The sequence below is a fragment of the Lachnospiraceae bacterium JLR.KK008 genome (assembly GCA_037015955.1).
Classification (GTDB): Bacteria; Bacillota; Clostridia; order Lachnospirales; family Lachnospiraceae; genus VSOB01.
In genome coordinates, this window is record CP143548.1 from 634,478 (window position 1) to 749,820 (window position 115,343).

A 115,343-nucleotide genomic window follows, 5' to 3' on the forward strand; every position below is an offset into this window, starting at 1 on the left:
AATTACTCTTTTCGTTTCGTGGAGGCAAGGCCGCGACTTCTGTCACGGTAATCGGCGGGGCGGACGGCCCCACATCGATCTTTCTGGCCGGAAAGGTGCCGGACAGATCGCTGATCGTGACTGTTGCAGCCGTGACAGTCATCGTTGTCCTTTTGCTCGTATTATTTCTGATCCGACGCAGGAGACACAGAAAGTAGAGTCGTGTCAGACAGAAAGTTACTGTCTCTGAGCTCTGATCAGGCATGGGAATCATCATACAGTGCGGGCAGCACTGAGGGGAGGAAAAAATGGCACTGATACAAGTGAATTTTCAGTCAAATGTTTTGAAACGTACGGTACCGGTTCAGGTAATTCTGCCGGCCGATAAAAATGATCACATTCATTATCTCCATGACCGTGACAAAAAGTACAGAACCCTGTATCTTTTGCATGGTCTTTACGGAAATTACATGGACTGGGTCAGCAACAGCAGTATTCAGCTCTATGCGGAGGAGCATGATCTGGCCGTAGTGATGCCAAATGGCGATAACAGTTTTTATGTGGATCAGCCTGTGCGCAATAACGACTATGGCAGCTTTATCGGGGAAGAGCTGGTAGAGGTGATGCGCAGGATGTTTCCGCTTTCCCGTAAGAGAGAGGACACATTTATCGCCGGATTGTCGATGGGCGGTTATGGCGCGCTGCGAAACGGTCTGAAGTATGCGGATACATTCAGTTATGTGGCGGGGTTTTCGAGCGCGCTGCATATTTTCGAGGCTTCGCCACGGGACCCGCGTCGCCGGACACTGTGCGGTGAGGACGCCTGTATGGGTGACTGGGATGAGGCGGTCCGCACGGATAAGAATCCGGAAGTAGCTCTGAGCCAGTTAAAAGAAAAGGTGGATGCCGGCAAAGCTGTCTACCCACAGGTATTTATGTCATGTGGTACGGAGGACGATTTGCTGCCTGTCAACCGGACATTTCGTGACAAGCTGACTGCGGCAGGAGTTCCGCTCACATATGAAGAGGCGCCCGGCGCCCATGAGTGGAGCTTTTGGGACAAATATGTCTGCCGGATTATTGAAGACTGGCTTCCCAAAGATTGAGCTGGATGGTAAAAAGAACATGGCTTTTCACACCGGACTTTCATAAAATAAAAAGATACTACCCAAAATACTACCGGGGAAGTATGGCGGTTTTGCCGCAGGACTGATAAACTGTCGTTGTCGATAAAGAAGTCGGTGAGACAGTGGAGTGTAGAGAAAGGGGTATGTGTATGTATTTTATTTCGGTATTGGCGGTAGTTCTCGTGAGTTGGTTCATGCTTGGCTTTGGCCTTGGCGGCAATGTGACATGGTTTATTGATGCGCCCAGTCTGTTGATTCTGTTAGTCTTTGCGGCGACAATGCTGCTCAGCACGGGGCTGCTGAAGGACTTTAACAATGCGTTTCGTCTGATCGCCAAAAAGGGAGCGGAGGCGTCTGTGCGGGAAGTAAAACGGGCGATTGAGGCGGTCGCGCTGGCGAGAAAGGTCATGCTGGCAGCAGGTGGCTTTACCGTCTGCTTTTCGTTTGTCCTGATTCTTGGAGGACTCAATGACCCGGCGAGCCTGGGGCCTGCAATGGCAGTGTGTGTGCTGACGATGCTCTATGCGCTTGCTTTCGTATTGATCCTGCTGCCGCTGGAATCCGGGCTGCGTCTGAAGCTCTATGATTTGCCGCAGAGTTAGGGAGAGCCGTAATATGAAGAGACGGTGGCAGGTATTTTTGTATTTGCTTCTGTATCTGTTGCTGCTTGCCTTTGTGATGGAGTTTGATGTGAAAAAGCTGGTTGACGGGAAAGAGATCTTTATGCTTTTGACCGGCGCGATTTTACTGACACTTCCGTTTTGCCACAGAGGCATAAAAAAGGGAGAGCTGGCAGATATATTTGGTAAAAAAGCGGTGGAAGCCGGACTGATTCAGACATTTCTGCTGCTGTTTGTCAGATTATCGGACGAAAAGGGCAGTGCGGAGCTGCTCTCCGACGCGGCGCTTTGTTTCCGGCCGATGTTGTATGCATTCTGCGCAAAGTTTACTCTGGAACAGGAGGAAGCGGGAAAAGAGAAAGAAGCGCCGCCTGCCACAGAGCAGGAAGACGTGGCAGGGAAGCGATCGAAACAGGAGACCATCGCATTTGAGGATTGCATGGCAGGCGGATTGACGAAACGGGAGGCCGAGATTGCACTGCTGATCTGCGAAGGAGATTCGAACGGAGAGATCGCGGAAAAACTGGTGATCTCGGAGACGACGGTCAAGAAGCATGTCTCAAATATCTTCGAGAAGACAGGCATCAGAAAGCGGGAGGAACTGCGACAGTGGATTGTGGAAAACAGGAACGCAGAAATGGGATGATCGGAGCCGGAGGGAAAAGGATATAAAATGAAAAAATCAGCGATTGTGTTGGGAGTCATGGCGCTCGTGCTGTTTTTGTTTCTGTTGTCTGTTCCTGTTGTCAATGACCGGGTTGCCGATCAGACAGCCGAACGCGTAAAAAAGATAACGCTGCCGACTGATACACAATATGTGGAGTCGTTTGCAAGAGCCGGAAAACTGGTGGGAAATGGAAACGGGATGCAGTATCTTGGGGGAATCCTGATTAGAAGCGATTTATCACTGGAAGAGTTGCAGGCATACTATGCGCAGTACGCACAAAATGAAGAGGAATGTGTCGTCGAAAGACAGACAGATAACGATATTGGGTTTGTGGAACATGGAACAGTATCACTCAATACCGGGATTGAAGGAGACCACTATTTTATCGTGTATACATGGGGAAGCAATGATACCATTTTGGGTGCGTTTGATTTGTTTGATCTGAGAGGGCATTGAAACTTTATACGGGCCAGAGCATTACATTTATTTTACATAGGCGCCCTTGTCCACTGAGGGTAATATGAAACAGTACAAAACAAAAGACATATCGCATGATGCGTGCGATATGTCTTTTATTATGAGCAATCGTCAAATCCTGCGGATCATAGATCACAGGAATGATTTCCGGTCAACCGTCCGCCGTCTAGTAATTCATCGCTTCTTCTTCACCGTTTAACACGCGAAGACCGCCCTGTGCGAGAGCGAGCAATTCATCTTCGCCGGGATATACGGTCACAGGTGCGATCCAGCCGGCCTTTGCTTTCAGCGCGTCTACTACGTATTTGTCATAAGCGATACCGCCGGTGATGATGATCTGGTCGATCTTTCCTTCGAGAACACAGGCCATGGAGCCCATATCCTTTGCAACCTGAAGCACGAACGCGTCGCGGATCATTTTAGCATCGGCATTGCCTTCTTCGTCAGCCATCTTGTCGACATCGCGCATATCATTGGTGCCGAGATATGCGTTGAAACCGCCGTTGCCAACTACCATCTTGTATGCCTGTGCTTCCGTGTATTTGCCGGAATAGCACATTTTGATCAGTGCGCCGGATGGTACACCGCCTGCTCTTTCCGGGGAGAATGCGCCGTCACCGTCGAGAGCGTTAAAGACGTCGATCACTTTGCCGGCTTTGTGAGCGCCAACGGAAACGCCGCCGCCCATATGGACAACGATCAGATTCAGGGAGTCGTAAGCCTTTCCGGTCTCCTTTGCGTAGCGTTTCGCCACTGCCTTCTGATTGAGGGCATGGAAAATGCTGACTCTCGGAAGCTCCGGCACACCGGAATATCTCGCTTCCGGCATCAATTCATCGACAACAACCGGATCAACGATATAGGAAGGAACACCGATCGAATCTGCGATCTCACGCGCAAGGATGCCGCCCAGATTGGAAGCGTGCTGTCCCTGTACGCCGACCTTCAGATCGGCCAACAGTCCATCGGTAACGGGGTAGGTACCGCCGGAGATCGGTTTTAACATACCGCCTCTGCCGACAACGACATTTAAAGACTGGATGTCAAAATTTTTCTCTTTCAGAAGATTGACGATAATCTCCTTGCGGAAATCTTTCTGGTCTACGATAGAAGCATATTTGGAGATCTCCTCCGTAGAGTGGCGCAGTGTCTCTTCAAACAACAGAGTTTCGTCTTCGAACACGCCGATTTTAGTGGAAGTGGAACCTGGATTGATGATCAAACTCTTAACAGACATAATTTTACCTCGTTTCTGCGCGACTGCGCGTATATGGGTGATAGTAACTACTTACCGGTTATTTTTCATATATTCTGCGACAACGGCGCCCAGAGCCAGAGAATTCACTTTGACTTCAAACGTATCAGAACGGGAAGTGAGGATGACAGGCGCTTTTGTACCTGTGAGCATATTACCGTTGATCACGTCTGCCGTATGTACCATTGCTTTGTATACAAGATTGCCTGCATGAATATCGGGGAATAAGAGAATGTCGGCGTCTCCCTGGATTGCACGGCCTGTTGCGCCCTTGTGCTTTGCAGCTTCCGCATCGATTGCAAGATCGAAGGAAAGGGGCCCGTCCACGATACAGCCGGTGATCTTGCCCTCCTGGCACATCTTTGTCAGCTCATCAGCCTCAACGGTAGCCGGCATTTTCGGATTTACGACTTCCACAGCGGCAAGCGGAGCCACTTTGGGATTTTCGATTCCGCAGGCTTTTGTAATTTCCAGGGTATTGTTAATGATGCTCACCTTGTCTTCCAGAGTCGGATAGGGAATGAAGGCAACGTCTGTCAGGAATAACAGATGATCAATGCCTTTTACGTCGAATACGCATACGTGAGAGAGCGGACTGCCTGTACGCAGGCCGACTTCTTTGTTCAGCACGCTCTTTAAGAAATCTTTTGTGTTGAGCAGACCTTTCATATACATGTCCGCTGTGCCGTCGTGTACAAGTTTGACAGCAGCCAGAGATGCCTCAATATCATCTTTTACGTCAATGATCTCAAAATCGGAGATATTGATGTCGATCTCTTTGGCAACGGCTTCAATCTTGTCTTTGTCGCCCACCAGTATTGCGTCAGCGATCTTGCGGTCTTTTGCGGCTCTGACTGCCTCCAGAACGGCAGAATCCTGAGCAACGGCAACGGACACTTTTTTCATTTCAAATTTCGATACTTTGGATACCAATTCCTCAAACGTTTTGCTCATTTGTCACACCTCTTATAAATTATAGTTTTTTGTTCCCCCAACAGATCTGAAAATCAGGAAGAAATGTCCGTTAAAATGATAACACTTATAATAGGAAAGGTCAAGACGCGACGGGCAGGATACATGACAAACGAACGGGAGGGCAGCTGTGTTTTTTCTGGGATTGTGTTAAAATGGTTGTCAGGATAAAAGACTGAGAAGACAGAAAAGAAGGAGTATGATGGAGAACAGGAAAAAGAGGTTATCGGTTTCTATGATGATAGCGGCGTCTGGAGCCGGGCTGGCTCTGATGGTGGTGGAAGGCTGCGCCCGGATAGCCGGACTGGAGCTGCGCACATTTGCACAGATGGGGAAAGGATTGTATTTGTGGCTGGCGATGCCTTATATTATTTTATTTGCCGGGAATTCTCTGCTTATGAATGGGATCCGGGACCGGGCAAAAGCAGATGAAAACAAGAGGATTCTCTCAGGGATTGCAGTCTGGTCTGACCGGATCATTGTAGGAATATTTTGTCTGGTCATTTTGGGGGCCGCCTTGTTTCGGGGGATGTTTTATGTCTTTTCGAGAGAGATGGTTATGGAAAAGACATTGCCGGACGGCTACATTGAGGGAACATGGTCTGACTTTTTGTCGGAGAGTCATAAGGAGTATTATTTGCCGGTAGCGGGGATTTTCCGCAGACCATTTCCGGGATGGAATGAGATGCAGATGACAGAGAAAGTACAGGAGCGCTATCATAGAGAGGCTGAGCTTGTAAAGAGACAGGAAAATGGCCTGTACCTGTTCCGGGCGCCGGATGTGCTGGAGCCGGGAGCATTTATTTCATTCCGTGTGTCGAATTCCTATCATGTGGAAAGCGATTATTTCTTTCAGGTACTGTGCGCTGAGGCGGCGCATTTCTGGGACAACCGGGACCGCAGCGCCATGATATGCGGAAACGGAAAGGAACGAATGACGTTTGCTGAGGCGGCGGAAAGAAGCAGGTCGGGCGATGACATTGCAGTGTCCGGCCGGCTTTGTATCGCCTGCGACGGTTCGCAGGAGGATATTGCAGCCTGCGCCGCCGATCTGACGGACTGGCTGCAGTATGTAAAAGAGGCGGGGCAGTTTCCCTGGGATTCTCAGCCGGTCTCATCTTATCTGGTCTCAAAGATGGGCATGGAAAAGGACGGTGATGTCTTTTATTTACAACTGTTTCCTCTGGAGGACTATATTGGCGGTGATCCGTGGGAAACCCGGTGCGGGCGGATGAGGGAAAAGTTAGAGGATGTCTTTTCCGGCCATCTTATGCAGGTTGAGGGGCTGCGGGAACTGACGGAAGAAGGGGCGGGCAGTTCCGATGTATGGGATGGGACGGATAATGCCGGTGAAGACGCCTCATATGATTTCATGGACTTTTATGATGGCAGTTACGAGAAAGAATGTCTCGTGGGCGACGGCATGATCCGTTACCGGATGGTCGTGGAAGACGCAGCTCTGGGAAGCCGTTTTTATGGTCTTTTAAAAAGTACGGACGGTGGGAAAACATGGAAGATGTCCAATCCGGATCCGTTTGATCAGCAGATGGGAATGGGCATTGACTTCATATTTCTGGACGAGGAGTTCGGCTTTGCCACACTGATGCACAACGGCGGAGACGAAGCGGACCTGTATGTGACGGAAGACGGCGGCGGCAGCTATCAGGCTGTGGAAGTGGAAGCATATATGGTTACATTGGAAAGCGGTGATGTGTATGCGCCCTATGACTATCCACAGATGCCTTATGAGGAAGATGGTGTGCTTTGTCTGTTATGCGGACAGGGAGCGGACGGTGATTATGCGGGCGGAGATGCCGCCGGACTTGCCTTTTATCAGTCCGCGGACGGCGGGCACAGCTTTCAGTTCGTGGAGATTCGAAAGCCGTGAGAGTGGGAAACCTTCCCTGGCTTTCCGCTCTCATGGCTGCCTGTCAGTGACCGGATCCGCATTTCAGCAATTTTTCGTAGATCTTCCGATCGTCGTCTTTCCAGACATTAAAAATGATCCGTTCCATACAACCGCCATGCTTATCCAGGAAAGCGGTTACCGTCTTCCATGCAATTTCTGCCGCTTTCCTGTTTGGGAAATGAAATTCCCCGGTAGAAATACAGCAGAAAGCGACGGACCTGATCTGATGTTCCAGACAGCAGTTCAGGACGTTTTCATAACAGTTTTGCAAATCCTGACAAAGTGCGCTGCGTAATGGTCCGGATACAATCGGCCCCACCGTATGGATTACATGGCTGCAGGGGAGATTGTAACCGGCGGTCAGAGTAGCCGTACCTGTGGGTTCTTCATAGTCTCTGCCATATTTCAGCCGTCTGTGTTTCATGATGCGGTTACATTCTTCGCGAAGCAGCATTCCGGCCGCGCTGTGGATGGCATTGTCAATACAACCGTGACAGGGTACAAAGCAGCCCAATAACTGTGAATTGGCGGCATTCACAATCGCGCCGACGTTCAGTCTTGTTATATCACCCTGCCATAGCGATATTTTTTCCGCATAAGGAGATCTGCTGTCAAACTGTTCTTTTATGGTTGGAATTTCCGACAGAGTTACGACTCCTTTTTTCTTTCGCTCTTCTTGCAGATATTCATCCTGCAGATTCTTTATCTCATCGGACAGTTCTCCCGGCATACGGAGGTTCATCAGGGAACGAATTATATTTTTCTTTTCTTCGATGCTGTATCCTCCGGTTTCAAGATTTGCGTATTCCGCCGAATCCGCCTTTAATTTCTCCAGAAAAAGCTCTGTTGTCTCTGCTGCGTTCATTTTGGATACCTGCCTTTCCTCAAATACGATTTTGGTTGTTCAGATCAAAGATCGCCTGTGCCATATCACCGCCGATACCGATCGCTCTGTGCTCTATGTCTTCGGGAATGGCAGCTTCATGCAGATTCAGCCGTATTAAGAACAGATTTTTATTTTCCCGAACCATGTTTTCAAACGGGAAACGGATGATTGACGGAGTATTGAATCCGACGCCAAGCTCCAGTAACACTCCTTTTTCTCTCTCTGTTATTTTCAGAAAATCGTAATAACGTCCGGCTGCTTTCCGCCAGTTTTCGTCTTCCACAAAATATTGGTCACAGCGCAGGTGCATCGTCATATTGCCGCCACAGACAGGGCATTTTGGTACCATTGCGGAAGGGATCAGACAGTCGTGTCTTGCCTGATCCATCCGGCGAAACAAATCCTCTGCGTCGTAGACCCTTGGATGACATCCCTTTTCACACTGGATGTTTCCATAATCTCCCTGAGTGGCAAAGATACGGTTTGCCTGAAATCCTGCTTTTTCAAACTGATGGTCGACATTTGTGGTCAGAACAAAATAATCTTTTTCCTTTACAAGTTGATAAAGCTGCCTGTATAAAGGCATGGCAGGCGGAAGAAAGCGGTTTACCATACTGTGCTTCGACCAATATCCCCATTTTGCCTCCTGTGTGGAAAACGGATAAAAACCTGCCGTATACATATCCGGCATATGTGAAGAACCGTATATTCTTATGAATTCACCGAAATGATCGGTAAACCGTTTCCCACTGTAAGTGAGGCCGGCGGCGGAGGAAATGCCTGCCCCCGCGCCGATCAGTACGATTTCCGCTTCTTTCAGCAATATGGCGGCCCGTGTCAGCTGTTTCTCACAGGGAACATTTTGAAAAATATAATGTTTCATAATCTGTCGCCTCTTTTCGAATAAAGCTCTGTGTAGATCTAAAACTTTCCGTTTGTATTCTGCCGGCTGTTCTTGTCTGCAATCGTCTCTATCACAACCCAGTGTTCGGCAATTTTACCGTTTTCCACCCTCCATAAGACGATGTAATGATTACTATTACAACTCATAGACAAAGAATAGCACGCGTATGATGTAATGTCAATAGTTACAACTGATTTTCTAAAAAATCAGGGAATTATGATTCCGTTGTATCATTCCCCGGTATTTGTCGCTGCCTGATTATTTTTCTGTCTCAGATATTTTTCGGTATCCCGTTTGACATCTTCCAGAGTGATCGATGCAAGCTCCTTTTCCAGAGCGTTCTGAACCCGGAGGAGCTTATCGTCTAAAATGTGGTGGATATTTTTTCCAACAGGGCAATTTACGCTCGGGTTTTCATGAAAATGAAACAGTTCACCGTTTTCAACGCATTCCACTGCGTGGTAGATGTCAAGAAAAGTAATTTTGTCAAGCGGCTTTGTAACGACAGCGCCTCCGGTTCCCCTTGCCACGGCGATCAATCCCGCGCCTTTTAGCTGTCCGAGAATTTTCCGGATAATAACCGGATTCACGTTGGTACTTCCGGCAAGGAAATCACTGGTTACCTTATATTCGCTTCCGAAAGTGTCCATACAGGCAAAAATATGAATCGCCAGTGTAAAACGACTTGAAATCTGCATGTTCCGATCCCACCTTTTTTATTTATTTCACCTTTTATATCGTAATCCCTGTCTGATGTAATGTCAATTATTACAATCGATACATTGAAAACTTTTCCGCGAAAGTACCTATAAAGGATAGAATTATGGAAAAGTACATATCATTTTCCTGTATACGGCATGGAGCGTGCCGTGAAACAATGCGAACAGCTTCTCAACAGATTGGTATGAAAACAACGAAAGGTTGAATTATACCGACGAATCTGTTAAAATATAGCACGTCAGAAGAAAACCAAGCGACACCGGAGGCGGCATTTGGTTTTCGTGACGTGCTGGCGACAAAATCAGAGAGCGACGAAGGAGCGACAGATGCGCGCCGCGCAGCTGGGATTTTGGAGCGAAAAAGGAAAGGTCAGAGGAAAACAGGAGCCAGACCAATATGAATGTAGTTCAGAAAATATTTGGAACCCACAGTGAGCGCGAACTGAAACGAATCATGCCGCTGGTGGATAAGATTGAAGCGCTTCGCCCGGGGATGCAGGCACTTTCGGACGAGGAATTGCGGGAGAAGACGCAGGAGTTTAAGAAGCGGCTTGCCGAGGGCGCGTCTTTGGACGATCTGCTTCCGGAAGCCTATGCGACAGTGCGTGAGGCGGCGCGGCGTGTCCTTAATATGGAACATTTCCGTGTGCAGCTGATCGGAGGCATCATTTTGCATCAGGGACGTATTGCGGAGATGAAGACCGGTGAAGGAAAGACACTTGTGTCTACGCTCCCCGCATACTTGAATGCTCTGCTTGGAAGGGGTGTTCATGTCGTCACAGTCAATGACTATCTGGCAAAGCGTGACGCGGAGTGGATGGGGCAGGTGCATGAGTTTTTAGGCCTGAAAGTGGGCGTCGTGCTCAATGCCATGAAACCGGATGAGCGGAGAGAAGCCTATGCCTGTGACATCACCTATGTGACGAACAATGAGCTTGGATTTGATTATCTGCGGGATAATATGGTGATCTACAAAGAACAGCTTGTTCTGCGTGATCTGCATTATGCGATTATCGACGAAGTAGACTCTGTCCTGATTGACGAGGCCCGTACGCCGCTGATTATTTCCGGACAGAGTGGGAAGTCAACGAAATTATATGAAGCCTGTGACATTCTGGCAAGGCAGATGACCCGGGGCGCGGATATGGAAGATCTCTCCAAGATCGATGCCATCATGGGAGTCGAACAGGAGGAGAGCGGCGATTTTATTGTCAATGAGAAAGACAAAGTTGTCAACCTGACTGCGGAAGGGGTATCAAAAGTCGAAAAGTTCTTCCAGATCGAAAACCTGGCGGATCCGGACAACCTGGAAATCCAGCATAATATCATTCTGGCGCTGCGCGCCCATAATCTGATGTTCCGCGATCAGGATTATGTGGTGAAGGACGATCAGGTAGTGATCGTTGACGAGTTTACAGGACGTATCATGCCGGGACGGCGCTATTCCGACGGTCTGCATCAGGCCATCGAAGCCAAAGAGCATGTGAAAGTAAAGAGAGAGAGTAAGACGCTGGCGACGATTACGTTCCAGAACTTCTTTAATAAATTTGAGAAGAAATCGGGTATGACCGGTACGGCTCTCACAGAAGAGAAAGAGTTCCGTGACATATACGGCATGGACGTAATTGAAATTCCGACGAACATGCCGATACAGAGAATGGATCGCCAGGATGCGGTCTACAAAACCAAAAAGGAAAAGCTGCACGCGGTTGTGGAAGCCGTAAGGGAGGCGCATGAGAAAGGGCAGCCGGTACTTGTGGGTACGATCACGATCGAGATGTCTGAGACGCTCAGCCGTATGTTGCAAAAAGAAGGGATTCCGCATAAAGTACTCAACGCCAAGTTTCATGAGCAGGAGGCGGAGATCGTAGCCGATGCAGGGATTCACGGCTCCGTGACAATCGCCACCAATATGGCGGGCCGTGGTACGGATATTAAACTTGATGAAGAGGCAAAGGCGCTGGGCGGGCTGAAGATCATCGGTACGGAGCGTCATGAGTCGAGGCGGATTGACAATCAGCTGCGTGGACGGTCCGGTCGTCAGGGCGATCCGGGAGAGTCAAAGTTTTATATTTCGCTGGAAGATGATCTGATGAGACTGTTCGGCTCCGAACGCCTGATCAATATGTTCAATGCGCTGGGCATTCCGGAAAATCAGGAGATCGAGCATAAGATGCTGACAAACGCGATCGAGACAGCGCAGAAGAAGATCGAGAGCAATAACTTCGGGATTCGTAAGAATCTGCTTGAGTACGATCAGGTCAACAACGAGCAGCGCGAAATTATCTATGCGGAGCGCCGCCGGGTACTGGACGGTGAGAGTATGCGCGATGTGATCTACAAGATGATCACAGACATTGTGGAGAATACGGTAGATACGTGCATCGGGGACGACGCCGATTCCGATGACTGGGATTTGACGGAGTTAAACACGCTGCTGCTGCCAACGATCCCCCTGCAGGTGATCAACAGAGGACGTATTGAGAAGCTGCAGAAAAACAGCCTGAAGCATCAGTTGAAAGAGGAAGCGGTCAAGCTGTATGAGAGCAAGGAAGCAGAGTTTCCGGAGACAGAGGCGATCCGCGAGTTGGAGCGGGTTGTGCTGCTAAAAGTGATCGACAGAAAATGGATGGACCATATCGACGATATGGATCAGCTTCGTCAGGGAATCGGCCTGCAGGCTTACGGGCAGAGAGATCCGCTTGTGGAATATAAGATGAACGGCTACGAAATGTTTGACAGTATGACGGACAGTATTCGGGAAGATACGGTCAAACTGTTGTTCCATGTGCGTGTGGAACAGAAAGTAGAGAGAGAACAGGTCGCAAAAGTGACCGGCACGAACAAGGATGATTCCGCACAGAAAGGACCGGTAAAACGGGAGAAGGCAAAAGTCTACCCGAACGACCCATGTCCGTGTGGGAGTGGTAAAAAATATAAAAATTGCTGTGGCAGAAGGTAGGTGACGTTAAGTGGTAGAACTGGACCAGATGAAAACAGAATTACAGGCATATGAGACACCATTAGCGGAAGTGAGGGATTCACTTTAACCTTGCAGATAAGGGAAAGCGGATCGAAGAGCTGGAAATGGAGATGGAATCGCCGGGCTTCTGGGATGACCCGGACTACTCCAACCAGAAAATGAGAGAACTGAAAAAATTAAAAGATCTGGTGGAAACATGCGACAGCCTGTCTTCCCAATATGAGGACATCGAGACATTGATCGAGATGGGCTATGAGATGGAAGACGAGGACATTGTGTCGGAGACGCGGCAGGAGCTTGATATTTTTATTGCCAGATTTGAGGAGATCAGGATCGGCACGCTGCTCTCCGGCGAGTACGATAAAAACAATGCGATCCTCAAGCTGAATGCGGGAGCAGGCGGCACGGAAAGCTGTGACTGGGCAGGGATGCTCTATCGTATGTACACAAGATGGGCGGAGAAGAAAGGCTTTGACGTCCAGGTATTGGACTATCTTGACGGGGACGAAGCCGGGATCAAGTCTGTGACGTTTCAGGTGAACGGCGACAATGCGTACGGCTATCTGAAATCCGAAAAGGGGGTACATCGCCTTGTGCGTATTTCTCCGTTTAATGCGCAGGGAAAGCGTCAGACTTCCTTTGTGTCACTCGATGTAATGCCGGATATTGAGGAAAATCTCGATATTGAGATCAATGATGACGAACTGCGGATTGATACGTATCGAAGCAGTGGTGCGGGCGGACAGCATATCAATAAGACGTCCTCGGCAATTCGTATCACGCATTTGCCGACAGGCATTGTTGTGCAGTGTCAGAATGAACGAAGCCAGCACATGAACAAAGACAAGGCCATGCAGATGTTGAAGGCAAAGCTGTATCTGCTGAAACAGGAAGAGAATGCGCAGAAGCTCTCCGGTATCCGGGGGGAAGTCAAGGAGATCGGCTGGGGCAATCAAATCCGCTCTTATGTCATGCAGCCCTACACGATGGTCAAAGACCACCGTACCAGTGTAGAAAGCTCCAACGTGGACGCGGTTATGGACGGTGCGATTGATCTCTTTATCAACGCATATCTGAAGTGGATCAACAATGGCAGCAAAGAATGATCTGTTATCAGGAAGAACACGTCTGCTTCTGAAAATTACAGTTCTTATTTACAAATACATTTCTTTATAGTATAATCAGGGCACTGAACGGTATCTCGTTCAGTGTCTTTTATCTATTTATTTCTATTATTCTATTTTTCTAATGTTATTGTTTCTCACAATCATTCCCGGGAAAAGGAAAACAAGGCGTCAGACTCAGACAGGAGGATTTTATGCGATCAAAAAACAAAATAGCAGCCATTTTGTGTACAGCCGTCACGGCCGTTTCTTTTCTGTACCCTTTTTCTGATTCAGCGGTATATGCACGGCAGCAGACAGCGCAGATACGGGAAGCGGAAGAAACAAAGGAACAGGAGACCCAGACAGCTCCGGGGACTGAAAAGACAGAAAGAGCGGAAGGCCCAAGGACAGAAAAAGTATCAGAGATAAAAGCGGAACAGAGCACGGAAAAAGCGGAGACAGCAGAGGAACAGGAAGAGCAGGAACCGGAAGAGACACAGGAAACAGCAGAAGAACCGGAGGCAAAAGCGGAACAGAGCACGGAAAAACCGGAGACAGCAGAGGAACAGGAAGAGCAAGAACCGGAAGAGACACAGGAAACAGCAGAAGAACCGGAGGCAAAAGCGGAGCAGGACACGGAAAAACCGGAGACAGCAGAGGAACAGGAAGAGCAAGAACCGGAAGAGACACAGGAAACAGAAGAAGAGCCGGAGACAAAAGCGGGACAGGACACGGAAGAGCCGGAGCAGGGAGCAGAAGCGACAAAATGTACATGGACAATGCCGGAGTTTGGGGAGATCCGCAATACTGGTATTATGGCAAGGACGGCAGCCAGAAGCAGTATTGGAATCGTCGCTTCTGCGCCAGGAGCCGGACAGCAGAACCGGTATGAATACAGCGGAGGGATACAGACGTTTGTCGTGCCACAGGACGGTTATTATGATATTTGCTGTTATGGCAGTGAGGGTGGGGACACTTACGAATCCTATAATAAAGGCAAAGACAAGGTCGGGAGCGTTGACTGCATCGGCGGTGGAAAGGGTAATCTGCGCAGCGGCAGGGCGCTGCTAAGAAAAGGCACTGTCCTGACAATTATGACAGCGCCCAGAGGAAGCAGTAAAACATTCGTGGAAACGGAAGATTTCTGCAAAAATCATGACGTCAACTGGAGCGTCGCCATCGGCAATTCCGGGGAACCGTCCTATATCACCTGTGATGGGACGACCGTTATATCCGCGAGCGGAGGAACTGCCGGCTATATGAATGTATATGCGCATCCGTGCAACGGTGATTTTAAGATGGATGGCAATGACAGGGCAGGCAAAATGGCGCTGGCTGACCGGAGAGATAAGGTGATGTGGCAGCAGGGACAGACAGAAGCATCACGCTATGGGATACAGGGAGGCAATGGTCTGGTTACGATTACGGTCGTCCGCCTGCTGCCGTCTCTCAATATAAAAGCATCGACAAACGAATGGACGAACAGAAGTATCTTACTTTCTGCAGAGATGACGGACGGCGGAGCGGTACTGCCGGGCGATTATCTGTCATGGGAGACGGATGAGAGCGGGGATGATATTTGGACCGAAGCGACATCTTATCCGGCAGCAGAAAACGGGACTTATACGTGCAAGGTCCGTAATACGGACGGCGACATTGTTCGGGCATCCTGTGAAATTACCAATATAGACAGACTGGTCCCCGATATATGGCTGAGAGCGTCAGAACGCGGCTGGACAAATAAAGATGTCGTGCTGGAAGTGGTCGGGGAGGATCAGGAGGGTACGGAGACGGACGGAAGATCGGGTCTGCCGGATAAGGCTTTTTGGTGGGGACTTACAGATCAGACCGGACAGACAACATGGAAGGAGACAACGATGACGACTGACGGCGCAGAGAAGACGGAGCAGACAGAGGGTGAAACTACGGAAAAAGAGAACTGGACGCAGGAGCGTACTGTCACTGCATCCCAAAACGGAACATATCGGTGCCGGGCCAGAGACAGAGCGGGAAATGTCAGAGAAGTCAGCTGTCGGATCGGCAATATCGACCGCACGCCACCGGAGGTGACTTACCATAAGAAGCAGGATAAGTGGTATGATGGCAGACTGCAGATCGTATTGGAGGCAAAGGATCTGCAGCCGGACGGAACGGAGGGGTGCGGCCTTGACGAAGCAGCTTATTCCACGGATGGAATCCATTTTCAAAGCCGGCCGGAATTGTGGATTGACAGGGAAGGAGCCTGTACGGTGTGGGTCAGGGACAGACTGGGCAATGTCAGCAGGACAGTCTTTGAGTTTTACCATGATGCCCGTGATTCGGGGGAGGAGAAACAGCCGCAGGACAATGAGACCGGCGACAACAGCGGCAGTCACGGAGGGAAGACGGAAGCCTTGCAGCCGGTTATTTTGCAGCCAGTGCCGATCGTGACGGAGATACTGCCGCAGGAGTATACGGCAGGCACAGATCGAAGTGATTACAATGTATTTGAGCCCTTGACGGATGGTGTGGAAAAAAGAGAGATAGCCATGGAGCGGGAAGCGGAGCCTTTAGAACCGGAAACAGAGGCAGAAGAGGAAACGGAGTCCGGAGAGAAGCCGGTACGAAAGAAAGGAAAACTTCCTGTCACGCAGGAGAGAGGTCCCGGGGAGCCGCTTCCGGAAGCGCTCACAGACAAGGCGCCTGAGAGAAAAGAATTTAACTGGAGAAGGACGGTACTGTATTCTGTCTGGATGGTTGCTGCTTTGTGCGGCCTTGTATGGCTGTTATTTTATCTGCTCTTTGAGCATGTGACTGTCTACCGCAGAGACGACAGCGGAAAATATTGCAGGATCGGCAGATGTGCCATTATCCGGAAGAAAGATTACAAGCAGATCCACCTGAACCGTCTGATGAAAAAAGAAGAAAGGCGGGACTACAAAATACGGTTTACAGGCGCTTTTGCCTTTTGGTACAGGAAAGAGAAAGTGTTAATCCGCACGTATCATGGCGTGGAGCTTCGGAATGTGGAAAAAGAAATTGAAATATTGGCTTGCAATTAGCAGATTCTTGTGCTAATATATCAAACAAAAGTAAATGCGATGAAGGAGACTCTTGTTATGAAAAGCGACAGGAATGCGGCGTCACCGACTGAGAGCGCTGCTTGTGGGAAGTAACGAAGGGAACACTCCGGAGCAGATGTCCTGAAAGCAAGGCTGTGAATAGGGGCATACGTTGCACGCGTTAAGTGTCAGAGAGGATAAGGCGGTCAAACATTTTGCTGGAAATGTCGGCTTATCAATGCGGGTGGTACCGCGGGTCATAGTATGATTTCCGTCCCGGAATACAGAGATGTATTCCGGGATTTTTTGTCGTATAGGAAATAACTACACGATAAAAAATTTTCTATTCATTAATACAGGAAATCTGACTCGTCCCGGCAATTCAAGTCAGGAAGAGAGGAGTCATTATGAAGACAGAAAACAGTTACAGAACCGTTGTTATACGGGACATTCACGAAAGCGACATCGGAAAGACGGTCAAGGCGGCAGGTTGGGTGGAGAACATCAGAGATCACGGCGGCGTATCCTTTCTCGATCTGAGAGATATGTACGGAGTGCTGCAGATTGTGCTCAGAGATACGACACTGCTTGCGGGGATTACGAAGGAGAGTTGTATCTCAGTGGAAGGAGTCATTGAGAAGCGGGACGTGGAGACATACAATCCGAAGATACCCACAGGCACGATTGAACTGGAGGCAAAGGAGATTACCATTCTGGGAAAGGTATACAGACAGCTTCCCTTTGAGGTGATGACTTCGAGAGAGACAAGGGAAGAGGTGCGTCTGAAATACCGGTATCTTGATCTCAGAAATGCAAAGGTGAGGGACAACATCATATTCCGCTCGCAGGTCATTCAATTTCTGCGGGAAAAGATGACACAGATGGGATTTCTGGAGATTCAGACGCCGATTCTGTGCGCCTCCTCTCCGGAGGGTGCACGGGATTACATCGTGCCGTCGAGAAAATATAAGGGCCGGTTCTATGCTCTTCCGCAGGCGCCTCAGCAGTATAAACAGCTTTTGATGGTATCGGGATTTGACAGATATTTTCAGATTGCCCCATGCTTTCGCGATGAGGATGCACGAGCGGATCGTTCGCCGGGGGAATTTTACCAGCTTGATTTTGAGATGAGCTTTGCCACGCAGGAGGATGTGTTCCGGGTAGGAGAGGAGGTACTTTCGGCCGTATTTAGCAAGTTCGCACCCACAGGAGCGGCAGTGACACAGGCGCCTTATCCGGTCATCAGTTATCGGCAGGCAATGTTGGAGTTTGGCACGGATAAACCGGATCTGCGCAATCCGCTGCGAATTATCGATGTGACTGATTTTTTCCAGAAATGTACTTTCAAACCGTTTCTCAGGAAAACGGTGCGGGCTGTCAAAGTGCATGAGGATATGTCGAAAGGATTCCATGAAAAGCTGCTTGACTTCGCCGTCTCTCTCGGTATGGGCGGACTTGGTTATCTGGAAGTGGGAGAAGATCTGTCTTACAAGGGGCCGATCGATAAATTCATTCCCCGGGAACTGAAGACAGAGCTGGCAGAGCTGGCGGGACTTTTGCCGGGAGATACGCTTTTCCTGATCGCGGACAAAGAGGAGAGAGCCAGTTATTATGCGGGACAGATCCGGAATGAACTGGGGCGGAGGCTTGATCTGTACGAGAAAAATGCGTACCGTTTCTGTTATGTCAATGATTTTCCCATGTATGAGCAGGACCCGGAAACAAAGAAGCTGGTGTTTACGCATAATCCGTTCAGTATGCCGCAGGGCGGTCTGAAAGCGCTGCAGGAGCAAGATCCGCTGACAATACTGGCGTATCAGTATGACATCGTATGTAATGGCGTGGAGCTCTCTTCCGGCGCCGTGAGAAATCATGACATTGATGTCATGATCAGGGCATTCGAACTGGCAGGATATGAGGAAGAGACTTTGAAAAACAAGTTTGGAGCGCTGTATCAGGCGTTTCAGTTCGGCGCCCCTCCACATGCAGGTATGGCGCCGGGGGTGGACCGGATGCTCATGCTTTTGCGTGGAGAAGAGAATATTCGGGAAGTGATCGCTTTTCCGATGAACGGCAATGCACAGGATCTGATGTGTGGGGCGCCCGGAGAGGTGACACAGCAGCAGCTTCGGGAAGTCCATATCAAAGTGAGAGACTGACAGGAGATAGTATGGCGCATGGACTGGATGCCATGTGCTGAATGGTAAAGGTGACAGAGAAACCGGCAGGAGGCGGACAGATGGGTAACAAAATATCGGATGAAACGATCGAATATGTGTCAATCTTGGCAAAGCTGGAACTTTCCGTGGAGGAAAAGGAGCAGGCAAAAAAAGATATGGGCAGGATGCTGGACTATATCGATCAGCTCAATGAGCTGGATACGGACGGCGTAGAGCCGATGTCTCATGTATTCTCCGCGGAAAATGTATTTCGTGAAGATGTGGTGACAAACGGGGACATGAGGGAGGAATTGATCGGCGGGGCGCCCGAGGAGAGAAAGGGCATGTTTGCGGTGCCGCGCACGTTTGACTAGGAGGAATGGATATGAGACTGACGGATATGACAGCGGCGCAGCTTGGGGTGGCGATCAGAGAGGGAACCGTGACGGCCGTGGAGGCCGTGGAGGCCGTGATGGCAGTAATCAGAGAGCGGGAAGAAACACTGCACTGCTTTGTGACGCTTGATGAGGAGGGCGCGCTGCGCAGAGCGCAGGAAATACAGAAAAAAATAGAATCCGGAGCGCTTACCGGTCCGCTGGCCGGTGTGCCGATAGCTGTGAAAGACAATCTGTGTATGCAGGGAATGCCGACAACCTGTGCTTCCAAAATCCTGGAACATTTTATTTCCCCCTATTCTTCGGAGGCCGTACTCAGACTGCAGGAAGCAGGGGCAGTGATTTTGGGAAAGACTAATATGGATGAATTTGCCATGGGGTCTACGACGGAGACATCAGCGTTCGGGCCGACGGCCAACCCGTGGAAGGAAGCGCATGTGCCGGGTGGTTCTTCCGGCGGCAGCGCGGCGGCAGTGGCGTCCGGGGAATGTTTTATGGCCCTCGGTTCTGATACGGGCGGCTCTGTCAGACAGCCGGCCTCTTATTGCGGCGTGGTAGGGATGAAGCCCACATACGGTACGGTGTCCCGCTATGGGCTGATTGCTTACGGGTCATCCCTTGATCAGATCGGGCCTTTGTGTAAAGATGTGACAGACTGTGCGATGTTACTGGAGTGTATCGCTTCCTATGATGAAAAAGATTCCACGTCCATGGAGCGGAAGGACACAGACTTTACGAGTGCGCTTGTGGATGATGTGAAAGGGCTGCGGATTGGCGTTCCGAGAGATTATTTTACGGAAGGACTTTCCGGTGAGGTGAAGGAAAGCGTGTTGCGGGCGGCAGAGGTATTGCGGCAAAAAGGAGCGATTGTCGAAGAGTTTGACCTCAGTCTTGTGGAATACGCGATTCCTGCCTATTATACGATCGCGTCGGCGGAGGCGAGCTCAAATCTGGAGCGGTTCGACGGCATCAAATACGGATACCGCGCGCAGGATTGCCAGGGCTTGCACGACATGTACAAAAAGACCCGTTCCCAGGGGTTTGGCGCGGAAGTAAAGAGAAGAATTATGCTCGGCTCCTTTGTCCTCAGTTCCGGCTATTATGACGCTTATTATCTGAAGGCGCTGCGTGTGAAAGCGATGATCCGCAAGGCCTTTGACGATGCGTTTGCCAGATATGATGTCATACTGGGCCCGACAGCGCCGGATACGGCGCCGCTGCTTGGAGAAAGTCTACAGGATCCGCTCCGTATGTATCTCGGTGACATTTATACGATCGCGGTCAATCTGGCGGGGCTGCCGGCTGTCAGCGTGCCCTGCGGGTTTGACGGGAAGGGATTACCGATCGGGGTGCAGCTGATCGGCGACTGTTTTGAAGAAAAGAAGCTCATTCGTGCGGCCTTTGCCTACGAGAAGGCGAGAGGGCCGTTTGCCAGATGTGGGGAGGTGGACTAGATGGGAAGACAATATGAGACAGTAATCGGGCTGGAAGTGCATGTGGAACTTGCCACAAAGACAAAGCTGTTTTGCGGCTGCTCCACGGCATTTGGCGGAGCGCCGAACACACATATCTGTCCGGTCTGTACCGGTATGCCCGGTTCGCTTCCGGTGCTGAACAGGCAGGTGCTGGAATATGCGGTGTCCGTGGGACTGGCTGCGAACTGTGAAATTACGAGATATTGCAAGTTTGACCGGAAAAATTATTTTTATCCTGATAATCCGCAGAACTATCAGATTTCTCAGCTCTATCTGCCGATCTGCCGGGACGGCTATGTGGAGATTGGGGATGAAGACAATCGGAAAAGGATCGGTATTCACGAGATCCATATGGAGGAAGACGCGGGCAAGCTGATACATGATGAGTGGGACGACTGTACACTTGTGGATTATAACCGCAGCGGCGTGCCGCTGATCGAGATTGTCTCCGAGCCGGATATGAGAAGTGCGCAGGAAGTGATCGCCTACCTGGAAAAGCTGCGTCTGATGATCCGGTATGTGGGAGCGTCAGACTGTAAACTTCAGGAAGGGTCCATGCGCGCCGATGTCAATCTGTCTGTCCGGGAGGCAGGATCAGAGACATTCGGCACGAGGACAGAAATGAAAAATTTAAACTCTTTCAGAGCGATCACAAGGGCCATCGAAGGAGAGCGGGAGAGACAGATCGCCCTGCTGGAATCGGGAGAGGCAGTCATCCAGGAGACGAGGAGGTGGGATGACACCAAAGGCTGTTCCTATGCGATGCGCTCCAAAGAAGACGCTCAGGATTACCGATACTTCCCGGACCCTGATCTTGTTCCGGTGCGCATCAGTGAGGCATGGCTGGCGGAGAAAAAGGCGGCTCTGCCGGAATTTCGGGAAGAAAAGATCGCCCGTTACCGGGAAGAATATGACATTCCTGTGTATGACATCGAGATGATCACGGAGTCTCGTCATCTGGCGGACCTTTTCGAACAGACGACGGCAATCTGCGGACAACCGAAAAAAGTGTCTAACTGGCTGATGGGGGAGACGATGCGTCTGCTGAAAGAGCAGGGAAAGGAACCGGAGGAGATTATTATTACGCCGGAGCATCTCGCAGAACTGATCGCCATGACGGACGCCAGGGAAATCAATGGTACGGTGGCGAAGGAAGTCTTTGCAGTTATGTTTGACACCGATGCGGCTCCCCGGCGTTATGTGGAAGAACGGGGACTGAAGTCCGTGAGCGATACCGGTGCGCTGCAGGCGATACTTGAAACGGTGATTGCAGACAATCCCAAATCTGTGGAAGATTACCGCGGCGGGAAAGAGAAAGCGCTTGGTTTTCTCGTAGGACAGACGATGAAAGCGATGAAAGGCAAAGCAGATCCCGGAGTCGTGAATCAGATGCTGCGGGAATTGATCGGCTGACCGGACGGACAGACAGCACAGTGGGATTTTGAATGGGGATGGCGGGATACCGCCAAAAAGAAAGATTCCCGAGTTGAATCTCCGCCGCTTTTGTACTATGATAATTGTAGGATCACCCTGAGATCGTAAGATTTTTGACACGGGATTTTAGCATGACGGGGAAGGAGACAGGCAATGGATCAGACATTTTTGGAAATACTGATAACAAGAAAGAGGAACGCACTCGCAGGCATATTAAAAATAGGAAGTGGGATCGCTTCGGGGCTTCTGATCATCATGACCCCTTATTCTATTGCCTGCCTGTTTCTGGCGGCAGCGTCTGCGGCACTGGCCTATTACAGTTATCTGCAGGAATGGGTGGAATATGAGTACAGCTATGTGTGCAGGGAACTGACCGTCGATAAGATCATGGCGCGCAGCAGGAGAAAGACGGAGGCCGACTATGCGCTGGAGAAGATTGAGGCCGGCGCCCCGGAAGGCTCTTATCATCTGGATGCTTACCGCGGCCGCAGTTGTGAGGTGAGAGACTACAGCAGTAAAAACGGCGGCGAGACTTTTGTATTCTATTATGAGGGCAGTGTGAAAGTCATATTGGAGAAGAATGAAGGGCTGATCCAGGCACTGCACGGCGATGCGCCGGGGAAGATATTCTTAGACTGACTTTTGCATTGACAAAGAGAATGCAGTTTGATAAACTTGTCAAAATATCATAAAACATACAGGAGGATGAAAGAATATGGGTCAGATAATTGGCGAAGGTATTACGTTTGATGATGTATTGCTTGTTCCCGGATATTCACAGGTCATTCCGAATCAGATCGATCTGTCTACCTGGCTGACAAAAAAGATTCGTCTGCACATACCAATGATGAGCGCCGGGATGGATACGGTGACGGAACACCGCATGGCCATTGCCATGGCAAGGCAGGGCGGCATCGGGATCATCCACAAGAACATGTCGATCGAGGCGCAGGCGGAAGAAGTCGATAAAGTAAAACGCTCTGAAAACGGTGTGATCACTGATCCATTTTCACTGACTCCTGAACATACACTGGCGGATGCGGACGAGCTTATGGGCAAGTTCCGGATATCCGGCGTGCCGATCACAGAGGGAAGAAAGCTGGTCGGTATTATCACCAACCGGGACCTGAAATTTGAGACAGACTATTCCCGCAAGATCAAGGAATGTATGACATCGGAAGGGCTGATCACGGCCAGAGAAGGCATTACACTTGAAGAGGCGAAAAAGGTTCTGGGAAAGGCCAGAAAAGAAAAACTGCCGATCGTGGACGATGAATTTAATCTCAAAGGACTGATCACGATCAAGGATATTGAAAAGACGATCAAATATCCGCTCGCAGCCAAAGACGAACAGGGAAGACTGCTCTGCGGCGCGGGGGTAGGCATCACCGCCAATGTGCTGGAGCGTGTGAAAGCGCTTGTCGATGCCAAGGTGGATGTGATCGTTCTGGACAGCGCGCATGGACATTCGGAAAATGTACTGCACTGTCTGCGCATGATCAAGGATGCGTATCCGGAGCTTCCGGTCATAGCCGGAAATGTGGCGACGGCAGAGGGAACGAGAGCGCTGATTGAGGCCGGTGCGGATGCTGTCAAAGTGGGGATCGGCCCCGGTTCTATCTGCACGACCCGTGTCGTGGCGGGAATCGGTGTCCCGCAGATTACGGCCATTATGGACTCCTATGCGGCAGCCAGGGAATATGGCGTTCCGATCATTGCGGACGGCGGTATCAAGTATTCCGGCGATATGACGAAAGCGATTGCCGCAGGCGCCAATGTATGTATGATGGGCAGCATCTTTGCCGGATGCGATGAAAGTCCGGGAACGTTCGAATTGTTTCAGGGAAGAAAGTATAAAGTCTATCGCGGCATGGGGTCTATCGCGGCGATGGAGAACGGAAGCAAAGATCGTTATTTCCAGTCCGATGCGAAAAAACTGGTTCCGGAAGGTGTGGAAGGACGTGTTGCCTATAAGGGCACGGTGGAAGATACGGTGTTCCAGCTGATGGGAGGCCTGCGCTCCGGCATGGGCTATTGTGGCACACCTACCGTGGAAGAACTGAAAGAGAGAGGAAAGTTTGTGAAGATTTCCGCGGCGTCTTTGAAAGAGAGCCATCCGCACGATATTCATATTACAAAAGAAGCGCCAAATTACAGCGTAAACGAATAATGCGAAGATATAATCAGTAAAAAAATACCGCTGCCGGTCGGAATGCTTTCTGACCGCGGCGGTTTTAGCTTTATCATAATTGATAGCAGGATCATCTGTTAAGAGGTATTTTATTGTCGGTCATGCCCACAATATATTCCATGCTGACGTTATAGTATTCCGCCAGTCGAATGAGGTGACGGATTGGAAGCTCACTGGCGCCGCGTTCATAGCGCGCGTACATGGTTTGCGAAGTTCCCAGGATGTCTGCAATATTTTGCTGTGTTTTGTCATGATCTTCACGTAAGTCGCGTATTCTGAGCCTATAATCCATTTCCATCACCCATCAGTTCTAAACATAGCATAGAAATATTGACAAGCAATGATATAGTAAACATGTTTACTATTAATTTTGTATGATCTGAAGTTCCAGAGAATTGTCTCCTTTCCTGATTTTATCGTCGATGAGATCACTTTCTACAACAAGATAAGGTTTTCCCGTAAGTTGGAAAATCTCTCTCAAATGATCACTGTCCGTAATACGGTGGCGGGTTCCCTGGCTGCATGAGTAAGTTCCGGCAGGCAGGATATGCAGCCTTTTGTCAGCGCAGTCCTCATGATTTTCCACATGCACAAAGATAAACTTCTCGGCCTCCCCATTTTCGTTATAGTCATAGAGAATACCCGAAGGATAATTTGCAGTCATGCCAAGAAGCTGGGCGAGCATGAAAAGACGGAGAATCTTCTGGCTGTAATTTTCGGTATCTTCCTCTGTGAAAGGTGTTGTCAGCACCGCCCGGGCAGGTATGTAACGTTCATAAAATCCGGCTTTTTCGTCGAGGATTTCCGTGTGTGCAGGGGCAGGCGATTCGGCGGCGTCCGTGGACATGGTAACGGCCTGTGACACGGGCGTGTCGACGGCTGCAGGAGCAGAAGGGACAGCGTCCGGAAGCGGCGAAACGTCACTGGCAGCGGGTACAGGAGCATCGCCGCGCTGCCTGGCAGTGCGTAGTGGTTCGTCCTGCCCGGAAGCCTGTAAAGAGTCGCTGTGAAGCGGCACCGGTTTATAATTCAGTGCCTGCAGAGCAGCCTGTACTGTTCCCAGTCGCTTGCGTATATCCATGATCTTTTGTTCGGCAAGGAGTTTGCCATCGTAAAGAAGATTTTGCAGATTAAAGTTTCCCTGACCATCCGTATATTTTTCAAAATCCCGCAGGGGAATCCCCAGCTCGATACAGAGGCTGATTGCGTCCAGAATATAGAGCTGTTCCTCCGTATAATAGCGATAATTAGTCATTTCATTGATATAAGCGGGGCGAAGTACCCCGATCCGGTCATAATAGCGAAGCGATTTGATGCTGACTCCCTTTTTCTTGGAGACAGCACCGATCGTCAGATAGCCTTTCATTCCATACCTCCTGAAAAAACGTATTCCTGTTCCGGTGATATAGTTTGAGTATAGCATGTCTCGACAGGATGTGCTATACTTTTTGCATGGTGTGTCGAATCCTGTCGTGTGTCAGCGTGCATGACAGATTCAGTCTGTGGTATGATATTGTTTATGGAGCTGATTTAGTATGTCGGGAATTTTTTATGATGCAAGAAAAATCAAAATATACGAAGCGGTGAAGGAACTGTGCGGAATCGCAGGTGAGAGCGAAGCGTGGACAAATGGTCTGTGGGGTGAACTTCTGACGGACCGGGAACTGATGGAGGAGATGGTCTATTATCTGGAGCATCACTGCTTTCAGGGGAAGATGGCCTGCGAGGGGTATACGCTGATTGATCTGTTTGTATGGCAGATGGATATTTATAACCTGATTGCGGACTGCGGAAAAAATACGGAGAGCTGTAATAAAGAGACGATGGCTGTGCGGGCATTTCAGGCAATGGCAGAGATGAAAAGAAATCCGGAACACTATAAAAAACGTCTTTCAGACGGATTTGGAATGGATAAATATTTATAAGGAGTCTTACAATGACCAGGTTGAAATTTACGGAAGAATTAAGAAAGGCCCTTTCCGGCCGGGTAAGTCATACGACAGTGAATGAAAATGTATCTTATTATGAAAATTATATTGATTCGGAAATCAAAAAGGGACGAAGAGAAAAAGAAGTGTTGGAAGAGCTGGGCGATCCCAGGCTGATTGCGAAGACGATCATAGATACGGCTCAGGGAGAAGAGGCGGAGGCAGTGGAGCGGGAAGCGAAAGCCTCTTCCGGGAAAACTTTTTCCGGACGGATGATCCGGCTGCCATTATGGCTCTTGGGGATACTTGCGGTTCTGCTGCTGATTCTTATTTTTAAAGTGGTAGGTCTGGTACTTGGCCTGCTGATGCCGATTATCATTCCTGTTGCAGTCGTCTATTACCTGATCCGCTATTTCCGGCGGCGGTGAGTGGGAAACCAACAGTATGGACGTGTGGTTATGGGATTCGGTCTGTTGATACCGATATTTGTGAGAATAAAATGATAAAATGGAAAACGACCTATCAGGGGAACCGATAGGCCGTTTTGAGGGGAGTATAAATAATTAATATATAAGGGTTGCAAATAAAGAAATTGGAGTGTTTCTTTATCTGTTGAGGTTATTATATATGATGGACCGAAAAAATGCAAGAGAAAAATAGTACTTTTTTCCTGTTTTTTTGAAAAACTTTCCTGAATGGTTGTGCATATAATTCCGGGAATCTGACATACTAACTCCGTAACCAAAATTATCAGGAGGAATGCAATATGTCTAAAAACGATTACAACCAGAACAACAACCAGAAGCAGAATTTCCAGAATGGCACAAATCAGTCTCAGGACAAAACAAGCAACTATTCTAACAGCACAAACAGCACAAAGAACAACAGCCAGAACAATAATCAGAAAAACAACTACTAAAAAAGACCCGGCAGGCTGCCGGGATACATATTGTAGATGATATTGTCTGGCTTTCTTTTATAGATTCAATATACCCTAAGTGGACAAGGGGACATGTCAAAGATTAAACTTCTGTTTTTGCAAAAACTATTTGACACTCCCCTGTATGGACTTTAATATAAACATATGAGAAAATTTGAATTGATCGCGCCCTGCCATTTTGGACTGGAGGCGCTCTTAAAGAGGGAAATTACAGACCTGGGTTATGATATAACGTCGGTGGAGGATGGACGGGTCACTTTTTATGGAGATGAGGAGGCATGTGCGCGTGCCAATATTTTTCTCCGTACGGCCGAACGCGTGTTGATCAAGATTGGCAGCTTTCACGCGGAAACGTTTGAACAGTTGTTCCAGGGGACGAAAGCGTTACCCTGGGAGGAATTTATTCCGGCAGACGGAAAGTTCTGGGTAGCGAAAGCCGCCAGCGTGAAGAGCGCTCTGTTCAGTCCGTCGGACATTCAGTCAATAATGAAAAAGGCAATGGTCGATCGGCTGCGGGAAACCTATCATGTGAACTGGTTTGCGGAAAGCGGTGAGAGCTTTCCGGTGCGGGTGTTTCTGCTGAAAGACGAAGTGACGGTGGGACTTGACACGACGGGAGAGTCATTACATAAAAGAGGATACAGGAAACTGACGGCGAAAGCTCCGATCGCAGAAAACCTGGCGGCGGCGCTCATCATGCTCACCCCATGGAGAGGGGATAGGATATTGGTGGACCCTTTCTGTGGCAGCGGTACGATACCGATTGAGGCGGCAATGATGGCGGCTAATATTGCTCCGGGGATGAACCGCAGTTTTACTGCGGAGAGATGGCCACATATCATTGGGAAAAAGAACTGGTACGATACGGTGGATGAGGCCAGGGAGCAGACGGATCTGTCGGTACAGACGGATATTCAGGGATATGACATCGACGATGAGATGGTAGCCATCGCCAGAGCCAATGCAAAGCTGGCAGGAGTGGAAGGGCTGATTCATTTCCAGAAGCGGGATGTCGCCGGTCTGAGCCATCCGAAAAAGTATGGTTTTATCATCACCAATCCGCCTTATGGCGAACGGCTGGAGGATAAGGAGGCGCTGCCCGGTCTGTACCGGATGATCGGAGAACGGTATCGGGCACTGGATGCATGGTCTTTGTATCTGATTACTTCTTATGAAAAAGCGGAAGAGGATATTGGCAGAAAGGCAGATAAAAACCGTAAGATTTATAACGGAATGATGAAGACATATTATTATCAGTTTCAGGGACCAAAGCCGGGGAAAAGAAAGAGGCCGCAGTCATGATACAGAGAAAATTATCGAAGGTCATGCTTGTATGCAGCATTTTGTTTTCTCTTGTCTCCATGTCGGTGATGCTTTACTTCTCTGCGACAAAGACGATTGTCATCGCGGAGGAAGTGTCAGACCGGACCGAGAGCGAGCGGCTGTCAGGGAGAGCACGGGAAGATGTCCTTCAATTTGAGGCAGGCAGCGGTGGGAAAGGACTGCGGATTCCGCTTCCTCCGGAACTGCGTGCGGATGACATTGTTATAGAAAACCGTTATATCGAGCATTGTATTTATATCATTCTGAAAGGGAAATACAGGGAATTTTACCGCAGCAATGTGCTGACAGGAGAAGATCCGCGAATAGAAGGGGGCTATCTTTCTCAGGAGGACGGGATGACCAGACTGCAGCTGATGCTGGGCGGCCCATACGAACACCAGTATATGTTTGAGAACGGTGTCCTGCAGTTATCGTTTCATGAGCCGTGGCAGCTATATGATAAGATCGTTGTCATAGATGCGGCACATGGAGGCAGCGACGAAGGAGCGACGGGGAACGGGATTCTGGAGAAAGAGATTGTGCTGGCGATTGCGGAGAAAGTGAGAGAGAAGCTGGAAGATTCGGAGATCCGTGTCTACTGTACGAGGACGGATGATACGGCGCTGACAGAAGAAGAGCGGGCGGAGTTTGTCCATGAGCTTCGTGCAGATATGCTCATCAGTATCCGGGCTGCAGCCGATGAGAGCAGTGACGGCGTGTATGGAATCCGCACCGTATATAACGGTACCTATTTCATTCCGTACTTTGGAAATGTGGAACTGGCCGATCTGTTGGAACGACATGTCGTAAGCATCGCTGGCAGCAGGGCAAACGGGTTGATGGAGACGAATCCGGAAGACCGTTTGCTTTGGAATGTACAAGTGCCTGCCGCTGCAATCGAGGTGGGCTATGTGACAAATAAGGAAGAGGCTTCTTTTCTTTCCGCAGAAGAATATCAGGAAAAACTGGCAGATGGAATCATCAATGCGTTAGTGGAAGCATATGAGAGAAAAGAACAAAATTAGTGGGAGACAGCACAATGAGTGACAGAGTGATCTTTGCGACGGGAAATGAACATAAATTAAAGGAGATCCGGATGATCCTTGCCGATGTGGATGTGGAAATCCTCTCTCTGAAGGAAGCGGGGATCATCCTTGACGTAGAGGAGGACGGCAGTACTTTTGCGGAAAATGCAATGATCAAGGCGAAGGCCTGCGCGGCGCAGAGCGACTGCCTTGTGCTCGCCGATGATTCAGGGCTGGAAATTGATTATCTCAACGGGGAGCCGGGAATCTATTCTGCCAGATATATGGGAGAACAGACTTCTTATCATACGAAAAATGAGAGACTGATCCAAAGACTGGAAGGGGTGCCGGACGAAATGCGGACAGCGCGCTTTGTCTGTGCGGTGGCTGCAGCGATGCCGGATGGGAGCGAGAAGACCACGGAGGGATATGTCGAAGGCCGGATTGGTTATGAGGAGAAGGGGTGTAATGGGTTCGGATATGATCCGATCTTTTATCTGCCGCAATATGGCTGCACTTCGGCGGAGCTGGATGCGAAGCAGAAAAATGCCATCAGTCACAGAGGAAAAGCGCTGGAAAAGATGAAGGATATGCTGCTGTCATCAGGTGTCTGGAAAAAGAAAGAGAAGGAAAGTCAGGCGGCGGGGGATCTATGAGAATACTCATTATAAGCGATACACACAGAAGAAATGATAATCTGATCAAAGCGTTGAGAAAAACAGGGCAGCCGGATCTGCTGATTCATTGCGGGGATGTGGAGGGGGATGAATATACCCTGAGCGGTTATGTGGACTGCCCGACGGAGATCGTCGCGGGAAATAACGATTTTTTCTGCGATCTGCCCCGTGAACGGGAGTTTACGATCGGCCGCTATAAGATCTGGCTCACACACGGTCATTCTTATTACGTGTCGATGGGAAATGAGACGATCAAACGTGAGGCGGTTGCCAAAGGTGTGGATATTGTCATGTACGGTCACACGCATAAACCTGTGGTGGAGATAGAAAGGGACATTATCGCCATCAATCCGGGAAGTCTGTCCTATCCGAGACAGAGTGGCCGCCGTCCCTCCTGCGCCGTTATGGAATTGGACCAGGCGGGAGAGGCACAGTTCAAGATTTATTATTTATAAGATCCGGACGTCAAAATTTTTGGCGGTTACTGTTAGAAAATTACCAGAAAAAACCTTGACAAAGAAAAAGTCTTATTATATAATATGACATGCGTCACGAAAAGAGACGTATTTTGCGCGAAACGGGGTGTGGCTCAGCTTGGCTAGAGCGCCTGGTTTGGGACCAGGAGGCCGCAGGTTCGAATCCTGTCACCCCGATACTAGATGCGCGGGTGTAGTTCAATGGTAGAACACCAGCCTTCCAAGCTGGATACGTGGGTTCGATTCCCATCACCCGCTGGCGCTTTGTACAAGACTATATGGTTTTGTAGGAAAGTGATACGTGTTCGTAGCTCAGCTGGATAGAGCAACGGCCTTCTAAGCCGTGGGTCGGGGGTTCGAATCCCTTCGAGCACGTTTGATAAGGAATCGGGATATAGTATACCGATACTTATGGTGGGTATAGCGCAGTTGGTTAGCGCGCCAGATTGTGGCTCTGGAGGCCAAGGGTTCGAATCCCTTTATCCACCTTTAGACAGGAGTGTATCGTCATAATGGGCTATCGCCAAGCGGTAAGGCACAGGACTTTGACTCCTGCATTCGCTGGTTCGAATCCAGTTAGCCCAGTTATATGGATAAGGGACACTAGCTCAGGTGGTAGAGCACTTGACTTTTAATCAAGTTGTCGGGAGTTCGAGCCTCCCGTGTCTCAGGATTAACAGGTTTCTTGGTCGTGTTACTAAGAAACCTGTTTTTTTAGTTATACGAGTTCAAACACTCCGAGGGATGGCTCAAAATAGATTACATAATTGTCGATCGTCGTATAGATGCCGTACTTGCTCTTGTAGTATTGTAATGCCTCCAGCAGGAACTCTTCGGTGACATCGAGAAAGTCGGCGGTGTCATGCAGGGAACAGCAGCCTTGCTGATAGGAATTTACGATGCCTGTCAGACCGATCAGTTTATTGTATGCCCAGACACGTGCCTTGAGCTCCTGCTTGCGGTCGGATATGGTAGACTGGCAGACAATGTCGCCGACCGTGGTGTGATAATGTCCCAGTTCTTCCGCCAGTATGCAGGTGCGCTTGCGGGCTGTCCGTACTTTTTTGTTGATTCCGATCACATTTCCATTGATAAGTCCGTCGGCCTTTGATTTAAAATCAGCATTTTCTATAATGTAAACGTCCTCTGCGGCGCTTTCTTCCAATAACTCTTCATATTTCAATTCAATCACTCCGTTCCTGTCATAAATTCAAATATGTTTTACTCCGGTTTTTTAAGATTGGCAAGATCTTCACGCATCTTCTTCTGCTCATCCGGATCTGCCGCATAATCGTTGTGGGCGGCTTTTATGTTGAGAGAGTAGAGGGGAATATGGGTCAGTTCTTCCACCCGTTTTTGGGCTTCCCGTTTGCCGGTATCATTGAGCATTTCATAGCAGTTTAGCAGAAATGAGGGGTTGTCAGAGACAATGGTGTCTGGCTCATTCGTTGTTCCCATCAAAAACCGCTCCGATGTCTGCAATAATTCTGCGATGTTAGCGAGATGGCTGACCGGTATCTTGGCGATTTCGCCGTTTTCATATCTGAATATGGTAGATCTGGATACGCCGATATGTTTCGCCAGTGTATCCGCACTGATTCCCAGTTGTGTGCGTCGTTCCTTCATTCTTTTTCCCGTAACAGACATATGACTCCCTCCTTGTAGGTAAACTATAACATAAATAGTGCAAAAATGCAACTAAAAATGCAAAAATGCGATTCTGTATTGACATGAGAACGAATGTACGATAAAATACATCCAACAAGTCGCATTTATGCGACTATTGACTGCAAAATAAAAAGAAGGGAGGTTTTCAGGTATAAAAAATGGAAGCAATGGGGCTCGAACCCATGACCTCTCGCGTGTGAGGCGAACGCTCATCCCGGCTGAGCTATGCTTCCATATGTATTATTATAAGCATTTGCGAACAGAAATGCAATAAGAATTCTCAACGAAAGAGAGTATTTTGTGAATGACGATCTGACAGGGGAAAGGAAGGGTGTTATTTATGACGGCAAAAGAATATTTACAGCAGCTACATAAGGCAGAGGTGATCATCAGACAGAGAAGACAGGAAAATGCTGATCTACGGTCAAAACTGACAAGCATAAACAGCCTGGACTATACAAGGGATAGGGTGCAGACAAGCCGCCTGGCCGGGGCAGGGTATGAAAAAAGTGTCGCGAAAATCATCGATCTTGAGACAGAGATCGAGAAGCGGATTGACGATTATGTGGCGCTCAAGGACAGGATCATCGGGCAGATTCATAATCTGTATGACGTCGATCAGATCAAGGTATTATATAAACGGTATGTGTTATATGAGAAATTTGAGGACATTGCCGCTGATCTTGATTTCTCCGTGAGGAACGTGTACAAGATCCACGGCCACGGTTTGGAAGAGTTTCAGAAATGTATTTAAAAGGACAAGTGTTCATTTTAATGCAGTATAATCTGTGTTATTATGGCATTGTGAAAGATCAGCCACAGGGATTTCGAGTCCGGTGGCTGATTTGCTTTCATACAGGATCGGGATGCCGGAAGGCACAGTTAGATTACGAAAGAAAGGAGGCGACCGGAACGATAAATTCGATCATGGAGGCGATCGGCAGTTCTTTGAACGGGGAATTTGGGGACGGATATAACATCTGTAAAGAAGAGAGAGAGCAGGGCCTGGAAAGACCTTGCTTTTTTATATCCGCTACAGGTTCTGCGGGCAGACTGTTTCCGGGGAACCGGTATCTGCGGGAAAACCAGTTTTGCATCCAGTACTTTCCACAGGAGGAAGGGAAGAAAAGGGAAGAATGTTATGCGGTGGCAGAGCAGCTTTTTTCCTGTCTCACATGGCTGCGCGTAAGCGGAGAACCTGTGAGAGGTACGAAGATGAGATGTGAAGTAGTTGACGGTATTCTGCATTTTTATGTGAACTATGATATGGTTGTCCGCAAAGTACCGGAACCGGTTCCGATTATGGAGGAAGTCTCTTCCGAAACAATGGCGAAAGGACAGGTGAGAACATGACAGGCAAGACTGCGGAAGAAAGAAAGTGTCCGCAAAAGGCTGCAAAAGGCAGTGCAAAGAGTGACGGGCAGAAAGGGGCCGGGAAAACAGAACACAGATTTTCCAAAGAACAGCTCCTTTCTTCCGGACGTTTTCGGGACAGAAGGGATATTGCAGAGGCCCTTCTCGACGAGAGAGAAACTTATACGGTAAAAACCGTGGAAGAAAAAATCGAGGATTACAGGAAAGGAAAGGTGAAATAAGAATGGCTTTAGGTGGAGGTACGTTTATCGCACAGAATAAGGAACTGCCGGGTACTTATATGAATTTTGTTTCAAAGGCGGCGGCAAACGCGGCGCTCTCCGAGAGGGGAATCGCGACAATGCCGCTGGAGCTTGACTGGGGCGTTTGTGGAGAAGTGTTTACCGTGACCAATGCGGATTTCCAGAAAAACAGCATGGAACTGTTTGGCTATGAGTATACGGACGATAAGCTGAAAGGACTGCGGGATCTGTTTTTGAACGTGCAGACGCTCTACGGTTACCGTCTGAACGGTGAGGGCAAGAAGGCAGGGAATGATCTGGCGGAAGCGCTGCACAGCGGTGTACGCGGCAATGATCTGAAGATTACAGTGCAGGTGAATGCAGATGATGAAAGTATGTTTGACGTGAAGACCCTGCTGGATGCGGTTGTCGTCGATGTACAGACAGTTTCCGATGCGGCCGGGCTGACGGCAAACAAATATGTGAGCTGGAAATCAGGCGCCGTTTTGACAGCGGCAGCAGCCATTCCGCTGACCGGCGGGACAAACGGGGAAGTGAACGGAGCGGCATATCAGGCATATCTGGATCGGATTGAGGCGTATACGTTCCATACGATGGGCGTGGCAGTGACAGATGAAATTACGAAGGCGCTGTTTGCTTCCTTTGTGAAGCGGATGCGCGATGAGATGGGTGTGAAGTTCCAGCTTGTACTTTATGATTATGCAAAGGCCGATCATATGGGTGTGATCAGTATCGGCAATCAAGTACTGGATGAAGGGTGGAGCGAAGCCAGTCTTGTGTATTGGGTGACAGGCGCCAGCGCCGGCTGCGCAGTCAACAAGAGTAATCAGAACAGGAAGTATGACGGTAACTTTACGGTAGATACTCCCTATACACAGAGTCAGTTAAAGGCGGCGGCCGGTGCCGGTAAATTCATGTTCCATCTTGTTGGAAGCGATGTCCGTGTGCTGGAAGATATTAATACGATGGTTACGACTTCCGATACACAGGGCGACATTTTTCAGGAGAACCAGACGATCCGCGTGATCGATCAGATCGGCAATGACATTGCCGTACTGTTTAACACGAAGTATCTTGGCGTTGTTCCGAATGATGCGGCTGGCCGCGTTTCATTGTGGGCAGATATAGTCTCTCACCACCGTCAGCTCGAGCAGATCCGGGCGATCGAAAACTTTTCGGACGCTGATGTCATTGTGGAAGAGGGAAGTACGAAGAAGGCAGTTCAGGTTACCGATCTGGTCACGGTCGTCAATGCGATGAGCAAATTATATATGACAGTGACAGTTGGATAGAGGGGAGGAAAAAGAAACAATGGGAAACAATGCGATTATGAATGCCAGGGACGCCGTATATGGCGGACTTGCGGAATGCTATATGACGATAAATGGGCGGCGCTATAATTTTATGAGTATGACCGACTTTGAGAGCAAATGGGAGGTCAATGTTATTGATGTGCCGATTCTTGGCAAAGTGGGCATGGGACATAAGGCAGCCGGCGGTAAGGGCAGCTGGAGCGGTACGGCGCATTACAACCAGTCCTGCCTGCGGGAAATGGCGGATATATATCAGAAGACGGGCGTGATGCCGTATTTTGAGATCCAGGTGAGCAATGAGGACCCGACAAGTGCGGCGGGCAGACAGACGATCATTCACAGAAACTGCCTGTGCGACAGCTTTATCCTGTCAAAATTCCAGGCAGGAGAGGAGATCATGGACGAGGAACTTTCCGGGACATTCGAAAGCTGGGATATGCCGGAGAAATTTAAGGAACTGGAAGGGTTCTGACAGGAAGAATGCGCGCTTGCAGATGAACGGTCCCGCTTACATGATTTGTAAGCGGGATCTTATTTTACCCTCTGCGATCACGGAACAGGCGCAGAGGTATGAACTGGAACAGGAAGAGTGTAACAGGTAGCCACTGCCATACGGTGGCAGAGAGAGGAGAAGAAGATGTCAAAATTCAGCAGGTTTATGAAAGCCAATAAAGCGGAGAAACAAAATGAAAGGTATGCGCCGACAAGGTCCTTATGTGACGAAAATGGAAAGCCTCTGGAATGGGAATTCCGGCATATCACGTCCAAAGATAATGAAGAACTTCGGGATGCCTGTACGGTCGAAGTACCGGTTACAGGGAAACCGAATATGTATCGGCCGCGGGTGCAGACAGGCAAATATATTCAGAAGATGATCGTGGCGTCCGTTGTATATCCGGATCTCTATGACGCGGATCTGCAGGACTCCTACGATGTGAAGACACCGGAGGACTTATTGCTCGCCATGGTCGATGATCCGGGTGAATACAATGAATTGGCCGCTTTTATGCAGAGTTTTCAGGGATTTAATGTTTCCTTCAACGATAAGGTGGAAGAGGCAAAAAACTGATCGAGGAAGGGGATTGGGAGGCGAATCTTGCCTACTATGCCCTTCTGAAATTACACATCCTGCCGTCGGTCATTCTCGGACTGGAGGAACAGGAAAAAGCCTTTGTGGCGGCTTCAATTAAAGTAAAGATTAACAGCGATAGAGAGAGGGAGAGAGAAATGAAGCGAAAAGCAGATAAGGGAAGGAAAAGAAGGTGATGAAATGTCAGAAAACAGCAGTGCGGCCGTATGGGCGGACAATTTTGCGGACGCACTGATCCGAGCGGTCAGTGCGGTGGATCTGTTTGCTTCCGCCATAGAACAGATACCGTCTGCCGCTGGCAGTATGGCCAATGCGGTATCAAACCAGATTCTTTCTGTGCAACAGACAAGCATGAATGTCGCTGTCACAAACATAAATGTGCTCAACCAGTCGTGGCAGCAGTTGTCCCGGACGATAGAAAGTACGGAACAAAACATTGATGCAAATGTGAAAGTGCAGGAGGAGCTCAACCAAAAAGTGGAAGAAGGAATGAGCAAAGCGGAAAAGTTGAAGCAGGCGTTTATGGGGTTTATTAAGAAGTATGCGACGATGGATCATCTGGAAATGGCTTTCAAACTTTCAGATGATCTGACGGCGGCGACTGCCCGGCTGGATATGGTAAACGATGGTATGCAGACAACGCAGGAATTACAGAATATGGTCTACCAGTCCGCGCAGCGGTCAAGGAATGCCTATCAGGAGACCGCAGATACCGTGACGCAGATGGGAACGATGGCAGGGGGCGCCTTTTCCGGCAACAGAGAGATGATAGGTTTTGTGGAACAGATCAATAAGCAATTTGCACTTGCCAATCTGGGAGCTACGGACACAGGGGAAGCCATGCAGCAGATCACGCAGGCGATGAGTGACGGCGTCCTCAGCGGCGAGCAGTATAACAGCATTTTAGCTAAGGCACCGAACATCCTCCAGTCGATCGCCGACTATATGGGCGTCCCCGAAGAAGAACTGAAAAGTATGGCGGCGGAGGGTGTCATAACGGCTGAGATTATGAAGGCGGCCATGTTTGCGTCAGCGGACGAGACGAACGCCCGGTTTGCCAATATGCCGATGACATTCAGTCAGATCGGGACTTCCATCCGTAATACCGCTTCGCAGGCATTTCAGCCGATCCTGCAGCGGCTCAGTGAGATCGCAAACAGCGAAGGCTTTCAGACGCTTGTGAACGGTATCGTGCAGGGGATGGTGATACTCATTGGCATCATGGTCAGGGGGTTCGAATTCATAGCTGGAATTGCAGAACTTGTGATCGAACACTGGGATCAGATTGTACCGGTCATTGCCGGAGTTGCAGCGGCTATTCTGGCTTATCATGCGGCTGTGCTGATTGCAAGTATCGCGCAGGCAGCTTTCAATTTTGTTCTTTTGTCGTGTCCGCTGATACAGATTGTATTACTCATCGGAGCTTTGATTGCAGGGATCATTGCTTTGGCACAAAATTTTTCCGGAGTGGGTCACATTGCACAGAGTGTGTTCGGGGTGCTCTGCGGCTGGGTGAACGTGGCAATTCAGGCTGTTATAAACTTCGGACTTATGGTCGCCAACATTGCTCTTGGCATTGGAAGTGCAATAGGTGCACTTGCGTTCAATATCATGGCGGCCTTCCATAATGCGATCTGTTCCGTGAAGGCATGGTGGTATGATCTGCTGGCAACGGCGCTGAAAGTGATCGAAAGGATATGCATCGGATTAAATAAACTGCCATTTGTGGAATTTGATTTTTCCATGATCAGCAATGCGGCGGACGAGTATGAGGAAAAGGCGAGAACGGCAGAGAGCGACAAATGGGAATATAAAGACATTTCGGAGGCCTTTGATGCAGGGATGTCGACTTTTGATGCCTTTGAGCATGGATGGGCAGAGGAGGCATACAGAGATGGGAGCGCGGTTGGAGACGGCTTTGCAGAAAGGATCGATAACATCTTGCCTGACATGTCTGATCCGACTTCTTTTTTCACGGCAGACGGGGGAAACGGATATGGCGGATATGGAAACGAAGGATTCGACGGATACGGAGAGGATTGGCCTGGCGGCTTTGGAGGAGAAACGGGGAATATCGCAGGCGGTGTCGATGAGATTGCCGGCAATACCGGAGCGATGGCCGACTCTGTGGAGATGAGCAAGGAAGACCTGGGGTATCTGCGGGACATTGCGGAGCAGGAAGCGATCAATCAATTTACAACCGCGGAGATTACCATTCAGCAGACGAATAACAATACGATCAAAAGAGGCATGGACCTGGATGGGGTTGTCTCCCGTCTGGACGCTGCTCTTGGTGAAGCGATCGACATGATGGCGGAAGGGGTGTATGTATGATGAAAAGCGGCTATGATTTTTATCTGGGGCGGTGTCTGTTACCGGTCACTCCCTCCAAACTGACAGTACAGATCAACAATGCCAATGAGACGGTTACTTTGATTGATGAAGGAGAGATCAACATACTCAGGCAGGCAGGGCTGACGGAGATTGAATTTGAATGTGCGATTCCGCAGGTGCAGTATCCATTTGCCGTCTATCCGGCCGGCTTTCAGGATGCGAATTATTTTCTCGATTATTTTGAGGCGCTGAAAACAAGCTGCAAACCGTTTCAGTTCATCGTCTGCCGGAGGATGCCGCAGGGCAGTACACTGTTTGACACCAATATCAGGGTATCGCTGGAAGACTATAGAATCAGTGAAGACGCAAAAGACGGCTTTGATCTGAATGTAAAGATCAGCCTGAAGCAGTGGAAGGATTATGGGGCGAAAACAGTGTATGTCAGCGAAGACGGGACGCAGGGGTCTGTCGAGGAACAGAGGGAGACAGACAACGCGCCGACAGCGCAGTCGTATGAAGTCAGAAAAGGAGACTGTCTCTGGAACATTGCCAGAAAATTTTATGGAAACGGCGCTAAATATACGGTCATTTATGATGCAAACAGAGAAGTGGTCGGCGGTAATCCGAATCGGATCTATCCGGGTCAGGTGCTGTCGATCCCGGCGCTTTAAGAAAGGCAGGTGATTGAATGAATCTCGAACTTCTCATAAGAAACCAATCAGGGACGAAGGCATATCTTCCGGCAGTGGAAGAAGGGATCGAATGGACGACGGAGCGGCAGGGCTCACCGGGGAAACTGACGTTTCAAGTCTTGCCGGACGATGTACTTGACTTTTCGGAAGGGAGTCTGGTGACGCTCAGAGAAGGTGATTATAATATTTTTTACGGTTATGTTTTCAAACAGCAGAGAGACAAGTCGCGGATCATCACGGTCACTGCCTACGATCAGTTACGGTATCTGAAAAACAAGGATATTATCGTCTATGAGGAACAGACGGCGGACCAGCTTGTACGACAGATCGCGGCAGACTATTCCCTGCAGGTCGGGGATTTGGAACCGACGGGCTATGTCATCGAATCGGGAGTCGAAGATAACATTCCCCTTTTTGATATGATTCAAAAGGCGCTTGACATCACGATGAAGAATACGGGTGAACTGTTTGTCCTGTATGATGATTTCGGAAAGCTGACCCTGAAACGGTTATCTTCAATGACGGTAGGAGACGGCATGGGGAACTGCCTGCTGCTGAATGCGGAAACAGGTGAGAATTTTGAATACACTTCATCGATCGATGACAACACCTATAACAAGATCAAGCTGTCCTGTGAAGATGAAAATACAGGTAAGCGGGAAATATGTACGGAACATGATCCGGAAACGATGAGACAGTGGGGCATTCTGCAATATTTCGACACATTTAAAAAAGGAGAGAATGGTCAGGAGAAGGCGGCGGCTCTTCTGAAATTATATAATAAAAAGACACGGAACCTGAAGCTGTCGAAGGTACTTGGCGATAATCGTGTGAGGGCAGGCAGCCTGATTGCCGTCAACCTGGATCTGGGTGATGTTGAGGTGAGAAATTTTATGTTGGTGGAAAGCTGTAAACATACATATAAAGAAGGTGAGCATTGGATGGATCTGACACTTAGAGGAGGTGGATTTGTTGTCTGATGCAAATGGAATTATAGAAAAGATCAAAAGGGCGGCTCTGGAAGCGCAGGACGCCGCCAAACCGGTCAATATCTGTTATGGAGAGGTGATTTCAAGGATTCCTTTGAAGATCCGGGTGGAACAGAAACTGCTGCTTGGGGAGAAGCAGCTTATCCTGACGAGGAATGTGACCGATTTTACGACGACGATCAGCGTGGATCAGGAGACGGAAAAAGAAGCAATGGCGGAGGAAGGCGGCGAGTCTGTGCCGCCTCACAGCCACCGAATCACGGGGGTGAAACAGATCACGGTCCATAACGGACTCAAGGCAGGTGATAAAGTCGTTATGCTCAGACAGCAGGAAGGTCAGAAATTTATTGTAGCCGACCGGATAGGAGGCAGCCTATGATTCCGGCAGTAGTTGGGAATCCGGATCAGGATTTTAAGATCATCAGACAGCCGGACATGACTTACAGGATGCAGATGGAAGCCGGAGATGTGCTTGGCCGCGCCGATGGGCTGGAAGCGGTGAAACAGGCGGTTTATAAGATTATCATGACAGAGCGCTATCAGTATCTTATGTACTCGTGGAATTATGGGATTGAGCTTTTGGATCTGATCGGGGAACCGGTGACCTATGTATGTCCGGAATTGAAACGCCGGATCACGGAGGCGCTGCTCTGTGATGACAGGATTGAGAGTGTCGATCACTTTACGTTCGATCTGCCGCGCAAAGGCGTTGTTCATGTGGCATTTACGGTACATTCTGTCTTTGGAGATGTAATGGCGGAAAGAGAGGTGAATTTTTGATGTATGAATCGGTCACGTATGAAACGATTCTCAAACGTATGCTGAGTCGTGTGTCTGATAAACTTGACAAGCGGGAAGGATCTGTCATCTGGGACACCCATTCCCCGACAGCGATCGAGCTGCAAATTCTGTATCTGGAACTCGATTCGATCCTGCGGGAAGCATATGGAGATACCGCTTCCAGAGAATTTTTGATTTTACGTTGTAAGGAGAGAGGACTGTTTCCCTATCCGGCGACCCGGGCAGTGCTGCAAGGTGAGTTTACACCGGCAGAAGCAGATGTGACAGGGAAGCGGTTTAACATTGGCCGCATTAATTATACGGTCACGGAAAGGATCGGAGAGGGAACGTATCAGGTACAATGCGAAACGGCAGGGGAGATCGGCAATCAGTATCTGGGAATGATGACGCCGATCGACTATATCACAGGGCTGGAGACGGCGGAGCTGACACAGGTCCTGATCCCCGGCGAGGAAGAAGAAGATACGGAAGATCTGCGGCAGAGATACTTTGCATCGTTTGAGGAAAAGGCGTTTGGTGGAAACGTTGCAGACTACATGGAAAAGACGAATGCGGTCCCCGGAGTTGGCAGGACGAAAGTTACACGAGTCTGGAATGGGGACGTCTCTCCCTCCGATATGATTCCGTCCGGGAACGTAACGGCCTGGTATGAGAGCGTCATCGACACGATGGAAGAAGAGAGTGCGGCATGGCTCTCTGCGGTCTATACAGCGGCGGCAGAAAAGAAACTGACGACAGGTGGTACGGTCCTTCTGACGATCACGGACTCGGAATATGGGCCGGCATCAGATACGCTGATCAGGACCGTGCAGGCTGCGATCGATCCGGAGGAACATGCCGGAGATGGCTATGGCCTCGCCCCGATTGGTCATATGGTGACAGTAAAAAGCGCAGAGCCGGTCACAGTCAATGTGAATACGGAAATTACGCTTGAGGTCGGATACGAATGGGACCATTTGCAGGCTGCGATTGACGCGGCCATCTCCGGCTATCTGCTTGATTTGCGAAAGGAATGGTCTGAACGGCCATATCTGGTCGTGAGGATCAGTCAGATTGAATCGCGGATTCTGAATATTTCCGGAATCGTGGATATTAAAAATACATCGATCAATGGAGCAGAAGATAATCTGACGTTAGCGGCAAATGAAATTCCTGTTTACGGAGGTGTCACGGATGATAAGAGAAGTTGATCTTGTATCCTATCTGCCTCCCTTTATGAAGGAATATAAGCAGATTCACGCGGCGCTGGAAGCGGAAAATCCGGAGTTTTCCATGATCTGGAATGCCGCGGATCAGACCTTACGCAATGCCTTTATTGAGACGGCGGATGAATATGGGATCTGGCGTTTTGAAAAAATGCTGCACATTTATCCGTCTGCAAAGGATACGCTTGCGTCACGAAGGGCGAGAGTACAGGCACGCTGGTTCAGGACTTTGCCATATACCGAGAGGATGTTTATTGAGAAGCTGGTAACGATATGCGGTACGCACAATTTTGCTTTGCTCAAAAAGTATTTGCAGTACCGGCTGGAGCTGGAAGTGAGCCTGGAACTGTATGGACAGGTCGAAGAGCTGGAACGGATGCTCAGAGAGATGATCCCCTGTAACCTGACTGTGGTTATTCGCAATACGATTGCCGCACAGGTGGAAGGCTGTGTCTCGTTTGCAGGAGGACTTGAATTTGCGGAATGCTATCTGATCACAAACGATAGCCAGGAAACGGTTACGGTAGAGGGCAGGGCTTTGTATGGAGGGAGCTTCATTAATACGGTAGATATGATCGTTATCGATCACTGACAGAGAGCGGTTGCGGAGCAGGGGAATCTGGTCTGCAGCCGTTTATTATAAGAATAAAACTGAGGTGTCAAAAGGTATTGTTCCTGGCTCCTTTTTGACACTTTAATCAGGATAAGGAGGAAAAGTATGGCAGAATTTTCAAAACTGATGATGACCGGAAAAGGGCAGGCATTGATCGCAAAAGTGATTGCCGGAACCGGCAATGTTGAGTTTACTAAAATAGTAACATCAAGTACAGCATATGAACCGGAACAGACAGAGGGTCTGACAGAACTTGCCAATGTAGAGCAGACAAGTCTGATCTCAAGTATTATGAGAACAAACGAGGTAGCTGTAAAAATAGAGACTTCTTTCAACAATCTGGAACTGACAGCAGGATATTACATGCGGTCTCTGGGACTGTATGCGATTGACCCGGACGAAGGAGAAATCCTCTATGCTGTGACAACGGAGGTATCGGGGAACTGTTACATGCCTGCTTATAATGGGGTCACGGTATCCGGCGCCTATGTCAAACTGATTGCGACCGTGGGAAATGCGGAGCATATTTCTCTGGAAGTGAATGCGGCAGCGACAGCGACCATCGGGAACATCCGGGAGCTGCGGGAGAATCTGGGCAGTGTCGAGATACGCTTTGATGATGTAGAGGACGCAGAGCGGGAGAATATACAGTCCCGGGAGACACTGGGGACGATGCTGGGGAAGATCAGGAAATGGTTCTCGGATCTGAAATCAGGTGCTTTTGCCAGCGTGGTAAACGACTGTGTGACGACAGAGGAAGGGACAGTCCTGGACGGTCGGCAGGGGAAAGTGTTGAAGGATGAGATTGACGGATTGAAAGCGGCAGATAGTGAGATAAATAGCAAGATAGATGCGTTAAAAAAATCTGTAGCTGATGGCAAAACAGCCGTTGCCGCTGCCATCAGCGCTAAAGGTGTCAGTACGGCAGCGGACACATCGTTTGCCACGATGGCAAATAATATTCGAAATATTGTTACAATAAGACAACCCAATACAATAAGATTCTCTAAACATGGACGTCAATGTTCCTTCAGTCAGGGTGTTACCACCGGAAAACATTACTTGATAACATATGCAGCAGTAAATAAATATGAAATGTCAGGCTGGGCTAACGGAAACTGGTCCGGAAATGGAGGAAATTTTGTAGAAATATACAGAAATCAACAACCGCCGACATCAATGCTTGCAGTCTATGTAACTGCTACTTCCGGTTCCATTAGTTTTAGTAAAGACTATGGTAATGATAATTTAACAGGGGCGGGCTGCCTTATGCTACAATTAGATTGATATGCTCAATAAACCTCTGTGAGTGCTTCTCAAAATGAGAATCTGTGTTCATGAGCAAATAATTGTTAATGGAAACATAGCAGCTTTCTCGGATTATTTCGATGTAAAACCTTACATTGTGATGCAAGGATAACCCATTAGGTATAGTGTGATGGGCAGTTAGCAGACTGTGGTCATCATGGATTACCATAACCCGTATGGAAATACGTGATAACAATATACAGTTATCCATGCACAATACTGCTGATTCTATAGTTGATGTTAATGTGACTGTGTTAATACTATATCAAAAACCATCATAATGCTACATGACATATGGTTGGATTGTTAGGCTTGATTAAACTAATCCATATGCTTTTACTAGATATTCGTGCGGTTCTTCAATAACCCCGTTTCGTTCACATCTTATAATTATAGACTGGCCTTTTTTCAAAGGGTAGAAGACGGATACATATATATATTGGAATTAGGTGCAGAATGTCTCCCAACAATGGTTCCATCAATTAACTCAGTCGTATATGTATCTGTTTTTAAATTCAACAAGCCAACGATACAGCAATTCCATTCAGCTATATATACTTGTCCATTTCTAAGAGCAGCAAGCTCTATATTTGTATTTATGTACGGTAACTTGCTATTTATCTAATGGTGGGCAGAAAAAGTGTTTCTTTTGTTATAATAGATTGAAAAAAGGAGGAACACAGAGTTGGTGGAGAAGATCATTGCAAAGGTACTCGTATGGATGGAAGGGAAAGGGATGGAGGAACTGAAAAATGCTCTGTATTTTGTGCTTTCCGATTACGAGATCAGCAAAAAGAGTACGGAGGTGCAGCCTATAGACAAGAGCTGGGAGGAAGAACTTGGCGCGTTCCTGATCAGGAAACGTGTAGAGGGACGGTCGGAAAAGACAATCCGGCAGTACAGTCTGCACCTGCGGCGGTTGTTACGGTGCTTGAATAAGCCGGTACAGGAGATCACGGAAGCGAACTTGTTTTTGTATATTGAGATGTACAAGAGGCAGAGAAACGTTTCCGGGGCTTATCTGGATAATATCAGGCTTGTCTTCAGCTCATTCTTCGGTTGGTTGAACAACAAAGGGTACATAAGCAGGAATCCGGCGGCGGGACTTGATCCGATCAAGACTGAAAAGCGAATCAAAAAGCCGCTGTCGGACATAGAATTGGAAAAGCTTCGCAGGAAGTGCAGGCTTGAGAGAGACCTGGCCCTGATTGAGTTCTTATACAGTACCGGGGTGAGGGTGTCAGAGCTGACAGCCCTGAACAGACAGGACATCAATTTTGACAGTATGGATGTAGTCGTCTATGGAAAAGGGGCAAAGGAGAGGGAAACCTATCTGACAGCAGCGTCCTGTATGCACTTAAAAGAATATCTGGATTCCCGCACCGATGATAACGAAGCGTTATTTGTGGGATTAAAGAGTCCACACAGAAGACTGACGGTAGCAGGCGTGGAAGAGATACTGCGCAGGCTGGGGAGACAGACAGGGATCGAAAAGGTGCATCCGCACCGGTTCCGTAGGACAATGGCAACGAATATATTGAACAAGGGGATGCCAGTGGAAGAGGTGCGGGACGTTTTAGGACATGTAAAGCTGGACACGACGATGATCTACTGTCAAATAAATAAAGAGAACGTACGGCATTCCCACAGGAAATTTATGTCAGCGTAAATATGTAGAGAAAATGGAAAGCAATCAAGCAGGCCTGCCGGGTGACAGGTCTTTTTGTCGTTAAAAAGAAGGAGGAAGAGGGAAAATATGGGATTGAAAAACGATAAAGCATTGCTGGGAGACTGCGAAAAAGAAAAACTGCAATGGGAACAAAGACAGAACGGAGCATGAACAACAGGACTGGTGGATAAATATGCTTCGGTACTTGATGGAAGGAAACGTGTATTTGGAATAGCCGTAGAAAGTTGTTATAAATGAAAATCGCTGTCATACAGTTGTACTCATAAATGCAGGTGAGGGATAAAAGAATTGCTACTGCATATACTTGATTTAGCCGTGCATACGTGATATGGTATGTATAGGCAAAAAGAAGCGAGTAGTCCATGCAGGACGGAAAAACGAAAAACCCCGGTGTTGCAGCATCGGGGTTTTTCTATTCCCTGTTTTGGGGTGGAAGGGCTTAGCTCCACAGGTTAGTTACCGGTCATTTTCCGCTGTCTAACCATTTGATGATGTAGTGGCAAACCACACCAGCCGTGACAGCGACTAAAAAAGAAGCGAGTACTTCCATACAGACACCCCCTTCCCGTACCAGTTTAGGGAGCGGTAACACAAAAATCTTATCATATCCTGTCAGAAGAAACAACAATATGGCAGGTAATGAGATAAATAGCAATTTATCTTACGATCCACAAGATGGGTTTCCAAACAAACATTGGGGACCGATCTTATGCGCTGTAAAATAAGACCTTCTCGGGTCTTTTTTTAATACAGAGATTTATGAAAGGGGGGCGGTATGTAACTTGTATGCGTTCACGCCAGGAAAACAGCAGATGAATTATGTGGGTAGCCTGCATAAGAAAATCTTGCAAAAACAGAGATTGTCTCTTCAGGTGAAGCAGTAAACGAATCATATTAGGAACTGTTACCGAATCATGTCGCTGATACAGTGACCGGGGAGAGGTGCCGGTTTACTGGCGGACAGTGAGGGAAAAGTAATTATAACAGAAATGGAGGCAGAAGGATATTATGAAAAGAATTGATTGGAAACGGAAGTTGACGAGCAGGAAGTTCTGGGCGGCCATTGTGGGCTTTGCAACTCCGCTCATGGCTATGCTCAATGTATCAGATGATACGGCTGTTCAGGTGACAGCGCTTATTATGTCAGGCGGCACTCTGATTGCATATATTATCGGAGAAGGAATGACAGATTTAGCCAATATTGAAACACAGGAAGGAGCAAAATATTATGGTGATTAATGTACATGCCGGTCATAATCCGGACGGAAAAACAGCTTGTGGGGCAGTGGGCTTCATTCGGGAGTCCACGGAAGCAAGAAGGGTGAAGGACGAGACGGTCTATCAGTTGCGGCGGTTAGGGCATACGGTGTATGACTGTACCTGTGAAAATGGGAGAAGTCAGGCAAATGTGCTGACCAAAATTGTAAACGCGTGCAATGCACATACGGTCGACTTGGACGTATCCATTCATTTTAACTCGGGTGCAAAGGATTCCGAGGGGAATGGAACAACGTCAGGGACTGAAGTTCTCATTTATAAAAAGGGAAATGCCGCACAAAAATATGCAAAATCGGTGGCTGATGCAATTTCTGCACTTGGCTACAGGCGGCGTTCTGACACGACATCTCCGGAAGCTGGAGTGAAATTGAGGAAGGAACTCTATTTTTTGAACAAGACGAAGGCACCGGCGATGCTGGTCGAATGTTGTTTTGTGGATGACCGGGATGATGTACAGTTATATGACTGTCAGAAGATGGCGTCTGCGATCGTTTACGGTATTACCGGAAAGAGAGTGGCAGATCAGGAAGAGGTAACAGAAGATAAAGAGGCGTCTGCGACGGATGCGGAAACGGCAGTTGGGGATGGGAGTAAACTCTATCGTGTGCAGATCGTGGAGCAGAAAGGCGCATTTTTTGTAAAGGAAAACGCAGAGAGGTATTGCAATGAATTAAAAGCTGCCGGGTTTCATGCCATGATCGTAAATGCGTGAGCAGGTTCCGGAACGTTGGTATGTTTTACAGAGGAATGTCAGCTATACTGCTTGTGTACATATATGACTGATTCCAATGGCACAGAAAGTAAGGCTTTGAAAAAGTGATTGACATTTTCTGCGAATTATAGCACTATATAGTGTATGATCTAAGGACATGCAGAAACAAGCGATGCCATTCTGGGATACGACGTATACGGAAATGGTATTTTTATTTATGTAAAGAGATAAGAGAGATACGATAAGAAGAGAGAAATGCCAGGAGGGATATATGAACGGGCGTCATTCTTATTTTGAGGAGGCATTGTCAGATTTTATGTATGATGCGGCCAGTGGCGGCGCCATCAGACATCTGACAGATCTGGGATATTCCGTGGACCAGATGATGGAAGCACTCTCTTATCCTACACCGCGGGAACGGGTGCGAAAGACTGTCTATCGGTATATGCTGGAGACAGGATTGCTTTTGCGTGAACTGCCACAGGGAGCGGATCTGCGGAATGTTACACTGCGGATTTCGGATACTGTGAAGGCAGACAACGATCTGTATCAGAAAATCAAAGCAAACGGAGCGGATTACTGTTATGTTTCCTGTCCTTTTGGTATGTGGAGGCGAAATGAAGGGACGGCATCAGAGCAGAACATGTTTTCGGACAGGCTGTCATGTCTGAATAAAAGAGAGCGGGAATACATTGCAGGGATTCCGTGGGAGGACAGGCTGATGTATCACAGGCTGAACAGCCGTATGAGAGAGATTGGCAGAAAACTATTGCTGAATGGAATACCGGGATGTGGCTATTACTTTCTAAAGACAGGGGAAACCGTCGGGGCTATATTGCCGGAAAGATCATCAGAAAACGAGGAGAACTTCGGTGACAGAAGCGTCTGAGAGAAAAGGAAAAAGATCGCAATACCGCTGGGTGTGGCTGTCTTTGATCAATCTGTGCATTCATCTGACAGATGGGCTTGTGACATATATCAATACGCCGGATCTTGGGCTGGAGGCCAATATACTGGTTTCACGGTTTGGTTTGGGCTGGGGCGCATTGTTTACGGCAAACCTGATCGGCTTTTTATGTATCGCATGGATGGCATGGGATTTCTGCCGCTATGAACATGTGAAGATTCCGGCCAGGAGCTGGTTCGACTATTATATGCGTCTGTTTTATGGGGATGATTATAAACCATACTGGTGTCTGTATCGGTTTTCCGGCAACTGGAAAAGTAAACTGGCAATGATCAGCTACAGTGTTTACTGGGGACTGACGGTGGGAGCTGTCGTTCCTGTTCTGGGCTGGATTCTCTATATGGCGGATGCTGAGCCGTCATGGTGGCACTCCATGCGTTTCAGTTTTATCACAGCGCTTATTGTCGCCTATACTGCTCTGGCAAAATGGATTCGAGATGGATACCGGTCAGGCAGTCAGCTGCAAGAAGGAGAATGAGAACCGATGAGAAAAGCGAAAACACAGAGCAGCTGTGAGAGCTGTCTGCATTATGAATATGACGAAGAATATGAGTGCTGTCTCTGTCAGATTGATCTGGATGAGGACGAGATGGCACACTTCCTGACAGAGAGACATTTTTCCTGTCCGTATTATCGCTTTGGAGACGAATATGCGATTGTGAGAAAACAGATGTAGGAGGAAGATACAATGGAGCAGACGAAGCCTGTGGAGAATAAGATGGGCGTGATGCCTGTCAATAAATTGCTTTTGAATATGTCACTGCCGATGATGGTATCGATGCTGGTGCAGGCGCTTTACAATGTGGTGGACAGTATCTTTGTGTCCCGGATCAACGAGAATGCACTGACGGCGGTATCACTTGCATTTCCGATTCAAAATCTGATGATTGCCGTGGCGGTGGGTACCGGTGTGGGTATTAATGCGCTGCTTTCGAAATCGCTGGGAGAGAAGAACTTCGACAAAGTCAATAAAGTAGCGGCAAACGCAGTTTTCCTGGCATTTGTCAGCTACTTTGTGACATTGATGATCGGTATCTTTGGCGTTGGCATTTTTTATCGCAGTCAAACTTCCAATATGCAGATCGTGGAATATGGAATTCAGTATGGCAGGCTGTGCTGCTGCCTTTCGTTCGGTGTGTTTTTACAGGTGACGATGGAGCGGCTGCTCCAGTCTACCGGGAAGACATTTTATACGATGATCATTCAGGGGACCGGGGCGGTGATTAATATTATTTTAGATCCGATCCTGATCTTTGGGCGTTATGGGTTTCCGCGTATGGGAGTGGCAGGTGCTGCGGCCGCAACTGTGGCCGGTCAGATCATTGCCGCAATATTGGCAGTTATGATCAATCAGAAAGTGAACCATGAAGTAGAGATCAAATGGAAAGGCTTCCGGCCAAGCAGGAAAACGATAGGACAGATTTATAAAGTTGGCATTCCCTCTATTATCATGCAGTCGATTGCTTCGGTCATGATCTATGGCATGAATCAGATCCTGATGGCGTTTACTTCGACGGCTACGGCAGTGCTGGGCGTATACTTTAAACTGCAGAGCTTTATCTTCATGCCTGTGTTCGGACTGAACAATGGGATGATCCCCATCATCGCCTATAATTACGGGGCCGACAACAAAAAGCGTGTCGTACAGACGATATGGTACAGTACTGTCTATGCAGTCGTGATCATGGCGGTGGGAACTGTAGTTTTCCATGTGTTTCCTGCGGGTCTTTTACAGATGTTTGAGGCTTCGGAGACGATGCTTCACCTTGGGGTCCCGGCACTGCGGATTATCAGCGTCAGTTTCGTTGTCGCCGGTTATTGTATCGTGTGCGGCAGTGTATTTCAGGCGCTGGGCAATGGCATGTACAGCCTGATTGTCTCTGTAGCGAGGCAGCTTGTCGTACTGCTGCCGGCAGCTTTTCTGTTGTCCAAGCTGGGAAATGTAAACTATGTATGGTGGGCGTTTCCGATCGCAGAGCTGGCTTCGCTGGTCATGTCGACCGTATTCCTGATCCGTATCTACCGGCAGATCATCAGTAAGCTGAATTAGAAGAAACAGGGAGGCCGGTCGGGAGAGAAAGCAGGGGTGAAAAAACTCCGGTTTATCTTGACAGGCGGGAGGCAGTTTATATATAATCTTAAGAGCATACCGTGTGATGCGGAATACTTTGTATCATGGCGGTATGCGTTTTGCGGATATGGCGGAATTGGCAGACGCGCCAGATTTAGGTTCTGGTGGGAGACCGTGCAGGTTCAAGTCCTGTTATCCGCATCAGGTTTATCATGTAAGCGCAAAAGCGACGGCATCTGTTTATGATCCCGTCGCTTTGTATACACTGGCAGGAACAGATGAGAAAAATCAGAGAGGTGATGGGATGAAATCAATTTGTGGAGCCGACTGTGAGCAATGTGCTTTCAGCGGGAAGTGCAGTGGATGCCTGGCAACGGGCGGGCAGCCCTTTGGGGAAAAGTGTATAGTTGCAGTCTGCTGTCAAAAAGGAGAAGATGCGTTAAACGAATTTAAAGAAAAACTGATCGCGGCATTTAACGGTCTGAATATCCGGGATATGGAAGAAGTGACGGATCTCCATGCGCTCAATGGCGCTTTTATCAACATCACCTGCCGTTTGCCTGGCGGACAGACGGCAAAGTTTTGGAATGATAACAAAATTTATCTGGGAAATCAGTTACATAAAAAAGGCAGCGACAGGTGTTATGGGATTGCTGCTGATGAGAATTATCTCATGGTCTCGGAATATGGGGAGGCCGGCGCGGATGCAGAGCTTGTAGCGTTTCAGCGCTGGAATTGAACGATCTTGTGAAGAGGGAATGATATGGCTGAGGTATCTATTCGGAAAGCAACACGTGCAGATGTTGATGGGGTGGCGGCAATCTATGAGAAGATTATTGCCGAAGAGGAAAATGGCCGGGCGAGTGTAGGATGGAAACGGGGAATCTATCCACAAAGAGCCACAGCGCAAGCCGCCATAGAAAGAGGCGATCTGTTTGTCGAGGAAAGCAATGGCAGTATAGTCGGAACGGCGGTCTTAAACAAGACGCAGGTCGATATATATGAAAAGGCGCGCTGGCAATACAATGTACCGGCGGAACAGGTTATGGTTATGCACACGCTTGCCATAGACCCGGATGTGAAAGGCTGCGGGCTTGGCAGGGCGTTTGCAGAATTTTATGAAACATATGCCCTGCAAAATGGCTGCCATTATCTGCGGATTGATACCAATGAGCGAAATGGCAGCGCACGCAGATTTTACAAAAAATCAGGGTATCAGGAAATTGATATTCTGCCCTGCACGTTTAACGGCATGGAAAAGGTCCGCCTCGTACTGCTGGAAAAGCGGGTGTGAGATCCCGGCAAATGGCCGCTTCTTGTCCGTGGCCTCCTCTCTATCGTTTGTAAATTCTGATTAGTCTGTGATGATACCAGATCATGGCGATGATTCCGCCGAGTGGCGGGATGACAAGCCATGCGAAGTCCGACCCGGTCCCGGCTCCCGCGGCATAGGAGATCATAACCATGGCGCCATATGCGATCCACATCATACCATGCCGTTTATTCCATGCAGGGACGTCAGATAATTCTTTTTCATCAAAGGGTTTTTCACCCGAGTAGAAAGTGACAGGCGTCTTACTCCTGTATTGTGAGATGCCAATCCCGATCAGTAACAATGCTACAATAAAATAAATGACAAAACAAATCATGCTGGCAGTATTCATTGCTGGTTTTTCCTTTCAATATAAAATTGCGGGCGGCTGTTGCTTAGCGCTGATTAAAAAATATCATAAAAGTTTTCATAAATCAACTGACTCCAGGACTTGACGCAGGTATTTGGGTTATACTAAAGACAGGTAACTACGGGTATGTCTGTTTACAGAAGGAGGAAAGTATCGTATGGCAAAAAGGTTATTGGACTGTTATGCCTCGGACCTTGTCAGGTTCACGAGGGAAGATTTGCTGGAGTCTGTCGTCAAAAGTGAAGGGCGTGTGCTTGCCTGTGAAACGATCGGCACCATCCGGCCAATGCTTGGCGATGTGACGAACGCGGAGTTTGTCTCGGCGATGGGGGCGGATATTGTGCTGCTGAATATGTTTGATGTGAAAAATCCTGAGATCCAGGGTATGCCGAAAACGCTGCCGAACGACACGGTGAAAATGTTGAAGCGGCTGACGGGGCGTCCGATCGGTATCAATCTGGAACCGGTGGATCCAGGAGAAGAGGGGGAGACCGACCCACTCTGGCAAATGTCGGAAGGCAGGCGCGCGACTCTGGAAAATGCAGAACTCGCTTGCAGGATGGGAGTGGATATGATATTGCTGACCGGCAATCCGGGTATGGGCGTGAGCAATGAAGCGATTGAGAAGACGCTGCGGCTGTATAAAAAGAATCTGGGTGACAAAGTCGTATTGGCAGCAGGAAAGATGCATGCTGCCGGAATTCTGGAAGAAGCTGCGGAAAACATTATGACGAAAGACGACGTTAAGCGGTTTCGCAGCGCCGGTGCGGACATTTTGTTATTCCCTGCTCCGGGGACAGTGCCCGGGATTACGGTGGAGTATGTGAGGGAGCTTGTATCGTGTGCCCATAAGCTGGGAGCGCTGACGATCACAGCGATCGGCACTTCCCAGGAGGGAGCGGATACGGCCACGATCAGAGAGCTCGCGCTGATGTGCAAGATGACAGGGACAGATATTCACCATCTGGGCGATGCAGGGTATGCCGGTATGTCTCTGCCGGAAAATATTCAGACTTATGGAGTCGCCATTCGCGGTGTCCGCCACACATATCACCGTATGGCAGCATCGATCGGGCGATAAACGGAAGCGGCTTCGGGTATCGGGACTCGTGAAAAATAATGATACAGGATGGGGAAACGATGGAACTGTTCCTACAGATCTGCCAGCTTGTGCTGGGTTTTGCACTTCTTGTGAAAGGTGCGGACTTTTTTGTAGACGGAGCGGCGGGGGCCGCGTCAAAATTTGGGATTCCACAGCTCGTGATCGGTCTGACGGTCGTGGCGATGGGGACAAGTGCGCCGGAAACGGCGGTCAGTCTGACGGCAGCCTTTCAGGGAAATGCGGGGATCACGATTGGCAACGTACTCGGCAGTAATATTTTAAATATTCTGGTTATCCTCGGTCTGACAACGGTAATCGTTCCCCTGCATGTGAAAGAGTCTACGGCTCATTTTGAAATGCCTTATGCCATTATCGTCTCGGCTCTTCTGGCTGTACTCGGACTCTGGGACGGCGTCGTCGGGTTTGTGGACGGGGTGATTCTCTGGATGGGCCTGCTGCTGTTTCTTGGGTACCTTTTCAGACTGGCCAGAAGCGGAGATGCGGAAACCGAAGAGACAGGCAGGAGCAGTAAAAACCTGGGCCTGCTGCTGGCGATGACAGCAGGCGGGCTGGCTGTCATCATCTGGGGCAGTGATCTGACGGTAGACAGCGCCACGGCGATCGCGCAGGCGCTCGGTGTGGATGAGAGAGTGATCGGTCTGACGATTGTGGCGCTTGGGACTTCTCTGCCGGAACTGGTCACAAGTGTGACCGCAGGACTGAAAGGAAATGCAGATATTGCCTTTGGCAATATCATAGGCAGTAATATTCTGAATGTCCTGTTCGTGGCGGGCACGACGGCTCTGATCACACCGGTAGCCTACGCGGACGGCTTTCTGCCGGACAGCCTTGTGCTGGTGGGCGCTTCTCTTCTCTTATGGCTTCTGGCCGTGAAGCGCAGAACACTGAGCCGGGCCGGAGGTATTGTTATGCTGCTGTGCTATGGCGGCTACCTGTGGTATTTATTATAAAAAGGCGCCGGTAATTTTGGAGACATGCCCTTGTATTGCCATTTTTTTTCTGTTATAATCGACTTGCGAATGGTGTGGCGGCAGGTTTTCGCAGGCAGAAGGCGTGCATCCTCACGAGATGATAAACATAGTAATAGTATAAGAAGGAGAATGAGTCATGAAAGGAAATATTGTTGTTGGACAGTCCGGCGGACCTACCGCAGTTATCAACTCTTCGGTTGCAGGTGTATATGCGGCTGCCAAGAAGATCGGCGTGAAAAAAGTGTATGGTATGGTTCACGGGATTCAGGGATTTTTGGCAGACAATCTGTGTGACCTGGATGAGTATCTGAGCGATGAGTCAGGCATCGAGCTGTTAAAGAGAACACCGTCGGCGTTTCTCGGGTCCTGCAGATTTAAAATGCCCAAGATCGAGGGTCATGAGGATGTTTATGAGAAAGTATTCGAGATCATGGAGAAGCATGACATTGAGTGCCTGTTCTATGCAGGCGGAAATGATTCCATGGATACGGTAAAGATGCTGTCTGATTATGCGGCTGCTCACAACAAACCGCAGCGCTTCATGGGCGTTCCCAAGACAATCGACAATGATCTGCCGATCACGGATCACTGCCCCGGCTATGGCTCGGCAGCGAAATATATTGCGACATCGATCAAGGAGATCATTCGTGACAATGCTTCCTTCGGTGTTGAGAAACCTACCGTATGTATCGTGGAGATCATGGGCCGCAATGCAGGCTGGCTTACCGCAGCCGCAGCTCTGGCAAAGGGTGCCGACTGTGAAGGGGTTGACGCGATTTATCTGCCGGAGAAGACATTTGACATGGACGCTTTCATGGCAAAGGTGAAAGACCTGGCAGCCAGCAAATCTTCCGTTGTGATCGCGGTATCCGAGGGTGTAAAGATTGCTGACGGACGTTATGTCTGCGAGCTTGCAAATGCGAATGTGGCAGTGGATGCGTTCGGACATAAGCAGATGTCCGGTACAGCCGCATATCTGGCACAGGCGATTGCAGCAGAGACAGGACTGAAGACAAGAGCGATCGAGTTCTCAACACTGCAGCGTGCAGCTACCCATCTGGCATCTCTGACAGACATCAATGAGGCATTCCAGGTTGGTCATGATGCAGTGCTCGCAGCCGAGGAAGGCAAGACCGGCATGATGATCACGCTCGACAGAAACGGTGATGATCCTTATCAGTGCGGTACAAGCGCATATGATATTCATGCGATCGCCAATGTTGAGAGAGCCGTTCCGGATGAATGGATCACAGAAGACGGATGCGGGTTGAATGAAAATTATGTAAAATATGCTAGACCTTTAATTATGGGAGAATTACAGCCGTTGTTTGTAAACGGAACTCCGAGACATCTGGTACGCAAATAATAATAAACTGTACAGGAGAGGGTGATTCTTTGAGTCATCCTCTTTTTATACGAACAGGCAGCAAGAAGGAGGAAATCACTATGCCGATGGAACGGGTAATGCAGCAGGAAGTCATTCAGATGAATTTGGAAGAGACACTTTCCGGAATCGTTCGGGAGATGTATGGAAAGTCCATAAGCGAAGTCAGTGACAGTGAATTATACTATGCGATACAAAAGCTCTGTAAAGGGATTTTAAGGGCCAGACCGGAAATATCGGGTGACAAGAAGATCTATTATATCTCTGCGGAATTTCTGATCGGCAGACTGTTGTCCAACAACCTGATCAACCTGGGGATTTACGGCAAGCTGGAAGAGATCTTAAAAGCCAACGGAAAGGAATTATCCGCAATCGAAGAAATGGAGCCGGAACCTTCTCTCGGCAACGGTGGTCTGGGCCGTCTTGCCGCCTGCTTTCTGGATTCAATCGCGTCGATGGGGCTGCCAGGGGAAGGCATTGGTCTCAACTATCACTTCGGCCTGTTCAAACAGGTGTTTCGGGATAACCTTCAGACGGCGGAAAAGAATGACTGGATTGAGAAAAATTCCTGGCTGACAAAGACAGACGTCACGTTTGACGTTTATTTTGGAGAACGGAAAGTGACGTCACGGTTGTATGACATCGACGTTGTCGGCTATGAAAACGGCGTGAATAAGCTGCGCCTGTTCGACATAGAATCGGTAGATGAAAGTCTTGTCAAAAAGGGGATTGATTTTGACAAGGAAGAGATCGAGAAAAACCTCACGCTGTTCTTATATCCCGATGATTCCGATGAGGCGGGCAATCTGCTGCGTATCTATCAGCAATATTTTATGGTCAGCAATGCGGCGCAGCTTATCTTGCGTGAGCTGAAGATCAACAAATATGATCTGCGCCAGATGGATGAACATGCGGTGATTCAGATCAATGACACCCATCCGACGATGGTCATACCGGAACTGATCCGTATTCTTGTGGATGACAAAGCCTTTACGATGGATGAGGCGATTGAGGTTGTGACCAAGACGTGCGCGTATACGAATCACACGATCCTCGCGGAGGCGCTGGAGAAATGGCCGCTTGAGTATCTGGAAAAAGTCGTGCCTCAGCTTGTGCCGATCATCAAGGAGCTGGATAAACGGGTGGCGGCGAAATATAAAGACGAGAAAGTACAGATCATCGATGAGGATGAGAAGGTGCATATGGCGCATATCGACATTCATTATGGATTCAGCGTCAACGGTGTGGCTGCCATCCACACGGATATTTTAAAGAACACGGAACTGAAGCCGTTTTATGATATTTATCCCGAGAAGTTCAACAATAAGACAAATGGTATCACCTTCCGCAGATGGCTGCTCTCCTGTAATCGGGAACTGACTGCTTTTATCGACGGGCTGATCGGAGAGTGCTATAAAAAAGATGCCTCCAGGCTGGAAAAACTGCTCGCTTATCTGGAAAACGATGAGGTGCTCGATGGTCTGGAAGCAGTGAAAAAGCAGAAAAAACAGGAGCTGGCTGCTTATGTAAAGGAAAAGGAAGGGGTAGAGCTGAACGCGGATTCTATCTTTGATATTCAGATCAAACGTCTTCATGAATATAAACGCCAGCAGATGAATGCGCTGTATATCATTCATAAATATCTGGAGATTAAAAAAGGTAAAAAGCCAGCGACACCTGTCACCTTCCTATTTGGCGCCAAGGCGGCTCCGGCCTATGTGATTGCGCAGGACATCATTCACCTGTTGCTCGTCTTGCAGCATATTGTCAACAATGACCCGCAGGTCAGCCCTTATATGAAAGTGCTGATGGTGGAGAACTATAATGTCAGCTATGCGGAGAAACTGATTCCGGCCTGTGACATTTCGGAGCAGATTTCTCTGGCTTCCAAGGAAGCGTCGGGTACGGGAAATATGAAATTCATGTTAAACGGCGCGGTGACGCTGGGAACCGACGACGGAGCCAATGTGGAGATTCATGAACTGGTGGGAGACGACAATATTTATATTTTCGGAGAAAAGTCCGATACTGTCATTTCCCATTATGAGAATAAAGATTATGTGTCAAAAGACTACTACAAGAAGAGTCCGGTGATCCGGGAAGCTGTGGACTTTATCACAGGGAAGCAGGCGCTTGCAGTGGGACATAAAGAGAATCTCACGCGGCTTTCGAAAGAGCTGCTCGGCAAGGACTGGTTTATGACACTTCTCGATCTGGAGGACTATATCAAAGTCAAAGATCAGGCGCTGAAAGACTATGAGAACCGCCGGAAATGGAAACAGATGATGCTGGTCAATATTGCCAAAGCCGGATTCTTCTCTTCCGACAGGACAATCGCACAGTATAACCGCGACATCTGGAAGCTGACAAAAGTGTGAGCCGCTGTCTGCATGAAAAATAATATGCGATACAGGTAATGGCGGGGTGCGGATATTTCGCATCAAAAATCAGGAAAGGAACAAAACGATGAGAAAGAGTGGTATATTAATGGCGGTATCCAGCATTCCGTCGCGGTATGGAATCGGTGCTTTTTCCAAAGAGGCTTATGAATTTGTAGACTTTCTGGAACAGGCAGGACAAAAGATATGGCAGATCCTTCCCCTGGGACCGACCGGCTATGGGGATTCCCCGTACCAGTCTTTCTCTACCTTTGCGGGCAATCCGTATTTTATCGATCTGGAGTCGCTCATTCGGGATGGGTACCTAACGGAAGAGGACTGTGCGGCCTGTGATTTTGGCAGCAGCGAGGTGGACATTGACTATGAAAAGATCTATCATGCCCGCTTCCGGGTACTACATATAGCATATAAAAACAGTAATATCGCGAATGATTCAGAATTTTGTGCATTTTGCGAAGAGAATGCACATTGGCTGCCTGATTATGCGCTTTATATGGCTGTGAAAGATTCTTTTGGCGGGATAAGCTGGCTTAGCTGGGACGAGGAGATCAAACTGCGCAGGCCTGAGGCGATGGCACGGTACCGGGAGCGATATGCGGATGAGATTCGCTTTTATGAGTTTCAGCAATTTATGTTTGCCAGACAGTGGCAGGCATTGAAAGCATATGCCAACCGGAAGAAGATCGAGATCGTTGGCGACATTCCGATCTATGTGGCTCTTGACAGTGCGGATACCTGGGCGAATCCGGAATTGTTTCAGCTCGATGAGACATGCACGCCGATCGCTGTGGCCGGCTGCCCGCCGGATGCCTTTTCCGAGACCGGACAGCTCTGGGGCAATCCTCTGTACCGCTGGGACTGTCACAGACAGACAGGATACCGGTGGTGGGTCCGCCGGATTGCCCACTGTTACCGGCTGTATGATGTCGTACGCATTGATCATTTCCGGGGCTTTGACGAATACTATGCGATTCCCTATGGGGATGAGACGGCGGAGAACGGACACTGGGAACCGGGGCCGGGATATGATATTTTCAAGGCGCTGAAAGCGGAACTTGGCCGGATCGCGGTCATTGCCGAAGATCTGGGCTATCTGACGCCGTCCGTGCTCCGGCTCGTAAAGAAGACCGGATATCCGGGCATGAAGGTGCTGCAGTTTGCCTTTGACTGCAGAGAAGACAATGAGTATCTGCCCCATAATCACAGGCAGAACTGCGTCGTCTACACAGGCACGCACGACAATGATACGACGGCCGGCTGGTTTGATTCGCTGCGGCGGCGGGAGAGAATGTTTACAAAACGTTATCTGCATATCCGGGAACGAAAAGATGTGCAGTGGGCGCTGATCCGTGCTGCCCTTGCCAGTGTAGCTGATATGGCGGTCGTTCCCATACAGGATTATCTGGGGCTTGACAGTCAGGCGCGCATGAATCTGCCGTCCACGCTGGGGATTAACTGGAGATGGCGGATGACAGCAGGCGCCTGTACCCCGGAACTGGCGGAGCAGATCCGGGCGATGGTGAAACTATACGGCCGGCTTTAGGACAGAGAACGGAGAGACATGTACATGCGGCACAATAAATGGGTTCGAACTTTTCAGAAAGCGCATGAGGAGCTGCGAAGAAAGCCGGTCGTGTCGGTGATCTATCTGTTGCTCCGGCTGCTGGTCATTCTGGTTATGGTCGCGCAGTTTTTAAATAATAATTATGAAAACGTCTTTTTATGTCTGTTGACGCTGCTGCTATTTCTGCTGCCCACGGTTCTGGAACGTGAGCTGAAGATCGATTTTCCGGATACACTGGAAGTGATTATTATGTTCTTTATCTTTGCGGCGGAGATACTGGGAGAGATTCGGTCTTATTATACGTTGTTTCCCTACTGGGACACGATGTTGCACACACTGAACGGTTTTCTCTGTGCGGCCATCGGGTTTTGCCTGGTCGATATGTTTAACCGGAACGAGCGGTTTTCCCTGTCCCTGTCGCCGGTGTTTATGGCGATCGTGGCATTCTGCTTTTCGATGACGATCGGAGTCCTGTGGGAGTTTTTCGAGTGCGCGATGGATCAGTTTTTCCTGATGGATATGCAGAAGGACGCGGTCGTGCATACGATCTCTTCGGTTATGCTCGACCCGGAAAGCAGAAACAGGACACAGGTCATCAGAAATATCACAGACGTGATCGTGATCGCTGATGGGCAGGAGATTTCTCTCGGATTGGGCGGTTATCTGGACATTGGGATTCTGGACACGATGAAAGATCTGTTTGTCAACTTTATTGGGGCGGTCGTATTTTCTGTGATCGGCTATTTCTATGTGAAGAGACGGGGGAAGGGCTGGTTCGCCCGCCGGTTTATCCCGCAGGTGATCGCGGAGGAAGACGCTTCGCAGCAGTCCTGCGGCGGGGAGGCTGCGAAGGGCGAGGGCAATCCGCAAGAACAGTCGGTGTAAAATGGCGGTTTGTGGTGACGGTTATAGTTCCAGATGTTTCTTTGAGAGATTGGAATTATGGTATTCCATGTGATAGGTTACATCTTCCGCAAACCATGACGGAGGAAGAAACTTTTCCGACTCTTCTTTTGTCGGAAACTCCACTTCCGCAATGATCAGCGGGGCAAAGGGAGCGTCAAAGAGATCGAGTTCGATCGTATAGGCTCCATAGGGGATCAGATAGCGTTTTTTAGAAATGACATTTCCGTCACATTTGGGCAGCAGATGACGGTAACTTTCTGCGTTCAGTGGCAGATTGTATTCTTCTCTGGCGAGCATACCGCTTCCTTTGTAGGTCAGATAATAGTTGTCGTCTTCCCGGCGGATGCGGATGACGGGATCTGTGTTCAGATATGCCTGCTCCAGCCGTTTGACCGGATACTGTTCCAGATGTTCAGGAAGCTGCGTGACGGTAAATTTACGTTCGATTTCCATGGCGGATCGTTCTCCTTTTTATTGATTGACTGCCTGACAGCGGTCATGGTCAGTGTAACACGGAGTGTCCGGAAGGACAATTATTTCTTTGCAAACATTATAATATATGATAAATTATTACTGTTGGCCGTCTCCGAAGAGAGACATGAAAGTACTGTGGTTTGAGAGGGTGTTAATATGAGTAAGGTATGTGTTTTTTTTGCAGAAGGCTATGAAGAAATCGAGGCGCTGACCGTTGTCGATCTGCTGCGCCGTGCAGGTATTGACACGGAGACCGTGTCCGTGACCGGAGAAAAGACAGTCACAGGTTCTCACGGGATTCCTGTGGTCATGGACAGACTGTTTGCGGAAGTGGATTTTTCGCAGGTGGATATGATTGTGCTGCCGGGCGGTATGCCGGGTACGAAGAATCTGGAAGAATTTGAACCGCTTATGAAGCAGGTCGAAGAGTTCTATGCCAATGAGAAATATCTGGCAGCCATCTGTGCGGCTCCAAGCATTCTGGGACACAAGGGTATGCTCAATGGCAGAAAAGCCTGCTCGTTCCCGGACTTTGAGAGTCATCTGGAAGGGGCGCAGGTAACACGTTGCAGCGTGGAGATCTCAGGGAATATCATTACGGCCCGGGGGATGGGCTGCGCGGTGGACTTTGGACTGATCCTCGTTGCAGTCTTCAGAGGAAGGGAAGCCTCCGAGGCACTGGCGAAGAAAATCGTCTATAGCAGATAGAGTCGGTGACGGCCACAAAAGCGGATAAGGAGATAAATACGATGAAAAGAGAGAGCTTTGGCTCCCGTCTGGGATTTATACTGGTGAGCGCAGGCTGCGCCGTAGGCATTGGCAATGTGTGGCGTTTCCCTTTTGTGACAGGTCAAAACGGCGGCGCTGTTTTTGTGCTGTTTTACCTGTTGTTTTTGCTGTGTATGGGGGTACCCGTACTGACAATGGAGCTGGCAGTCGGACGTGCGAGCAGAAAGAGCGCCATGCTTGGATACCGGACCCTGGAGAAGAAAGGGCATAAGTGGCATATCCACGGATGGTTCTGCATGATTGGCTGTTATCTGCTGATGATGTATTATACGACGGTTTCCGGCTGGATGGTCAGCTATTGCTATAAGTTTGTGACGGGAACCTTCAAAGCCGGCATGGACCCGGAAACGGTGGGGAATATATTTGGCGGACTGCTTGCCAATCCTCTGGAGATGGGCGGCTGGATGGCGCTTACGGTTGCCGCCGGTTTTTTTATCTGCAGTTTTGGGTTACAGAAAGGTCTGGAGCGTATTACGAAAGTGATGATGGTCGCATTGCTCGTGCTGATCGTGGTTCTGGCAGTGCACAGCGTTATGCTGCCGGGTGCGGGAGAGGGCATTGGCTTCTATCTCATACCAAGTCTTGAGCGTGCGAGAGAGGCAGGATTTGGCAATGTGATTACGGCGGCCATGAATCAGGCTTTTTTCACGCTCAGCCTTGGTATCGGCGCTATGGAGATATTCGGAAGCTATATGTCAAAAGACCATACGCTGGCAGGGGAGGCGCTGCGGATCTGTGGTCTGGATACATTTGTGGCGCTGATGGCCGGTCTGATCATTTTTCCCGCCTGCTTTTCCTTTGGGGTACAGCCCGACCAGGGACCGTCGCTGATCTTCATCACATTGCCTAATGTATTTGTAAATATGGCGGGCGGCAGGATCTGGGGCGCGTTGTTCTTCTTGTTTATGACGTTCGCCAGCTTTTCCACGGTGATTGCCGTCTTTGAAAATCTGATCGCCAGTTGCACCGATAATTTTGGATGGAGCCGGAAGAAAGCGGCGATCATCAACTGTGTGTTCGTATTTGTTGCCAGCCTTCCGTGTGTGCTTGGGTATAATATCTGGAGCGACCTGCATCTGATCGGAGGAAGAGACGTGCTGGACAGCGAAGACTTCCTTGTGAGCAATCTGCTGTTACCAGCGGGCTCGCTGATCTATCTTCTGTTCTGCGTGACCAGATGGGGCTGGGGCTTCGACAAATATCTGGAACAGGCCAATACCGGCTTCGGGATGCGCCTGCCAAAGAGCTGGAAATACTATTTTCAATTTGTGCTGCCGGTGCTTATTCTCATTATTCTGATTCAGGGACTATGACATCCCTGAATCAGCCGGCGGCATCTGTCAGGTGAAAATGGAGGAGACGAGCGATTGGAGACGATTGAAAAATGGCTTGCCTGGGCGCAGGAGCTGCAGAGCATTGCGCAGAGCGCCCTGTTTTACTGCAAAGATCCGTTTGACAGAGAACGATTTGCACGCATACGTGAAATATCTGCGGAGATGGTCAGTGAGCGGACGGAGATTCCCGTGGAAAAAGTAAAGGGACTGTTCTGTGATGAGATCGGGTATCAGACGCCAAAGCTGGACAGCCGGGCGGCCATCTTCCGGGACGGGAAAATTCTTCTTGTCAGAGAGAAAAACAATACGTGGTCTCTGCCGGGCGGCTGGGTCGATGTCGGCCTGTCGGTGAAAGAGAATACGGTCAAGGAAGTGAAAGAAGAGGCCGGGTTGGACATTACGGTGGAAAAGGTGATCGCGGTCCAGGACCGGGAAAAACATAATCTGCCGGTCTATGCCTATCGTGTGTGTAAAATATTTCTTATGTGCAGCGTAACCGGCGGTGCTTTCCGGGAGAATACGGAGACTGTGGAAAGCCGGTATTTCGGCCGGGATGAGCTCCCCGTTCTGGCGGAGGAGAAAAACAATGAGGAACAGATCCGCATGTGTTTTGCGGCTTTTGAGGCGGACAACTGGGAGACCTTGTTTGACTGACGCAATAGCCGTCAGAGAGAGGATTTTCGGACATAGATTGCAGTTGATTTTTTATTTAGAGTCCATTATAGTATAATAAAAGCAATTCTTTTTTCATAAAAATTCAGATTGGGAGAGTACATATGAAGACATTCATCGGAAATGGAAAAGGGAGTGTAAAAGCAGCGGTAGACGAAGCAACGGGGAGCCTGACGGGCCCCAGTGCGATCGTATTTATCACATCTTATGATGCTCTGGCAGAGACGGCAGCCACGCTTGCAGCCAAATATCCCGGTGCGGTATCGGTGGGCACGAGTGGTTATGGGCTAGCCAACGGCACGGTAGGGGAAAGTATGCTGGTGGTGCTTGGTCTGTTTGACGATGTCAGAGTGAGCTGTGGAGTAATTAAGGGGATCAGTCAGTGCCCGGTAACATTTGCCGGGGAAGTGGAGAAACAATTAGCAGCAGTCGCACCGGGGAATAGCGATACGGCCTGTCTGGAATTTTGTACAGGCAGCGAGGAAAAGCTCATCACGACATTTCATGCCTGCCTGGAAAAGAACAAGATCCAGTTGGCGGGTGCGACAGCTCTGGGGGCACCGGAAGGACAGCCGCCGCTTGTGGCATATAACGGTAATGTATACGCGGATGCCTGTGTCTATGCTTTTATTCGCAATATGACAGGCAAAGTAAAGGTGTATAAAGAAAATATCTGGCAGAAAGGAAGCACGGCTTCTCATTTCGTGACGAAAGTCAATACGGAGAAAAAATCGATCGTGGAACTCGACGGAAAACCGGCAGCATCCGTATATGGACAGGAACTGGGTATTCCGAGAGATAAGATCGTTGAAAATGTCTTCCAGAATCCGATCGGCAGAGTCGTGGGGAATGAAGTCTATATTTCTTCCATGAAAGAGCTGGGTGATAACGGAGAGATCGTGAACTACAAGCGCTTTAATAAAAATGACTGTGTTTATTTTCTGGAACTGGGCGATTACAGAGAGATCGAGGAATCCACGAGAGATCAGATCCGCAGTGAGATGAAAGGGATCTCTCTTGTATTTTCGATCGACTGTCTGCACCGGTATCTGTTATACCAGAAACATAATTATTTTTCTACCTATGCAAAAGGCATGGCATCTCTCGGGCAAAGCTGCGGTCTTGTCTGCGGCGGCGAACAGTTTAACAATCAGCATGTAAACCAGACAATGGTATGTGCGGTATTTGAGTAGGAGGGGCGGAATGTTTTTCAGGAAGAAAAATCAAAATACTGCGGCAGCGGCGAATAATATTGGAGCAAACGGCAATGCAGGAAACAATCTGCATGACTATCTGTATTCCATCTCTTTTCTCAGCAAATTTGTGATCGGCAAAAAGAATGAACTGATGGAAGAGGAAGTAAAATCAATCCGTGAACTTGATAAAATCAAAGACAGCTATAACCGGGTTATGGACAGCAATGCAAAAGTCTATCATTCGATTGTCTCCATCGGAGATGAGTTTGTAAAAGTAGGCAAGGAGTCAGAGGAGCTGAACGGCGTCATCCAGAAGGTCAATCAGGTATCTGATCAGGCCAGAGAAGATGTGAAGCTGATGCGTGAGAGCTCTGAAAAGATCGGCAGTCAGTTTGTCGAGATCTCGCAGATCTATGAAGAATTCCAGAAGGGGTTTGAAGTGATCCAGGGGGCGATGAAAAACATTATCAAGATCGCCAATCAGACAAACATGCTGGCGCTGAACGCTTCGATAGAAGCGGCGAGAGCCGGGGAACACGGCAAGGGGTTTGCCGTAGTGGCAGATGAAGTTACGGAACTTTCTATCGGGATTAAGACTCTCGTTGGCAGTGTAAACAAAAGTATGGAAGAGCTGCTGGGAAGTTCGAGCAGACTGACAAAGTCTCTGTCGAATGCGGGAGACACGCTGAAGGAAGCGAGACAGCAGATCGTCAGTGTGGAATCGGTATTCGGGGAGATCACATCCTCCATCAACGGAGTGAAAGACGTTCAGGGCGAGATCCAGCAGGTAGTGCAGGACTGTGGGCAGCTTGCGCAGTCAGTCCAGAATGATATGTCCGCGTGTGAAGGACAGTTCAGTGAAGTGTTGGATGACATTGAGGAAATGAAAAGTCTGATGACGGAGAAGGGTTTTCTTTATGAAGACATTTCCAATATGATGGAACAGGCGGAGCCGCTGATCGAAAAAATACGCGCCGTGCGGTAATATTGTGAAAGATATAGACAACTTTTAGAAATAATAAGTAATAAAGGGGGCTGCATCCTCGGGGAGATGCGGTCCTTTTCAGATAGCGGGAGTCATGGCCGCGATGAGAAGATGGAGGCGGTAAATCATGCTGGAACTGAAGAATATTTCTTTTCAGGTCTCTGAGGAATCAGGAGACAAGGAGATTTTAAAAGATGTGAGTTTTACGCTGAAGGACGATACGTTCGTGGCGGTCACAGGACCAAACGGAGGCGGCAAGTCTACCCTGGCGAAGATCATTGCGGGGATTGAGAAGCCGGTGTCCGGGCAGCTTTTGCTGGATGGAGAGGACATCACGCACCTTGGCGTTACGGAGAGAGCGGGGCGGGGAATCAGTTATGCCTTTCAGCAGCCAGTGCGTTTCAAGGGAGTGACAGTCCTGGATCTGCTGCGGCTGGCGGTAGGGAAAAAGATTTCCGTGTCCGATGCCTGTGAGTATCTGTCGGAAGTGGGGCTCTGTGCCAGAGATTATATCAACCGGGAAGTCAACGCCAGTCTGTCAGGGGGAGAGATGAAGAGGATCGAGATCGCCACTGTGATTGCGAGAGGGAGTAAGATTTCCGTGTTTGACGAGCCGGAGGCCGGGATTGATCTCTGGAGCTTTCAAAATCTGATCCGTGTATTTGAAAAAATGCACGATAAAATGCACGGTTCGATTCTGATTATCTCTCACCAGGAGCGTATCCTGAAAACTGCCGATGAGATTCTGGTTATCGCGGGCGGAGAGGTGCTTGGATATGGGGCGAGAGATGAGATATTGCCTCCACTGCTGTATGAAGAAGGCGGCAGAGGCGGCTGCAAATACTGGCAGAGGGAGGAATTCGGAGTATGAAAAAATTTGATGCGGTGCAGACAAAGCTGCTGGAAGCAGTCGCCGGTTTTCATGAGATACCGGCGGGAGCTTTTCATATCCGTGCCAATGGGTCAACCGCGGCCAGCAATTCCACGGAGCATATCGAGATCTCGCCCAAAGAGAACGGAACAGGCATCGATATCCGGATCTGTCCGGGAACGAAAGGAGAAAGTCTCCATATGCCGGTCATTCTCAGCCAGACCGGTTGGAAAGAGACTGTGTATAATGATTTCCATATCGGGGAGGACGCCGATGTGACGATCATTGCCGGCTGCGGCATTCATAACGGGGGAGAGGCATCAAGTGAGCACGACGGAGTGCACAGATTTTTTGTCGGGAAGAACGCGAAGATCCGATATGTGGAAAAACATTACGGAAGCGGAACAGGAACGGGAGAACGGGTCATGAATCCCCACACGGTCATAGAGATCGACGAGAATGGCTGTATGGAGATGGATACCGTGCAGATCGGCGGGGTGGATCATTCGGTCAGAAAGACAGAGGCGAAACTGGCGGCCGGAGCCAGGCTGACGGTGATGGAGCGGCTGATGACGGATGGAAATCAGCACGCGGAGAGTTATTTCAAAGTCAGTATGGACGGAGAGGGAGCGGGGACTAATATCGTGTCCCGTTCGGTAGCTAGGGATACTTCATATCAAATGTTTGTCTCCAATATAGAAGGAAATGCCAAATGCAGTGGACATACGGAGTGTGACGCCATCATCATCGGCAATGCCAGGATCAGTGCGGTGCCGGAGATCACGGCCAATGATCCGGATGCAGCATTGATCCATGAGGCGGCAATCGGTAAAATTGCCGGAGAACAGATCGTCAAACTGATGACGCTGGGATTGACGGAGGCAGAAGCGGAAGAGCAGATCATCAGCGGGTTTTTGAAGTAGATACACAAAGCTGCACAGTTTTTTTGCTGCGCAGCTTTCCCGTTTCGTATCCGGAAGATCCGCTTCCTTTGCGGATTTTCCGTTCACTGTTTTTTGACCTCCATTAATTCAAACATCAGTTTTATCCCGTCGTGCAATCCCAATTTATAAGCGGCGGCCCCATACATCGCTCCGCAATAGGTAGTCGCTGAGATCGCCCTGTCAATGATCAGATTTTGCTGTTTATCCAAATTTAACTTTTTCATTGTCTGAAACGCCAGATCCTGTTTTTTTAATGCGTCCTGGTAATTTTTGTCGTTCCGCAGGACAATGTCCAATTTCTTTCTTGTCCTCAGTGCTACGAGCTTATCCAATAAATTTTTTCGTTTCATGTGTATTCTCCTTATCGTGAGATTATCAGGTCGAGAATTCTTTTTGCTCTATCGTGTCGGCAATGATCTGCCGCATCTCATTTTTCTCTTTACCGAGAGCAAAAGCCAGTTCCGCATAGAGATTATCCTCTGCCAGCTTAAAATACCTGTCGTCGGTGGCAGTGCTTTTCTTTCCCTGTTCGGAGCGCTGCTTTTTCCGGATATACAGATTCTTAATAATGCTGATCAGAGCGTTAGGGTCGCAACTGTGAATGGCTTCTTTATAAGCCTGTTCCCGCAGCTTATCGTTGGTGATCCATGCGGCTTCCACCTGAGGAATGTTACGGATGACATCCCATGCCTGGTCTTCGGTCAACGCTTTTCTGAGACCGTCAGGAGAAGCGTCTGTCGGAACATACAATTTGGAACTTTTGTTGTCCAATGGGATCAGCAGATAATAGAGCCTGTTTTGATTTGCGTTCGGAAGATCGAGATGCGTGATATTTTCTATCCGACAAACGCCATTATTTGCTTTTATTACATAGTCGCCGATTTCATACACGTAAATCCCTCCTTTTTTGTGTGGTGTGTTTATGGTTGCCTGTTTCTGTATCTATCTTACCATAAAAAATATACAAATACCAAAGAGATTTTTCGATAAAATGCACAAATAGATAGAATGTAACAACAAACGCCCGCTTTTGAACGGTCGTTCCCGGTCCGCAGTCACCGGACAGGAAACGACAGTCATAAACGGACGTCTGTCTTTTACTTATTTTTCTGTGTTACATCTGTCAGCTTTTGTTATTTCATCTGCTCTTCCTGACGCTTGATCATTCTACGAACCATTTCGCCACCGATGCTTCCGGCTTCTTTGGAAGTAAGGTCACCGTTGTAACCTTCTTTTAAGTTGATTCCCAGTTCGGATGCAACCTCTGTTTTAAAACGATCCATAGCAGCCTTTGCTTCAGGCACTTCTGTTCTGTTACTTCTGTTTGAACTTGCCATGTTACTTTCACCTCCGTAAATTTCTTCTTTTTCTGTCTTTTCTATCTTCAAGATAAGTGGACCGCACTTACCTTGAAGAAGAGATTTCTTCGCCGCAAGTACTTTGTCTCGCTTATCTTGATGTTAGTATTAGCGAAACGGAATGAATTATAATGGTAAGTTTTTCAAGAATTCTTGCGCTTTTAAAAGCCGTATGCTATAATTCTTAGATAACTGTGAGTATGGGAAAATGTCTCATTTTAAATGCAATTTATCATATAAAAAGAATCACAGACGACAGTAAAGAACGGTAAAATGAAGGAGGAAACCCAAAATGAGTTTGCAGGTTGAAAAATTGGAAAAGAATATGGCGAAGCTGACGATCGAAGTATCGGCGGATGAATTGGAAAAGGCCATTCAGAGAGCTTATCAGAAGAGCAAGAATAAAATCAGTGTACCCGGCTTCCGTAAAGGCAAGGTTCCCCGTCAGATTATCGAGAAAATGTATGGCAGAGAGATTTTTTATGAAGATGCGGCAAACGATCTGATTCCCGGCGCGTATGAGACGGCTCTGGAAGAGTGTAAAGAGTCGATCGTATCTTCTCCGAAGATTGATGTCGTTCAGATCGAGGCAGGCAAGCCATTTATCTTTACCGCTGAGGTTGCACTCAAACCGGAGGTAAAACTTGGCAAATATAAAGGAGTCAAAGTCACAAAGCAGACGATTGATGTGACAGAGGCTGAGGTCAGTGCAGAGATTGAGAAAGAGCGGGAAAATAATGGACGTACCGTGGAGGTGGAAGGCAGAGCGATTGAAAACGGCGATATTGCCACGATCGACTTCGAGGGTTTTGTGGACGGTGTCGCTTTCGAGGGCGGCAAGGGAGAGAACTATCCGCTGACGATTGGTTCGGGTTCTTTTATTCCCGGGTTTGAAGAGCAGTTAGTTGGCAAGAATAAAGAGGAAGAAGTAGAAGTGAAAGTTACTTTCCCCGAGGACTATCATGCGGAAGAGTTAAAGGGGAAAGAGGCGTTGTTTAAGGTTGCCATTAAGGAAGTGAAGACAAAAGAGCTGCCGGAGCTGGACGATGAGTTTGCGAGTGAGGTGTCTGAATTTGAGACACTTGCGGAATACAAGGAAGATATTAAGAAGAAACTGACAGAGAAGAAGGAAAAAGATGCCAAGGCGGCCAAAGAAGAAGCGGTCATCGATGCGATCATTGCGGATTCCGCAATGGAGATTCCGGAGGCTATGCTGGAGACACAGCAGAGACAGATCGTGGATGAGTTTGCGCAGAGACTGCAGATGCAGGGACTTTCTCTGGAACAGTATTTCCAGTTTACGGGTTTTGACGCACAGAAGATGCTGGAGCAGACAAAACCGCAGGCAGAAAAACGGATTAAGTCCAGACTGGTGCTGGAAGCAGTGGTAGCGGCAGAAGGCATTGCGGCGTCTGATGAAGATTATGAGAATGAGATCGCAAGAATGGCAGAAGTCTATAATATGGAAGCAGACAAGGTGAAAGAGACGCTTGGCGATAACGAAACTGCGAGAAAGCAGTTGATGGACGATCTTGCAATCACGAAAGCGGTAGAATTTGTAGTCAGCCAGGCGAAGGAGACGAAGCCGAGAACCAGGAAGGCAGCCAAGACGGAAGAGGCATAGTTTCTGCCGGTCAGGAATAAACTGAAAACATCGAGGAGGCATAATTATGAGTTTAATACCATATGTCGTTGAACAGACAAGCAGGGGCGAGCGTTCCTACGATATTTTTTCGAGACTTTTAAAAGACAGGATCATATTTTTGGGAGAAGATGTCAATGAGACGACTGCCAGTCTCGTCGTGGCGCAGATGCTTTTTCTGGAGGCGGAAGACCCTGAGAAGGATATTCAGCTCTATATCAACAGTCCGGGCGGCAGCGTGACGGCAGGTCTGGCGATCTATGATACGATGCACTATATCAAATGTGATGTGGCGACGATCTGCATTGGTATGGCAGCCAGCATGGGAGCATTTCTCCTGGCAGGCGGCGCGAAGGGCAAGAGAAGTGCACTGCCCAATGCGGAAGTGATGATCCATCAGCCCCTCGGCGGCACACAGGGACAGGCAACAGAGATCGAGATCGCAGCCAAACATATCCTGAGAACAAAAGAGAAGCTGAACAGAATGCTTGCAGAAAATACGGGGCAGCCATATGAAGTCATCTGTGCGGATACGGAGCGGGACAACTGGAAGAGTGCGCAGGAGGCATTGGAGTATGGACTGATCGATAAGGTGCTCACGTTCAGACCGACAGTATAGTTGAAGGAGATAGTAAGGTAAGATGACAAAAAATTCTGACGATAAAGTAAGATGCTCTTTCTGTAATAAGACGCAGGAACAGGTCAGAAAGCTGATAGCCGGGCCGGCAGGTGTCTACATCTGTGATGAATGTATCGACATCTGTACGGAAATTATGGAGGAAGAGTACGACGATGAGCCCATGCAGGAAGGCATGGAGATCAATCTTTTAAAACCGGTGGAAATCAAGGAGTTTCTTGATGATTATGTCATCGGTCAGGAAGCTGCCAAAAAGGTGTTATCGGTGGCGGTATATAATCACTACAAACGGGTTCTGGCGCCAAGGGATCTGAACGAGGTCGAGCTGCAGAAGAGTAATATTCTGATGGTAGGTCCCACCGGGTCCGGGAAAACTTATCTGGCGCAGACATTGGCAAAGATCATCAATGTGCCTTTTGCCATCGCTGATGCGACGACATTGACAGAGGCGGGCTATGTGGGCGAAGATGTGGAAAATATTTTACTGAAGCTGATTCAGGCCGCGGAATACGACGTGGAGCGGGCTCAGTATGGTATTATTTATATCGATGAGATTGACAAGATCACTAAAAAGGGAGAGAATGTATCGATCACCCGGGATGTCTCCGGTGAAGGAGTACAGCAGGCGCTTTTAAAGATCATAGAGGGCACTGTGGCGAGCGTACCGCCGCAGGGCGGCAGAAAGCATCCGCACCAGGAACTGATCCAGATCGACACTTCCAACATTCTGTTTATCTGCGGCGGTGCGTTTGACGGACTGGATAAGATTGTGGAAGAGCGGTTGAATCGTAAGATCATCGGTTTTAATGCCAAAATGGGAACAAAGACAACGAAGGAGATCGGGGAGATACTCGGTGAGGTCACGCCGCAGGATCTTGTGAAATTCGGCCTGATTCCTGAATTTGTAGGCAGAGTGCCGATCAATGTATCTCTGGAAGGGCTGGACGAGGAAGCGCTTGTGCGTATTTTGAAGGAACCGAAAAATGCGCTCATCAAGCAGTATCAGAGATTGTTTGAATTTGATGAAGTAGATTTACGCTTTGAAGACGACGCGATCGTAGAGGTTGCGAAGAAAGCATTGGAAAGGAAGACGGGAGCGAGAGGGCTTCGTTCCATCATGGAGAGTGTGTTGATGGATGTGATGTATCAGATTCCTTCCGATGATACGATCGTACAGTGCATGATCACGAAACAAGTGATAGACGGTACCAGTGAGCCGCTGGTCGTGCACCGTGAGGCGATAAGAAAAGCAAGATAATACGCGAGAGATAAGCGCCGCTAGTCAGTTAGTGGCGCTTTACGCATAATGAGGAGTACGGATGGAACGAGAAGAGAACAGGTATCATATTCCGGCAGTAGCGCTGCGAGGCATGACGATTCTGCCGGATATGATTATTCATTTTGATTTAAGCAGAAAGAAATCGATTCTGGCGGTGGAGCAGTCGATGGCCGCAGATCAGATGCTGCTCGTTGTCACACAAAAAGATCCCGATACGGAAGAGCCGCAGTGCAGCGATCTGTATGAAGTGGGTACGGTCGTATCGATCAGACAGCTGACAAAGCTGCCGGGAGATGTCGTACGGGTGCTGGCTGAAGGAAAGAGAAGGGTCCTTCTGCGATCCTTTGTATCGGAGGAGACCGCTTATCTGCTGGCCGAGATTGAGGAGACGCCGGCGGTAGAACAGCTCGGAGACAGTGAGACAGAGGCGGCGCTGCGCGAAATACGCGCCATTTTTGACCGATACAGTCAGTGCTATCCAAAGGTAGGAAAAAATCTTGCTCCAAGAGTGCAGGAGATCAATGATCTGGAAGTGTTGATTGATGAGATTGCCAGCAGCATTCCCCTGCAATATACGAACAAGCAGAAAATACTGGAAGAGCTTGATTTGCGTGAGCGGTTTTCTCTGCTGTGCCAGATTCTGTTAAATGAGGTGGAAGTAGCCAGAGTGCGGTCAGAACTGACCGAGAAAATCCGTTCGCGGGTGGAAAAGAATCAGAAAGAGTATCTGCTGCGCGAACAGCTTCATTTTATCCGGGAAGAACTGGGCGAGGAAAATACGATGTCTGACGCGGATCAGTTTGCAGAAGACCTGAACAAATGCAAGGCTTCCAAGGAAGTGAAGGAAAAGATCAAAAAAGAAATCGCCCGCTTTCGTAATATTGCCGCCAGCAGTTCGGAGAGCGCGGTCGAGAGAGGTTATATTGAGACATTGCTCAGTCTCCCCTGGGATAATATGTCAGAAGACAATACAGACATCACGCGGGCGGAGACGATTCTCGAAGAAGAACACTATGGTCTTGAGAAGGTGAAAGAACGCATTTTGGAATTTCTGGCGGTCAGAAGCCTCACACATCGGGGAGACAGTCCCATTCTCTGCCTCGTGGGACCGCCCGGAACAGGAAAGACCTCCATCGCCAGGAGCGTGGCCAGGGCGCTGGATAAACGATATATCCGTATCTGCCTGGGAGGCGTGCGGGACGAAGCGGAGATCAGGGGACACAGACGGACCTATGTGGGAGCTATGCCCGGCCGCATTGCCGCAGGACTGCGTCAGGCAGGAGTCCGCAATCCGCTGATGCTTTTGGATGAGATCGACAAAGTGGGAAGCGATCAGCGGGGCGATACGGCTTCGGCGCTGCTTGAGGTACTGGACGGGGAGCAGAACAACAAGTTCCGTGATCACTATGTGGAGATTCCGATTGATTTGTCGGAGGTGCTCTTTCTGGCAACGGCGAACTCGGTGTCCACGATTCCCAGACCGCTGCTTGACCGTATGGAGATCATTGAAGTGACGAGTTATACGGCGAATGAGAAGTTTCATATCGCCAAAGAACATCTGCTTGGAAAACAGCTGGAGAAAAACGGGCTGACAGACAGACAGCTCACCATTACGGATCATGCGCTGCAGTTGATGATTGAGAGATATACGAGAGAGGCCGGTGTACGGGAGCTCGAGCGTAAGATCGGACAGATCTGCAGAAAAGTGGCACGGGAAATCCTGCAGACAGATAAAGATATGGTGATCCGGGTAACGAAACAGAATCTTGAAAAATATCTCGGGAAAGAAAAATATGCGCAGGACCGGGTCAATGAAAAGGATGAAGTGGGCATTGTCAGAGGACTGGCATGGACGAGTGTGGGCGGTGACACACTGGAGATCGAGGTCAATATTATGCCGGGGAAGGGTGAGATCGATCTCACCGGACAGATGGGAGAGGTGATGAAAGAGTCTGCGATCGCAGGGATCAGCTTTATCCGCTCGGTTGCCAGGGAGCATAAAATAGCGGCCGATGTTTTCAGGAAAAATGATTTTCATATTCATATACCGGAAGGAGCGGTGCCAAAGGATGGGCCGAGCGCGGGTATCACGATGGCGACGGCAGTATTCTCTGCATTGACGAAAAGGCCGGTCTATGCTTCGGTCGCCATGACGGGAGAGATCACACTGCGGGGAAGGGTGCTGCCGATTGGCGGACTGAAAGAGAAGATCCTTGCGGCTAAGACGGCAGGTATCAAGAAGGTGCTCGTCCCGCGGGAGAATAAAAAGGACGTGGAGGAAATCTCGCAGGAAATCAAATCCGGCGTGGAGATCGTCTATGTAGCGCATATGGAAGAGGTGCTGAAACATGCGCTTGGAAAAAAACGCAGTCAGGCATCTTTTGAGTGAGAAAGCGGCGGTGAGGGAGACAGGATGAAGATCAAAAGCGCGGAGCTGGAGACAGTATGCGGCATTACAAGTACTGTGCCGGAACATACGAATATAGAAGTGGCGTTTGCGGGGAAGAGCAATGTAGGGAAATCTTCTCTGATCAATGCCCTGATGAATCGAAAATCCCTGGCGCGGACGAGCGGACAGCCCGGAAAGACACAGACGATCAATTTTTATCATATCAATGGCGAACTCTATTTTGTCGATCTGCCCGGTTACGGCTATGCCAGAGTGAGCGAGGAGACGAAGAAGAAATGGGGAGCGATGATCGAGCGGTATCTGCAAAGATCACAGATGCTGCGTGCGGTCTTTTTGCTGGTAGACATCCGGCATACACCTTCTGAGAACGACAGGGCGATGTACGAATGGATCAAATATCAGAATTATGAGCCGATAGTCATTGCCACAAAGCTGGATAAAATAAAGAGAAGTCAGGTATCAAAGCAGGTGAAGGCGGTCAGGGATGGCCTGGCTGCCTCACCGAATACGCGGATCATTCCCTTTTCCGCACAGACAAAGCAGGGGCGTGATGAGATCTATGCGCTGCTGGACGAATATCTGCAGGCGGAGACAGAGAAAGAGACGATATTTATGTCACTGGATAAGGGAGACAAGGAGGAAATCTGATGCGTCAGCCTGTGAAACGGTACAGCAAAGTATTTTTAAATCTTTTTCTTGCGCTGCTTGGTCTGCTGCTATGTATCTATGTGGTGCCGGGGATCATCGTATTTTTCCTGCCCTTTATTATCGGCTGGATGATCGCGGCGATCGCCAATCCACTCGTGCGGTTTTTTGAAGAGAAGCTGCGGATTAAACGAAAGGCAGGTTCGGCGTTTGTTATTGTAGCGGTGATTGCGCTTGTCATTCTGGCAGGCTACCTGCTTGTGGCGAAGCTGATCAGCGCGGGGATCGGCTTTGTGGAAATATTGCCCCAGTTATGGGATGAACTGGAGGAGGACTTCCGGGAGATCGGGCAGAATCTGAACATCATTTACGACGGCCTGCCGGCAGATGCAAAGGCCAATATTGTAAAGATCGGGCAGGAGATGGACGGCTATATCGCGGATCTGGTCGGAAGCATCGGGACGCCTACCGTCAATGCGGTGAGCAACTTTGCCAAAAATCTTCCGGGGATGCTGATCAATGTGATCATGTGCATTCTCTCCGCGTATTTCTTTGTGGCGGAAAAGGAAGCGATCGCCCAGTTCTGGCGCCGGTGTATGCCGAAAATGATCCAGGATAAATGGCAGATCGTAATTGGCAGTCTGAAAAATGCGGTCGGCGGTTACTTTAAGGCACAGCTTAAGATCGAACTGTGGATGTTTCTGCTGCTCTTTGTCGGCTTTCTGTTACTGCGGATTCCGTTTGCACTGCTGGTGGCATTTCTGGTGGCAGTCCTGGACTTTCTGCCGTTTTTTGGAACAGGCGCAGTGCTTATCCCGTGGGCGCTGATCAAGTTTCTGAGCGCGGATTATGAGATGGCGCTCTGGCTGCTTGTGATCTGGGGTGGGGGACAGCTCGTGAGACAGATCATTCAGCCAAAGATCGTGGGGGATTCGATGGGGATTGCACCGCTGCCGACATTGATTCTGTTGTTTATCGGTTATAAATGTGCGGGTGTGTTGGGGATGATCTTTGCTGTCCCGATCGGCATCATTGTGATCAATATGTATCAGGCGGGTGTTTTTAATACATTGAAGACGAGCATTTGTATTCTGGCCGCGGGGCTGGACAGATTTCGTCATTTTGACGAGGAAGACAGGGAAATACTGAAAAAGGATGAATGAGCGCGCGCGTAATTTTAAGATAATCTTACAGTATGAGGGTACACGTTATCAGGGGTGGCAGAGACAGGAGAGCACGGACAATACGATACAGGGCAGACTGGAGCGTTTGCTCACAAGAATGTTTGGGCAAAAGACAGAGCTCACTGGCTCCGGAAGAACGGATGCCGGCGTCCATGCATATGGGCAGACGGCAAATTTCCATGCAGTGACACAGATGTCATGCAGGGAGATCGGCAGACAGATGAATCAATATCTTCCGGATGACATCAGTGTCATATCAGTGGAGGAAGTGCCGGAACGATTTCACAGCAGGCTGAACGCAGTGGGGAAAACGTATTTGTATCGTGTGTGGAATGCGGATATTCCGCCGGTGTTTGAGAGAAGATATGTATATGAGTTTGCGGATCGGCTCGACGTGGAGGCGATGCGGGAAGCGGCCCGTTATCTGATCGGCATTCATGATTTTCAGGCATTCACCTCTGCCAAAAAGGGGAAAAAGTCAACGGTGAGGACGATAGATGATATTCAGATAGAGAGAGTGGGCAGGGAGATACAGTTTACTTATGATGGAGACGGCTTTTTGTATCATATGGTCAGAATTTTGACTGGCACGCTTTTGAAGGTGGGCACAGGGGAGAGGAAACCGGAGGATATCAAGACTATCATGGACAAAGGACTGAGAGAGAACGCAGGAGAACTGGCACCCGCGAAAGGGCTGGCTCTTGTGGAAGTCAGGTACAATGATAGGAGCTTTTATGAGAATAAAGGAATATGGTAAAGGAAAGAAATGGAAATGGATATTTTTTCTGTATGTACTGATCATCATAAGACTGATCATATTTAAGTATCCTTACAGTGAGCTGCGGGATATTATGGCACACTGGAGGAAAGATGTGGTGTGGGAGGGACTGAGCAGTGCCAACTTTACACTGTTTAAGACAATCCGCATGTATATCCGGTATTATGACCGGCTGAACAGTTTTGAGAATCTGTTTGGAAACATATTAATTTTTGTCCCCTACGGGGCTTTGTATCCGCTGGCATTCCCAAAGAAGAGAGACTTTCTGCTGTTTTTGCCGGCCGTGTTTCTGTTCGTGACAGGGATCGAGCTGTTCCAGCTGCTCAGCGCTTTTGGCGCCTTTGACGTGGATGATATTCTTCTCAACTGTCTGGGAGCAGTTATCGGGTTTATTTTTATGATTGCAGTTCAAAAAATAAAGTGGTAAAATGGATGCGTAAAGCAGTACGGGATAAATGAGAAAGGGGCATATGTATGAGAATCGGTGCGGTCTATCCTACCTATATTTATAATACCAATCGTGTCAGTTCCAGAAGTCTGGACAGGATAAATGCAATACCGAATGATGCGCTGAAAAGCAAGATCGGTTATACGGGCTCTTCTGAAAATACGAACCCGCTGCGTCCGGGAACGAGCAGGGATTTTGCGGGAATCATTGCCTCTCAGATGGCGATGGGCAGGAGAAATGCGGCCAGGATTATGAGACAGCCGCAGCAGTCAGAGATTACCACACAGGCGGCGCAGGTACAGAGTCAGCCATTGTCAGAGGATAAAGTACAGGATAATGTACAAAATAACGTACAAAATGCCATAGAGCCTATGGCTGTTTCGGAGGCGTGAGGACAGTGTTTGGTACGAAATATACGGGAGCGAGATCAGGGCGCAGCTCGGGCCAGGTTTCCAGCAGCATACGGGGAGCGGAGTCCACAGAGCTGACAAGCGTTAAAGTCAATAACGAAGTGGCGTTTTGTAAGGTTTATAATTTAAAGCAAAAGGAAGAGATCGAAAAGCTGCTATTGAAAAACAGGATTTCTTATTTTGTGAAATGGCAGGAACAGAAGTTTTTTAAGAGGATGTTTGACTCCGAGTCAAAAGAAAAAATTATATTTGTTATCTGCATTCATGATACGGCGATTGAGCAGGCGAAAGAGCTGGTGGGAGAGATGCCGGATGTAAAGATGTTGGTACCATAAAAAAGGAATCGCGAAGACGCGATTCCTTTCTTGCTGATATTAATTTATGCGTCGCCAGGAACGCTGCCGTTTAAGTCGGCTCTCTGTTTTACAAAGCAGGTAATATCAGAATCATCACTGTATCCTTTTTCTTCTATGAACGTAAGAAATTCTGCGATCTCTTCCTGTGTCCAGAGCGCATAGTTGAAATTTGCGTCCTGAATGATCTCTTCCAGAGACATTGACTGGTAAGATTCCATGCAGTCTTTGAAATTGGAGATCTTTTCTCTTACCTCTTCCAACTGCTGAATATCTTCCTCTGTCGCCGGGACAAAGTCTGTTGCCAGTACCTGAGGCGGGATGGACATGGTCATCATCGGCTCTACCGTAAATACATACGTTTTACCAACCTCAATCTCGTCTGCGGCTTTCTGGCGCAGTGTATCATCCACATTGAGCTCCACGATACCGCTGTAACTCTGCTCGGAAGAAGTATTTCCGATAATGCGGCCGCCGTCTGCGGCGAAATTATCTGTTACATCTACGGTAAACTGTATGATTTCAGGAGCAGCTGCGACTTCTGTCTCATCAGCTGTCGTTTCTTCTTCTGTTATTTCCGTTTCTTCTGTTTCTTCTTCCTCTGTCTCCGGTGCGGCGGTCTCTGTCTCTGCCGTCGTCTCTTCCTGTGTCTGTGGTGCATCTGTGCTTTCTTTGGTTCCACATGCTGTGAGCATCAGTCCAACAGAGAGCATCATCATCAGTGCCATAATTTTTTGTTTTTTCATAATTTTTTACCTCCGATGTATTGATTATACGAACTTGCGCTCAAAAGAGCAATCGTAAAATTGTGGTAAAAGTGTAGATTTTTATCAATAATTTTGTGTGCATTGCTACAGTTTTGTTGTATAATACTAAAGATTGCATTGATTTTATTTCATATCCATTGTGGACAGAACAGAGAGGATGGGCATCGGTATGCGGATGATCACATTAGTCGAAGACTCGCCGGGGAATGCGGATTGTGGGTATGAACATGGACTGAGCTTGTATGTCGAGACAGAGAGGCACAGACTGTTGATAGACAGTGGGGCGTCAGAGATGTTCATCGACAATGCACGGGTATTGGGTGTGGATCTGGAGCAGGTCGATACGGTTGTTTTAAGTCATGGGCATTATGATCACGGGGGCGGTCTGAAGGCATTTTCAGAAAAGAACCCGGACGCCGCCATTTATGTCAGACCTTCCGCAGCGGCGGAATATTATCATTTGAAAAGTGACGGCGAAAAATATATTGGCATTGACAAGGACATTCTGCGTCTGCCGCAGGTCGTGATCGCAGATCGGGAAATGGCTGTCGACGAGGAATTGTTTTTATTTTCCGATATTACCGGTAGCAAATATCCGTCCAAAGGGAACCGGGAATTGAAGCGGCGTGAGGGTGGTGTGTTTGTGCAGGATTCGTTTGACCATGAGCAATGCCTTGTTGTTACACAGGGAGACCGGCGTACTCTGCTGTCAGGCTGTGCGCATAATGGCATCTTCAATATTCTGGACAGATACAGAGAACTGTTTGGCGGTATGCCGGACATTGTTGTCAGTGGATTTCACTTGATGCAGAGAGAGGATTATACCAATGAGGATATTAAAATGATAGAATCGATCGCCGAAGCGCTGGCGGAGACAGGGGCGATATTTTATACCGGTCACTGTACGGGCCAGGCTGCCTATGGGATTATGAAACCGATCATGGGAGAGAGACTGCGGCCAATACATAGCGGGGATGTTTTGATGGAGTGAGAGACCGGATTCAGATCATTAAGAAAGAGGTGTTTCCCAATGGAAGCAAGGGAAGTCTTAGAACAGGTAAAAATGGGGCGGCTGTCCGTGGAGGAGGCAGAGCGGTATTTCAGGAAGCAGCCTTTTGAAGAGCTGGGGTATGCGAAACTGGATTCACACAGGGAAGTACGGTCCGGGTTCCCGGAGGTGATTTATTGCAGCGGAAAAGCGGATGCCCATCTGGTCTCTATCTACCGGAAACTGTATGAGGCTGACGGAGAGGCATTCGGGACGAGAGCCAGCGTTCATCAGTATGAGGCAGTGAGAGAGGCAGTGCCGGGAATTGCCTATGATGAGATCTCCCGGATATTGAAAATAGAAAAGCCGGATAAAAAAAGGATCGGTAAGATCGCGGTGTGCAGCGGAGGCACAGCGGATATTCCGGTGGCAGAGGAAGCGGCACAGACGGCAGAATATTTCGGTGCCAGCGTCGAACGGATTTATGACATTGGTGTCAGTGGACTGCACAGGCTGCTGTCGTGTCTGGATACGATACAGTCTGCCCACTGCGTGATCGCAGTGGCCGGTATGGAGGGCGCGCTTGCCAGTGTGATCGGCGGTCTTGTGAGCAATCCGGTAATCGCGGTGCCCACATCCGTGGGCTACGGGGCCAGTATGCACGGCCTGTCGGCGCTGCTGACGATGGTCAATTCCTGTGCCAACGGCGTGGCAGTCGTCAATATTGACAATGGCTATGGGGCGGGATATATGGCTACACAGATCAACCGTCTGGCTGAAAGAGGAGGTCGGGACAGTGGATGAGAGAGCGCGGACAGAGAGAGACAGAAAGGATGCGCCGGAAAGAGAGCCGGCAGCAGACAGCATGGAGACAAGTCCCGGGGCAGAGCGCAAACTGGAACGGCTGCGGGAGTATCTGCGGGAGCTTGGCAGCGCGGCAGTGGCATTTTCCGGAGGGGTAGACTCTACGTTTCTGCTTCGTGCGGCCCATGAGGTACTGGGAGAGCGGGTGGTCGCACTGACGGCCTGTTCCTGCCTGTTCCCGAAGCGGGAATTGCAGGAGGCAAAGGCATTTTGCAGTCAAGAGGGAATCCGGCAGATCACGTTCCTCTCGGAGATACAAAAACGGAAAACATTTTATGAAAACCCGCAGGACAGATGTTACATATGCAAAAAAGAACTGCTGCAAACGATGAAGGTGCTGGCCGGGGAAAACAAAATGGCGGCAGTGATTGAAGGCTCGAATCTGGATGATATGGGGGATTACAGGCCGGGTCTGCGGGCGGTGGCCGAGCTTGGGATCAGAAGTCCTCTGCGGGACTTGGAGATGACGAAAGCGGATATCCGGTATCTGTCAAAGCGGATGGGATTGTGCACATGGGCGAAACCCTCATTCGCCTGTCTGGCATCCCGCTTTGTGTATGGGGAGACGATCACGGAAGAAAAACTGTCTATGGTGGAGAGAGCGGAATCTCTGTTACTGCAGTTTGGCTTTCGCCAGTTTCGTGTACGCATTCATGGGACGATGGCGCGCATCGAACTGTTGCCGGAGGAGCTGGACGGACTGATACAGGGAGAGACCCGTGAGAAAATCGTGACCAGCCTGAAAGAGTATGGGTTTCGTTATGTGACACTGGATCTGCAGGGGTACCGGACAGGGAGTATGAACGAGGTTTTGTAGTCTCTTTTATAGTATCAGAGAAAAGCAATCCCTTATGCCACCCGAATACGGATCGGAAAGGAAATAGAAATGTCAAATACATTATACTTGGAATGTCAGGCGGGCATCAGCGGAGATATGATGGTCGCTGCCCTGCTTGATCTTGGCGCCAATAAGGGGCGGCTTATGGAAACGCTGGACAGTATTCCGGCAGAGGGGTTTTCCATAGAGATCAGCAGGGTGAAAAAGGCGGGAATCGACTGCTGCGATTTCCATGTGGCGCTCGATGCGGCTCATGAAAACCACGATCATGATATGGAATATCTGCATGGGCATGGACATACACATGGGGAGCAGCATGATCATAATCATGCGCATATGCAGGAAGGACATCATGATCACAATCATGTGCATTCGCAGGAAGAGCAGCACGATCACAATCATGCGCATTCGCAGGAAGAGCAGCACGATCACAATCATGCGCATACACCGGAAGGGCATCATTCTCATGAACACAGAGGTATTGCGGAGGTCCGGGAGATTCTTGCGGCGTGCCGGATGACGGCGCGGGCGCGGCAGACAGCGGAGCGTATTTTTGCGATCCTGGCGGAGGCGGAAGCCAGGGCGCATGATGTACCGGTATCGGAAGTGCATTTTCATGAGGTGGGAGCGATCGACTCGATCGTGGACATTGTGGCGGTGGCCTTCTGTCTTGATGATCTGGAGATTACGGATGTGATTGTGCCGGGACTTTGCGAGGGGACGGGGACAGTCCGCTGCCAGCATGGTGTCCTGCCGGTACCGGTGCCTGCAGTCGCTCAAATTTTATCAGCCCATGGCATTGGAATAGAGATCATTGACGTCCGGGGCGAATTTGTGACACCTACGGGCGCGGCGATCGTAGCGGCAGTGCGGACAGCGGAGCGGCTACCCAGACAGTGGAAGATTTTAAAGGCAGGCATGGGAGCGGGAAAGCGTAATTATGAACGTCCGAGCATTTTGCGGGCGATGCTGGTCGAAGCGGTGCCCTTGGAGCAGGCAGGCGCAGGCAGCGATCAAAACAGGGATGCGGTCTGGAAACTGGAGACAAATATTGATGACAGCAGCGGCGAGATGCTTGGCTATGCGATGGAACGGCTGTTTCAGGCCGGAGCCAGAGATGTTCATTATATGCCGGTCTACATGAAAAAGAACAGGCCTGCATGGCAGCTCAATGTCATCTGTGCGCAGGAGGATATTCCCGAGCTGGAGCGGATTCTGTTTACGGAGACGACGACGATCGGGATTCGCCGCGTGCGGATGGAACGCACAGTGCTTCCGCGGGAACAGATGACGCTGAAAACGGGATATGGGGAAGCGCAGGTCAAGGTCTGCGAGACAGCAGACGGAAAGCGGTATTACCCGGAATATGACAGCATTGTCACAATATGCGCGGAGCATGGCCTGGCATTTTCACAGGCGTACGAACTGCTTGCCAGGCTGGCGGCAGACCAGGATAGGAAAGAACGGCAGTAAAAGTAAATGATGAGAGAAAGAACAGGAGGAAACAGGTATGCATATGGCGGATGCACTGATGTCGCCGGCGGTGGCCGGGACCATGTATGTATGTTCCGGAGCTGCGATGTGCTACTCGGCAAAAAAGGTGAGAGAGCTGGAACAGCCGGAGAAAATTCCGGTGATGGGAGTGATGGGGGCCTTTGTCTTTGCCGCGCAGATGATTAATTTTACCGTACCGGGAACCGGTTCATCCGGACACTTGTGCGGCGGTATGCTGCTGTCGTCTGTGCTTGGACCTGAGGCGGGGTTTCTGACCATGATCGGTGTGCTTGTCATTCAGTGTCTGCTCTTTGCGGATGGCGGCCTGCTGGCGCTTGGGGCCAATATATGGAATATGGCTTTTTATGGCTGCTTTTTTGGCGGTCTGGTGATCTGGAAGCTTATGATGAAAAACGGGATGTCAAGGCGTAAAATATTTGCGGCGTCTATAGCCGGCTGTGTGTTGTCTTTACAGCTTGGAGCGTTTTCCGTGACGCTGGAGACGCTTGCCTCCGGCATTACGCAGCTTCCATTTGGCCTTTTTCTGGCAGCGATGCAGCCAATCCATCTGGCGATCGGTCTTGTGGAAGGACTGATTACGGCGGCGGTGCTCGTTTTTCTCTATGAGGTCAGGCCGTCTGTCCTGTGGGGCTCTCATGGCGGGGCACGGGGTCCCGGCCGCCTGGCGGAGGAAGCGGAGCCGCAGTGGTCAGGGAGGCGGCCGGTGGCGGCAGGAGACAGATTCAGCCTGCGGCAGACGATCGCGACCCTGGCAGTGTCCGCACTTGCGATTGGAGGTTTGTTGTCTCTGGCGGCATCTGCCAGTCCGGACGGGCTGGAGTGGTCGCTGGAGAGAGTGGCAGGTACGGCGGAGCTGGACGCTGCGGGAGGCATTTATGAGGCCGCCGCCAATGTGCAGGAGGTGACGGCGGTGTTGCCGGATTATGGATTTGCCGGAGGCGGTACCGCTTTGGGGACTTCCTGTTCCGGCATTCTCGGCGGGATTGCCGTGATCGCAGTCTGCGTCGCCTGTTGCTATGCGCTGCGGCTTTTTAAAAACAAAAGGAATCGTCCGCAATGAACCGATTACAGACGGCGATTGCAGCTCTGCATGAGGCGGATGCACTGGCGGACGACAGGAGTCGAAGGAGCCGGGTCCATCCGGCGGCCCGGCTGATCGTCTGCATGGCATTTTTGCTTGTGACTATATCGTTTCCCAAATATGAACTGTCAGGGCTGCTCAGTATGTCACTCTATCTGATTGTCACGGCGATATGGGAGGAATTGTCCTTTTGGCGGGGATTTTGCAGATTAAAATATATTTTTATTACTTTGGTCTTGATTGGCGGTGCCAATTTGTTTTATGATAGAGATGTCGTATTTTGTATGGGAATGTTGTCTGTAACAGGCGGAATGGTGTGGATGGCCACTTTGTTTGTCAAAGGCGCCCTGACTGTGTATGCGGCATATTTTCTGATGATGACGACCGGGATCGGCAGAATATGTATGGCGCTGCGCAGAGTCGGCGTCCCGGGAGGAGCCGTGACGGTACTGTTGCTGACATATCGTTATCTGATCGTGCTTTTGAAAGAGACACAGAGAATGATGCAGGCGTATACGCTGCGCGCCGCCGGGCAGAGAGGGATTCACATCAGAGCGTGGGGATCTTTTGCGGGCATGTTGCTTCTTCGCAGTATGGATCGGGCGCAGGACGTGTATGACAGTATGCTGCTGCGCGGATATGACAATGAATTTCCGTATGAATCATCAGAAGACAAGAGTTCTTTTGGCATCAGCTTTCTGTATACCGTATTGTGGCTGGCAGCGTTTTGCCTGCTGCGCACTGTCCCTTTGTTCCGGCTCGTGGGCGGTCTGTTTTGAGTAAAAGGGATTCGGGACTTGGAGAAGGGATGAGAGAGGAATGATAGAAGCAGCGCATCTGACGTATTCCTATGATGGAGTGAGAGAAGTATTGTCCGATGTGAGTTTTGCAGTTGGAGAGTCAGAGTCAGTCGGTCTGATCGGTGCGAACGGCGCCGGGAAATCTACGCTGCTGAAATTACTGGTAGGCCTGCTTCCGGACTATCACGGACAGGTAAAGGTGAACGGACTGACCGTGGAGAAGAAGCATCTTTCGCAGATCCGGGCGGGGACAGGATATGTTTTTCAGGATTCGGAGAGCCAGCTGTTTCTCTCGACCGTATATGAAGATGTGGCTTTTGGCCCCCGCAGTTATGGATATGATACAAGAGAAGTGGACCGGAGAGTGATGCGGGCGCTGGAACAGGTACATATTGCGCATCTGAAAGACAGGCAGATCTACCGGATGAGCGGAGGGCAGAAAAAGCTGGCGTCTATCGCCACGATTCTGTCGATGGAGCCGGATACGATCTTACTGGATGAGCCTTCCGTGGCGCTGGACCCCCGGAACCGGCGCAATCTGATTACGGTGATCCGGGAAATGGCGGGAACGAAGATCGTCGCCTCACATGACCTGGATCTGATCTGGGATACGTGTGAGAGGACCATTCTGCTTTCGGAGGGTAAGATTGTAAAAGAAGGAGAGACACGGGAATTACTGACGGACGAAGATTTACTTCGGCGTAACGGACTGGAGCTGCCATTGTCGCTGTCCCGTGCACAGGAGAGATAACGGAAAGCAGGCAGGAAAAACGGTTTGCAGACAACCGGGAAACAGAGTGAAGGAGGAACAGGGAGCCGTGAAGTATCGGAGGCTGGGAAAGACAGAGTATATGGTCAGCGAGATCAGCATCGGCTGTGAAGGTTTTGTCGGAAAATCGGAGGAAGAGATCCGGCAGTTTGTGGATGTGATGGACCGGGAAGGCGTGAATTGCATCGATCTGTATGCGCCCAATCCGGAGCTGCGCTGCGGACTGGGAAAGGCGCTGCGCGGCAGGAGAGAGCGGTTCATTTTGCAGGCCCATCTGTGTACCGTCTGGAAAGACGGACAGTATAAGCGGACGAGAGTGATGGAGGAAGTAAAAGAAGGGTTTGAAGATCAGCTTCGGAGACTGGAGACGGATCGCGTGGAGATCGGCATGATTCACTATGTGGATTCGATGGAAGACTGGCGGCAGATCAAAGAAGGACCGGTCATGCGGTATGCACTGGAGCTGAAAGAAGCAGGAACGATAGGCTGTATCGGCCTGTCGAGTCATAATCCTCAGGCTGCGCAGGCGGCCGTGGACAGTGGTCTGATTGATGTGCTGATGTTCAGTATCAATCCCTGTTATGATCTGCTTCCGGCCAATGAGGACGTGGAGTCGCTCTGGGCGCCGGAGAGCTATGAAAAACCTTTGCTGAATATGGACCCGGACAGACAAAGGCTCTATGAGACATGTCAGCGGAAGGGCGTGGGGATTACCGTCATGAAGGCATTTGGCGGCGGCGACCTGTTGAATGGAGAGCTGTCCCCTGCGGGTAAAGGGCTGACGGTATTCCAATGTCTGAATTATGCTCTGACGCGTCCGGCGGTGGCGGCGGTCATGTCCGGCGCGAAATCAATCGAAGATCTGGAAAAGAGTATTGCCTACGAAAGCGCAGCGGAGGAGGAAAAAGACTATGCCTCTGCACTGGCCTTGTTTCCGAAGATCAGCTGGCAGGGGCACTGCATGTACTGTGGCCATTGTGCTCCGTGCCCGAAAGGTATCGACGTGGCCAGTGTCACGAAATTTCTGAATCTGGCGGTGGCACAAGGGGAAGTGCCGGAGACTGTACGGGAGCATTACGCTCTGCTGGAACATAAGGCACAGGAGTGCATTGCCTGTGGGGCCTGTGAGAAGCGGTGTCCGTTCCAGGTAGGCATCATTGAAAATATGAAGAGGGCAGTAAAAATTTTTAAATCATAATATATAGGAGGAGTGATTGACAATGTCAACGTATTACAAACACAAAAGAACCGAGAGCACAGAGGTACCGTATTCCTTTCAGTGTGAGCACTGTATGAAGGACAGCGGGCTGCTGACAGCCACGATCACAGGGGAGGCGGAGCACAGCAGTAATTTTAACGTGCTTACGGAGAAGGAGACTGTAAAATTACATGAAAGGGCACATGCGAATCTCGTAAAAGAGTTGAAGACCGTTCATAAAGATGCGACGGAGAGGCAGATTTACTCCACGAAGTTCAGAGATGAATGTCCGCACTGCCATAAACCGCAGTCATGGGGCGTATCCGGTTTGAAGAATAAAATGTTTGAAAACCCGATCGTGATCACGCTCGTGGGCGCATTTTTCAGTATCATCGCCGTGATCGGACATTACTTCACGGAAGAAGAATTTATGACACTGCAGCTCGCTGCAGGCATCTTTGGCGCGGGTCTGGCCATCGCTGTGATCGTACTGATCTGGAATATTATACAGATCAATATCAAGGCTGGCAAAGCGGCGGCGGGTATGCAGAAAAACGTGCCTGTCATCAACTGGCAAGCAGTACAGAGTATGCTTAACGAATAATGATACAGGAAAAGTTACATAGACAGAGTGATATTGGAAAAACGAGTGCAGGGCTGCGGAGCGATCCGCATCTCTGCACTTTTTTTGGGTCCCGGAGTCAGAGATCATATTTTACTTGACATATACCCCATAGGGGTATATTATAGAGCAGAGAATGGAACAGGAAAGGAAGCTGAGTTATGGATAAAGGATCGGAAGCGCCGCCGGAAGAGCTGTCACAAGGTCGGAAGACAAAGGAGCGTCCGGAAGCGGAGTACAAGAGCCTGCTCAACCGTCTCAGCCGGATCGAGGGCCAGGTGCGGGGCATTAAGGGCATGGTGGAGAAGGATGCGTACTGTACGGACATTCTCGTACAGGTGGCGGCGGTCAATGCGGCGTTGAATGCGTTTAACAGGGAACTGCTTGCAGAACATATCAGGACATGTGTGGCCAGAGACATCAGAGAAGGGCGGGACGAGACGATTGATGAGCTGCTGGCGGCGCTGCAAAAACTGATGAAATGACTGGATGTGCGGGAAAGTGGGCACACTGGTAAAACTGATAGAATGACAGGACGATTGGACGGGCGGTCTGCCCGGGGAGGCAATGATGAAACAATATATGGTAACGGGAATGAGCTGTGCAGCCTGCAGCGCCCGTGTGGAAAAGGCAGTATCAAAAGTACCGGGAGTCACATCCTGTTCGGTCAGTCTGCTGACCAATTCCATGGGTGTGGAAGGAAGTGCGGCGGCGGATGAGATCATTGCGGCGGTGGAGGAAGCTGGCTATGGCGCCTCTGCCAAAGACCGTGTGCACACTCCGGCAGAGACTTCGTCAGCGGATGCCGGTGACCCGCTGAAAGACAGAGAGACGCCGGAACTGAGAAAACGTTTGCTCTATTCATTGGGCTTTTTGTTGGTGCTCATGTATTTTTCCATGGGGCACATGATGTGGGGATGGCCGGCGCCGTCGTTTTTCGCTGACAATCATGTGGCAATGGGACTGCTGCAACTGTTGCTGACCGTTGCCGTGATGATCATCAATCAGAAGTTTTTTGTCAGTGGATTCAAAAGTCTGCTGCACCGTGCGCCCAATATGGATACGCTTGTGGCGCTGGGCGCCGGCGCCTCGTTTGTATATAGTACGTATGCCTTGTTTGCCATGACAGATGCACAGGCAAAAGGCAACATGGATATGGTCATGGCTTATATGCACGAGTTTTATTTCGAGTCGGCGGCGATGATTCTCACACTGATCACAGTAGGAAAAATGCTGGAAGCGCGCTCCAAAGGGAAGACGACAGATGCGCTGAAAGGGCTGATGAAGCTGGCGCCGAAGACGGCGGTCATCCTGGCAGACGGAGTGGAACGGCAGGTCGCCGTGGAGCAGGTGAAAAAAGGTGACATTTTTGTCGTGCGCCCCGGTGAAAATATACCGGTGGACGGTATCGTTGTGGAGGGCAGCAGCGCCGTCAATGAATCGGCTCTGACCGGGGAGAGTATCCCTGTAGATAAGGAAGCGGGAGATATGGTCTCGGCGGCTACGGTCAACCAGTCCGGCTTTCTCAAATGTGAGGCTGCCCGTGTAGGAGAGGATACGACACTCTCACAGATTATTCAGATGGTCAGTGACGCAGCGGCGACAAAGGCGCCGATCGCCAAAGTCGCCGACAAAGTGTCAGGGGTATTCGTGCCCGTAGTCATTGCCATTGCGCTGGCAACGATCGTCATCTGGCTGTTGGCCGGAGAGAGTATCGGCTTTGCTCTGGCGCGGGGCATTTCGGTGCTTGTCATAAGCTGTCCCTGTGCGCTTGGTCTTGCCACTCCGGTGGCGATCATGGTCGGTAACGGGATGGGAGCCAGGAGCGGTATTTTATTCAAGACAGCGGTATCGCTGGAAGAGGCGGGCAAAGTGGAGATCGTGGCGCTTGACAAGACGGGGACGATCACGAACGGGGAACCGAAAGTGACCGATCTCATACCGGCGGACGGGATCAGTGAAACGGAACTTTTGCGGCTGGCATTCGCACTGGAACGGAAGAGTGAACATCCGCTGGCGAAGGCGATCCTGCTGAGAGCCGGGGAAGAGAATCTGCAGGCAGAGGAAGTGACGGACTTCCGGGCGCTTCCGGGCAATGGTCTTTCGGCCTCGCTGCGGGGGAGATCCCTCTATGGCGGCAATGAGGCATTTATCAAAAAAGTGACAACAGTGTCGGAGAAAATGCGGAGCGAAGCGGACCGCCTGGCACAGGAAGGGAAGACGCCGCTCTATTTTGCGGGCGAGAATAAGCTGCTTGGGATGATCGCAGTGGCGGACGTGATCAAGGAGGACAGTCCACAGGCGGTCAGAGAGCTGCAGAATATGGGAATCCGGGTCGTGATGCTGACCGGTGACAATGAGCGGACGGCAAAAGCCATCGGCGCACAGGCGGGCGTGGACGAGGTGATCGCAGGCGTGTTACCGGATGGTAAGGAAACGGTGATCCGGGAATTGAGGGAAAAGGGAAAGACGGCGATGGTTGGGGATGGCATCAACGATGCGCCTGCGCTGACGAGGGCGGACATTGGGATCGCCATCGGTGCGGGGACGGATGTGGCCATCGATGCGGCGGACGTAGTGCTTATGAAGAGCAGACTCCGAGATGTGCCGGCGGCGATTCGTTTAAGCCGGGCGACACTGAAAAATATCCATGAAAATCTGTTTTGGGCCTTTTTCTATAACGTGGTCGGGATTCCGCTGGCAGCAGGCATCTGGATTCCGGTATTCGGCTGGAAACTGAATCCGATGTTCGGGGCGGCGGCCATGAGTCTGTCGAGCTTCTGTGTCGTGACAAACGCGCTGCGCCTGAATCTGTTTTCCATGTATGATGCAAAACATGATAAAAAGAGACAGAAAAAGGCCGGACCGGCAAGAACAGAGGCAGGACCGGAAACAACCGCAGGACCGGAGACGACAACAGAGACCAAAGCAGGACCGGAGACAGAAACACGAACCGGGGCAGAAACGAGAACAGTGACGGAACCGAGACCAAAAACAGGATCGGCACCGGTAATAGAAGCAAAAACGAAAAAGGAGGAAATGACAATGGAAAAAACGATTCAGATTGAAGGCATGATGTGCCCGCACTGCGAGGCGACGGTGAAGAAAGCGCTGGAAGGGCTTGACGGTGTGCGGGAGGCGGCAGTCAGTCATGAGGCGGGAACAGCCATCGTCTCACTCACGCAGGAAGTGTCGGATGATGTCCTGAAAAAGACCGTAGAGGATCAGGGATACAAAGTGCTGGGATAGTAAGTGCCGGCGTGACGGGCCAGAGAGATGGACGGAGCAGTAAAGTGAGAGACAAAGGCAGGGCAGAGCCGGTATTCCGGTTCTGTCCTTGCCCGGTCAGTCCTTTGCCTGGACGCCGCAGATAATCAGTAACCGAGGTCACGGTCGATCACGGTCCCGTCCATGGCGTTGATTGTGAACAGACTTGTATAAGAATCTTCGAACACGAGGGGCTGCGTGAAACTCCCGCCTGTCGTCGTCCAGCTGCCAAAGAAGTCCCAGACCGGGACGAGCGTCCCCTCACTCAATGTTTCCCTGTCTTTGACACGCATATAGCCCAGCCGTACTTCTTTAATGATAATTTCCTGTGTCTGCCCTTCTTCGAGAGTGTCCTCGTATTCCTCCAGAATCATTTTTTCAAACACATTTCTGATCTCGTCAAACGGAAGCAGAAATACATAATCTTCGGACAGATCTTCGACCGTATATGGACAGTCCCAGAAAAAGCCGGCAAATCCGTAATCATTATAGATCAGTGTCATTGCTTCATTGGGCCATGATACACTGTCGGCATCATCCGCGACCGAACCACCATCCTGATGGGTGTAGGTGACGGGGATGCCGTCCACGACTCTGGTAAAATGGACGCCATATCCGGTGAGGTCAATGTGCTGGATTTCTTCGTTTTGCCTGTCTGATCGGTAAGTGAAATAATATTCGCCGCCACAGGGAAGATATTCCTCATCATATCCGGTCTGTTTGAGAACTTCTTCCGCTGTCTGCCAGATTTCTTCCGGAGCTGTCTTCAGATTGTCAAGTTCCGGAAAGTCGGCCTGAGAGGAACGGTCGGTGATACCTGTATACAGGTAATTGCTGGAATGCTCGTTTTTTTCAATCCAGAAGCTGGTCCAGAGCCAGTCGTCTCTGGTCTGGTTGGCAAGGAGGACATCGTACTGTGCGTCTCCGGCTACGGCGTAGGCTGACAGCGATTCAAGGTCCTCTGTCTGAGAGAGCTTTCTGCCCTCTATGATGACAGGGACTTCCACAACGATCGGTTCCTCCGGGGCGGCTTCCTGCAGGCTGCGGAATTTTGCGATCTGCTCATCAACCGTTATGCCCTTACCGAGATAGTCGGCATCGCCGCCCAGATTATCTTTTAATTTCTGGGCTTCGGAGATTCTTTCTTCCAATTCACTTTTGGTAAAGCCGTTGCTGGCCGCCATTTTATCAAAATCCCGGGTCCAGAGACGCGTATCGCCAAGCAGTGTCTGCATAAACAGATTGTAGTCCTCCTCGGTAAAAAAGCGGCTTGTCACCTTTTTGGTCCTGATGCCCGGGGCATCAGGCACGATGACGGCGGCGTCTGCATCTACAGTGATCTGCGGGCTGGAAAAACTGGACTGATATACGTCGGGCGCCTGTGTCTGTGAGGAGAGATCTCCTTCTGTGGCAGATCGCTGAGTGTGTTCGGTCTCCTTTACTACGACGAGTTCTTCTTCTGTGCGGACGCTGCTCTGACAGCCTGTGAGCAGCGTGGCCAGTAAGGTGGCGATGAGAAATATGGCGGGATGCCGTCTTATCATTGGCTTTCTTAGATAATTATTCATGATTACTCTCCTCTTTCCTGTTAGGAATCTTTTGCAATTTGCAGCCGGTATACCGCCGTATGTTTATCATACCGCATTTCAATGTAAAAAATATACAGCGGATTGTAAACGATTTGCAAAATTTACAATTCGTTGCTTTTTTTCACAGCGCAATATGATAAGATAATGAAAATATGGAGGGGTGTGAGAGAGGATGAAACTGCTGGTGATTGAGGATGACAATGCGATTTCAGAGCTGATCTGCATGAATCTGGAGGCAGCGGGCTATCAGCCCTGGCCGGTCAGAGACGGACGGGAAGCGGAGCGTCTGCTTAGAAGCGGCGAGGCTGAGGACGCAGCGCTGGCGCTTGTCGATGTGATGCTGCCGGGCAAAGATGGGTTCGCGCTGATGGAGGATTTACAGAAGGCGCATATCCCTTTCATTTATCTGACGGCCAGAGCGGATGTGTTTTCGAAAGTGCATGGACTGAAAAGCGGTGCGGAAGATTATATTGTCAAGCCATTCGAGGTACTGGAGCTTCTTGTGCGAATCGAGAAAGCGCTGAAGCGGACCGGACGGGGATATACGGAGATCTGTATCGGGGATGTGGTCATCGATCTGAAAAAGCATCTCGTCACGAGACATGGAGAGGATGTGTCTTTGAAACCGCTGGAATATGAATTGCTCGTGACACTGGCACAGAGTAAAAATGTGGCTTTTTCCAGAGAAGAACTTCTGCAGCGTGTATGGGGGATGGATTTTGCCGGGGAGACAAGAACGGTGGATGTGCATGTAGGTCAGCTTCGCAGGAAGCTGGGATTTCACGACACGATCCGTACGATCCCCAAAGTAGGGTATCGACTGGAGGAATCGGATTGAAGCTCTGGAAAAAACTTTCTCTGATGACGTCGATACTCGTATTGCTGACGAGCGGATTTTCCGGCGGTATCCTGATTTGGCACAGCGTACATTACAATGAAGAGAAGACAGTGGAAAATTACAGGCAGCAGGTACAGTCTACTGCACTGGCGCTCGGAAGGGAACTGGACAAAAGCGGGATGGAGCGCTACAGCGATGTCACAAGGCGGGCATATTTGATTTACTTGATCCGGAAGTATGGCGCCGATCAGTATATTCTTCTCTGCAATCAGGAAGAAGTATGCAATCTGACACCATACACAATGCGTGACCCTGATGCGGACAGATGGAAAGGGCTTGAGCCGGTGAATTATATTCAGAAAACGGGTAACCGCTACCTGCTTCTCAGCGGTAAGTCAGTGCCCTCGTCCATAATGAAAAACTACAGTCTTGTGTTGGTTGCGGATATTTCGGATGTTTATGAGGAGACCCGTCTCCAGACAGTCCTGGTTGCGGTTCTCTACCTGGGGAGCGCTCTTTTTGCAGTTTTGCTGACATTTGCAATTACAAAAAAGATTCTGGCGCCGCTGCAGGATCTCCGCCAGGCGGCGGAAGGAATCTGTGAGGGGAATCTTGCGCAGCGGGCAAGGGCGGATGCCAGAGATGAGATTGGTATTGTCGCAGGCGCCTTTAACGAGATGGCGGACAGGATTGAGGAGCAGGTCACACAGTTGTCAGAAATATCCGAGCAGCGCAGGCAGATGCTGGGCAGTCTGGCTCACGAGATCAAAACGCCGATGACTGCGATCATTGGCTACAGTGATACACTGCTGCATGTCAATGTAAGAGAAGAGCAGCGCAGGAGAGCGCTGACCCATATTTATAAGGAGAGCCGCAGACTGGAACGGCTCAGCAGCAAGCTGATGAATCTGACGGGGCTTTATGACAATGACAGCATTTATCTGGAGCAGACAGATCTGCCGGCGCTTCTGGCCCGCGTCGAAGAACTGGAAAGCTATCATCTGGCACAGAAAAGCATCTGCCTGCAGACTACCTGCGGCATGGAGACAATTATGGCGGACGGGGACCTGTTTGAGAGTCTGCTCGTGAATCTGATCGATAACGGAATCAAAGCCAGCAGGCGGGGAGGCACGGTCTATGTGACGGCGCAGGGCGGCAGGATCTCCGTGCGTGACGAAGGCTGCGGAATTCCGCAGGACGAATTGAAACGGGTGACGGAGGCTTTTTATATGGCGGACAAATCGCGCAGCCGTGCGGAAGGAGGCTGCGGACTGGGGCTTTTTCTGTGCAGCCGCATCGCCGCACTGCATCAGGCAGAGCTTGTCATTGAGAGCGAAGTGGGAAAAGGCACGACAGTTTCGGTTGTGTTTTGCCGCTGATTAATCTGGAGGATGCGGTGACGGGGACTGTCGCCGCCGGGAGAATTTTGAGGTTGAGGAAAAGGTACGGCTCATCAATCCGAAGATTACCGCAGAGGGTTACAAAATCGGCAACCGTGGATTCACGAACTATATCTTGTCTGCTGACGATATGGTAAAAGAGTAAGGAGGTATCAGAGATTATGAGATTAGCAAATGGAATCATTACAGACAAGGAAAAGACGTTCGGGCTGCTTAAGTTCTCCGCATTGCGGCGTGAGGTGCATAAGTAGAATGAGGACGGAACGGTTTCTGAAGAAATTAAGGAACGCACTTACGATTTAAAATCCAGAGGACAGGGGCGCATGATACAGGTGAGTATTCCGGCTGCCGTGCCGTTAAAGGAGTTTGCTTATAATGCAGAGGTGGAGATTACTAATCCTGTAGCGGATACGGTGGTGACGGCTATGTTTCGGGGGGGGCAGACGTGGACTGGTATATCAAGGCGGAGAATATTGTCTTGAAAAATAAAGACGGACACTCAACGGGGAATCTACAGAATCATAATCCGTATGAAAAAAAGGAAATTAAGAATCATAAATAAGCATTGCCTGTGCGATAATATTCTGATAAAATTAGGATAAAATAAATAGAAAAGGAGCGCTTAGATTATGATACAAATTCGACCTGTTTCTGACCTTAGAAATAAATTTCCGGAAATTGAAACTATCGTAAACAGTGGAAAACCTGTTTATCTTACAAAGAATGGCTACGGAGCTATGGTAGTTTTGAGCTTGGAGGAATACGCAAATCTGACAGATGATATAGAGATGAAACTTGATGAAGCCGACAGGCAGGCGGCAATGACGGAAGAAAGGCTTTCCCATGAAACCGTATTCAGCAATGTAAGAAGTACGATACATGGAAAATAAAGTTTATCATCTTCGCTATCTGCCGATTTTTGAACAGGATTTAATCAGTACAGCGAGTTACATTACCAATGTTTTAAAGAATGAGGACGCTGCGTTGCGTTTGATTGATGATGTAGAGGCGGCGATTCTGGAAAGGCTGAATAATCCACTTGCTTTTGAACCATATGTTTCCGTAAAAAAGAGAGACTATCCGTATTATAGAATCTATGTGAGAAATTACGTTATTTACTATGTGGTAATTGATAATATAATGGAAGTACGGCGTTTGCTGTATGGTGCTAGAGATACGGATAAGCATTTATAATTTGTTCTCTCAATCAGATAATAGAAGTATAAGCAGTTAGTCTTGACAAAAAAATTCTTAATATGATTGCAAGCGAAATTGAACAGCGATATGATACTTCCATACATCTTAATCGAAAAGGAGCATGAAAATGAAAGACATTTGGCAAGTTATTTTGGGTGTTATAACATGTCTCGGTGGTTTTGGAGTTTGAAATGGTAAAAGATATTAGCGTAATGATACCTAGCGGCTTTTCCATGCAGATAGCTGATGAAGAAAAGAGAACATGATAACAAATTATATGACACTGCTTGCAAATCCTGTGTAAATGCACAAGATACGCTAAATGGAAATGCACCTTTTATTCCAGAGGAACTTTTCAATAAATATACAGAAATCATGAAATTGTGCCGCTTACAGTTAGGAGTGTTTGAAAGAAGATGGAATGTGTTGTATATAGCTCCACAAAAGGAAAAAGAAACATTTACAAATGCAGACTATGCTCGAACAGAGGAAATAAACAATAAATTAAAAGAAGTAAATAATGAAGTTCGGGTGTATCTTTCAAAATTAGATGTAATTAACTAATTTAGCTTTCTATTGAAAAGGACAATTATAGGAAAACAAAGTATGCGCAAACCATTGATTTCAAACGGTTTGCAAAAATTATCAGAAAAATTAGCACTCAACACTTGACGTGGCTAACAATGCGTGCTATAGTGTCACTGTAAAGAAAATTGTTATAGAAATAGTAGAACATGCAAACACTAAACAAGTGACAAACCGAAGGAGGTCTGGCTATGAACATTTCAAAATTTACACAGAAATCCATGCAGGCTGTGGAGCGGTGTGAGAAGCTGGCCTATGAATATGGCAATCAGGAGATCGAGCAGGAACATCTCTTATACAGCCTTCTTAGCATAGAGGACAGTCTGATTCTGAAACTGATCGAAAAGATGGAGATCAATGCGCCTCACTTTGTGGACCGGGCCAAGAAGGCGATCGAAAAGCGAGTGAAAGTGCAGGGCGGTCAGGTCTATATGGGCAAGGACCTGAACAAAGCGCTGATCAGTGCGGAAGATGAGGCGAAACAGATGGGAGACGAATATGTCTCCGTGGAACATCTGTTTCTGACGATGCTGAAGTACCCAAACAGAGAGATCAAGGCAATCTGGCAGGAATATGGCATTACGAGAGAACGTTTCCTGCAGGCGCTTTCCACAGTCAGGGGAAATCAGCGGGTGACGAGTGACAATCCGGAGGCGACTTATGATACGCTGGAGAAATACGGACAGGATCTCGTGGAACGGGCAAGAAACCAGAAGCTCGATCCGGTCATCGGCAGAGACAGTGAGATCCGTAATATTATCCGCATTCTCTCCCGCAAGACGAAAAATAACCCGGTGCTGATCGGGGAACCGGGCGTTGGTAAGACCGCGGTCGTGGAGGGCCTGGCACAGCGTATTGTGCGGGGCGATGTGCCGCAGGGGTTAAAAGATAAGAAAATATTCGCCCTGGATATGGGCGCACTGGTTGCCGGCGCAAAATACAGAGGCGAGTTTGAGGAGCGGCTGAAAGCCGTACTTGAAGATGTCAAAAACAGCGACGGGCAGATTATTCTGTTCATCGATGAGCTGCATACGATCGTCGGAGCCGGCAAGACGGACGGCGCGCTCGATGCGGGTAATATGTTAAAGCCGATGCTTGCCAGAGGCGAGCTGCATTGTATCGGCGCCACGACACTGGATGAGTACAGACAATATATCGAAAAGGATGCGGCGCTGGAGCGGCGATTCCAGCCTGTCATGGTACAGGAGCCGACAGTGGAAGATACGATCTCGATCCTGCGCGGTCTCAAGGAGCGCTATGAGGTCTTTCACGGGGTGAAAATTATGGACGCCGCCCTTGTCAGTGCGGCGGTGCTGTCCAACCGTTATATCTCGGACCGGTTTCTGCCGGATAAGGCGATCGATCTCGTCGATGAGGCGTGTGCGCTCATTAAGACGGAACTGGATTCGATGCCGACGGAACTGGATGAGCTGCAGCGCAAAGTGATGCAGATGGAGATCGAGGAAGCCGCCCTGAAAAAAGAGGACGACCGTCTGAGCAGAGAACGGCTGGAGGCCTTGCAGCAGGAACTGGCTGAGCAGAAAGCGGAGTTTCAGAACCGGAAGGCACAGTGGGACAATGAAAAGGCTTCGATTGAAAAGCTGTCAAGACTGCGGGAAGAGATTGAGAGTATCAACAGTGAGATTCAGATCGCCCAGCGGGAGGGAAATCTGGAAAAGGCGGCAGAGCTTTCATACGGCAGACTGCCGGCACTGAAAAAGCAGTTGGAGATTGAGGAAGAAGAGATCAGGAGCCGTGAACTTTCACTCGTCCATGAGAATGTATCGGAGGAAGAGATTGCGAAGATCATCTCCAGATGGACCGGTATTCCGGTCGTCAAACTGACGGAGAGCGAACGAAACAAGACGCTGCACCTCGATGAAGAACTGCACCGGAGGGTCGTGGGACAGGACGAGGGCGTCACCAAAGTGACGGAGGCGATTATCCGTTCCAAGGCAGGGATCAAAGATCCGGGCAAGCCGATTGGCTCATTCTTATTCCTGGGTCCTACTGGCGTTGGCAAGACAGAGCTGGCGAAGGCTCTGGCGGCCGCCCTGTTTGACGATGAGAACAATATGGTCCGTATTGACATGAGCGAGTATATGGAGAAATACTCAGTTTCCAGACTGATCGGTGCGCCTCCCGGATATGTCGGCTATGAGGAGGGCGGACAGCTCACAGAGGCAGTCAGACGCAAACCCTATGCGGTCGTTTTGTTTGATGAGATTGAGAAAGCCCATCCGGATGTATTTAACGTATTATTACAGGTGCTTGACGACGGGCGGATCACGGATTCGCAGGGGCGGACCGTGGATTTCAAAAATACGATCCTCATCATGACATCCAACATCGGTGCGCCGCATCTGCTGGAAGGCATCGATGAAAACGGGAACATCAGAAAAGAAGCGCAGGAACAGGTGATGAACGAGCTGCACGGCGCATTCCGTCCGGAGTTCCTCAACCGTCTGGACGAGACGATCCTGTTCAAACCCCTGACAAAGGATAATATCGGCGGCATCATTCATCTGATCGTTGCCGACCTGAATCGCCGGCTTGCGGACAGAGAACTTTCCGTGGCTCTGACACCGGAAGCGGAGACGTTTATCGTGGACAGTGCCTACGATCCTGTCTATGGAGCGCGGCCTTTGAAGAGATATATCCAGAAGCATGTGGAGACCCTGTCGGCGAAACTCATCCTCGCGGATGCGGTGGAAAGCGGCGATACGATCCGGATCGATGTCAGAGACGGTGGATTGACGGCGGAAAAAGCCTGATTTATAATAAAATAAGAAGGCAATGCAGAGCGGAAACCGCAGGTGTGCTGTTTCCGCTCTGTGTATGTACAGGGGTATCTGACAGGATAAGATTGCAGGAGAAAGGGGTATGGGTATGAGCGAATTGACGAGTCAGAAGATGAGGAAACTGGCGCCGGAGCTGGACCCGCTTCGGATCGGCACAGGCTGGCGTCCGGAGGATCTGGCGAAGCCACAGGTGTTTATTTCAAGCACCTTTGGCGACAGCCATCCGGGGAGCGGGCATCTGGATATTCTGGTGGAAGAGGTAAAAAAGGGAGCGGCTGAGGCGGGCGGCCACGGCGCCCGTTATTTCTGCACGGATATGTGTGACGGTGAGAGCCAGGGGACGGACGGGATTAACTATAGCCTGGTCAGCCGGGAGATGATCGCCAATATGATTGAGATCCAGGCAGGCGCCACGCCTTTTGACGCCGGCGTCTATCTGGCAAGCTGCGATAAAGGGATGCCGGGTAATCTGATGGGCCTGTGCAGAGTCAACATTCCGGCGATCGTCGTCCCGGGGGGAACGATGAATGCCGGTCCGGACATGCTGACGCTCGAACAGCTCGGTATGTACAGCGCGAAATTCCAGCGGGGAGAGATCGACGAAGACAGGCTGAACTGGGCGAAACACAATGCCTGTCCAAGCTGCGGCGCCTGCTCCTTCATCGGGACGGCGTCCACGATGCAGATCATGGCGGAGGCACTTGGCCTGGCGCTGCCGGGAAGCGCACTGATGCCGGCGACGAGTCCCGATCTGCTGACGTATGCCGCTCAGGCCGGAAAGCAGGCGGTGAAGCTGGCGTTCATGGAACATATGAGACCCAGTGATATTGTGACGATAAAAAGTTTTGAAAACGCCATCCTCGTCCATGCGGCGGTATCCGGCAGCACGAATTGTCTGCTGCACATTCCGGCCATCGCCCATGAGCTGGGAATCGAGATCACGGGGGATACCTTTGACCGTCTGCACCGCAGTGCCAGATATTTGCTCGATGTGCGTCCGGCAGGCCGCTGGCCGGCGGAAGTCTTTTATTATGCGGGCGGTGTGCCTGCGATCATGGAGGAAATCAGAGGCTCCCTCCATCTCGATGTGATGACCGTGACCGGGAAGACGCTGGGAGAGAATCTGGAAGAATTAAAGCGCAGTGGCTTCTATGAGCGCTGCGGCAAGTGGCTTGACGATTTCAACCGGCGTTACGGCTGCGCCGTGACAAAAGAAGATATTATCCGTCCGTATGACAGGGCGATCGGCACAGATGGCAGCATCGCCATACTGCGCGGTAATCTGGCTCCGGAAGGCGCCGTCATCAAGCATACGGCCTGTCCGAAAGAAATGTTCCGGGCAGTGCTGCGGGCCAGACCGTTTGACAGTGAGGAAGAATGTCTGGATGCAGTGCTGAAACATAAGGTGGAGAAAGGCGATGCCGTATTCATCCGTTATGAGGGACCGAAAGGCAGCGGTATGCCGGAAATGTTTTATACCTCGGAGGCGATCAGCAGTGACCGGGAACTGGGGCGGAGCATTGCGCTGATCACAGACGGCCGTTTCTCCGGCGCATCCACCGGTCCGGTCATCGGGCATTGCAGCCCGGAGGCGGCGGACGGCGGACCGATCGCACTTGTGGAAGAGGGAGATCTGATTGAGATTGATGTCATGGAACGGAAGCTGAATATCATTGGCGTGAAGGGAGAGCGAAAGACACCGGAGGAGATCGATGCAATTCTCGCTGAGCGCAGGAAAAACTGGAAGCCGAGAGAACTGCGATATAAAAGCGGCGCTCTGCGTCTGTTCAGTGAACATGCGGCCAGTCCGATGAAAGGGGCATATCTCACTTTCGATTGATATGAGCGGCTGTTTTGAAAGGCATCTAAAGAAATGACAGAAACAGCCGATATAAAAAGTGACAGATAAGAATGAGATGACAGATGGTCCTGTGATGACAGGACCGGCAATGACACAGAGAGCAATGGATGGCGCCCTGAGGATACCGAACGTATCCGGGCGCCATCTCGTTTCTTCTTTGGTATCAACGAAAGGAGGCAGGTAGTATGGTCAATATGACACAGATGCTGGATTCCATGGAACATGCCATCAAACTGCGCAGCCAGGCACAGGCCGAGCGCAGGGCGCGGGAGGCAGAGGAAGAAAAGCGGGAGTTTCAGGAAAAACTCATGCGCATCGCGGCCAGTGAGGCGGAGCTGGAGGGAATGGCGTCCGGTGTGAAGGGGAAACAGGATGCCGTACAGAGAGACCAGCTTATGGGTCTGATGATGGCCGGATTTTAAGAACAGGAAACCGGAAAAAAGCAGTCAGAAAAGAGCAGTCGGAAAGGAACAATCGGAAAAAGAAAACGCCTCCTCATGCGTAATGCGCGGGGAGGCGTTTGTGCTGTAACAGACAGGGCTTAAAGACGGCGGTCATTCTTACCACTCTGCGATCGAACCGTCCTTGTGCCGCCATACGGGATTTTTCCAATTATGCGGCGTTCTGTTTTCTTCCGTCACAAGGTCTTTGTTGACATCTACGCCGAGACCGGGAAGTTTTGGCAGGTTTACATAACCGTCCACGAATGCGAAATCTTCCTGATTGTTGACGTAGTCGAGAACACTCTTGCCTACGTTGTAGTGAATGCCCATACTCTGTTCCTGAATGACTGCGTTATAAGAAGCGGCGTCCACATTCAGGCAGCTTGCCAGAGCGATCGGACCGAGCGGGCAGTGAGGCGCCAGCGCCACGTCATAGGCTTCCGCCATTGCGCCGATCTTCTTTACTTCGGTGATACCGCCGGCGTGGCTTAAATCAGGCTGAATGATGTCAACGCCGCCGATCTGCAGCAGCCGTTTGAAATCATATTTGCTGAACAGACGTTCTCCCGTGGCGATGGGAATGTTGCAGGCGGCTGCGATCTCCGGGAAGTATTCCATATTTTCACAGAGTACCGGCTCTTCGATGAACATCGGATCAAATTCTTCCAGCTTCTTTGCCAGTATTTTTGCCATAGGTTTGTGGACACGGCCGTGGAAGTCGATGGCGATGCCAAAATATTTTCCGCAGGCCTCGCGGATCGCAGCGACCCGTTCCAGGACGGCGTCGACTTTATCATAGGTATCCACCATCTGCAGTTCTTCGGTGGCGTTCATTTTGATGGCGGTGAAACCGGCATTTTTACGTTCGAGAGCTGCCGCGCCCACATCGCTCGGGCGGTCGCCGCCGATCCAACTGTACACTTTCATCTTATCATGACATTTCCCGCCGAGCAGTTCATACACGGGAACGCCCAGCACTTTCCCCTTGATGTCCCAGAGCGCCTGATCGATACCGGAGATTGCGCTCATCAGAACACCGCCGCCACGATAAAAGCCAGCCCGGTATAATGTCGTCCAGATGTCCTCGATATTGGACGGGTCCGCATCCAGCAGATAATCTTTCATCTCCTGCACACAGGCGAGCACCGCATGACAATGCCCTTCCAGTACGGCTTCTCCCCAGCCGCTCAGCCCCTCGTCAGTGATGATCTCCACAAATCCCCATCTGGGACGCACATAATAAGTATTGACTTCTCTGATCTTCATTTTTATCCTCCATTTCATACTGTGTATTTCTGGATTATAGTTGCGGTTATTCTCTGGCTGTTTCAGGAGACATCTACTGTCCGAGCGCTCTTTTTACAAGATCGCGGATATAGGCGGAGCCTTCTTCCCAGTTTCCATTTTCGACGACGCTTTTTGGCATCAGGCTGCTTGCCAGGCCGGCGCTGATACAGCCGGCTTCAAAAAATTCGTGAATGTTGTCCGGGCTGACGCCGCCGATTGCCATGTAGTTGGTATTGTCAAAGGGACCCTTCAAATCTTTGACATAAGAGCGGGGCATACTTCCTGCCGGAAACAGTTTCATCGTCCGGAAACCGAACTCCAGCGCAGTCGCCACATCACAGGGCGTCAGTACGCCGGGTAGCAGCATAATGTCATGCCTGGCGCAGTATTCGAGTACGTCGGGCGGTGTCCCCGGTGTGAGCAGAAACTGGGCGCCAGCATCGAGAGCGGCTTTCACCCGCTCTATAGTGATTGCGGTGCCCGCACCGATCATACAGGAATCCCCGAAGTGATCGCGGAGCATACGGATCTGCTTAAGTCCGTGTGTGCTGTTCAGCGCCACTTCAAAAAATGGAATGCCGCCGTTGACGACGGCGTCGGCATAATCGATCGTCTTTTCCAGCGGTACATTGCGCATGATAGCCAGCAGAGGGTTTTTGCTGACGACAGAGTACATATCCATAAGTATTGTTACCTCCTTGTGAGTTGTCTACAGTTTACCGATATACGAGAGCGTTTCCGTTTAATGCGGCTTCCATCTGCATGGCGTCTGGATAGCCTTCCACATCACCCGGTGTCTGGGTGGCGAGTGCGCCGCAGATGCAGCCCATCTGCCCGGCGGTGAGGAGATCTTTTCCCTGAAGGAAACCGGACAGGAAACCGGCATTGAATCCGTCTCCGGCGCCGATCGGCTCTATACAATGGCATGGATAGGGTGCGAGAGGGGTGATTGCCTCCGGAGTCATGACGATAGCGCCGTTTGCCCCGTCCTTGAGAATGACAGTCTGTGCCTTTCCTTTGGAAAATACCGTATTTGCGAGCTGCTCCGGGATGCGGCTGCCGAATAAAAATTCTCCTTCCTCCAGTCCCATCAGTACGATATGGCTTCGGAGGGTCAGGCTGCGGATCAGGTCCCCGAAGTCTCTGTCTTTCCAGAGCTTTTTGCGGATGTTGGGATCAAAGCTGATCTTCAGCCCATGTTTTTCCGCCAGATCAAAAGCGGCTCTGGTCATATCGGCACAGTCCTGACTGAGCACCGGTGTGATTCCTGTCATATGCAGAAGCGTTGTCTGTGCAAAGAGCGATTCGTCCAGATCGTCCGGCGTCATATGGCTGGCAGCGCTGCCGGACCTGTAATAAAAAACTTTTGTCTCACCGGGGCCGGTCTCCTTGAACATGACACCGGTCGGGTGTTCCCGGTCGAAGATCAGATGGCGGCAGTCCACTCCTTCGGACCGTGTCTGATTGCAGATGAAGTGACCGAACTCGTCTTCCCCGAGCCGGCTGACCCAGGCGGCGTCAATTCCTAATTTGGCGGCGCCAATGGCGACATTGCTTTCCGCACCTGCAATACGCATATGATAATCGTTAATATAACGAAGCGGACCGTTACTGCCCGGAGTGAAGGCGGCCATCGTTTCTCCTATCGTGATCATTTGCGGCATACTGTTTTCCTCCTGATTACATTTAGTATGGGAAAATTTGACATGGACGTGGAAATTGTCATATGAATTTTGGCGTTTGTCGTCCTGAAAATGTTGTTTTTCGTATGGAAGCAAACAAAAAATAACAAAACAGCTTCCCATTTATCTATAATATACATGGCATGGACAAAAATGAAAAGAGTCATATTGCACAAAAGAAACGAGTGATTCGTGTACAAAATGTTTAAAAATACAAGAAACAGACAAAAACAGGTCATATTTTGTTGACAGAAGTGCATAAAACTGTTACAGTCAAAACATACCTCATAAATCATCAGACAAATTATGAGAGGTGAGAGGATGCGCGCAGAAAAATGAGTGAGACAGGAGGAAGATGAAATGTTAGATCCCAAATATGTGCCGTTGTTTATTGGCGGATTTCTTGCTTACATAGTGATCATGATTCTTGTAGGCATTGTATCAACAAAGGGCAAGACGGACGGCTCTAATTTCCTGACAGGAGGTGCCAATCTTGGCTTCTTTCTGATTTTCTGTACCGTCGGGGCGACGATGATTGGAACCGGTTCTTCCATGGGAGCCATCTCCAACGGCTATAACAGCGGCTGGGCAGGCGCTATCTATGGCCTTGGCGCCAGCACCGGAATCCTGACGATGCTGATGTTCGTAAAGGTGCGGAAGAAAAACTTCATTACCATGTCAGAGGAAGCACAGTATTATTACGGGGGCAAGAAAATTGTGCGTCAGGTCATGGGCTTTATGATGTTTGTGATCGAGATCATATGGCTGGGCAATCATATGAACGGCGGCTCCAAATATCTGGCATATATCACGGGCATGAGTGATATCATGTGCAAACTGATTACAGTGCTGGCATTTGCAGTGTATGTATTTATCGGCGGTTATCTGGCAGTTGTCGTTACCGACGCCGTACAGTTCTGTGTGATCGTTGCCGGCTTTGCGCTGATCGCAGTGAAGGCGATTCCGGCAGCAGGCGGTTTCGCACAGATCACGGCGGCTTTTGAGGCAGCCGACAAGAGTGGCGCCATGGGCTTTTACGGACTGGGGAATTATGGTGTGATGGCAGCCATCGCACTTGTATTATCTACTTATATGGGCGTAATCGGAACGCCGACACATCGGACCCGTATCTATACCTCGGCCGATGAGGGTGTTGCCAGGAGAGCGTTTATGTCGTCCGGCATTATGCTGTTTTTCTGGAGCTTTGTCACCGCAATCATTGGTATGAGCGCCTTTACGATCGCCACACATCAGGGAGTCACACTGGAATCCAGCGACTATGCGTTTTCCTTCATGGCGACACATGTGCTCGGTCCGGTATTCGGTCTGCTTCTGATGATCGCAGGTCTTTCCGCGACGATGTCATCCGGTGATTCCGATGCCATCTCCGGCATTACGATTCTGCTGACTGACGTCTATCCGAGTGTTACCGGGAAGACGATCAAAGAAGAAGACTATCCGAAATTCTCCCGGATCGCGCTTGTCGTAACGCTGACGATCGCATTTTTGATTACTTTGCTTGTGAATGACGTAATCGGGTATATCCAGTCGGTTGTCGGCTCTCTGCTTCCCGGCGTAGCAGTCTGTATGTTTATGGGACGGCTCTGGAAGAGAGCGACCTGGCAGGGAGGACTGGCAGCGATCTTTTCCGGCACTGGCTTTGGCGTGATCTTCCTCTGCTCCGGTGCGGTTCAGAACTGGGTGAATACGACACTGGGCGGCGCGGCGGTTCCGGCGACGATCATCAGCCTTGTATTTGGCGTTATCGTCAGTCTGGTGACACCGGAAGATACGACACCGGAGAATGAGAGAGTGGAAGCTGTGTTTGCGGCACGTCACGGCAAATAAAGAGACAGCGAGAGGAAACAGACTTCCCTGAGAGGAAGCGATACATAACATGCGGAAACGGAGGGAGGAGGCAGCGTCTTTCCTCCGTTTTCTGTCGGTGAAATGGGAGGAGCTATGGCAGGAATATTATTAAAGAACGGACTGGTCTATGACGGGCTCGGAAATCCGGGAAGGAAGGCAGACGTTTTGATAAGGGACGACCGCATCGTGAAAGTGGGAGCGGCGGCAGAAGTTGCGGAGGCAGCGAAGGATGCCAGTCAGATACTTGACGTGTCGGGCAGCATTGTCTGTCCCGGGTTTGTGGATATTCACAGACATTGTGACGCGAAGCCCCTGAATGATCCGGCGTTCGGCGTGCGTGAGCTGGCGCAGGGGATCACGACGACAGTTGTCGGCAACTGCGGTATCAGTCCGACACCCTGTCCGGAGGACGATGCGGGCGCCAGGGAAATGTATGATTTTGACGAGGCGGTGCTTGGCCCGCTGACGCTGGAGATGCCGAGAACTTATGCGGGGTATCTGGAAGCGCTCGGGAAAGCCCGGCTGCCGCTTAACTTTGCGACGATGATCGGTACCGGGGCAGTGAAAATCGCAGTCAGAGGATTTGCTGACACGCCTTATACAAAGGAAGAGCTGGATAAAGCGAGAGCGCTGATCGAAGATGCACTGGAGAGGGGCGCCTGCGGTATTTCCCTTGGCATTATGTATCTGCCGGAATGCTATTCTTCGGCGGATGAGTTTACCTATATTTTGGAACCGGTGGGCAGACACGGCAAAGTGATCACCGTCCATATCCGCGGAGAGGGCGACAGTCTGGTTGAAAGCATCCGGGAAGTGATCGGGATTGCCGCGAAAGCCGGCTGTGCGCTGGAGATCAGTCATTTTAAGAGCTGCGGTGTCGATAACTGGCGCAGAGATATTCATAAAGCGATCGCCCTGATCGAAGAGGCGCGGGCGGCCGGACAGGATGTAACCTGTGACTTTTATCCCTATGAGGGAGGCAGTACGGCGCTGACGACGATGCTTCCTCCGGTATTTGTGGCCGGAGATATGACAAGGGCGCTTCAGCGGCTGGGTACGCCGGAGGGAGTTGAGGAATTTCGCAGGAGCAGCCGCATTCCCTACGAGGACTGGGACAATTTCTGCGTGACACTTGGCTGGGAACGTATTATAATCAGTGGTGTGACGGAAGATAAATTCCGTCCGATGCTCGGTATGACAGTGACAGATGCGGCGGCAAAGTTCGGGTATCCCGATGCGGAGGCACTGGCGGCGGATCTGATGCACACGGAAAACGGGAAGACGGCGATCATCAATATGAGCATGTGTCAGGATGACATTGACACGATCGCGAAGCTGCCGTATTCCAATATTATCTCGGATGCCATCTATGCGGATACGGACACGCCGCACCCGCGGATGTACGGTGCGTTTCCGAAGGTACTGCGGGAGTATGTGCGGGAGAGAGGCCTGTACACGATGGAAGAGGCCATTCATAAGATGACGGATCAGCCGGCCCGGCGTATGAAGCTGGAAGGCAGAGGACGGATCACAGAAGGCGCGTATGCGGACATTCTCGTATTCCGGCCGGAGCAGTTCCGGGACAATGCGACGTTCCAAAGCCCCGCCAATCTGGCGACCGGTCTGGAATATGTGTTTGTGAACGGTCAGATGGCGGTCGACCACGACCGGAGAGTGGAAGACGTCCAAAACGGCAGCCTTCTGCTTGTAACATAGATCACATTCAATGAATCAAGTGAATGGCTCAAAACCGAATCAATACCAGACAGTGGTTGAAAATAGAAAAATGGAAAAGGAGAGAGAAAAAATGGCAAATGTATATGATGTGTTAAAAGAAAAAGGGATCACACTTCCGGCGCCGCCGCCAAAAGGGGGCGTCTATACGCCGGTGATGGAGTTTGGCGATAACCTGTTATACTGCAGCGGCTGCGGACCGGACCTTGGAAACGGCAATACGGTCATCGGGAAACTGGGAAAAGATCTGACTGTGGAGGAAGGACAGAAGGCGGCATATAACTGTATGCTCAATCTGCTGGCGAATCTGGAGGCAAAACTGGGAGACCTGAACAAGATCAAGCGCTTTGTCAAAGTGCTTGGCTTTGTCCAGAGTGCGGATGATTTCTATCAGCAGCCGCAGGTTGTAAACGGCGGTTCGAATCTGATTCTGGAGCTTTTTGGCGAGGAGAGAGGACTGCCGGCGAGGACGGCGATCGGCGTCAATGCCACGCCGGGTAATATCGCTGTGGAGATCGAGGTATTGGTGGAATACGAATAAACGGGGACTGAGATATGGAAAACAGATATAGCTTTGCGGGGCAGGAGGACATCATTTCCCCTCAGCTCGTCTACTATAGAGAGATCATTGAGGAAAATATCCGCCTTATGATCCGGCTGGCCGGTGGCAGTGAGCGTCTGTGGCCGCATGTGAAGACGCATAAGATGATAGAAATGGTCCGGCTCTTAATGGAGATGGGGATTTCCAGATTTAAATGTGCGACGATTGCAGAGTGCGAAATGTGCGGGGAAGCCGGCGCAGAACGGGCGGTGCTGGCGTATCCGCTTCTGGGGCCCAATATTGAACGGTTTCTGACTCTGAAGAAGAAGTTTCCCGGCACTTACTTCTATGCTGTTTCCGACAATACGGAACAGGTAAAGCGGATCGGAGAGGCGGCTGTGGAGGCGGGGGAGGAAGTTTCTCTTCTTGTCGATGTGGATATGGGTCAGCACAGAACGGGCGTTCCGATTCCGTCAGTCGGGGAGACTTATCACATATGGAGCAAAATCGCGGGTGTAAAACCGGAAGGAATGCACTGCTATGACGGTCATCGCCATGAGTCGGATGTGTCTGTGCGGGAGAGGTATGTCCGGGAGGCAGACGAGGCGCTGGAGGCTGTTAAGAAGCGTCTGACGGAGGAAGGTTATGCCTGTGAGATCATGATCATGGGAGGGACGCCCTCCTTTCCCTGTCATCAGAAACTGACCGGGGAGTATTTAAGCCCGGGGACATGCGTGATTCAGGATGCGGGGTATGCCCAGGCGTATCCGGACCTGCCCTTCGTGCCGGGAGCGGCAGTGCTGACAAGAGTGGTCAGCCGTCCCGGCAGATATGAGTTTACGCTGGATATGGGGACAAAGGCGGTTGCCAGCGATCCGGCCGGGGAGCGGGCGGTGATCGCCGGCATGGAATATGCGCAGACTGTGCTCCAGAATGAGGAACACTGGGTCGTGCGTGTGCCGCAGGAGCATGTGCAGGACATTCCGCCGGTGGGAACGGTCCTGTTTGCGGTTCCGACCCATGTATGCCCGACGAGCGCCCTCTATCCGGAAGTGCCGGTCGTTGCCGGTGGGAAACTGGATGACTGGTGGGAAGTGACTGCCAGAAACCGCAAAATTACGATTTGATGATATTATAATGATATAATAATTTGAGACAGACAGGATTGAAGTGTGACAGAATTGGAAAATGTAGAACAGAAAGTGCCAATGACACTGGCGAAACAGACCTCGGAGAAGATGCTGGAATATATCGCCAAACATCGTCTTGTTCCGGGGGACCGGCTTGGAACGGAACGAGAGATGGCGGAAGAGCTGGACGTAGGCAGGAGTACGGTCCGGGAGGCGATCAAAATACTTGTCTCCAGAAATATTCTGGAAGTGAAACAGGGGTCAGGTACGTATCTGTCACAGATGAGAGGGATCGCGGACGATCCGCTGGGGCTGGAGCTGATCCATGACCAGTTTAAACTGACCTGGGATCTGCTGGAGTTCAGGATCATGATCGAACCGCAGATCGCGGCTATGGCGGCGGCCAATGCCAGAAGGGATCAGATTTTGGAGATGGAGCGTCTCTGTGATCAGATGGAGGTCTTTGATGACAATGATCTGGAACGGCTTTATCCGGACACGAGGTTTCACATTTGCATTGCAGAGGCAAGCGGGAATCTGGTGGCGCCGAATCTGATCCCGATCATCAACAAAGCCGTGGAGCTGTTCATTCACTATACGAAACGGGAGAAGACGCCGGAGACGGTAGCCACGCATCGGGAAATACTCGAGGGTATCCGGCGCAGGGATGCGAGCTGGGCGCAGGATATGATGCACATGCACCTGATGTTTAACAGGCAGGAGCTTCGGAGAGCGGCTATGAGGCAGGGGATCTCCTTTATCAACGGGCAGCAGATCATATAGCGGGCAGTCCGTTCTGTGCACATGCGGCGGATGGGGATGATTATGTTTCAATATGTATTGTTTGATCTTGACGGGACACTCACGGACCCGAAAGAAGGGATTACGAAAAGCGTACAATTTGCTTTGCGCAGACGGGGAATCCATGAACCTGATCTGAATAAGCTGGAGCCCTTTATCGGGCCCCCGCTTGTGGACAGTTTCATGGATTTTTACGGGATGACGCAGGAGGAAGCCACGTTTGCCGTCGCCGATTACCGGGAACGGTTTGCGCCGATCGGGATATTTGAAAATAAAGTGTATCCGGGCATTCCGGAGATGCTGGAGCATTTGAAGGAAGCCGGTGTGAAGCTGGCAGTCGCCTCCAGCAAGCCGGAGGTTTATGTGGAACGGATACTGGAACACTTCGGTCTGAAGTCTTATTTTGATGTGGTGACGGGCAGCGATCTGAACGGCAGCCGCTGCGAGAAGGAAGAAGTAGTGGAGGAAACGTTGCGGCGCCTGGCGGCTGTCTGTGGAGAAAATGACGATGATGTTATAAAGGCCGGGGAGGAAATAGACAGAAGTGCGGGAGCCATGGTAGGCGACCGGAAGTTTGACATCAGTGGCGCGAAAGAGTTCGGACTGACTTCCATAGGTGTCTCCTACGGCTATGCGGCCAAGGGAGAGCTGAAAAACGCCGGAGCGGACTATATTGTCAGGTCGGTGAGAGAGCTGGAAAAACTGCTGCTTGGCAACAAGGCGGCCTGGCAGACAGGCGGCGGGCCGATGTGGAAGCGCAGGACATCCGGCGGCGGGCCGGCCATGCGGCAGGGACAGGCAAATGACGGCGGGGCGGCGCCGGCTCAGGCTCCGGCGGAAAATTCCAGCGTGTTTCTGCGTACCTGGCATATGCTGCTGCCGTTCATCCTCTATTATCTCGGATATAATGCGTGTTATCTCGTGATCGCGACAATGGTGCAGCTTCTGACGGGGGTGGGCGAGACGACAGAGGCATGGTTCTATGAAAACAAAATGGCCGTGACCTATCTGACAAGAGCTGTTTCCATTATGGCCGGGGCAGGTATTTTAGTTCCACTCTGGCGAAGGGAGCGGACAAAATGGCCGCCCAGGCGAAAGATTTCCTTTTTGACGCTCGGTATCCTGGCAGGGACGGCGGCGCTGGGAGTCAATATTCTGTTTGCACTGCTAAAGATCACGGAACTTTCTGCGCAGTATACGGAAGTACAGAGAACCCAATACCAGATGCCGCTTGTATGGGGACTGTTCCTGTACGGACTGATCACGCCTGCGGCGGAGGAGCTGTTGTTCCGGGGGCTGATTTATAACAGGATGAAAAAATATTTTTCCGTCCTTCCGGCGGCGGTCGTTTCTTCGGTGCTGTTTGGCGCATATCATGGCAATCCGGTGCAGGCATTGTACGGAACGCTGCTCGGTCTGGTGATCGTTGATGTCTATGAGATGACGGGAGACTTTAAGGCGCCGGTCTTTGTACATGGTGTGGCTAATGCGGTGGTATTTGCTTTGACATACGATCCGGCTGTCTCGGCGGCGATCGGTACGCCGGTAAATTGTGCCATATTTTTGACACTCTGCGGCTTAAGTCTGCTGCGGATTCACAGGCGCGCGGCGCAGCGGTAAGCGCAGCCGCAGGAAGAGTCTGGAACAGACAAAGGCAGATACGGACGGAATGCGACCGGAAAAAGTTGTTTACAAGCAAAGAAAAATCGTGTATGATAATCCGCAGAGAATCAATGAGTGAAAAAGCGTCGGATTTATGCGGTCAGGCACCGCCTGAATCTGACAAATTAACAGAACGAAAGCAAAATCCGAAGATGGGGAGCTGCAAAGAGGCAGACACATCTTCGGTTTTTATGTCTGAAAAGAAATGTATGATATAAGAAATATCTGGTAAGAATTTGTGTTAATTGCCGGAGTTACGGATTGTGCTGACCGTTTACCGGACAATTAACAGCAATGATAAATGAGGAAGGGATGTGTGAGAAGTTATGTTTGACAGGAAGAGCAACAGGCCGGCAGCGCCTTTGTACCGGAAAGAATTTGAGCATGATAATTGTGGCATCGGCGCCTGTGTCAGCATCAGAGGGGTGAAGAGCCGCGGGATCGTGGAAAATTCCCTGAAGATCGTGGAAAATCTGGAGCACAGAGCGGGGAAAGATGCGGAGGGGAAGACCGGTGATGGAGTGGGAATCCTTGTTCAGATCTCACACAGATTCTTTTCCAAAGTGGCGAAACCGCTCGGTATCAAACTGGGCGCAGAGCGGGAATACGGGATAGGCATGTTCTTCTTCCCGCAGGATGAGCTGAAACGGAATCAGTCAAAGAAGATGTTTGAGATCATTGTCGGCAAGGAAGGACTGGAATTTCTCGGCTGGCGGGAAGTGCCGACGGCGCCGGAAGTGCTGGGGCATAAGGCTGTGGAGTGTATGCCGTGTATTATGCAGGCGTTTATCAGAAAACCTGCGCATGTGAAAGCGGGACTTGATTTTGACCGGCTGCTGTATATTGTGCGGCGTATTTTTGAACAGTCTACGGACAACACATATGTCGTGTCGCTGTCGAGCCGGACGATCGTCTATAAAGGGATGTTTCTCGTCGGTCAGCTGCGCACCTTTTTCAGAGATTTGCAGAGCGGGGATTACGATTCGGCGATTGCGGTCGTACACTCGCGTTTTTCCACGAACACGAATCCGAGCTGGGAGCGGGCGCATCCGAACCGGTTTATCGTGCATAACGGGGAGATCAATACGATACGCGGCAACGCGGATAAAATGCTGGCCAGAGAGGAAAATATGGAGTCCGAGCATCTGCACGGACAGCTTCATAAAGTTCTTCCGGCGGTCGAGGCGTCCGGTTCCGACTCGGCGATGCTCGACAATACGCTGGAATTTCTCGTGATGAGCGGGATGGATCTGCCGTTGGCGGTGATGATTACAATCCCGGAACCGTGGGCCAATAATCGGACGATGAGTCAGAAGAAAAAAGATTTTTACCAGTATTATGAGACGATGATGGAACCGTGGGACGGTCCCGCCTCGATCGTATTTTCCGACGGCGACATTATGGGGGCGGTGCTGGACCGCAACGGTCTGCGCCCTTCCCGGTATTATATTACGGATGACGACCAGCTCATTCTGTCGTCTGAAGTGGGAGTGCTTGACATCGATCCTTCCAGGATCGTCAAAAAGGAACGTCTCCATCCGGGCAAGATGCTGCTTGTGGACACAAGGCAGGGGAAGATTGTCGATGACGACAGCCTGAAAGAGAGCTATGCGTCCAGGCAGCCTTACGGTGAGTGGCTGGACAGCAATATGATCGCGCTCAGAGATCTGAAGATCCCCAACAGGCGTGTGCCGGAGTTTACGGAAGAAGAGAGACAGAGAATGCAGAAGGCGTTCGGCTATACGTATGACGAGCTGCGGA

Annotated in this window: 114 protein-coding genes, 8 tRNA genes and 2 pseudogenes (2 of these 124 running past the window's edge); 104 read left to right on the plus strand and 20 right to left on the minus strand. The window is 49.9% G+C overall.

The genetic code is table 11. From position 1 onward, the window contains the following. The 5 genes from V1224_03155 to V1224_03175 all read left to right on the plus strand — a co-directional run. Positions 1-197: the 3' portion of an oxaloacetate decarboxylase gene (locus V1224_03155; GenBank protein WWR16473.1), read on the plus strand. 16 nt of this gene lie to the left of the window's left edge; the window shows 197 of its 213 coding nt (coding positions 17-213); the start codon falls outside the window, past its left edge; it ends in the stop codon at positions 195-197. A 90-nt stretch (positions 198-287) separates the two neighbouring features. Further along, complete coding sequence (locus V1224_03160; GenBank protein ID WWR16474.1) at positions 288-1,085, plus strand: alpha/beta hydrolase family protein; 798 nt, start codon at positions 288-290, stop codon at positions 1,083-1,085. A 170-nt stretch (positions 1,086-1,255) separates the two neighbouring features. Then, positions 1,256-1,708: a hypothetical protein gene (locus V1224_03165; GenBank protein ID WWR16475.1), complete on the plus strand. Its 453-nt coding sequence runs from the start codon at positions 1,256-1,258 to the stop codon at positions 1,706-1,708. A 13-nt stretch (positions 1,709-1,721) separates the two neighbouring features. Beyond that, positions 1,722-2,372: a LuxR C-terminal-related transcriptional regulator gene (locus tag V1224_03170; protein ID WWR16476.1), complete on the plus strand. Its 651-nt coding sequence runs from the start codon at positions 1,722-1,724 to the stop codon at positions 2,370-2,372. A gap of 27 nt (positions 2,373-2,399) precedes the next feature. After that, the gene (locus V1224_03175) at positions 2,400-2,849 is read left to right on the plus strand and encodes a hypothetical protein (GenBank protein WWR16477.1); all 450 of its coding nucleotides are present in this window, start codon (positions 2,400-2,402) and stop codon (positions 2,847-2,849) included. Between the two features lie 187 nt (positions 2,850-3,036). Here V1224_03175 and buk read toward each other — a convergent pair whose 3' ends face one another. Both buk and ptb read right to left on the minus strand, forming a co-directional pair. Further along, positions 3,037-4,107 (minus strand): butyrate kinase, encoded by a 1,071-nt coding sequence (gene buk / locus V1224_03180; GenBank protein ID WWR16478.1) that lies wholly within the window; start codon positions 4,105-4,107, stop codon positions 3,037-3,039. Between the two features lie 51 nt (positions 4,108-4,158). Next, complete coding sequence (ptb, locus tag V1224_03185) at positions 4,159-5,079, minus strand: phosphate butyryltransferase (protein WWR16479.1); 921 nt, start codon at positions 5,077-5,079, stop codon at positions 4,159-4,161. Positions 5,080-5,296: 217 nt separating this feature from the next. Here ptb and V1224_03190 point away from each other — a divergent pair, with 217 nt between their 5' ends. After that, on the plus strand, positions 5,297-6,985 hold the full coding sequence (locus tag V1224_03190; protein ID WWR16480.1) for a hypothetical protein: 1,689 nt from the start codon (positions 5,297-5,299) through the stop codon (positions 6,983-6,985). A gap of 43 nt (positions 6,986-7,028) precedes the next feature. Here the strand turns inward: V1224_03190 and V1224_03195 are convergent, their stop codons facing one another. From V1224_03195 to V1224_03205, 3 genes are all read right to left on the minus strand, one after another. Beyond that, complete coding sequence (locus V1224_03195) at positions 7,029-7,871, minus strand: protein-ADP-ribose hydrolase (protein ID WWR16481.1); 843 nt, start codon at positions 7,869-7,871, stop codon at positions 7,029-7,031. 19 nt (positions 7,872-7,890) lie between these two features. After that, the gene (locus V1224_03200; protein WWR16482.1) at positions 7,891-8,775 is read right to left on the minus strand and encodes a Sir2 silent information regulator family NAD-dependent deacetylase; all 885 of its coding nucleotides are present in this window, start codon (positions 8,773-8,775) and stop codon (positions 7,891-7,893) included. A gap of 251 nt (positions 8,776-9,026) precedes the next feature. Next, positions 9,027-9,494 (minus strand): Rrf2 family transcriptional regulator, encoded by a 468-nt coding sequence (locus tag V1224_03205; protein ID WWR16483.1) that lies wholly within the window; start codon positions 9,492-9,494, stop codon positions 9,027-9,029. 418 nt (positions 9,495-9,912) lie between these two features. Here V1224_03205 and secA point away from each other — a divergent pair, with 418 nt between their 5' ends. The 9 genes from secA (at position 9,913) to guaB (ending at position 24,278) form a co-directional block, all read left to right on the plus strand. After that, positions 9,913-12,477, plus strand: a complete 2,565-nt coding sequence (gene secA, locus V1224_03210; GenBank protein ID WWR16484.1) for a preprotein translocase subunit SecA — start codon at positions 9,913-9,915, stop codon at positions 12,475-12,477. A gap of 10 nt (positions 12,478-12,487) precedes the next feature. After that, positions 12,488-13,604 (plus strand): peptide chain release factor 2 gene (gene prfB / locus V1224_03215; protein WWR16485.1). Its coding sequence is split into 2 segments (ribosomal slippage): positions 12,488-12,559 and positions 12,561-13,604, totalling 1,116 coding nucleotides; the frame shifts between segments, so codons are not numbered across the junction. Positions 13,605-13,816: 212 nt separating this feature from the next. After that, the gene (locus V1224_03220) at positions 13,817-16,645 is read left to right on the plus strand and encodes a hypothetical protein (GenBank protein ID WWR16486.1); all 2,829 of its coding nucleotides are present in this window, start codon (positions 13,817-13,819) and stop codon (positions 16,643-16,645) included. Between the two features lie 407 nt (positions 16,646-17,052). After that, complete coding sequence (aspS, locus tag V1224_03225) at positions 17,053-18,804, plus strand: aspartate--tRNA ligase (protein ID WWR16487.1); 1,752 nt, start codon at positions 17,053-17,055, stop codon at positions 18,802-18,804. Positions 18,805-18,884: 80 nt separating this feature from the next. After that, on the plus strand, positions 18,885-19,178 hold the full coding sequence (gatC, locus tag V1224_03230; GenBank protein ID WWR17411.1) for an Asp-tRNA(Asn)/Glu-tRNA(Gln) amidotransferase subunit GatC: 294 nt from the start codon (positions 18,885-18,887) through the stop codon (positions 19,176-19,178). An 11-nt stretch (positions 19,179-19,189) separates the two neighbouring features. Beyond that, positions 19,190-20,653, plus strand: coding sequence for an Asp-tRNA(Asn)/Glu-tRNA(Gln) amidotransferase subunit GatA (gene gatA / locus V1224_03235; protein ID WWR16488.1), 1,464 nt, complete (start codon positions 19,190-19,192; stop codon positions 20,651-20,653). After that, positions 20,654-22,087, plus strand: a complete 1,434-nt coding sequence (gene gatB, locus V1224_03240) for an Asp-tRNA(Asn)/Glu-tRNA(Gln) amidotransferase subunit GatB (GenBank protein WWR16489.1) — start codon at positions 20,654-20,656, stop codon at positions 22,085-22,087. A 174-nt stretch (positions 22,088-22,261) separates the two neighbouring features. Next, positions 22,262-22,747, plus strand: a complete 486-nt coding sequence (locus tag V1224_03245; protein ID WWR16490.1) for a hypothetical protein — start codon at positions 22,262-22,264, stop codon at positions 22,745-22,747. Positions 22,748-22,823: 76 nt separating this feature from the next. Then, on the plus strand, positions 22,824-24,278 hold the full coding sequence (guaB, locus tag V1224_03250; protein WWR16491.1) for an IMP dehydrogenase: 1,455 nt from the start codon (positions 22,824-22,826) through the stop codon (positions 24,276-24,278). A gap of 91 nt (positions 24,279-24,369) precedes the next feature. Here guaB and V1224_03255 read toward each other — a convergent pair whose 3' ends face one another. Next, positions 24,370-24,591, minus strand: a complete 222-nt coding sequence (locus tag V1224_03255) for a helix-turn-helix transcriptional regulator (GenBank protein ID WWR16492.1) — start codon at positions 24,589-24,591, stop codon at positions 24,370-24,372. A gap of 72 nt (positions 24,592-24,663) precedes the next feature. After that, on the minus strand, positions 24,664-25,665 hold the full coding sequence (locus V1224_03260; protein ID WWR16493.1) for a MerR family transcriptional regulator: 1,002 nt from the start codon (positions 25,663-25,665) through the stop codon (positions 24,664-24,666). 169 nt (positions 25,666-25,834) lie between these two features. Between V1224_03260 and V1224_03265 the strand changes: the two genes are divergently transcribed. The 13 genes from V1224_03265 (at position 25,835) to V1224_03325 (ending at position 31,338) form a co-directional block, all read left to right on the plus strand. Further along, a complete protein-coding gene (locus V1224_03265; GenBank protein ID WWR16494.1) occupies positions 25,835-26,224 on the plus strand; it encodes a hypothetical protein in 390 nt (129 codons plus the stop codon). Between the two features lie 11 nt (positions 26,225-26,235). Continuing rightward, positions 26,236-26,655 carry a DUF1700 domain-containing protein gene (locus tag V1224_03270; GenBank protein WWR16495.1) on the plus strand — a complete coding sequence of 140 codons (420 nt, stop codon included), beginning with the start codon at positions 26,236-26,238 and terminating at the stop codon, positions 26,653-26,655. A gap of 338 nt (positions 26,656-26,993) precedes the next feature. Further along, positions 26,994-27,146, plus strand: a complete 153-nt coding sequence (locus V1224_03275; protein WWR16496.1) for a hypothetical protein — start codon at positions 26,994-26,996, stop codon at positions 27,144-27,146. A 165-nt stretch (positions 27,147-27,311) separates the two neighbouring features. Further along, positions 27,312-28,469, plus strand: coding sequence for a class I SAM-dependent RNA methyltransferase (locus V1224_03280; protein WWR16497.1), 1,158 nt, complete (start codon positions 27,312-27,314; stop codon positions 28,467-28,469). After that, complete coding sequence (locus tag V1224_03285) at positions 28,466-29,515, plus strand: N-acetylmuramoyl-L-alanine amidase (protein WWR16498.1); 1,050 nt, start codon at positions 28,466-28,468, stop codon at positions 29,513-29,515. The genes V1224_03280 and V1224_03285 overlap by 4 nt, the downstream gene beginning before the upstream one ends. Positions 29,516-29,529: 14 nt before the next feature. Continuing rightward, complete coding sequence (locus tag V1224_03290) at positions 29,530-30,171, plus strand: XTP/dITP diphosphatase (GenBank protein ID WWR16499.1); 642 nt, start codon at positions 29,530-29,532, stop codon at positions 30,169-30,171. Beyond that, complete coding sequence (locus V1224_03295; protein WWR16500.1) at positions 30,168-30,647, plus strand: metallophosphoesterase; 480 nt, start codon at positions 30,168-30,170, stop codon at positions 30,645-30,647. Before V1224_03290 ends, V1224_03295 begins: the two co-directional genes overlap by 4 nt. 123 nt (positions 30,648-30,770) lie before the next feature. Continuing rightward, positions 30,771-30,845: transfer RNA gene (locus tag V1224_03300), tRNA-Pro, on the plus strand. A 10-nt stretch (positions 30,846-30,855) separates the two neighbouring features. Next, a tRNA-Gly gene (locus V1224_03305) sits at positions 30,856-30,926 on the plus strand. A 43-nt stretch (positions 30,927-30,969) separates the two neighbouring features. Continuing rightward, positions 30,970-31,043, plus strand: a tRNA-Arg gene (locus V1224_03310). Between the two features lie 39 nt (positions 31,044-31,082). Beyond that, a tRNA-His gene (locus V1224_03315) sits at positions 31,083-31,156 on the plus strand. A 25-nt stretch (positions 31,157-31,181) separates the two neighbouring features. Beyond that, positions 31,182-31,253 (plus strand) — tRNA-Gln (locus V1224_03320). 12 nt (positions 31,254-31,265) lie between these two features. Continuing rightward, positions 31,266-31,338 (plus strand) — tRNA-Lys (locus V1224_03325). 48 nt (positions 31,339-31,386) lie between these two features. On the opposite strand, the gene V1224_03330 is transcribed toward V1224_03325, so the two are convergent. The 3 genes from V1224_03330 to V1224_03340 form a co-directional block, all read right to left on the minus strand. After that, positions 31,387-31,851, minus strand: coding sequence for an ImmA/IrrE family metallo-endopeptidase (locus V1224_03330; GenBank protein WWR16501.1), 465 nt, complete (start codon positions 31,849-31,851; stop codon positions 31,387-31,389). A gap of 38 nt (positions 31,852-31,889) precedes the next feature. Next, positions 31,890-32,315 (minus strand): helix-turn-helix transcriptional regulator, encoded by a 426-nt coding sequence (locus tag V1224_03335; protein ID WWR16502.1) that lies wholly within the window; start codon positions 32,313-32,315, stop codon positions 31,890-31,892. A 180-nt stretch (positions 32,316-32,495) separates the two neighbouring features. After that, positions 32,496-32,569 (minus strand) — tRNA-Val (locus V1224_03340). 107 nt (positions 32,570-32,676) lie between these two features. Between V1224_03340 and V1224_03345 the strand changes: the two genes are divergently transcribed. From V1224_03345 to V1224_03460, 24 genes are all read left to right on the plus strand, one after another. After that, positions 32,677-33,090, plus strand: coding sequence for a hypothetical protein (locus V1224_03345; protein ID WWR16503.1), 414 nt, complete (start codon positions 32,677-32,679; stop codon positions 33,088-33,090). Further along, positions 33,081-33,689 carry a hypothetical protein gene (locus V1224_03350; GenBank protein WWR16504.1) on the plus strand — a complete coding sequence of 203 codons (609 nt, stop codon included), beginning with the start codon at positions 33,081-33,083 and terminating at the stop codon, positions 33,687-33,689. The genes V1224_03345 and V1224_03350 overlap by 10 nt, the downstream gene beginning before the upstream one ends. After that, positions 33,686-33,931 (plus strand): hypothetical protein, encoded by a 246-nt coding sequence (locus tag V1224_03355; protein WWR16505.1) that lies wholly within the window; start codon positions 33,686-33,688, stop codon positions 33,929-33,931. The genes V1224_03350 and V1224_03355 overlap by 4 nt, the downstream gene beginning before the upstream one ends. Positions 33,932-33,933: 2 nt before the next feature. Next, positions 33,934-35,244 (plus strand): phage tail sheath family protein, encoded by a 1,311-nt coding sequence (locus V1224_03360; protein WWR16506.1) that lies wholly within the window; start codon positions 33,934-33,936, stop codon positions 35,242-35,244. Between the two features lie 19 nt (positions 35,245-35,263). Continuing rightward, entirely contained in the window at positions 35,264-35,737 is a 474-nt protein-coding gene (locus V1224_03365; GenBank protein ID WWR16507.1) for a phage tail tube protein, read from the plus strand. 165 nt (positions 35,738-35,902) lie between these two features. Further along, positions 35,903-36,334 carry a hypothetical protein gene (locus tag V1224_03370; GenBank protein ID WWR16508.1) on the plus strand — a complete coding sequence of 144 codons (432 nt, stop codon included), beginning with the start codon at positions 35,903-35,905 and terminating at the stop codon, positions 36,332-36,334. Between the two features lie 201 nt (positions 36,335-36,535). Then, a complete protein-coding gene (locus tag V1224_03375; GenBank protein ID WWR16509.1) occupies positions 36,536-38,689 on the plus strand; it encodes a tape measure protein in 2,154 nt (717 codons plus the stop codon). Then, a complete protein-coding gene (locus tag V1224_03380; protein ID WWR16510.1) occupies positions 38,686-39,360 on the plus strand; it encodes a LysM peptidoglycan-binding domain-containing protein in 675 nt (224 codons plus the stop codon). Before V1224_03375 ends, V1224_03380 begins: the two co-directional genes overlap by 4 nt. Positions 39,361-39,377: 17 nt before the next feature. Then, a complete protein-coding gene (locus V1224_03385) occupies positions 39,378-40,361 on the plus strand; it encodes a hydrolase (GenBank protein ID WWR16511.1) in 984 nt (327 codons plus the stop codon). Further along, positions 40,345-40,749 (plus strand): DUF2577 domain-containing protein, encoded by a 405-nt coding sequence (locus V1224_03390; GenBank protein WWR16512.1) that lies wholly within the window; start codon positions 40,345-40,347, stop codon positions 40,747-40,749. Before V1224_03385 ends, V1224_03390 begins: the two co-directional genes overlap by 17 nt. Continuing rightward, positions 40,746-41,150, plus strand: coding sequence for a DUF2634 domain-containing protein (locus V1224_03395; protein ID WWR16513.1), 405 nt, complete (start codon positions 40,746-40,748; stop codon positions 41,148-41,150). Before V1224_03390 ends, V1224_03395 begins: the two co-directional genes overlap by 4 nt. Continuing rightward, positions 41,150-42,361, plus strand: a complete 1,212-nt coding sequence (locus V1224_03400; protein ID WWR17412.1) for a baseplate J/gp47 family protein — start codon at positions 41,150-41,152, stop codon at positions 42,359-42,361. Before V1224_03395 ends, V1224_03400 begins: the two co-directional genes overlap by 1 nt. Then, positions 42,345-42,968 (plus strand): putative phage tail protein, encoded by a 624-nt coding sequence (locus tag V1224_03405; GenBank protein WWR16514.1) that lies wholly within the window; start codon positions 42,345-42,347, stop codon positions 42,966-42,968. Before V1224_03400 ends, V1224_03405 begins: the two co-directional genes overlap by 17 nt. Before the next feature lie 126 nt (positions 42,969-43,094). After that, positions 43,095-44,276, plus strand: coding sequence for a hypothetical protein (locus V1224_03410; protein WWR16515.1), 1,182 nt, complete (start codon positions 43,095-43,097; stop codon positions 44,274-44,276). Positions 44,277-44,985: 709 nt separating this feature from the next. Next, complete coding sequence (xerA, locus tag V1224_03415; protein ID WWR17413.1) at positions 44,986-45,966, plus strand: site-specific tyrosine recombinase/integron integrase; 981 nt, start codon at positions 44,986-44,988, stop codon at positions 45,964-45,966. Between the two features lie 1,029 nt (positions 45,967-46,995). Then, a complete protein-coding gene (locus V1224_03420; GenBank protein WWR16516.1) occupies positions 46,996-47,226 on the plus strand; it encodes a hypothetical protein in 231 nt (76 codons plus the stop codon). Beyond that, the gene (locus V1224_03425; protein ID WWR16517.1) at positions 47,216-47,977 is read left to right on the plus strand and encodes an N-acetylmuramoyl-L-alanine amidase; all 762 of its coding nucleotides are present in this window, start codon (positions 47,216-47,218) and stop codon (positions 47,975-47,977) included. The genes V1224_03420 and V1224_03425 overlap by 11 nt, the downstream gene beginning before the upstream one ends. 271 nt (positions 47,978-48,248) lie before the next feature. Beyond that, positions 48,249-48,866, plus strand: a complete 618-nt coding sequence (locus V1224_03430; GenBank protein WWR16518.1) for a hypothetical protein — start codon at positions 48,249-48,251, stop codon at positions 48,864-48,866. Next, positions 48,850-49,422, plus strand: a complete 573-nt coding sequence (locus tag V1224_03435) for a hypothetical protein (protein ID WWR16519.1) — start codon at positions 48,850-48,852, stop codon at positions 49,420-49,422. Before V1224_03430 ends, V1224_03435 begins: the two co-directional genes overlap by 17 nt. Before the next feature lie 6 nt (positions 49,423-49,428). Continuing rightward, positions 49,429-49,620 (plus strand): DUF6472 family protein, encoded by a 192-nt coding sequence (locus V1224_03440; protein ID WWR16520.1) that lies wholly within the window; start codon positions 49,429-49,431, stop codon positions 49,618-49,620. Between the two features lie 12 nt (positions 49,621-49,632). After that, positions 49,633-50,994 (plus strand): MATE family efflux transporter, encoded by a 1,362-nt coding sequence (locus V1224_03445; protein WWR16521.1) that lies wholly within the window; start codon positions 49,633-49,635, stop codon positions 50,992-50,994. 142 nt (positions 50,995-51,136) lie between these two features. Next, a tRNA-Leu gene (locus V1224_03450) sits at positions 51,137-51,216 on the plus strand. A gap of 103 nt (positions 51,217-51,319) precedes the next feature. Then, entirely contained in the window at positions 51,320-51,754 is a 435-nt protein-coding gene (locus tag V1224_03455; GenBank protein WWR16522.1) for a DUF3795 domain-containing protein, read from the plus strand. Between the two features lie 24 nt (positions 51,755-51,778). After that, positions 51,779-52,309 (plus strand): GNAT family N-acetyltransferase, encoded by a 531-nt coding sequence (locus V1224_03460; GenBank protein WWR16523.1) that lies wholly within the window; start codon positions 51,779-51,781, stop codon positions 52,307-52,309. Between the two features lie 40 nt (positions 52,310-52,349). Here the strand turns inward: V1224_03460 and V1224_03465 are convergent, their stop codons facing one another. After that, positions 52,350-52,679 carry a hypothetical protein gene (locus tag V1224_03465; GenBank protein WWR16524.1) on the minus strand — a complete coding sequence of 110 codons (330 nt, stop codon included), beginning with the start codon at positions 52,677-52,679 and terminating at the stop codon, positions 52,350-52,352. 175 nt (positions 52,680-52,854) lie between these two features. On the opposite strand from V1224_03465, the gene V1224_03470 reads away from it, so the two are divergent. The 6 genes from V1224_03470 to V1224_03495 all read left to right on the plus strand — a co-directional run bounded on the left by V1224_03470 (position 52,855) and on the right by V1224_03495 (position 61,023). Further along, entirely contained in the window at positions 52,855-53,778 is a 924-nt protein-coding gene (locus tag V1224_03470; GenBank protein ID WWR16525.1) for a haloacid dehalogenase-like hydrolase, read from the plus strand. Between the two features lie 38 nt (positions 53,779-53,816). Then, entirely contained in the window at positions 53,817-54,770 is a 954-nt protein-coding gene (locus tag V1224_03475) for a calcium/sodium antiporter (GenBank protein ID WWR16526.1), read from the plus strand. Positions 54,771-54,927: 157 nt separating this feature from the next. Further along, positions 54,928-56,157, plus strand: a complete 1,230-nt coding sequence (locus tag V1224_03480) for a diphosphate--fructose-6-phosphate 1-phosphotransferase (protein WWR16527.1) — start codon at positions 54,928-54,930, stop codon at positions 56,155-56,157. An 80-nt stretch (positions 56,158-56,237) separates the two neighbouring features. Then, on the plus strand, positions 56,238-58,553 hold the full coding sequence (locus V1224_03485; protein WWR16528.1) for a glycogen/starch/alpha-glucan phosphorylase: 2,316 nt from the start codon (positions 56,238-56,240) through the stop codon (positions 58,551-58,553). Positions 58,554-58,641: 88 nt separating this feature from the next. Continuing rightward, on the plus strand, positions 58,642-60,117 hold the full coding sequence (malQ, locus tag V1224_03490; protein WWR16529.1) for a 4-alpha-glucanotransferase: 1,476 nt from the start codon (positions 58,642-58,644) through the stop codon (positions 60,115-60,117). A gap of 24 nt (positions 60,118-60,141) precedes the next feature. Then, the gene (locus tag V1224_03495) at positions 60,142-61,023 is read left to right on the plus strand and encodes a hypothetical protein (GenBank protein WWR16530.1); all 882 of its coding nucleotides are present in this window, start codon (positions 60,142-60,144) and stop codon (positions 61,021-61,023) included. A 21-nt stretch (positions 61,024-61,044) separates the two neighbouring features. On the opposite strand, the gene V1224_03500 is transcribed toward V1224_03495, so the two are convergent. Beyond that, positions 61,045-61,497, minus strand: coding sequence for a CYTH domain-containing protein (locus V1224_03500; protein ID WWR16531.1), 453 nt, complete (start codon positions 61,495-61,497; stop codon positions 61,045-61,047). Positions 61,498-61,674: 177 nt separating this feature from the next. Between V1224_03500 and V1224_03505 the strand changes: the two genes are divergently transcribed. The 7 genes from V1224_03505 to V1224_03535 all read left to right on the plus strand — a co-directional run bounded on the left by V1224_03505 (position 61,675) and on the right by V1224_03535 (position 68,288). Beyond that, a complete protein-coding gene (locus V1224_03505; GenBank protein WWR16532.1) occupies positions 61,675-62,226 on the plus strand; it encodes a DJ-1 family glyoxalase III in 552 nt (183 codons plus the stop codon). A 41-nt stretch (positions 62,227-62,267) separates the two neighbouring features. Beyond that, positions 62,268-63,620, plus strand: a complete 1,353-nt coding sequence (locus tag V1224_03510; GenBank protein WWR16533.1) for a sodium-dependent transporter — start codon at positions 62,268-62,270, stop codon at positions 63,618-63,620. A gap of 54 nt (positions 63,621-63,674) precedes the next feature. Continuing rightward, positions 63,675-64,295: an NUDIX hydrolase gene (locus V1224_03515; protein ID WWR16534.1), complete on the plus strand. Its 621-nt coding sequence runs from the start codon at positions 63,675-63,677 to the stop codon at positions 64,293-64,295. A 122-nt stretch (positions 64,296-64,417) separates the two neighbouring features. Next, positions 64,418-65,506 carry an FIST N-terminal domain-containing protein gene (locus V1224_03520; protein WWR16535.1) on the plus strand — a complete coding sequence of 363 codons (1,089 nt, stop codon included), beginning with the start codon at positions 64,418-64,420 and terminating at the stop codon, positions 65,504-65,506. 10 nt (positions 65,507-65,516) lie between these two features. Beyond that, positions 65,517-66,494, plus strand: coding sequence for a methyl-accepting chemotaxis protein (locus V1224_03525; protein ID WWR16536.1), 978 nt, complete (start codon positions 65,517-65,519; stop codon positions 66,492-66,494). 127 nt (positions 66,495-66,621) lie between these two features. Beyond that, positions 66,622-67,365 (plus strand): ATP-binding cassette domain-containing protein, encoded by a 744-nt coding sequence (locus tag V1224_03530; GenBank protein WWR16537.1) that lies wholly within the window; start codon positions 66,622-66,624, stop codon positions 67,363-67,365. Further along, positions 67,362-68,288 carry a SufD family Fe-S cluster assembly protein gene (locus V1224_03535; protein WWR16538.1) on the plus strand — a complete coding sequence of 309 codons (927 nt, stop codon included), beginning with the start codon at positions 67,362-67,364 and terminating at the stop codon, positions 68,286-68,288. The genes V1224_03530 and V1224_03535 overlap by 4 nt, the downstream gene beginning before the upstream one ends. Positions 68,289-68,371: 83 nt before the next feature. On the opposite strand, the gene V1224_03540 is transcribed toward V1224_03535, so the two are convergent. From V1224_03540 to V1224_03550, 3 genes are all read right to left on the minus strand, one after another. Continuing rightward, entirely contained in the window at positions 68,372-68,659 is a 288-nt protein-coding gene (locus V1224_03540; GenBank protein WWR16539.1) for a hypothetical protein, read from the minus strand. 25 nt (positions 68,660-68,684) lie between these two features. Further along, positions 68,685-69,200: a CarD family transcriptional regulator gene (locus V1224_03545; GenBank protein ID WWR16540.1), complete on the minus strand. Its 516-nt coding sequence runs from the start codon at positions 69,198-69,200 to the stop codon at positions 68,685-68,687. Positions 69,201-69,442: 242 nt separating this feature from the next. Continuing rightward, positions 69,443-69,646 (minus strand): alpha/beta-type small acid-soluble spore protein, encoded by a 204-nt coding sequence (locus tag V1224_03550; GenBank protein WWR17414.1) that lies wholly within the window; start codon positions 69,644-69,646, stop codon positions 69,443-69,445. A 313-nt stretch (positions 69,647-69,959) separates the two neighbouring features. On the opposite strand from V1224_03550, the gene tig reads away from it, so the two are divergent. The 10 genes from tig to V1224_03600 all read left to right on the plus strand — a co-directional run bounded on the left by tig (position 69,960) and on the right by V1224_03600 (position 79,435). Beyond that, complete coding sequence (gene tig / locus V1224_03555; GenBank protein WWR16541.1) at positions 69,960-71,291, plus strand: trigger factor; 1,332 nt, start codon at positions 69,960-69,962, stop codon at positions 71,289-71,291. Between the two features lie 46 nt (positions 71,292-71,337). Continuing rightward, entirely contained in the window at positions 71,338-71,928 is a 591-nt protein-coding gene (gene clpP / locus V1224_03560) for an ATP-dependent Clp endopeptidase proteolytic subunit ClpP (GenBank protein ID WWR16542.1), read from the plus strand. 22 nt (positions 71,929-71,950) lie between these two features. Next, the gene (clpX, locus tag V1224_03565; GenBank protein ID WWR16543.1) at positions 71,951-73,204 is read left to right on the plus strand and encodes an ATP-dependent Clp protease ATP-binding subunit ClpX; all 1,254 of its coding nucleotides are present in this window, start codon (positions 71,951-71,953) and stop codon (positions 73,202-73,204) included. A gap of 61 nt (positions 73,205-73,265) precedes the next feature. After that, positions 73,266-75,614 (plus strand): endopeptidase La, encoded by a 2,349-nt coding sequence (gene lon, locus V1224_03570; GenBank protein WWR16544.1) that lies wholly within the window; start codon positions 73,266-73,268, stop codon positions 75,612-75,614. Positions 75,615-75,638: 24 nt separating this feature from the next. Then, positions 75,639-76,283 (plus strand): ribosome biogenesis GTP-binding protein YihA/YsxC, encoded by a 645-nt coding sequence (gene yihA, locus V1224_03575; GenBank protein ID WWR16545.1) that lies wholly within the window; start codon positions 75,639-75,641, stop codon positions 76,281-76,283. Between the two features lie 11 nt (positions 76,284-76,294). Continuing rightward, the gene (ytvI, locus tag V1224_03580; GenBank protein WWR16546.1) at positions 76,295-77,443 is read left to right on the plus strand and encodes a sporulation integral membrane protein YtvI; all 1,149 of its coding nucleotides are present in this window, start codon (positions 76,295-76,297) and stop codon (positions 77,441-77,443) included. Next, positions 77,436-78,221 carry a tRNA pseudouridine(38-40) synthase TruA gene (truA, locus tag V1224_03585; protein WWR16547.1) on the plus strand — a complete coding sequence of 262 codons (786 nt, stop codon included), beginning with the start codon at positions 77,436-77,438 and terminating at the stop codon, positions 78,219-78,221. The genes ytvI and truA overlap by 8 nt, the downstream gene beginning before the upstream one ends. Next, positions 78,199-78,669 (plus strand): VanZ family protein, encoded by a 471-nt coding sequence (locus tag V1224_03590; GenBank protein WWR16548.1) that lies wholly within the window; start codon positions 78,199-78,201, stop codon positions 78,667-78,669. The genes truA and V1224_03590 overlap by 23 nt, the downstream gene beginning before the upstream one ends. Before the next feature lie 47 nt (positions 78,670-78,716). Next, positions 78,717-79,082, plus strand: coding sequence for a hypothetical protein (locus V1224_03595; GenBank protein WWR16549.1), 366 nt, complete (start codon positions 78,717-78,719; stop codon positions 79,080-79,082). 5 nt (positions 79,083-79,087) lie between these two features. Then, positions 79,088-79,435 (plus strand): hypothetical protein, encoded by a 348-nt coding sequence (locus V1224_03600; protein WWR16550.1) that lies wholly within the window; start codon positions 79,088-79,090, stop codon positions 79,433-79,435. Positions 79,436-79,479: 44 nt separating this feature from the next. Here V1224_03600 and V1224_03605 read toward each other — a convergent pair whose 3' ends face one another. Next, complete coding sequence (locus V1224_03605) at positions 79,480-80,199, minus strand: hypothetical protein (GenBank protein WWR16551.1); 720 nt, start codon at positions 80,197-80,199, stop codon at positions 79,480-79,482. Between the two features lie 178 nt (positions 80,200-80,377). Between V1224_03605 and V1224_03610 the strand changes: the two genes are divergently transcribed. From V1224_03610 to V1224_03660, 11 genes are all read left to right on the plus strand, one after another. Further along, positions 80,378-81,211, plus strand: a complete 834-nt coding sequence (locus tag V1224_03610; GenBank protein ID WWR16552.1) for an MBL fold metallo-hydrolase — start codon at positions 80,378-80,380, stop codon at positions 81,209-81,211. Positions 81,212-81,250: 39 nt separating this feature from the next. After that, positions 81,251-82,012: a nickel pincer cofactor biosynthesis protein LarB gene (larB, locus tag V1224_03615; GenBank protein ID WWR16553.1), complete on the plus strand. Its 762-nt coding sequence runs from the start codon at positions 81,251-81,253 to the stop codon at positions 82,010-82,012. A gap of 61 nt (positions 82,013-82,073) precedes the next feature. Next, on the plus strand, positions 82,074-82,889 hold the full coding sequence (gene larE / locus V1224_03620; GenBank protein ID WWR17415.1) for an ATP-dependent sacrificial sulfur transferase LarE: 816 nt from the start codon (positions 82,074-82,076) through the stop codon (positions 82,887-82,889). A gap of 69 nt (positions 82,890-82,958) precedes the next feature. Beyond that, entirely contained in the window at positions 82,959-84,383 is a 1,425-nt protein-coding gene (gene larC, locus V1224_03625) for a nickel pincer cofactor biosynthesis protein LarC (protein ID WWR16554.1), read from the plus strand. Between the two features lie 37 nt (positions 84,384-84,420). After that, positions 84,421-85,485 (plus strand): energy-coupling factor ABC transporter permease, encoded by a 1,065-nt coding sequence (locus V1224_03630; GenBank protein ID WWR16555.1) that lies wholly within the window; start codon positions 84,421-84,423, stop codon positions 85,483-85,485. Then, complete coding sequence (gene cbiQ / locus V1224_03635; protein WWR16556.1) at positions 85,482-86,285, plus strand: cobalt ECF transporter T component CbiQ; 804 nt, start codon at positions 85,482-85,484, stop codon at positions 86,283-86,285. The genes V1224_03630 and cbiQ overlap by 4 nt, the downstream gene beginning before the upstream one ends. A gap of 40 nt (positions 86,286-86,325) precedes the next feature. Continuing rightward, entirely contained in the window at positions 86,326-87,057 is a 732-nt protein-coding gene (locus tag V1224_03640; GenBank protein ID WWR16557.1) for an energy-coupling factor ABC transporter ATP-binding protein, read from the plus strand. Between the two features lie 67 nt (positions 87,058-87,124). Then, positions 87,125-88,273, plus strand: coding sequence for an aldo/keto reductase (locus V1224_03645; GenBank protein ID WWR17416.1), 1,149 nt, complete (start codon positions 87,125-87,127; stop codon positions 88,271-88,273). Between the two features lie 16 nt (positions 88,274-88,289). After that, positions 88,290-88,877, plus strand: coding sequence for a hypothetical protein (locus V1224_03650; protein WWR16558.1), 588 nt, complete (start codon positions 88,290-88,292; stop codon positions 88,875-88,877). Positions 88,878-89,056: 179 nt separating this feature from the next. After that, positions 89,057-89,380 (plus strand): metal-sensing transcriptional repressor, encoded by a 324-nt coding sequence (locus V1224_03655; GenBank protein WWR16559.1) that lies wholly within the window; start codon positions 89,057-89,059, stop codon positions 89,378-89,380. Positions 89,381-89,465: 85 nt separating this feature from the next. Then, complete coding sequence (locus V1224_03660; GenBank protein ID WWR17417.1) at positions 89,466-92,144, plus strand: heavy metal translocating P-type ATPase; 2,679 nt, start codon at positions 89,466-89,468, stop codon at positions 92,142-92,144. Between the two features lie 125 nt (positions 92,145-92,269). On the opposite strand, the gene V1224_03665 is transcribed toward V1224_03660, so the two are convergent. Continuing rightward, positions 92,270-93,730 carry a DUF6034 family protein gene (locus tag V1224_03665; protein ID WWR16560.1) on the minus strand — a complete coding sequence of 487 codons (1,461 nt, stop codon included), beginning with the start codon at positions 93,728-93,730 and terminating at the stop codon, positions 92,270-92,272. A 193-nt stretch (positions 93,731-93,923) separates the two neighbouring features. Here V1224_03665 and V1224_03670 point away from each other — a divergent pair, with 193 nt between their 5' ends. The 11 genes and pseudogenes from V1224_03670 to V1224_03720 all read left to right on the plus strand — a co-directional run bounded on the left by V1224_03670 (position 93,924) and on the right by V1224_03720 (position 102,855). Further along, a complete protein-coding gene (locus tag V1224_03670) occupies positions 93,924-94,589 on the plus strand; it encodes a response regulator transcription factor (GenBank protein WWR16561.1) in 666 nt (221 codons plus the stop codon). Continuing rightward, on the plus strand, positions 94,586-95,968 hold the full coding sequence (locus V1224_03675) for a HAMP domain-containing sensor histidine kinase (GenBank protein ID WWR16562.1): 1,383 nt from the start codon (positions 94,586-94,588) through the stop codon (positions 95,966-95,968). Before V1224_03670 ends, V1224_03675 begins: the two co-directional genes overlap by 4 nt. A 40-nt stretch (positions 95,969-96,008) precedes the next feature. Beyond that, positions 96,009-96,134, plus strand: a pseudogene (locus tag V1224_03680) (DUF961 family protein). 16 nt (positions 96,135-96,150) lie between these two features. Further along, positions 96,151-96,551, plus strand: a pseudogene (locus V1224_03685) (YdcP family protein). A gap of 67 nt (positions 96,552-96,618) precedes the next feature. Beyond that, the gene (locus V1224_03690) at positions 96,619-96,879 is read left to right on the plus strand and encodes a type II toxin-antitoxin system Phd/YefM family antitoxin (GenBank protein WWR16563.1); all 261 of its coding nucleotides are present in this window, start codon (positions 96,619-96,621) and stop codon (positions 96,877-96,879) included. Then, a complete protein-coding gene (locus V1224_03695; GenBank protein ID WWR16564.1) occupies positions 96,869-97,183 on the plus strand; it encodes a type II toxin-antitoxin system RelE/ParE family toxin in 315 nt (104 codons plus the stop codon). Before V1224_03690 ends, V1224_03695 begins: the two co-directional genes overlap by 11 nt. 249 nt (positions 97,184-97,432) lie before the next feature. After that, positions 97,433-97,750 (plus strand): hypothetical protein, encoded by a 318-nt coding sequence (locus V1224_03700; protein ID WWR16565.1) that lies wholly within the window; start codon positions 97,433-97,435, stop codon positions 97,748-97,750. A 212-nt stretch (positions 97,751-97,962) separates the two neighbouring features. After that, positions 97,963-100,545 carry an ATP-dependent chaperone ClpB gene (gene clpB / locus V1224_03705; GenBank protein ID WWR16566.1) on the plus strand — a complete coding sequence of 861 codons (2,583 nt, stop codon included), beginning with the start codon at positions 97,963-97,965 and terminating at the stop codon, positions 100,543-100,545. Positions 100,546-100,660: 115 nt separating this feature from the next. After that, a complete protein-coding gene (gene ilvD, locus V1224_03710) occupies positions 100,661-102,412 on the plus strand; it encodes a dihydroxy-acid dehydratase (protein ID WWR16567.1) in 1,752 nt (583 codons plus the stop codon). Positions 102,413-102,470: 58 nt separating this feature from the next. Further along, positions 102,471-102,617, plus strand: a complete 147-nt coding sequence (locus V1224_03715) for a hypothetical protein (GenBank protein ID WWR16568.1) — start codon at positions 102,471-102,473, stop codon at positions 102,615-102,617. Position 102,618: 1 nt separating this feature from the next. Next, entirely contained in the window at positions 102,619-102,855 is a 237-nt protein-coding gene (locus tag V1224_03720) for a hypothetical protein (protein ID WWR16569.1), read from the plus strand. Between the two features lie 138 nt (positions 102,856-102,993). Here the strand turns inward: V1224_03720 and dgoD are convergent, their stop codons facing one another. The 3 genes from dgoD to V1224_03735 form a co-directional block, all read right to left on the minus strand. Then, positions 102,994-104,142, minus strand: coding sequence for a galactonate dehydratase (gene dgoD / locus V1224_03725; GenBank protein ID WWR16570.1), 1,149 nt, complete (start codon positions 104,140-104,142; stop codon positions 102,994-102,996). Positions 104,143-104,215: 73 nt separating this feature from the next. After that, on the minus strand, positions 104,216-104,845 hold the full coding sequence (locus V1224_03730; protein ID WWR16571.1) for a bifunctional 4-hydroxy-2-oxoglutarate aldolase/2-dehydro-3-deoxy-phosphogluconate aldolase: 630 nt from the start codon (positions 104,843-104,845) through the stop codon (positions 104,216-104,218). Between the two features lie 34 nt (positions 104,846-104,879). Then, the gene (locus V1224_03735; protein WWR16572.1) at positions 104,880-105,827 is read right to left on the minus strand and encodes a sugar kinase; all 948 of its coding nucleotides are present in this window, start codon (positions 105,825-105,827) and stop codon (positions 104,880-104,882) included. Between the two features lie 378 nt (positions 105,828-106,205). On the opposite strand from V1224_03735, the gene V1224_03740 reads away from it, so the two are divergent. The 7 genes from V1224_03740 to gltB form a co-directional block, all read left to right on the plus strand. Then, on the plus strand, positions 106,206-107,693 hold the full coding sequence (locus tag V1224_03740) for a sodium:solute symporter family protein (GenBank protein WWR16573.1): 1,488 nt from the start codon (positions 106,206-106,208) through the stop codon (positions 107,691-107,693). 114 nt (positions 107,694-107,807) lie between these two features. Beyond that, the gene (locus tag V1224_03745) at positions 107,808-109,430 is read left to right on the plus strand and encodes a D-aminoacylase (protein ID WWR16574.1); all 1,623 of its coding nucleotides are present in this window, start codon (positions 107,808-107,810) and stop codon (positions 109,428-109,430) included. Between the two features lie 91 nt (positions 109,431-109,521). Then, positions 109,522-109,989: a RidA family protein gene (locus V1224_03750; GenBank protein ID WWR16575.1), complete on the plus strand. Its 468-nt coding sequence runs from the start codon at positions 109,522-109,524 to the stop codon at positions 109,987-109,989. Between the two features lie 14 nt (positions 109,990-110,003). After that, complete coding sequence (locus tag V1224_03755; GenBank protein WWR16576.1) at positions 110,004-111,116, plus strand: D-TA family PLP-dependent enzyme; 1,113 nt, start codon at positions 110,004-110,006, stop codon at positions 111,114-111,116. A gap of 45 nt (positions 111,117-111,161) precedes the next feature. Continuing rightward, positions 111,162-111,902 carry an FCD domain-containing protein gene (locus V1224_03760; protein WWR16577.1) on the plus strand — a complete coding sequence of 247 codons (741 nt, stop codon included), beginning with the start codon at positions 111,162-111,164 and terminating at the stop codon, positions 111,900-111,902. Positions 111,903-111,944: 42 nt separating this feature from the next. Beyond that, on the plus strand, positions 111,945-113,540 hold the full coding sequence (locus V1224_03765; protein ID WWR16578.1) for an HAD hydrolase-like protein: 1,596 nt from the start codon (positions 111,945-111,947) through the stop codon (positions 113,538-113,540). 368 nt (positions 113,541-113,908) lie between these two features. Next, on the plus strand, positions 113,909-115,343 hold the 5' end (the start) of the coding sequence (gene gltB / locus V1224_03770) for a glutamate synthase large subunit (protein ID WWR16579.1). Its footprint extends 3,113 nt past the window's final position; only the first 1,435 of its 4,548 coding nucleotides appear in the window; its start codon is at positions 113,909-113,911; its stop codon lies beyond the right edge, outside the window.

Excerpts from the sequence above, each read along its gene's own strand:
- V1224_03430 (WWR16518.1), top strand. The coding sequence starts at position 48,249 with ATGAACGGGCGTCATTCTTATTTTGAGGAGGCATTGTCAGATTTTATG.
- tig (WWR16541.1), top strand. The coding sequence starts at position 69,960 with ATGAGTTTGCAGGTTGAAAAATTGGAAAAGAATATGGCGAAGCTGACG.
- guaB (WWR16491.1), top strand. The coding sequence starts at position 22,824 with ATGGGTCAGATAATTGGCGAAGGTATTACGTTTGATGATGTATTGCTT.
- V1224_03345 (WWR16503.1), top strand. The coding sequence starts at position 32,677 with ATGACGGCAAAAGAATATTTACAGCAGCTACATAAGGCAGAGGTGATC.
- V1224_03465 (WWR16524.1), bottom strand. The coding sequence starts at position 52,679 with ATGAATACTGCCAGCATGATTTGTTTTGTCATTTATTTTATTGTAGCA.
- V1224_03440 (WWR16520.1), top strand. The coding sequence starts at position 49,429 with ATGAGAAAAGCGAAAACACAGAGCAGCTGTGAGAGCTGTCTGCATTAT.
- V1224_03605 (WWR16551.1), bottom strand. The coding sequence starts at position 80,199 with ATGAAAAAACAAAAAATTATGGCACTGATGATGATGCTCTCTGTTGGA.
- V1224_03265 (WWR16494.1), top strand. The coding sequence starts at position 25,835 with ATGTCGGGAATTTTTTATGATGCAAGAAAAATCAAAATATACGAAGCG.
- buk (WWR16478.1), bottom strand. The coding sequence starts at position 4,107 with ATGTCTGTTAAGAGTTTGATCATCAATCCAGGTTCCACTTCCACTAAA.
- V1224_03460 (WWR16523.1), top strand. The coding sequence starts at position 51,779 with ATGGCTGAGGTATCTATTCGGAAAGCAACACGTGCAGATGTTGATGGG.
- V1224_03660 (WWR17417.1), top strand. The coding sequence starts at position 89,466 with ATGAAACAATATATGGTAACGGGAATGAGCTGTGCAGCCTGCAGCGCC.
- dgoD (WWR16570.1), bottom strand. The coding sequence starts at position 104,142 with ATGAAGATCAGAGAAGTCAATACTTATTATGTGCGTCCCAGATGGGGA.
- V1224_03375 (WWR16509.1), top strand. The coding sequence starts at position 36,536 with ATGTCAGAAAACAGCAGTGCGGCCGTATGGGCGGACAATTTTGCGGAC.
- V1224_03525 (WWR16536.1), top strand. The coding sequence starts at position 65,517 with ATGTTTTTCAGGAAGAAAAATCAAAATACTGCGGCAGCGGCGAATAAT.
- V1224_03195 (WWR16481.1), bottom strand. The coding sequence starts at position 7,871 with ATGAACGCAGCAGAGACAACAGAGCTTTTTCTGGAGAAATTAAAGGCG.
- V1224_03395 (WWR16513.1), top strand. The coding sequence starts at position 40,746 with ATGATTCCGGCAGTAGTTGGGAATCCGGATCAGGATTTTAAGATCATC.
- gatB (WWR16489.1), top strand. The coding sequence starts at position 20,654 with ATGGGAAGACAATATGAGACAGTAATCGGGCTGGAAGTGCATGTGGAA.
- V1224_03485 (WWR16528.1), top strand. The coding sequence starts at position 56,238 with ATGCCGATGGAACGGGTAATGCAGCAGGAAGTCATTCAGATGAATTTG.
- ilvD (WWR16567.1), top strand. The coding sequence starts at position 100,661 with ATGAGCGAATTGACGAGTCAGAAGATGAGGAAACTGGCGCCGGAGCTG.
- V1224_03530 (WWR16537.1), top strand. The coding sequence starts at position 66,622 with ATGCTGGAACTGAAGAATATTTCTTTTCAGGTCTCTGAGGAATCAGGA.
- V1224_03160 (WWR16474.1), top strand. The coding sequence starts at position 288 with ATGGCACTGATACAAGTGAATTTTCAGTCAAATGTTTTGAAACGTACG.
- V1224_03755 (WWR16576.1), top strand. The coding sequence starts at position 110,004 with ATGGAAAACAGATATAGCTTTGCGGGGCAGGAGGACATCATTTCCCCT.
- V1224_03695 (WWR16564.1), top strand. The coding sequence starts at position 96,869 with ATGGAAAATAAAGTTTATCATCTTCGCTATCTGCCGATTTTTGAACAG.
- ptb (WWR16479.1), bottom strand. The coding sequence starts at position 5,079 with ATGAGCAAAACGTTTGAGGAATTGGTATCCAAAGTATCGAAATTTGAA.
- aspS (WWR16487.1), top strand. The coding sequence starts at position 17,053 with ATGAAGACAGAAAACAGTTACAGAACCGTTGTTATACGGGACATTCAC.
- V1224_03720 (WWR16569.1), top strand. The coding sequence starts at position 102,619 with ATGGTCAATATGACACAGATGCTGGATTCCATGGAACATGCCATCAAA.
- V1224_03170 (WWR16476.1), top strand. The coding sequence starts at position 1,722 with ATGAAGAGACGGTGGCAGGTATTTTTGTATTTGCTTCTGTATCTGTTG.
- V1224_03285 (WWR16498.1), top strand. The coding sequence starts at position 28,466 with ATGATACAGAGAAAATTATCGAAGGTCATGCTTGTATGCAGCATTTTG.
- V1224_03220 (WWR16486.1), top strand. The coding sequence starts at position 13,817 with ATGCGATCAAAAAACAAAATAGCAGCCATTTTGTGTACAGCCGTCACG.
- V1224_03260 (WWR16493.1), bottom strand. The coding sequence starts at position 25,665 with ATGAAAGGCTATCTGACGATCGGTGCTGTCTCCAAGAAAAAGGGAGTC.
- cbiQ (WWR16556.1), top strand. The coding sequence starts at position 85,482 with ATGAACCGATTACAGACGGCGATTGCAGCTCTGCATGAGGCGGATGCA.
- V1224_03640 (WWR16557.1), top strand. The coding sequence starts at position 86,326 with ATGATAGAAGCAGCGCATCTGACGTATTCCTATGATGGAGTGAGAGAA.
- V1224_03595 (WWR16549.1), top strand. The coding sequence starts at position 78,717 with ATGAGAATCGGTGCGGTCTATCCTACCTATATTTATAATACCAATCGT.
- gatA (WWR16488.1), top strand. The coding sequence starts at position 19,190 with ATGAGACTGACGGATATGACAGCGGCGCAGCTTGGGGTGGCGATCAGA.
- V1224_03520 (WWR16535.1), top strand. The coding sequence starts at position 64,418 with ATGAAGACATTCATCGGAAATGGAAAAGGGAGTGTAAAAGCAGCGGTA.
- V1224_03480 (WWR16527.1), top strand. The coding sequence starts at position 54,928 with ATGAAAGGAAATATTGTTGTTGGACAGTCCGGCGGACCTACCGCAGTT.
- V1224_03335 (WWR16502.1), bottom strand. The coding sequence starts at position 32,315 with ATGTCTGTTACGGGAAAAAGAATGAAGGAACGACGCACACAACTGGGA.
- V1224_03735 (WWR16572.1), bottom strand. The coding sequence starts at position 105,827 with ATGCCGCAAATGATCACGATAGGAGAAACGATGGCCGCCTTCACTCCG.
- V1224_03765 (WWR16578.1), top strand. The coding sequence starts at position 111,945 with ATGTTTCAATATGTATTGTTTGATCTTGACGGGACACTCACGGACCCG.
- V1224_03350 (WWR16504.1), top strand. The coding sequence starts at position 33,081 with ATGTATTTAAAAGGACAAGTGTTCATTTTAATGCAGTATAATCTGTGT.
- V1224_03455 (WWR16522.1), top strand. The coding sequence starts at position 51,320 with ATGAAATCAATTTGTGGAGCCGACTGTGAGCAATGTGCTTTCAGCGGG.
- larC (WWR16554.1), top strand. The coding sequence starts at position 82,959 with ATGTCAAATACATTATACTTGGAATGTCAGGCGGGCATCAGCGGAGAT.
- V1224_03385 (WWR16511.1), top strand. The coding sequence starts at position 39,378 with ATGAATCTCGAACTTCTCATAAGAAACCAATCAGGGACGAAGGCATAT.
- V1224_03280 (WWR16497.1), top strand. The coding sequence starts at position 27,312 with ATGAGAAAATTTGAATTGATCGCGCCCTGCCATTTTGGACTGGAGGCG.
- V1224_03630 (WWR16555.1), top strand. The coding sequence starts at position 84,421 with ATGCATATGGCGGATGCACTGATGTCGCCGGCGGTGGCCGGGACCATG.
- V1224_03400 (WWR17412.1), top strand. The coding sequence starts at position 41,150 with ATGTATGAATCGGTCACGTATGAAACGATTCTCAAACGTATGCTGAGT.
- V1224_03405 (WWR16514.1), top strand. The coding sequence starts at position 42,345 with ATGATAAGAGAAGTTGATCTTGTATCCTATCTGCCTCCCTTTATGAAG.
- V1224_03500 (WWR16531.1), bottom strand. The coding sequence starts at position 61,497 with ATGGAAATCGAACGTAAATTTACCGTCACGCAGCTTCCTGAACATCTG.
- V1224_03550 (WWR17414.1), bottom strand. The coding sequence starts at position 69,646 with ATGGCAAGTTCAAACAGAAGTAACAGAACAGAAGTGCCTGAAGCAAAG.
- V1224_03690 (WWR16563.1), top strand. The coding sequence starts at position 96,619 with ATGATACAAATTCGACCTGTTTCTGACCTTAGAAATAAATTTCCGGAA.
- V1224_03200 (WWR16482.1), bottom strand. The coding sequence starts at position 8,775 with ATGAAACATTATATTTTTCAAAATGTTCCCTGTGAGAAACAGCTGACA.
- V1224_03745 (WWR16574.1), top strand. The coding sequence starts at position 107,808 with ATGGCAGGAATATTATTAAAGAACGGACTGGTCTATGACGGGCTCGGA.
- V1224_03610 (WWR16552.1), top strand. The coding sequence starts at position 80,378 with ATGGGCATCGGTATGCGGATGATCACATTAGTCGAAGACTCGCCGGGG.
- V1224_03700 (WWR16565.1), top strand. The coding sequence starts at position 97,433 with ATGAAGAAAAGAGAACATGATAACAAATTATATGACACTGCTTGCAAA.
- V1224_03205 (WWR16483.1), bottom strand. The coding sequence starts at position 9,494 with ATGCAGATTTCAAGTCGTTTTACACTGGCGATTCATATTTTTGCCTGT.
- V1224_03470 (WWR16525.1), top strand. The coding sequence starts at position 52,855 with ATGGCAAAAAGGTTATTGGACTGTTATGCCTCGGACCTTGTCAGGTTC.
- gatC (WWR17411.1), top strand. The coding sequence starts at position 18,885 with ATGGGTAACAAAATATCGGATGAAACGATCGAATATGTGTCAATCTTG.
- malQ (WWR16529.1), top strand. The coding sequence starts at position 58,642 with ATGAGAAAGAGTGGTATATTAATGGCGGTATCCAGCATTCCGTCGCGG.
- larB (WWR16553.1), top strand. The coding sequence starts at position 81,251 with ATGGAAGCAAGGGAAGTCTTAGAACAGGTAAAAATGGGGCGGCTGTCC.
- yihA (WWR16545.1), top strand. The coding sequence starts at position 75,639 with ATGAAGATCAAAAGCGCGGAGCTGGAGACAGTATGCGGCATTACAAGT.
- V1224_03475 (WWR16526.1), top strand. The coding sequence starts at position 53,817 with ATGATACAGGATGGGGAAACGATGGAACTGTTCCTACAGATCTGCCAG.
- V1224_03730 (WWR16571.1), bottom strand. The coding sequence starts at position 104,845 with ATGGATATGTACTCTGTCGTCAGCAAAAACCCTCTGCTGGCTATCATG.
- V1224_03420 (WWR16516.1), top strand. The coding sequence starts at position 46,996 with ATGAAAAGAATTGATTGGAAACGGAAGTTGACGAGCAGGAAGTTCTGG.
- V1224_03670 (WWR16561.1), top strand. The coding sequence starts at position 93,924 with ATGAAACTGCTGGTGATTGAGGATGACAATGCGATTTCAGAGCTGATC.
- V1224_03590 (WWR16548.1), top strand. The coding sequence starts at position 78,199 with ATGAGAATAAAGGAATATGGTAAAGGAAAGAAATGGAAATGGATATTT.
- clpX (WWR16543.1), top strand. The coding sequence starts at position 71,951 with ATGACAAAAAATTCTGACGATAAAGTAAGATGCTCTTTCTGTAATAAG.
- V1224_03410 (WWR16515.1), top strand. The coding sequence starts at position 43,095 with ATGGCAGAATTTTCAAAACTGATGATGACCGGAAAAGGGCAGGCATTG.
- V1224_03495 (WWR16530.1), top strand. The coding sequence starts at position 60,142 with ATGCGGCACAATAAATGGGTTCGAACTTTTCAGAAAGCGCATGAGGAG.
- V1224_03175 (WWR16477.1), top strand. The coding sequence starts at position 2,400 with ATGAAAAAATCAGCGATTGTGTTGGGAGTCATGGCGCTCGTGCTGTTT.
- secA (WWR16484.1), top strand. The coding sequence starts at position 9,913 with ATGAATGTAGTTCAGAAAATATTTGGAACCCACAGTGAGCGCGAACTG.
- lon (WWR16544.1), top strand. The coding sequence starts at position 73,266 with ATGGAACGAGAAGAGAACAGGTATCATATTCCGGCAGTAGCGCTGCGA.
- V1224_03740 (WWR16573.1), top strand. The coding sequence starts at position 106,206 with ATGTTAGATCCCAAATATGTGCCGTTGTTTATTGGCGGATTTCTTGCT.
- V1224_03505 (WWR16532.1), top strand. The coding sequence starts at position 61,675 with ATGAGTAAGGTATGTGTTTTTTTTGCAGAAGGCTATGAAGAAATCGAG.
- V1224_03355 (WWR16505.1), top strand. The coding sequence starts at position 33,686 with ATGACAGGCAAGACTGCGGAAGAAAGAAAGTGTCCGCAAAAGGCTGCA.
- V1224_03665 (WWR16560.1), bottom strand. The coding sequence starts at position 93,730 with ATGAATAATTATCTAAGAAAGCCAATGATAAGACGGCATCCCGCCATA.
- V1224_03245 (WWR16490.1), top strand. The coding sequence starts at position 22,262 with ATGGATCAGACATTTTTGGAAATACTGATAACAAGAAAGAGGAACGCA.
- larE (WWR17415.1), top strand. The coding sequence starts at position 82,074 with ATGGAGACAAGTCCCGGGGCAGAGCGCAAACTGGAACGGCTGCGGGAG.
- V1224_03190 (WWR16480.1), top strand. The coding sequence starts at position 5,297 with ATGATGGAGAACAGGAAAAAGAGGTTATCGGTTTCTATGATGATAGCG.
- V1224_03540 (WWR16539.1), bottom strand. The coding sequence starts at position 68,659 with ATGAAACGAAAAAATTTATTGGATAAGCTCGTAGCACTGAGGACAAGA.
- V1224_03445 (WWR16521.1), top strand. The coding sequence starts at position 49,633 with ATGGAGCAGACGAAGCCTGTGGAGAATAAGATGGGCGTGATGCCTGTC.
- clpP (WWR16542.1), top strand. The coding sequence starts at position 71,338 with ATGAGTTTAATACCATATGTCGTTGAACAGACAAGCAGGGGCGAGCGT.
- V1224_03255 (WWR16492.1), bottom strand. The coding sequence starts at position 24,591 with ATGGATTATAGGCTCAGAATACGCGACTTACGTGAAGATCATGACAAA.
- V1224_03275 (WWR16496.1), top strand. The coding sequence starts at position 26,994 with ATGTCTAAAAACGATTACAACCAGAACAACAACCAGAAGCAGAATTTC.
- V1224_03535 (WWR16538.1), top strand. The coding sequence starts at position 67,362 with ATGAAAAAATTTGATGCGGTGCAGACAAAGCTGCTGGAAGCAGTCGCC.
- V1224_03425 (WWR16517.1), top strand. The coding sequence starts at position 47,216 with ATGGTGATTAATGTACATGCCGGTCATAATCCGGACGGAAAAACAGCT.
- V1224_03360 (WWR16506.1), top strand. The coding sequence starts at position 33,934 with ATGGCTTTAGGTGGAGGTACGTTTATCGCACAGAATAAGGAACTGCCG.
- V1224_03510 (WWR16533.1), top strand. The coding sequence starts at position 62,268 with ATGAAAAGAGAGAGCTTTGGCTCCCGTCTGGGATTTATACTGGTGAGC.
- V1224_03655 (WWR16559.1), top strand. The coding sequence starts at position 89,057 with ATGGATAAAGGATCGGAAGCGCCGCCGGAAGAGCTGTCACAAGGTCGG.
- V1224_03165 (WWR16475.1), top strand. The coding sequence starts at position 1,256 with ATGTATTTTATTTCGGTATTGGCGGTAGTTCTCGTGAGTTGGTTCATG.
- V1224_03750 (WWR16575.1), top strand. The coding sequence starts at position 109,522 with ATGGCAAATGTATATGATGTGTTAAAAGAAAAAGGGATCACACTTCCG.
- V1224_03295 (WWR16500.1), top strand. The coding sequence starts at position 30,168 with ATGAGAATACTCATTATAAGCGATACACACAGAAGAAATGATAATCTG.
- V1224_03365 (WWR16507.1), top strand. The coding sequence starts at position 35,264 with ATGGGAAACAATGCGATTATGAATGCCAGGGACGCCGTATATGGCGGA.
- truA (WWR16547.1), top strand. The coding sequence starts at position 77,436 with ATGAATGAGCGCGCGCGTAATTTTAAGATAATCTTACAGTATGAGGGT.
- V1224_03370 (WWR16508.1), top strand. The coding sequence starts at position 35,903 with ATGTCAAAATTCAGCAGGTTTATGAAAGCCAATAAAGCGGAGAAACAA.
- V1224_03270 (WWR16495.1), top strand. The coding sequence starts at position 26,236 with ATGACCAGGTTGAAATTTACGGAAGAATTAAGAAAGGCCCTTTCCGGC.
- clpB (WWR16566.1), top strand. The coding sequence starts at position 97,963 with ATGAACATTTCAAAATTTACACAGAAATCCATGCAGGCTGTGGAGCGG.
- V1224_03380 (WWR16510.1), top strand. The coding sequence starts at position 38,686 with ATGATGAAAAGCGGCTATGATTTTTATCTGGGGCGGTGTCTGTTACCG.
- V1224_03290 (WWR16499.1), top strand. The coding sequence starts at position 29,530 with ATGAGTGACAGAGTGATCTTTGCGACGGGAAATGAACATAAATTAAAG.